Source organism: Pseudomonas sp. GV085 (assembly GCF_003050925.1).
In the GTDB taxonomy this organism is placed as follows: Bacteria; Pseudomonadota; Gammaproteobacteria; order Pseudomonadales; family Pseudomonadaceae; genus Aquipseudomonas.
In genome coordinates this window covers 227,584-342,926 of record NZ_QAOV01000006.1, presented here as the reverse complement: position 1 = coordinate 342,926, position 115,343 = coordinate 227,584, and the positions used below count along the sequence as shown (strand labels likewise).

The 115,343-nt window shown below is 60.4% G+C and carries 105 protein-coding genes (2 of these 105 only partly in view); 65 read left to right on the top strand and 40 right to left on the bottom strand.

All coding sequences use genetic code 11. The annotated features are described in order from the left end of the window. The 9 genes from C8K63_RS15745 to C8K63_RS15705 form a co-directional block, all read left to right on the top strand. Window positions 1–367, top strand: the 3' portion of a protein-coding gene (locus tag C8K63_RS15745) for a transporter substrate-binding domain-containing protein (protein ID WP_108217545.1). Its footprint begins 452 nt before the window's first position; the window shows 367 of its 819 coding nt (coding positions 453–819); the start codon falls outside the window, past its left edge; the stop codon is at window positions 365–367. Between the two features lie 10 nt (window positions 368–377). Beyond that, window positions 378–2,156 (top strand): aconitase X, encoded by a 1,779-nt coding sequence (locus C8K63_RS15740; RefSeq protein ID WP_108217588.1) that lies wholly within the window; start codon window positions 378–380, stop codon window positions 2,154–2,156. After that, window positions 2,149–2,814, top strand: coding sequence for an amino acid ABC transporter permease (locus tag C8K63_RS15735; RefSeq protein ID WP_108217544.1), 666 nt, complete (start codon window positions 2,149–2,151; stop codon window positions 2,812–2,814). Before C8K63_RS15740 ends, C8K63_RS15735 begins: the two co-directional genes overlap by 8 nt. 10 nt (window positions 2,815–2,824) lie before the next feature. Beyond that, the gene (locus C8K63_RS15730; protein WP_095966737.1) at window positions 2,825–3,475 is read left to right on the top strand and encodes an amino acid ABC transporter permease; all 651 of its coding nucleotides are present in this window, start codon (window positions 2,825–2,827) and stop codon (window positions 3,473–3,475) included. Beyond that, entirely contained in the window at window positions 3,468–4,190 is a 723-nt protein-coding gene (locus tag C8K63_RS15725) for an amino acid ABC transporter ATP-binding protein (protein WP_108217543.1), read from the top strand. The genes C8K63_RS15730 and C8K63_RS15725 overlap by 8 nt, the downstream gene beginning before the upstream one ends. A gap of 115 nt (window positions 4,191–4,305) precedes the next feature. Next, complete coding sequence (locus C8K63_RS15720; RefSeq protein ID WP_108217542.1) at window positions 4,306–5,334, top strand: proline racemase family protein; 1,029 nt, start codon at window positions 4,306–4,308, stop codon at window positions 5,332–5,334. Window positions 5,335–5,460: 126 nt separating this feature from the next. Further along, on the top strand, window positions 5,461–6,378 hold the full coding sequence (locus C8K63_RS15715) for a dihydrodipicolinate synthase family protein (protein ID WP_007997732.1): 918 nt from the start codon (window positions 5,461–5,463) through the stop codon (window positions 6,376–6,378). Window positions 6,379–6,452: 74 nt separating this feature from the next. After that, entirely contained in the window at window positions 6,453–7,847 is a 1,395-nt protein-coding gene (gene abaF / locus C8K63_RS15710; protein ID WP_108217541.1) for a fosfomycin efflux MFS transporter AbaF, read from the top strand. Between the two features lie 153 nt (window positions 7,848–8,000). Next, the gene (locus C8K63_RS15705) at window positions 8,001–9,581 is read left to right on the top strand and encodes an aldehyde dehydrogenase (NADP(+)) (RefSeq protein WP_108217540.1); all 1,581 of its coding nucleotides are present in this window, start codon (window positions 8,001–8,003) and stop codon (window positions 9,579–9,581) included. Window positions 9,582–9,706: 125 nt separating this feature from the next. On the opposite strand, the gene C8K63_RS15700 is transcribed toward C8K63_RS15705, so the two are convergent. Next, window positions 9,707–10,714: an Ldh family oxidoreductase gene (locus C8K63_RS15700; RefSeq protein ID WP_108217539.1), complete on the bottom strand. Its 1,008-nt coding sequence runs from the start codon at window positions 10,712–10,714 to the stop codon at window positions 9,707–9,709. Between the two features lie 376 nt (window positions 10,715–11,090). Between C8K63_RS15700 and mexE the strand changes: the two genes are divergently transcribed. From mexE to C8K63_RS15685, 3 genes are read left to right on the top strand one after another with little or no spacing between them, the layout of a single operon-like run. Further along, window positions 11,091–12,344 carry a multidrug efflux RND transporter periplasmic adaptor subunit MexE gene (gene mexE / locus C8K63_RS15695; protein ID WP_108217538.1) on the top strand — a complete coding sequence of 418 codons (1,254 nt, stop codon included), beginning with the start codon at window positions 11,091–11,093 and terminating at the stop codon, window positions 12,342–12,344. A 12-nt stretch (window positions 12,345–12,356) separates the two neighbouring features. Then, window positions 12,357–15,536, top strand: a complete 3,180-nt coding sequence (locus C8K63_RS15690) for an efflux RND transporter permease subunit (RefSeq protein ID WP_108217537.1) — start codon at window positions 12,357–12,359, stop codon at window positions 15,534–15,536. Then, the gene (locus C8K63_RS15685) at window positions 15,536–16,957 is read left to right on the top strand and encodes an efflux transporter outer membrane subunit (protein ID WP_108217536.1); all 1,422 of its coding nucleotides are present in this window, start codon (window positions 15,536–15,538) and stop codon (window positions 16,955–16,957) included. The genes C8K63_RS15690 and C8K63_RS15685 overlap by 1 nt, the downstream gene beginning before the upstream one ends. Before the next feature lie 210 nt (window positions 16,958–17,167). On the opposite strand, the gene C8K63_RS15680 is transcribed toward C8K63_RS15685, so the two are convergent. From C8K63_RS15680 to C8K63_RS15670, 3 genes are read right to left on the bottom strand one after another with little or no spacing between them, the layout of a single operon-like run. Continuing rightward, window positions 17,168–18,115, bottom strand: a complete 948-nt coding sequence (locus tag C8K63_RS15680; protein ID WP_108217535.1) for an HlyD family secretion protein — start codon at window positions 18,113–18,115, stop codon at window positions 17,168–17,170. Between the two features lie 4 nt (window positions 18,116–18,119). Beyond that, window positions 18,120–18,320 carry a DUF1656 domain-containing protein gene (locus C8K63_RS15675; RefSeq protein WP_108217534.1) on the bottom strand — a complete coding sequence of 67 codons (201 nt, stop codon included), beginning with the start codon at window positions 18,318–18,320 and terminating at the stop codon, window positions 18,120–18,122. Then, complete coding sequence (locus C8K63_RS15670) at window positions 18,310–20,445, bottom strand: FUSC family protein (RefSeq protein WP_108217533.1); 2,136 nt, start codon at window positions 20,443–20,445, stop codon at window positions 18,310–18,312. Before C8K63_RS15670 ends, C8K63_RS15675 begins: the two co-directional genes overlap by 11 nt. A gap of 185 nt (window positions 20,446–20,630) precedes the next feature. Here C8K63_RS15670 and C8K63_RS15665 point away from each other — a divergent pair, with 185 nt between their 5' ends. After that, on the top strand, window positions 20,631–21,686 hold the full coding sequence (locus tag C8K63_RS15665; protein WP_108217532.1) for a lipopolysaccharide assembly protein LapB: 1,056 nt from the start codon (window positions 20,631–20,633) through the stop codon (window positions 21,684–21,686). 174 nt (window positions 21,687–21,860) lie between these two features. Here the strand turns inward: C8K63_RS15665 and C8K63_RS15660 are convergent, their stop codons facing one another. The 4 genes from C8K63_RS15660 to C8K63_RS15645 form a co-directional block, all read right to left on the bottom strand. Next, entirely contained in the window at window positions 21,861–22,238 is a 378-nt protein-coding gene (locus C8K63_RS15660; RefSeq protein WP_108217531.1) for a response regulator, read from the bottom strand. A gap of 17 nt (window positions 22,239–22,255) precedes the next feature. Next, window positions 22,256–23,497, bottom strand: coding sequence for a hybrid sensor histidine kinase/response regulator (locus C8K63_RS15655; RefSeq protein ID WP_108217530.1), 1,242 nt, complete (start codon window positions 23,495–23,497; stop codon window positions 22,256–22,258). A 94-nt stretch (window positions 23,498–23,591) separates the two neighbouring features. Continuing rightward, on the bottom strand, window positions 23,592–24,425 hold the full coding sequence (locus tag C8K63_RS15650; RefSeq protein ID WP_108217529.1) for a protein-glutamate O-methyltransferase CheR: 834 nt from the start codon (window positions 24,423–24,425) through the stop codon (window positions 23,592–23,594). Beyond that, window positions 24,425–27,916, bottom strand: a complete 3,492-nt coding sequence (locus tag C8K63_RS15645; protein ID WP_108217528.1) for a response regulator — start codon at window positions 27,914–27,916, stop codon at window positions 24,425–24,427. The genes C8K63_RS15650 and C8K63_RS15645 overlap by 1 nt, the downstream gene beginning before the upstream one ends. Window positions 27,917–28,173: 257 nt before the next feature. Between C8K63_RS15645 and C8K63_RS15640 the strand changes: the two genes are divergently transcribed. From C8K63_RS15640 to C8K63_RS15590, 11 genes are all read left to right on the top strand, one after another. Beyond that, window positions 28,174–28,560: a response regulator gene (locus tag C8K63_RS15640; protein WP_108217527.1), complete on the top strand. Its 387-nt coding sequence runs from the start codon at window positions 28,174–28,176 to the stop codon at window positions 28,558–28,560. 52 nt (window positions 28,561–28,612) lie between these two features. Then, complete coding sequence (locus C8K63_RS15635) at window positions 28,613–29,911, top strand: glycosyltransferase (RefSeq protein ID WP_108217526.1); 1,299 nt, start codon at window positions 28,613–28,615, stop codon at window positions 29,909–29,911. Window positions 29,912–30,009: 98 nt separating this feature from the next. Beyond that, window positions 30,010–30,915, top strand: a complete 906-nt coding sequence (locus C8K63_RS15630; protein ID WP_108217525.1) for an AraC family transcriptional regulator — start codon at window positions 30,010–30,012, stop codon at window positions 30,913–30,915. A gap of 319 nt (window positions 30,916–31,234) precedes the next feature. After that, window positions 31,235–32,545: a sugar ABC transporter substrate-binding protein gene (locus C8K63_RS15625; RefSeq protein ID WP_108217524.1), complete on the top strand. Its 1,311-nt coding sequence runs from the start codon at window positions 31,235–31,237 to the stop codon at window positions 32,543–32,545. Between the two features lie 133 nt (window positions 32,546–32,678). Then, entirely contained in the window at window positions 32,679–33,605 is a 927-nt protein-coding gene (locus C8K63_RS15620) for a carbohydrate ABC transporter permease (RefSeq protein WP_108217523.1), read from the top strand. An 8-nt stretch (window positions 33,606–33,613) separates the two neighbouring features. After that, entirely contained in the window at window positions 33,614–34,444 is an 831-nt protein-coding gene (locus tag C8K63_RS15615) for a carbohydrate ABC transporter permease (protein WP_108217522.1), read from the top strand. Window positions 34,445–34,593: 149 nt separating this feature from the next. Beyond that, window positions 34,594–35,697 (top strand): ABC transporter ATP-binding protein, encoded by a 1,104-nt coding sequence (locus tag C8K63_RS15610; protein WP_108217521.1) that lies wholly within the window; start codon window positions 34,594–34,596, stop codon window positions 35,695–35,697. Between the two features lie 16 nt (window positions 35,698–35,713). Then, window positions 35,714–37,186, top strand: a complete 1,473-nt coding sequence (locus C8K63_RS15605) for a mannitol dehydrogenase family protein (RefSeq protein ID WP_108217520.1) — start codon at window positions 35,714–35,716, stop codon at window positions 37,184–37,186. A 146-nt stretch (window positions 37,187–37,332) separates the two neighbouring features. Beyond that, the gene (gene xylB, locus C8K63_RS15600) at window positions 37,333–38,829 is read left to right on the top strand and encodes a xylulokinase (protein ID WP_108217519.1); all 1,497 of its coding nucleotides are present in this window, start codon (window positions 37,333–37,335) and stop codon (window positions 38,827–38,829) included. A gap of 13 nt (window positions 38,830–38,842) precedes the next feature. After that, window positions 38,843–39,787, top strand: a complete 945-nt coding sequence (locus C8K63_RS15595) for a carbohydrate kinase (RefSeq protein WP_108217518.1) — start codon at window positions 38,843–38,845, stop codon at window positions 39,785–39,787. A 229-nt stretch (window positions 39,788–40,016) separates the two neighbouring features. Continuing rightward, window positions 40,017–40,283 carry a DUF2790 domain-containing protein gene (locus C8K63_RS15590; RefSeq protein WP_108217517.1) on the top strand — a complete coding sequence of 89 codons (267 nt, stop codon included), beginning with the start codon at window positions 40,017–40,019 and terminating at the stop codon, window positions 40,281–40,283. 97 nt (window positions 40,284–40,380) lie between these two features. Here the strand turns inward: C8K63_RS15590 and C8K63_RS15585 are convergent, their stop codons facing one another. Beyond that, on the bottom strand, window positions 40,381–40,647 hold the full coding sequence (locus C8K63_RS15585) for a DUF1652 domain-containing protein (RefSeq protein ID WP_108217516.1): 267 nt from the start codon (window positions 40,645–40,647) through the stop codon (window positions 40,381–40,383). 283 nt (window positions 40,648–40,930) lie between these two features. On the opposite strand from C8K63_RS15585, the gene eco reads away from it, so the two are divergent. Next, window positions 40,931–41,413 (top strand): serine protease inhibitor ecotin, encoded by a 483-nt coding sequence (eco, locus tag C8K63_RS15580; RefSeq protein ID WP_108217515.1) that lies wholly within the window; start codon window positions 40,931–40,933, stop codon window positions 41,411–41,413. 64 nt (window positions 41,414–41,477) lie between these two features. On the opposite strand, the gene ilvA is transcribed toward eco, so the two are convergent. The 4 genes from ilvA to lpxO form a co-directional block, all read right to left on the bottom strand. Continuing rightward, window positions 41,478–42,491 carry a threonine ammonia-lyase, biosynthetic gene (gene ilvA, locus C8K63_RS15575; protein WP_108217514.1) on the bottom strand — a complete coding sequence of 338 codons (1,014 nt, stop codon included), beginning with the start codon at window positions 42,489–42,491 and terminating at the stop codon, window positions 41,478–41,480. A 207-nt stretch (window positions 42,492–42,698) separates the two neighbouring features. Continuing rightward, window positions 42,699–43,862 (bottom strand): PQQ-dependent sugar dehydrogenase, encoded by a 1,164-nt coding sequence (locus C8K63_RS15570; RefSeq protein WP_108217513.1) that lies wholly within the window; start codon window positions 43,860–43,862, stop codon window positions 42,699–42,701. Between the two features lie 67 nt (window positions 43,863–43,929). Next, entirely contained in the window at window positions 43,930–44,271 is a 342-nt protein-coding gene (locus tag C8K63_RS15565) for a hypothetical protein (RefSeq protein WP_108217512.1), read from the bottom strand. Window positions 44,272–44,413: 142 nt separating this feature from the next. Next, window positions 44,414–45,313 (bottom strand): lipid A hydroxylase LpxO, encoded by a 900-nt coding sequence (lpxO, locus tag C8K63_RS15560; protein ID WP_108217587.1) that lies wholly within the window; start codon window positions 45,311–45,313, stop codon window positions 44,414–44,416. 375 nt (window positions 45,314–45,688) lie between these two features. On the opposite strand from lpxO, the gene C8K63_RS15555 reads away from it, so the two are divergent. After that, on the top strand, window positions 45,689–47,275 hold the full coding sequence (locus C8K63_RS15555; RefSeq protein WP_108217586.1) for an ABC-F family ATPase: 1,587 nt from the start codon (window positions 45,689–45,691) through the stop codon (window positions 47,273–47,275). A 213-nt stretch (window positions 47,276–47,488) separates the two neighbouring features. Beyond that, the gene (locus C8K63_RS15550; RefSeq protein ID WP_108217511.1) at window positions 47,489–48,676 is read left to right on the top strand and encodes an MFS transporter; all 1,188 of its coding nucleotides are present in this window, start codon (window positions 47,489–47,491) and stop codon (window positions 48,674–48,676) included. Between the two features lie 113 nt (window positions 48,677–48,789). On the opposite strand, the gene C8K63_RS15545 is transcribed toward C8K63_RS15550, so the two are convergent. Further along, window positions 48,790–49,827: a dienelactone hydrolase gene (locus C8K63_RS15545; protein ID WP_108217510.1), complete on the bottom strand. Its 1,038-nt coding sequence runs from the start codon at window positions 49,825–49,827 to the stop codon at window positions 48,790–48,792. Between the two features lie 167 nt (window positions 49,828–49,994). Further along, window positions 49,995–50,606, bottom strand: coding sequence for an FMN-dependent NADH-azoreductase (locus C8K63_RS15540; protein WP_108217509.1), 612 nt, complete (start codon window positions 50,604–50,606; stop codon window positions 49,995–49,997). Between the two features lie 131 nt (window positions 50,607–50,737). Between C8K63_RS15540 and C8K63_RS15535 the strand changes: the two genes are divergently transcribed. After that, window positions 50,738–51,646 (top strand): LysR substrate-binding domain-containing protein, encoded by a 909-nt coding sequence (locus tag C8K63_RS15535; RefSeq protein WP_108217508.1) that lies wholly within the window; start codon window positions 50,738–50,740, stop codon window positions 51,644–51,646. Continuing rightward, on the top strand, window positions 51,643–52,002 hold the full coding sequence (locus tag C8K63_RS15530; RefSeq protein ID WP_108217507.1) for an MmcQ/YjbR family DNA-binding protein: 360 nt from the start codon (window positions 51,643–51,645) through the stop codon (window positions 52,000–52,002). The genes C8K63_RS15535 and C8K63_RS15530 overlap by 4 nt, the downstream gene beginning before the upstream one ends. Before the next feature lie 11 nt (window positions 52,003–52,013). Here C8K63_RS15530 and C8K63_RS15525 read toward each other — a convergent pair whose 3' ends face one another. Together C8K63_RS15525 and C8K63_RS15520 are read right to left on the bottom strand one after the other, a co-directional pair. Beyond that, on the bottom strand, window positions 52,014–52,442 hold the full coding sequence (locus tag C8K63_RS15525) for a DUF1294 domain-containing protein (RefSeq protein ID WP_108217506.1): 429 nt from the start codon (window positions 52,440–52,442) through the stop codon (window positions 52,014–52,016). Further along, a complete protein-coding gene (locus C8K63_RS15520; RefSeq protein ID WP_108217505.1) occupies window positions 52,439–53,269 on the bottom strand; it encodes an undecaprenyl-diphosphate phosphatase in 831 nt (276 codons plus the stop codon). The genes C8K63_RS15525 and C8K63_RS15520 overlap by 4 nt, the downstream gene beginning before the upstream one ends. Before the next feature lie 496 nt (window positions 53,270–53,765). Between C8K63_RS15520 and pnuC the strand changes: the two genes are divergently transcribed. From pnuC to C8K63_RS15475, 8 genes are all read left to right on the top strand, one after another. Beyond that, complete coding sequence (gene pnuC / locus C8K63_RS15515; protein ID WP_108217504.1) at window positions 53,766–54,329, top strand: nicotinamide riboside transporter PnuC; 564 nt, start codon at window positions 53,766–53,768, stop codon at window positions 54,327–54,329. Further along, window positions 54,326–54,850: an AAA family ATPase gene (locus C8K63_RS15510; RefSeq protein ID WP_108217503.1), complete on the top strand. Its 525-nt coding sequence runs from the start codon at window positions 54,326–54,328 to the stop codon at window positions 54,848–54,850. Before pnuC ends, C8K63_RS15510 begins: the two co-directional genes overlap by 4 nt. A 355-nt stretch (window positions 54,851–55,205) precedes the next feature. Continuing rightward, window positions 55,206–55,643 carry a hypothetical protein gene (locus tag C8K63_RS15505; protein WP_108217502.1) on the top strand — a complete coding sequence of 146 codons (438 nt, stop codon included), beginning with the start codon at window positions 55,206–55,208 and terminating at the stop codon, window positions 55,641–55,643. Between the two features lies 1 nt (window position 55,644). Beyond that, window positions 55,645–56,223: an adhesin gene (locus C8K63_RS15500; protein ID WP_108217501.1), complete on the top strand. Its 579-nt coding sequence runs from the start codon at window positions 55,645–55,647 to the stop codon at window positions 56,221–56,223. A 64-nt stretch (window positions 56,224–56,287) separates the two neighbouring features. After that, on the top strand, window positions 56,288–57,133 hold the full coding sequence (locus tag C8K63_RS15495) for a heme utilization protein (protein ID WP_108217500.1): 846 nt from the start codon (window positions 56,288–56,290) through the stop codon (window positions 57,131–57,133). Window positions 57,134–57,343: 210 nt separating this feature from the next. Further along, window positions 57,344–58,024, top strand: coding sequence for a C39 family peptidase (locus C8K63_RS15485; RefSeq protein WP_108217498.1), 681 nt, complete (start codon window positions 57,344–57,346; stop codon window positions 58,022–58,024). 26 nt (window positions 58,025–58,050) lie between these two features. Further along, window positions 58,051–58,824, top strand: coding sequence for a hypothetical protein (locus C8K63_RS15480; RefSeq protein ID WP_108217497.1), 774 nt, complete (start codon window positions 58,051–58,053; stop codon window positions 58,822–58,824). 46 nt (window positions 58,825–58,870) lie between these two features. Further along, on the top strand, window positions 58,871–60,178 hold the full coding sequence (locus C8K63_RS15475; protein ID WP_108217496.1) for a transporter: 1,308 nt from the start codon (window positions 58,871–58,873) through the stop codon (window positions 60,176–60,178). Between the two features lie 57 nt (window positions 60,179–60,235). Here the strand turns inward: C8K63_RS15475 and C8K63_RS15470 are convergent, their stop codons facing one another. Further along, window positions 60,236–61,561: a sigma-54 dependent transcriptional regulator gene (locus C8K63_RS15470; protein WP_108217495.1), complete on the bottom strand. Its 1,326-nt coding sequence runs from the start codon at window positions 61,559–61,561 to the stop codon at window positions 60,236–60,238. A 342-nt stretch (window positions 61,562–61,903) separates the two neighbouring features. Between C8K63_RS15470 and C8K63_RS15465 the strand changes: the two genes are divergently transcribed. The 3 genes from C8K63_RS15465 to nhaB all read left to right on the top strand — a co-directional run bounded on the left by C8K63_RS15465 (window position 61,904) and on the right by nhaB (window position 65,328). Continuing rightward, window positions 61,904–62,170: a hypothetical protein gene (locus tag C8K63_RS15465; RefSeq protein WP_108217494.1), complete on the top strand. Its 267-nt coding sequence runs from the start codon at window positions 61,904–61,906 to the stop codon at window positions 62,168–62,170. Window positions 62,171–62,457: 287 nt separating this feature from the next. Continuing rightward, entirely contained in the window at window positions 62,458–63,747 is a 1,290-nt protein-coding gene (locus tag C8K63_RS15460; RefSeq protein ID WP_108217493.1) for a hypothetical protein, read from the top strand. Window positions 63,748–63,825: 78 nt separating this feature from the next. Continuing rightward, window positions 63,826–65,328, top strand: coding sequence for a sodium/proton antiporter NhaB (gene nhaB / locus C8K63_RS15455; protein WP_108217492.1), 1,503 nt, complete (start codon window positions 63,826–63,828; stop codon window positions 65,326–65,328). Between the two features lie 49 nt (window positions 65,329–65,377). Here the strand turns inward: nhaB and zwf are convergent, their stop codons facing one another. Both zwf and gnd read right to left on the bottom strand, forming a co-directional pair. Then, window positions 65,378–66,892, bottom strand: a complete 1,515-nt coding sequence (gene zwf / locus C8K63_RS15450) for a glucose-6-phosphate dehydrogenase (protein ID WP_108217491.1) — start codon at window positions 66,890–66,892, stop codon at window positions 65,378–65,380. Continuing rightward, entirely contained in the window at window positions 66,889–67,869 is a 981-nt protein-coding gene (gene gnd / locus C8K63_RS15445; protein WP_108217490.1) for a phosphogluconate dehydrogenase (NAD(+)-dependent, decarboxylating), read from the bottom strand. The genes zwf and gnd overlap by 4 nt, the downstream gene beginning before the upstream one ends. Window positions 67,870–68,141: 272 nt before the next feature. On the opposite strand from gnd, the gene C8K63_RS15440 reads away from it, so the two are divergent. Both C8K63_RS15440 and C8K63_RS15435 read left to right on the top strand, forming a co-directional pair. Next, the gene (locus tag C8K63_RS15440; protein ID WP_108217489.1) at window positions 68,142–68,324 is read left to right on the top strand and encodes a DUF6026 family protein; all 183 of its coding nucleotides are present in this window, start codon (window positions 68,142–68,144) and stop codon (window positions 68,322–68,324) included. Window positions 68,325–68,510: 186 nt separating this feature from the next. Then, window positions 68,511–68,720: a hypothetical protein gene (locus C8K63_RS15435; RefSeq protein WP_108217488.1), complete on the top strand. Its 210-nt coding sequence runs from the start codon at window positions 68,511–68,513 to the stop codon at window positions 68,718–68,720. A gap of 81 nt (window positions 68,721–68,801) precedes the next feature. On the opposite strand, the gene C8K63_RS15430 is transcribed toward C8K63_RS15435, so the two are convergent. The 3 genes from C8K63_RS15430 to zapE form a co-directional block, all read right to left on the bottom strand. After that, a complete protein-coding gene (locus tag C8K63_RS15430; RefSeq protein ID WP_108217585.1) occupies window positions 68,802–69,293 on the bottom strand; it encodes a GNAT family N-acetyltransferase in 492 nt (163 codons plus the stop codon). Window positions 69,294–69,410: 117 nt separating this feature from the next. Further along, window positions 69,411–69,992, bottom strand: coding sequence for a DinB family protein (locus C8K63_RS15425; RefSeq protein ID WP_108217487.1), 582 nt, complete (start codon window positions 69,990–69,992; stop codon window positions 69,411–69,413). A 15-nt stretch (window positions 69,993–70,007) separates the two neighbouring features. Continuing rightward, complete coding sequence (gene zapE, locus C8K63_RS15420) at window positions 70,008–71,126, bottom strand: cell division protein ZapE (RefSeq protein ID WP_108217486.1); 1,119 nt, start codon at window positions 71,124–71,126, stop codon at window positions 70,008–70,010. A 159-nt stretch (window positions 71,127–71,285) separates the two neighbouring features. Here zapE and C8K63_RS15415 point away from each other — a divergent pair, with 159 nt between their 5' ends. After that, window positions 71,286–72,338: an aldo/keto reductase gene (locus C8K63_RS15415; protein WP_108217485.1), complete on the top strand. Its 1,053-nt coding sequence runs from the start codon at window positions 71,286–71,288 to the stop codon at window positions 72,336–72,338. Window positions 72,339–72,454: 116 nt separating this feature from the next. Here C8K63_RS15415 and speB read toward each other — a convergent pair whose 3' ends face one another. Both speB and C8K63_RS15405 read right to left on the bottom strand, forming a co-directional pair. Then, a complete protein-coding gene (gene speB, locus C8K63_RS15410; RefSeq protein ID WP_108217484.1) occupies window positions 72,455–73,414 on the bottom strand; it encodes an agmatinase in 960 nt (319 codons plus the stop codon). 21 nt (window positions 73,415–73,435) lie between these two features. Beyond that, window positions 73,436–74,527, bottom strand: coding sequence for a polyamine ABC transporter substrate-binding protein (locus C8K63_RS15405; protein ID WP_108217483.1), 1,092 nt, complete (start codon window positions 74,525–74,527; stop codon window positions 73,436–73,438). Window positions 74,528–74,628: 101 nt separating this feature from the next. Here C8K63_RS15405 and C8K63_RS15400 point away from each other — a divergent pair, with 101 nt between their 5' ends. The 3 genes from C8K63_RS15400 (at window position 74,629) to C8K63_RS15390 (ending at window position 77,947) form a co-directional block, all read left to right on the top strand. Beyond that, complete coding sequence (locus C8K63_RS15400; RefSeq protein ID WP_108217482.1) at window positions 74,629–75,522, top strand: LysR family transcriptional regulator; 894 nt, start codon at window positions 74,629–74,631, stop codon at window positions 75,520–75,522. A gap of 163 nt (window positions 75,523–75,685) precedes the next feature. Further along, window positions 75,686–76,792 carry an enoyl-CoA hydratase/isomerase family protein gene (locus tag C8K63_RS15395; RefSeq protein ID WP_108217481.1) on the top strand — a complete coding sequence of 369 codons (1,107 nt, stop codon included), beginning with the start codon at window positions 75,686–75,688 and terminating at the stop codon, window positions 76,790–76,792. Between the two features lie 3 nt (window positions 76,793–76,795). Continuing rightward, on the top strand, window positions 76,796–77,947 hold the full coding sequence (locus C8K63_RS15390; RefSeq protein WP_108217480.1) for an acyl-CoA dehydrogenase family protein: 1,152 nt from the start codon (window positions 76,796–76,798) through the stop codon (window positions 77,945–77,947). A 192-nt stretch (window positions 77,948–78,139) separates the two neighbouring features. Here the strand turns inward: C8K63_RS15390 and C8K63_RS15385 are convergent, their stop codons facing one another. From C8K63_RS15385 to C8K63_RS15360, 6 genes are all read right to left on the bottom strand, one after another. Then, window positions 78,140–78,913, bottom strand: coding sequence for an enoyl-CoA hydratase (locus C8K63_RS15385; protein WP_057714717.1), 774 nt, complete (start codon window positions 78,911–78,913; stop codon window positions 78,140–78,142). Between the two features lie 125 nt (window positions 78,914–79,038). Next, window positions 79,039–80,166, bottom strand: coding sequence for an acyl-CoA dehydrogenase (locus C8K63_RS15380; RefSeq protein ID WP_108217479.1), 1,128 nt, complete (start codon window positions 80,164–80,166; stop codon window positions 79,039–79,041). A gap of 143 nt (window positions 80,167–80,309) precedes the next feature. Continuing rightward, a complete protein-coding gene (locus C8K63_RS15375) occupies window positions 80,310–81,503 on the bottom strand; it encodes an acetyl-CoA C-acyltransferase (RefSeq protein WP_108217478.1) in 1,194 nt (397 codons plus the stop codon). A gap of 12 nt (window positions 81,504–81,515) precedes the next feature. Next, window positions 81,516–82,277 carry an SDR family NAD(P)-dependent oxidoreductase gene (locus tag C8K63_RS15370; RefSeq protein ID WP_108217477.1) on the bottom strand — a complete coding sequence of 254 codons (762 nt, stop codon included), beginning with the start codon at window positions 82,275–82,277 and terminating at the stop codon, window positions 81,516–81,518. Window positions 82,278–82,293: 16 nt separating this feature from the next. Further along, window positions 82,294–83,958, bottom strand: coding sequence for an AMP-binding protein (locus C8K63_RS15365; protein WP_108217476.1), 1,665 nt, complete (start codon window positions 83,956–83,958; stop codon window positions 82,294–82,296). A gap of 136 nt (window positions 83,959–84,094) precedes the next feature. Next, the gene (locus C8K63_RS15360; protein WP_108217475.1) at window positions 84,095–85,018 is read right to left on the bottom strand and encodes a carbon-nitrogen hydrolase family protein; all 924 of its coding nucleotides are present in this window, start codon (window positions 85,016–85,018) and stop codon (window positions 84,095–84,097) included. A gap of 84 nt (window positions 85,019–85,102) precedes the next feature. On the opposite strand from C8K63_RS15360, the gene C8K63_RS15355 reads away from it, so the two are divergent. Continuing rightward, window positions 85,103–86,038 carry a LysR family transcriptional regulator gene (locus tag C8K63_RS15355; protein WP_108217474.1) on the top strand — a complete coding sequence of 312 codons (936 nt, stop codon included), beginning with the start codon at window positions 85,103–85,105 and terminating at the stop codon, window positions 86,036–86,038. A 72-nt stretch (window positions 86,039–86,110) separates the two neighbouring features. Here the strand turns inward: C8K63_RS15355 and C8K63_RS15350 are convergent, their stop codons facing one another. Continuing rightward, entirely contained in the window at window positions 86,111–86,362 is a 252-nt protein-coding gene (locus C8K63_RS15350) for a hypothetical protein (protein WP_007983592.1), read from the bottom strand. 234 nt (window positions 86,363–86,596) lie between these two features. Continuing rightward, the gene (locus C8K63_RS15345; RefSeq protein WP_108217473.1) at window positions 86,597–87,637 is read right to left on the bottom strand and encodes an Ldh family oxidoreductase; all 1,041 of its coding nucleotides are present in this window, start codon (window positions 87,635–87,637) and stop codon (window positions 86,597–86,599) included. A 234-nt stretch (window positions 87,638–87,871) separates the two neighbouring features. Here C8K63_RS15345 and C8K63_RS15340 point away from each other — a divergent pair, with 234 nt between their 5' ends. Together C8K63_RS15340 and C8K63_RS15335 are read left to right on the top strand one after the other, a co-directional pair. Beyond that, window positions 87,872–92,704 carry a dermonecrotic toxin domain-containing protein gene (locus C8K63_RS15340; RefSeq protein WP_108217472.1) on the top strand — a complete coding sequence of 1,611 codons (4,833 nt, stop codon included), beginning with the start codon at window positions 87,872–87,874 and terminating at the stop codon, window positions 92,702–92,704. Window positions 92,705–92,921: 217 nt separating this feature from the next. Then, the gene (locus C8K63_RS15335) at window positions 92,922–93,923 is read left to right on the top strand and encodes a FecR family protein (RefSeq protein ID WP_108217471.1); all 1,002 of its coding nucleotides are present in this window, start codon (window positions 92,922–92,924) and stop codon (window positions 93,921–93,923) included. Window positions 93,924–93,979: 56 nt separating this feature from the next. Here the strand turns inward: C8K63_RS15335 and C8K63_RS15330 are convergent, their stop codons facing one another. Then, window positions 93,980–96,319, bottom strand: a complete 2,340-nt coding sequence (locus C8K63_RS15330; RefSeq protein ID WP_108217470.1) for an acylase — start codon at window positions 96,317–96,319, stop codon at window positions 93,980–93,982. 498 nt (window positions 96,320–96,817) lie between these two features. Here C8K63_RS15330 and C8K63_RS15325 point away from each other — a divergent pair, with 498 nt between their 5' ends. Beyond that, window positions 96,818–97,189: a fe2+ zn2+ uptake regulation protein gene (locus C8K63_RS15325; protein ID WP_108217469.1), complete on the top strand. Its 372-nt coding sequence runs from the start codon at window positions 96,818–96,820 to the stop codon at window positions 97,187–97,189. 8 nt (window positions 97,190–97,197) lie between these two features. Here C8K63_RS15325 and C8K63_RS15320 read toward each other — a convergent pair whose 3' ends face one another. Beyond that, entirely contained in the window at window positions 97,198–97,386 is a 189-nt protein-coding gene (locus C8K63_RS15320; protein ID WP_007983579.1) for a hypothetical protein, read from the bottom strand. Window positions 97,387–97,543: 157 nt separating this feature from the next. On the opposite strand from C8K63_RS15320, the gene C8K63_RS30480 reads away from it, so the two are divergent. Further along, the gene (locus C8K63_RS30480) at window positions 97,544–97,681 is read left to right on the top strand and encodes a hypothetical protein (RefSeq protein WP_178086788.1); all 138 of its coding nucleotides are present in this window, start codon (window positions 97,544–97,546) and stop codon (window positions 97,679–97,681) included. A 7-nt stretch (window positions 97,682–97,688) separates the two neighbouring features. On the opposite strand, the gene C8K63_RS15315 is transcribed toward C8K63_RS30480, so the two are convergent. After that, a complete protein-coding gene (locus C8K63_RS15315; RefSeq protein ID WP_108217468.1) occupies window positions 97,689–98,612 on the bottom strand; it encodes a LysR family transcriptional regulator in 924 nt (307 codons plus the stop codon). A 117-nt stretch (window positions 98,613–98,729) separates the two neighbouring features. On the opposite strand from C8K63_RS15315, the gene C8K63_RS15310 reads away from it, so the two are divergent. Then, window positions 98,730–99,725 (top strand): aldo/keto reductase, encoded by a 996-nt coding sequence (locus C8K63_RS15310; protein ID WP_108217467.1) that lies wholly within the window; start codon window positions 98,730–98,732, stop codon window positions 99,723–99,725. A gap of 224 nt (window positions 99,726–99,949) precedes the next feature. Here the strand turns inward: C8K63_RS15310 and C8K63_RS15305 are convergent, their stop codons facing one another. Continuing rightward, a complete protein-coding gene (locus C8K63_RS15305; RefSeq protein WP_108217466.1) occupies window positions 99,950–100,480 on the bottom strand; it encodes a hypothetical protein in 531 nt (176 codons plus the stop codon). Window positions 100,481–100,866: 386 nt separating this feature from the next. On the opposite strand from C8K63_RS15305, the gene C8K63_RS15300 reads away from it, so the two are divergent. The 7 genes from C8K63_RS15300 to C8K63_RS15270 all read left to right on the top strand — a co-directional run bounded on the left by C8K63_RS15300 (window position 100,867) and on the right by C8K63_RS15270 (window position 105,789). Then, on the top strand, window positions 100,867–101,313 hold the full coding sequence (locus C8K63_RS15300) for a DUF411 domain-containing protein (protein ID WP_108217465.1): 447 nt from the start codon (window positions 100,867–100,869) through the stop codon (window positions 101,311–101,313). Beyond that, on the top strand, window positions 101,313–101,747 hold the full coding sequence (locus C8K63_RS15295) for a YqaA family protein (protein ID WP_108217464.1): 435 nt from the start codon (window positions 101,313–101,315) through the stop codon (window positions 101,745–101,747). The genes C8K63_RS15300 and C8K63_RS15295 overlap by 1 nt, the downstream gene beginning before the upstream one ends. Window positions 101,748–101,832: 85 nt before the next feature. Then, complete coding sequence (locus tag C8K63_RS15290) at window positions 101,833–102,858, top strand: alpha/beta fold hydrolase (protein WP_108217463.1); 1,026 nt, start codon at window positions 101,833–101,835, stop codon at window positions 102,856–102,858. 13 nt (window positions 102,859–102,871) lie between these two features. Beyond that, window positions 102,872–103,840, top strand: a complete 969-nt coding sequence (locus C8K63_RS15285) for a D-2-hydroxyacid dehydrogenase family protein (RefSeq protein ID WP_108217462.1) — start codon at window positions 102,872–102,874, stop codon at window positions 103,838–103,840. A gap of 96 nt (window positions 103,841–103,936) precedes the next feature. Next, window positions 103,937–104,479, top strand: coding sequence for a tetratricopeptide repeat protein (locus C8K63_RS15280; protein ID WP_108217461.1), 543 nt, complete (start codon window positions 103,937–103,939; stop codon window positions 104,477–104,479). Between the two features lie 66 nt (window positions 104,480–104,545). Continuing rightward, window positions 104,546–105,028: a sigma-70 family RNA polymerase sigma factor gene (locus C8K63_RS15275; protein ID WP_108217460.1), complete on the top strand. Its 483-nt coding sequence runs from the start codon at window positions 104,546–104,548 to the stop codon at window positions 105,026–105,028. Beyond that, window positions 105,028–105,789 (top strand): anti-sigma factor, encoded by a 762-nt coding sequence (locus tag C8K63_RS15270; protein ID WP_108217459.1) that lies wholly within the window; start codon window positions 105,028–105,030, stop codon window positions 105,787–105,789. The genes C8K63_RS15275 and C8K63_RS15270 overlap by 1 nt, the downstream gene beginning before the upstream one ends. Before the next feature lie 45 nt (window positions 105,790–105,834). Here C8K63_RS15270 and C8K63_RS15265 read toward each other — a convergent pair whose 3' ends face one another. The 3 genes from C8K63_RS15265 to C8K63_RS15255 form a co-directional block, all read right to left on the bottom strand. Further along, window positions 105,835–106,110, bottom strand: a complete 276-nt coding sequence (locus C8K63_RS15265) for a hypothetical protein (protein ID WP_108217458.1) — start codon at window positions 106,108–106,110, stop codon at window positions 105,835–105,837. Window positions 106,111–106,220: 110 nt separating this feature from the next. Then, a complete protein-coding gene (locus tag C8K63_RS15260; RefSeq protein ID WP_108217457.1) occupies window positions 106,221–107,522 on the bottom strand; it encodes an ATP-binding protein in 1,302 nt (433 codons plus the stop codon). Window positions 107,523–107,526: 4 nt separating this feature from the next. Then, window positions 107,527–108,228 carry a response regulator transcription factor gene (locus tag C8K63_RS15255; RefSeq protein WP_007970971.1) on the bottom strand — a complete coding sequence of 234 codons (702 nt, stop codon included), beginning with the start codon at window positions 108,226–108,228 and terminating at the stop codon, window positions 107,527–107,529. 266 nt (window positions 108,229–108,494) lie between these two features. Between C8K63_RS15255 and C8K63_RS15250 the strand changes: the two genes are divergently transcribed. The 6 genes from C8K63_RS15250 to C8K63_RS15225 all read left to right on the top strand — a co-directional run. Then, window positions 108,495–109,652 carry an efflux RND transporter periplasmic adaptor subunit gene (locus C8K63_RS15250; protein WP_108217456.1) on the top strand — a complete coding sequence of 386 codons (1,158 nt, stop codon included), beginning with the start codon at window positions 108,495–108,497 and terminating at the stop codon, window positions 109,650–109,652. Window positions 109,653–109,667: 15 nt separating this feature from the next. Beyond that, the gene (locus C8K63_RS15245; protein ID WP_108217455.1) at window positions 109,668–112,754 is read left to right on the top strand and encodes an efflux RND transporter permease subunit; all 3,087 of its coding nucleotides are present in this window, start codon (window positions 109,668–109,670) and stop codon (window positions 112,752–112,754) included. 189 nt (window positions 112,755–112,943) lie between these two features. After that, window positions 112,944–113,585 (top strand): DUF1345 domain-containing protein, encoded by a 642-nt coding sequence (locus C8K63_RS15240; RefSeq protein ID WP_108217454.1) that lies wholly within the window; start codon window positions 112,944–112,946, stop codon window positions 113,583–113,585. Between the two features lie 76 nt (window positions 113,586–113,661). After that, window positions 113,662–114,501 carry an AraC family transcriptional regulator gene (locus C8K63_RS15235; RefSeq protein WP_108217453.1) on the top strand — a complete coding sequence of 280 codons (840 nt, stop codon included), beginning with the start codon at window positions 113,662–113,664 and terminating at the stop codon, window positions 114,499–114,501. 52 nt (window positions 114,502–114,553) lie between these two features. Beyond that, complete coding sequence (locus tag C8K63_RS15230; RefSeq protein ID WP_108217452.1) at window positions 114,554–115,162, top strand: LysE family translocator; 609 nt, start codon at window positions 114,554–114,556, stop codon at window positions 115,160–115,162. 140 nt (window positions 115,163–115,302) lie between these two features. Next, window positions 115,303–115,343, top strand: the 5' portion of a protein-coding gene (locus tag C8K63_RS15225) for a LacI family DNA-binding transcriptional regulator (RefSeq protein WP_108217451.1). The gene runs 985 nt beyond the window's last position; 41 of the gene's 1,026 nt are visible here — the first part of the coding sequence; the start codon lies at window positions 115,303–115,305; its stop codon lies beyond the right edge, outside the window.

Below are 115,343 nucleotides of genomic sequence, written 5' to 3'. Positions count from 1 at the left end.
GGCCATCGCCCTGGAGAAAGACGTGAAGAACTGGGGCGCGGGCAGTTTCCGGGCCTACCAGTCGCAGAGCGATACCCTGCTAGCCGTCGCCCAAGGCCACATCGATGCCACCGTGGTCACCAACACCGTGGCCGCCGCCACCCTCAAGTCGGGCAAATACAAAAACCTGAAAGTCGCCGGTAACGCCCCGTACGTCATCGACTACGTGTCCCTGGGTGCCAAGCGCAGCGAGTTCGGACTGCTCAACTACCTCAACCTGTTCGTCAACCAACAGGTACGCACCGGTCGCTACAAGGAGCTGTTCGTTAAATGGGTCGGCACCGAGATCCCGCCGACCAACCTGACCGTGCCTCAGGTCTACTACTGATATGTCCGGCATGCCTGGGCCAATTTCTCTGACCGGGCGCAGCCTGGTGGCGGGTGCCGCGCAAGGCGCCCTGCTGTTCGCCGATGTCGGCTTGAGTTTCTGGGGCGGAGTCGATCCCTGCACGGGTGAAGTCATCGACCGCCATCACCCGCTCAGCGGCCAACACCTGGCCGGCCGCGTGCTGGCGATTCCCAGTGGTCGCGGCTCGTGCACCGGCAGCAGTGTGTTGATGGAACTGATCAGCAACGGCCATGCACCGGCGGCATTGGTGCTGGCCGAAGCCGACGAGATCCTGACCTTGGGCGTGCTGGTGGCGCAGACCATTTTTGCCCGTTCCCTGCCGGTGCTGTGCATCGGTCCGGAGGCCTTCGCCGCCTTGCGCGGCCAGGCCTTCGCCCGGGTCGAAAATACAACGCTGAGCCTGTTCGATCACCTGCCGGGCGACGCCTGGCAGGCGCTCGACAGCCCATTACCAGACACTGACAGCACCGCCTCGATCAGGCTCACCGAGCACGATCGGGCGCTGCTCGATGGCCGGCATGGCAAGGCCGCGCAAATGGCTATGCAGATCGTCCTGCGTATGGCCGAACTGCAGGGTGCCGACCACTTGGTGGATGTCACTCAAGCACACATCGACGGCTGCATTTACACGGGACCTGCGAGCCTGCGCTTTGCTCGGCAACTGGTGCAATGGGGAGCAAAAGTGCGAGTGCCCACCACCCTCAATTCAATTTCCGTCGACCAGCGCCGATGGCGCGAACTGGGTATCGACCCGGCACTGGGTGAACCGGCCAGTGCCTTGGGCGATGCCTATATGGCGATGGGCGCACAGCTCAGCTTCACCTGCGCGCCGTACCTGCTCGACACTGCACCGAAGGCTGGCGAGCAAATCGTCTGGGCGGAATCCAACGCAGTGGTCTACGCCAACAGCGTGCTCGGTGCACGCACCCTGAAATACCCGGATTACCTGGACATCTGCATCGCCCTCACCGGTCGCGCCCCGCTGATCGGCTGCCACCTGGACGCGCAACGCAAGGCCCGGCTGCAGATCGAATTGCCTGCCCTCGGTGAACTGGACGATGCCTTCTACCCGCTGCTGGGTTACCACATTGGTGCCCTGGCCGGCAGTCGCGTGCCGCTGGTGCTGGGACTGGAAAAACGCAAGCCGAGCCTGGACGACCTCAAAGCCTTTGGCGCGGCCTTCGCCACCACCTCTGCGGCGCCACTGTTCCACATCGCCGGGGTCACCCCGGAGGCCATTGACCCGGCGCAGGTGCTGGATGCGGACACTTGCATTGCCGTGGAAAAAATCCGCCTGGAGGACCTGCTGTCGAGTTGGCGCGAACTCAACAGTGCTCGCGATAACCGGGTGGATGTGGTGTCGCTGGGTAACCCGCACTTTTCCCTCAGCGAGTTCGCTCACCTGGCGCGACTGTGCCGGGGACGACAAAGACACCCGGATGTGGTGCTTGCCATCACCTGCGGCCGTGCCGTGTTGGAGCAGGCCCGCGAGGCCGGGCACATCGCCGTGATCCAAGCGTTTGGCGCGACCCTGGTCACCGACACCTGTTGGTGCATGCTCGGCGAACCGGTAATCCCCCTGACGGCTGAAACCCTGATGACCAACTCGGGCAAATACGCCCACTACGCACCGGGCCTGGTCGGCCGCAAGGTGCACTTCGCCAGCCTTGCCGAATGCGTCGACGCGGCCTGCACCGCAACGGCCAGCGGACGTTTGCCGGCCTGGTTACAACCTGTTGCCCTACCGGAGAGCCCTGCACATGTTTGACTACAGCTTCCAATGGCGCTCCGCCCTGCGCGCCCTGCCGGACATGCTTGCCGGTGCCATCGTCACCTTCGAAACCGCCGCGCTGTCGATGATCTTCGGCGTGCTGATCGCCCTGGCCCTGACGGTGATGCGCGAGGCCAAACACCCATTACTGCGCGGGTTCAGCAACGGTTGGGTATCGATTGCCCGCAACACCCCGTCGCTGTTCCAGATCTACATCCTCTACTTCGGCCTCGGCTCGCTGAACCTGCACGTCAGTTCCTGGTTCGCCCTGCTGGCCGGGATCACCTTCAACAATGCCGGGTATCTGGCGGAGAACTTTCGCGGCGGCCTCAAGGCCGTGCCTGACACGCAGGTGCGTGCGGCGCGTTCCCTCGGCATGAGTGCCTTCCAGGCCTACCGCATGATCATCGTCCCGCAACTGCTGCGGATCGTGTTCTACCCGCTGACCAATCAGATGGTCTGGGCGGTGTTGATGACGTCGCTGGGGGTGATAGTCGGGCTAAACAATGACCTGACCGGTGTGACCCAGGAATACAACGTCAAAACCTTCCGCACCTTCGAGTATTTCGCCATCGCAGCGGTGCTGTATTACTTGATTGCCAAGGCGATCGTCGCGGCAGCCCGGCTGATGGCCTGGCGGTTGTTCCGTTACTGAGGAGCTGTCCATGTTTTCCACCGATTTTTCCTCCAATGACCTGATGTTCCTGCTCAACGGTGCGTGGGTCACGATGCAACTGACGTTCTGGTCGATCATTCTCGGCTCCCTGGCCGGGTTGTTGTTCGGCCTGCTGCGGGCGTTGTTGCCACGGGCCAGCCTGCCGTTGGCCTGGGTGCTGGACGTGTTTCGCAGCGTGCCGTTGCTGATCCAGTTCGTGCTGTTCAACTCGCTCAAAAGCATTATCGGTTTGAACATCAGCGCCTTTAGCGTCGGCTGCATTGTGTTGGGGGTTTACGCGGCGGCGTACTTCACCGAGATCGTGCGTGCCGGCGTGCTGGCGGTGCCGTTTACCGTGCGCCGGGCCAGCCGTTCGTTGGGGCTGAGCTTCTTGCAGGACTTGCGCTGGATCGTCCTGCCCATGGCCACCCGAGTCGCGTTCCCCGGCTGGCTGAACCTGGTGCTCGGTGTAATGAAAGACACCGCGCTGGTGATGTGGATCGGCATCGTCGAACTGCTGCGCGCCTCGCAAACCATCGTCACCCGCATCCAGGAACCCTTGCTGGTGCTGTGCATCGCGGGCCTTATCTACTACGTCATGAGCCTGGTGGTCGCACGCCTGGGCGCTCGTCTGGAAAGAAGGTGGCAAGAAAATGATTGAGATCGACAACGTACATAAATCCTTCGGCAACCTCGAAGTGGTCAAGGGCGTCAACCTGACGGTGAACAAGGGCGAAGTGGTGTCGATCATCGGCGGCTCCGGCTCCGGCAAATCGACCTTGCTGATGTGCATCAACGGCCTGGAACCGATCCAGAAAGGCAACATCCGCGTTGACGGCGTCGAGGTCCATCACAGCGCCACCGACCTCAATCGCCTGCGGCAGAAAATCGGCATTGTGTTCCAGCAATGGAATGCCTTCCCGCACCTGACGGTGCTGGAAAACGTCATGCTCGCGCCGCGCAAAGTGCTGGGCAAAAGCAAGGCGGAAGCGCAAGAGCTAGCGGTGAAGCAACTGACCCACGTCGGTCTGGGCGACAAGCTCAAGACTTTCCCTGGCAAGCTGTCCGGTGGACAGCAACAACGCATGGCCATCGCCCGCGCCCTGGCCATGTCACCGGACTACATGCTGTTTGACGAAGCCACCTCGGCCCTCGACCCGCAGTTGGTCGGTGAAGTGCTGGACACCATGCGCATGCTCGCCGAAGACGGCATGACCATGGTCTTGGTGACCCACGAAATCCGCTTTGCCCGGGACGTGTCCGACCGTGTGGCGTTCTTCCGCAATGGCCTGGTGCATGAGATTGGTTCGCCGGATCAGGTGATTGGCAATCCGATGCGTGCGGAAACAGCGGCGTTTCTCAAATCGGTGAAATAACTAACGGCCCAATCGCGAGCAGGCTCACTCCTACAGGGTTAGCGGTGCATATCGAAGAGTGTAGGAGCGAGCCTGCTCGCGATGAGGCCCGCACAGACAAAACAAGGATCAAACCATGCGTTCATCAAAAGTCATTCATGTAGTCAGCTGCCACGCCGAAGGCGAAGTCGGCGACGTGATCGTCGGCGGTGTCGCCCCGCCGCCCGGCGCCACCGTGTGGGAACAGTCGCGCTGGATCGCCCGGGACGAAACCCTGCGCAACTTCGTCCTCAACGAACCCCGCGGCGGCGTGTTCCGCCACGTCAACCTGTTGGTCCCGGCCAAGGACCCACGGGCGCAGATGGCCTGGATCATCATGGAACCGGCGGACACCCCGCCGATGTCCGGCTCCAACTCGTTGTGCGTCGCCACCGTATTGCTCGACAGCGGCATCCTGCCCATGACCGAGCCGCAAACCCGCCTGGTGCTGGAAGCGCCCGGCGGCCTGATCGAAGCCGTGGCCGACTGCCGGGATGGCAAGGTGCAACGGGTGGAAGTGAAAAACGTGCCGTCCTTCGCTGATCGACTGGATGCGTGGATTGAAGTCGAAGGCATCGGCTCGCTGAAGGTCGACACCGCTTATGGTGGCGACAGTTTTGTGATTGCCGATGCCAAAGGCCTGGGTTTCTCCATCCGCCCGGATGAAGCGGCCGATCTGGTGGCGGTCGGGCTGAAAATCACTCGAGCGGCCAACGAACAACTGGGCTTCGTGCATCCGCTGAATCCCGAGTGGTCGCACATTTCCTTCTGCCAGATCGCCGCGCCCATCGTCCATGAGAACGGCATCGCCACCGGCGCCAATGCGGTGGTGATTCAACCGGGCAAGATCGACCGCTCCCCCACCGGCACGGGTTGCTCGGCGCGCATGGCGGTGTTGCAGGCCAAAGGCTTGATGCGGGTTGGCGAGCGCTTTGTCGGCCGTTCGATTATCGGTTCCGAGTTCCACTGCCGCATTGATTCGCTGACCGAAGTCGCCGGCCGCGCCGCGATTTACCCGTGCATTTCCGGCCGGGCGTGGATCACCGGCACCCACCAATTGCTGCTCGACCCAAGCGATCCGTGGCCACAAGGCTATCGCCTGTCCGACACTTGGCCCGGCGCCTGATCACGCAATCCCTGAACCCCCAGACCAACGGCCAGTAAAAACCCCTGAAAACCAAAAAAAGCACTAGCCGAGCATTGTCATTTTTAATATCGTATACGAAATACAATTAACGAATCGGAGGCAACAATGAGCAAGCGCATTAACTGGAGTGGCGTATTCCCAGCGGTGACCACTCAATTCAACGATGACTTTTCCATCAACCTGGAAAAAACCCATCAGGTGATTTCCAACGTGATCCGCGACGGCGTGTCTGGCCTGGTGGTCTGCGGCTCGGTGGGTGAAAACACCTCGCTGACTGCCGAAGAGAAAATCGCCGTGACTGAGGTCGCTGTCGATGCCGCCCGTGGTCGCGTACCGGTGATTTGTGGCGTGGCCGAGTTCACCAGCATACAAGCGGCCAAGGTTGCCAATGCCGTACGTCGGGTCGGCGTCGATGGCGTGATGCTGATGCCGGCGCTGGTCTACGGTTCCAAACCGTTCGAGACCGCCGAGCATTACCGCTACGTGGCGAAAAACGCCGACGTGCCGCTGATGGTCTACAACAACCCGCCTATCTATAAGAACGACGTCACCCCGGACATCCTGATTTCCCTGGCCGACTGCGACAACGTGGTGTGCTTCAAGGATTCTTCCGGCGACACCCGCCGCTTCATCGACGTGCGCAACGAAGTCGGTGACCGTTTCGTGCTGTTCGCCGGCCTCGACGACGTGGTGCTGGAAAGCATCGCCGTGGGTGCCGAAGGTTGGGTCTCGGGCATGTCCAACGTGTTCCCGAAAGAAGGCGAAACCATCTTCCGCCTGGCCAAGGCCGGTCGTTTCGCCGAAGCCATGCCGATCTACGAATGGCTGATGCCGATCCTGCACCTCGATGCCCGTGCCGACCTGGTGCAGTGCATCAAGCTGTGTGAAGCCATCGCCGGTCGCGGCAGCGCCTTGACCCGTCCGCCACGCCTGGCCCTGCCGGAAGCCGACCGCGTATTCGTCGAGCAGATCATGGCCAAGGCGTTGGCCAACCGCCCGGAACTGCCGGACGTCGGTCTCTGAGTGATTGCCGGGCGGGCCTTTACCGGCCCGACCCGGCTGCCCGTTTTTTTTGCGCCTTAACAAGGTACGTCAGCATGTCGAATCCTCAATACACGCAAAGCGCAACCACACCCTCGGGACTCAAACGCGTAGTGGCCGCCGCCATGGCTGGCACCGTCGCCGAATGGTATGAATTCTTTCTCTACGGTACCGCCTCGGCGCTGGTCTTCGGTCAGCTGTTCTTCCGCCAGACCGACAGCCCCGTCGACGGCATCATCGCCGCCTTCGCCTTGTACGCGGTGGGCTTTCTCGCCCGGCCGTTGGGCGGTTTGGTATTCGGTCACTACGGTGACAAATTCGGCCGCAAACGCCTGCTGCAACTGAGCCTGGTAGTGGTCGGCATCACCACCTTCCTGATGGGTTGCCTGCCTGGCTTCGACCAGATCGGTTACGCCGCGCCGGTGCTACTGGTGCTGTTGCGGTTGATCCAGGGCTTCGCTTTCGGCGGCGAATGGGGCGGCGCGATTCTGCTGGTGTCCGAACACTGCCCGGACAATCGTCGGGGCTTCTGGGCCAGTTGGCCGCAAGCCGGGGTGCCGGCCGGCAACCTGGTGGCCACGGTCGCCCTGCTGCTGTTGTCGTCGAACCTGTCAGAGCAACAGTTCCTTGCCTGGGGCTGGCGCGTGGCGTTCTGGTTCTCGGCGGTAGTCGTGTTGATCGGTTACTGGATTCGCACCAGCGTCGATGACGCGCCGATCTTCAAGGAAGCCCAGGCCCGCCAGGCACAGACCAAACAGCAACAACTCGGTGTGGTGGAGGTGCTGCGTCATCACTGGCGTTCGGTGCTGGTGGGAATCGGTGCACGCTTTGCCGAGAACATCCTCTACTACACCGTGGTGACGTTCTCGATTACCTATCTGAAACTGGTGGTGCACAAGGACACTTCGCAAATTCTGCTGCTGATGTTCGGCGCACACCTGGTGCACTTTTTCCTGATCCCGCTGATGGGCTATCTGTCGGACATCGTCGGGCGCAAGCCGGTGTACCTGACCGGCGCGGTGCTCACAGCGTTCTGGGGTTTCATCGGTTTCCCGATGATGGACACCGGCAACAACTGGCTGATCATGGCCGCGATCACCCTGGGCCTGGCCATCGAGTCGATGACTTATGCACCTTACTCGGCGCTGATGGCTGAACTGTTCCCGACCCACGTACGCTACACCGCTCTGTCCCTGTGCTACCAGGTGGCGCCGATCTTCGCCGGCTCCCTGGCGCCGCTGATCGCCATCACCTTGCTCAACAAGTACCACAGCTCGACTCCGATCGCCTGGTATCTGGTGGGCGCCGCGCTGATTTCCGTGGTGGCTGTCGGCCTGACCCGCGAGACCCGTGGCAAGTCATTGCGCCAGGTGGATGCCGAGTCGGCGGCGCGGGTTGCTGCGCTGGACCCAGCCCCGACTAGCCCACGTCGGGCCGATTCTCTGGCCTGAGTAAATTCCTGTGGGAGCGAGCTTGCTCGCGATGGACGTCAACGATAACGCGTGTTGTCTGAATGGAAGCGTTGTCCTTGCGTTTTTCGCGAGCAAGCTCGCTCCCACAGAGGTTTTGTGTTGCTGCCCCATTTTTCGAAAGGAGCTTTTTTGATGTTTGAAATCCTTGGCCACAACTACATCGGCGGAGCGCGCAGCGCCGTCGGCGGCATCATCCTGAACAGCCATGACGCCAGCACCGGCGAAGCACTGCCCTACTCCTTCCTGCAAGCCACCGCGCAAGAAGTCGACGCGGCCGCCCAGGCCGCTGCGGCCGCCTATCCAGCCTTCCGTAATTTGCCGGCGACGCGCCGGGCGCAATTCCTTGAAGCCATCGCCGCGCAACTGGATGCCCTGGATGACCAGTTCATTGCCCTGGTGACCCGTGAGACCGCCCTGCCCAGCGCCAGGATTCAGGGCGAGCGCGGCCGCACCAGCGGCCAGATGCGTCTATTCGCTCAGGTCCTGCGTCGGGGCGACTTCTACGGCGCGCGCATCGACCGTGCCCTGCCGGAGCGTCTGCCGCTGCCACGGGTTGACCTGCGCCAGTACCGGATCGGCGTCGGCCCGGTGGCAGTGTTCGGCGCCAGCAATTTTCCGTTGGCCTTTTCGACTGCTGGCGGCGATACCGCAGCGGCCCTGGCCGCCGGTTGCCCGGTGGTGTTCAAGGCCCACAGCGGGCACATGGCAACCGCCGAATGCGTGGCCAATGCGATCCTGCGCGCCGCCGAGCAGACCGACATGCCCAAGGGTGTGTTCAACATGATCTACGGCGCTGGTGTCGGTGAAGCGCTGGTCAAGCACCCGGCGATTCAGGCCGTCGGTTTCACCGGCTCGCTCAAAGGTGGCCGTGCCCTTTGCGACATGGCCGCCGCACGGCAACAACCCATCCCGGTGTTCGCCGAGATGAGCAGCATCAATCCAGTGTTGGTATTGCCCGAAGCCTTGCGTGTGCGCGGCGAGAAAATCGCCGGTGAACTGATGGCATCGGTGGTCCAGGGTTGCGGGCAGTTCTGCACCAACCCGGGGTTGGTCATTGGTATTCGCGCCCCTGAATGGACGGCGTTCACTGCGCGACTAAGCAACCTGATGGCCGAACAACCGGTGCAAACCATGCTCAATGTTGGCACCCTCGGCAGCTATGAAAAAGGGGTGCGGGCCTTGCTCGAGCATCCGGGCGTGACACACCTGGCGGGCCACGACCAGCAGGGCAATCAGGCGCGGCCGCAACTGTTCAAGGCCGACGTCAGCCTGCTGCTCAATGGCGATCCGCTGCTTCAGGAAGAAGTGTTCGGGCCGACCACCATTGTCGTTGAAGTAGCGGACAAGGTTGAGCTGCGCCAGGCCTTGAACAGCTTGCACGGGCAACTGACTGCGACATTGATTGGCGAAGCATCGGATCTTCAGACCCATGCGGACCTGCTGATACTGCTGGAACAAAAAGTCGGCCGGGTACTGTTCAACGGTTACCCCACCGGGGTCGAAGTCTGCGATGCCATGGTCCATGGCGGGCCTTACCCTGCAACCTCCGACGCCCGTGGCACGTCGGTTGGCAGCCTGGCCATCGAGCGATTCCTGCGGCCGGTGTGCTACCAGAACTGCCCGGACGCCTTGCTACCCGACGCCTTGAAAAACGCCAATCCACTGGGCATTGCACGGCTGGTGGATGGCAGCAGCCAACGCGAGCCGGTTTAACAACACGACCTCCTGTGGGAGCGAGCCTGCTCGCGATAGCGGTGTGTCAGTCGACGAAAATGTTGAATCTGATGCCCTCATCGCGAGCAGGCTCGCTCCCACAGGAGTGGGCGCACCCACTCCATTCAAGCCAGCAGTGCTTTCAGGTCGTTGTATAGCGCCTCGGGAATTTGCACGCCTTCCACCAGGCTGCGTACCCGCGCCGCGTAACGTCGTTGCGACGGTAAGCGTGCGCCCTGCCCTTCAATGCCCTGGAACAACGTTTCAGCCCGGGCCAGATGTTCTTCAGTGGCGTCCCCCAGAAAGCGCCGAGGGTCCAGGGCGATGATCAACTCGCCATGGTACGGCGACGACTTGCTGCCTGCGTCGTAAGCCAACGACTCGGCACTGGTCAGGTCACCAATCAGCGGCCCGGCAATCAACTCCACCATCGCCGCCAGCGCCGAACCCTTGTGCCCGCCGAACGTCAGCATCGCGCCGCTGTCGAGCACCACGTTGGCGTTGGTGCTCGGCTGGCCTTGGGCGTCGACGCCCCAACCTTCGGGAATCGCCTTGCCGGCACGCCGGTGCAGTTCGATATCACCACGGGCAATCGCGCTGGTGGCGAAGTCGAACACAAACGGATCTTGCCCCGCACGCGGCCAACCGAAGGCAATGGGATTAGTGCCGAACACCGGCAGTCGTCCTCCAGCCGGCGCCACCCAGGCGTGGCTCGGATTACACGCCAGTGCCACCAGACCGGCGGCAGTCAATTGCTCGATCTCCACCCACAGCGCCGAGAAATGTACACAGCGGTTGATTGCCAACGCGGCAATGCCGTTGGCCTGGGCTTTCTGCGCCAGCAACGGCAACCCCGCCTGAAACGCCAACTGTGAAAACCCACCGCCAGCATCCACCCGCACGATCGACGGCGCCTGGTCGATCACCTGTGGCTCGGCATCGGCTGACACCTTGCCGGCCCGCAGGGAATTCACACACCCCAGAATCCGGTACAAACCGTGGGAGGCACAGCCATCACGTTCGCCAACAACCACCGTCGCCGCCACCGCTTGTGCATGGGCCAGATTAAAACCGTTGTGCAACAAGATCGATTCGGCCAACTCACGGGCTTCGATCAGGGTCAGTCGGATCATGGTCATCTCCTTGGACAGACCGGTCAGAGTGGTCTATCCGAGGCGTTATGACTTGATGGGTTTGGGCATTGGCGGTGACGAAATTGGCACAGCGCAGGCAGTTGGACCCCGTTAAACCAATGGCTAATGAGATCCAGTGTGGGAGCGAGCCTGCTCGCGAAGGCCACACCTCTGTTTCAAGACTGATTGATGCTTTTTCGGCAACAAAGAATTGCCATCGACCTGATTGATAGACCTCTGCGTAAGGTGCAGGCTAGAGAGCTAACTTGGGGTCTCATATCATTCCGAATGATAGTTACCTTCGCCCCATTCGATTCGTGAGATACAAACCCGCCGCGCATCATTCGCCAATCTCAACACATTGGCGGATGCATCCATGGAACAGTCATTCAAACATTTGCGCTTCCCGTTGGCTTTGTTGGCCGTAGTGGTGATCAGCGCTTGCGGCAAGGCCCCGGAGACCGCCGCCAGCATGCCAGCGGCCAAGGTCAGCGTGGCCAAGGTGCTGGAACAACCGGTCAACGAGTGGGACGAATTCACCGGGCGCCTCGAAGCACCGGAAACCGTCGAGATTCGTCCACGGGTCTCAGGCCAGATCGATGAAGTGGCCTTCACTGAAGGTGCCCTGGTCAAGAAAGGCGACCTGCTGTTCCAGATTGACCCGCGTCCGTTCCAGGCTGAGGTCCGCCGCCTCGAAGCCCTGGTTGCACAATCGCGCGCCAATGCGACCCGCAGCGAAAACGAAGCCCAGCGCGGTGAGCGTCTGCGCACCAGCAACGCCATTTCCGCCGAGCTGGCCGATTCGCGTACCAGCGCCGCCCAGGAAGCACGTGCCGCCGTCGGTGCCCTGCAAGCGCAACTGGACCTGGCCAAGCTGAACCTGAGCTTCACCCGCGTCACCGCACCGATCAGCGGCCGCGTCAGCCGTGCCGAAATCACCGCCGGCAACCTGGTGACGGCCGACACCACCCCGCTGACCAGCGTGGTTTCCACCGACAAGGTGTACGCCTACTTCGACGCAGATGAGCGTGTGTTCCTCAAGTACACCGAGCTCGCTCGCCAGGGCAAGCGCGGCGCTACCACCCCGGTTTACATGGGCCTGTCCAACGAGGACGGCAACCCGCACCAGGGCGTAATGAACTTCGTCGACAACCAGGTCAACCCGAAAACCGGCACCATCCGTGGTCGCGCCGTGTTCGACAACAGCGATGGCAGCTACACCCCGGGCCTGTATGCACGCCTGAAACTGGTGGGCAGCGGCACCTACAGCGCCATGCTGATCAACGACGAAGCGGTCGGCACCGACCTGGGCAAGAAGTTCGTGATCGTGCTGGATGGCGATAACAAAACCGCCTACCGCGCGGTGGAACTGGGTCCGAAGATCGAAGGTCTGCGCATCGTGCGCAACGGCCTGAACAAGGACGACACCATCATCGTCAAGGGCCTGCAGCGGGTACGCCCTGGTTCACCGGTCACCCCTGAAGTGATTCCGATGGCCAGCGAACAAACCCTCGCGGCACTCGCACAACAACGTCAAGCGCTGGAAGCCAGCAACCTGCCCCAAGTTGCGCCTGCCAGGGTTGCGCCGGGCACGGCTGTGAAACTGGCTGCCACGACCCCACGCGGTTAAGGGATTTTTACGATGAATTTTTCCCAATTCTTCATTTCGCGGCCGATCTTCGCAGCGGTGTTGTCGCTGCTGATCCTGATCGCCGGTGCGATCTCGCTGTTCCAGTTGCCGATCAGCGAATACCCGGAAGTCGTACCGCCGACCGTGGTGGTTCGCGCCAACTTCCCGGGCGCCAACCCGAAAGTCATCGGCGAAACCGTGGCCGCTCCGCTGGAGCAAGCCATCACCGGTGTCGAGAACATGCTGTACATGTCCTCGCAGTCGACCGCCGACGGCAAGATCACCCTGACCATCACCTTTGCCCTGGGTACCGACCTGGACAACGCGCAGGTGCAGGTGCAGAACCGCGTGACCCGGACCGAGCCGAAACTTCCCGAGGAAGTGACGCGCATCGGTATCACCGTGGACAAGGCGTCGCCCGACCTGACCATGGTTGTGCACTTGACCTCGCCGGACAAACGCTACGACATGCTCTATCTGTCCAACTACGCGATCCTGAACATCAAGGATGAACTGGCGCGGCTGGGCGGTGTCGGTGACGTGCAACTGTTCGGCATGGGCGATTACTCGCTGCGTGTGTGGCTCGACCCGAACAAGACCGCTTCGCGCAACCTGACCGCGACCGACGTTGTGACGGCCATCCGCGAACAGAACCGCCAGGTGGCTGCCGGTGCCTTGGGGGCGCCCCCTGCCCCGAATGCGCAAAGCTTCCAGTTGTCGGTCAACACTCAGGGCCGTCTGGTCTCCGAGGAAGAGTTCGAGAACATCATCATTCGCTCTGGCGACAACGGTGAAATCACTCGCCTCAAAGACATCGCCCGCGTCGAACTGGGTTCCAGCCAGTACGCCCTGCGTTCGCTGCTGAACAACCAGCCGGCGGTGGCGATCCCGATCTTCCAGCGCCCTGGCTCCAACGCCATCGAAATCTCCAACGAAGTGCGGGCCAAGATGGCCGAGCTGAAGAAGGGCTTCCCCGAAGGCATGGACTTCAGCATCGTCTATGACCCGACGATCTTCGTGCGCGGCTCCATCGAGGCGGTGGTTCACACCCTCTTCGAAGCGCTGATCCTCGTGGTGCTGGTGGTGATCCTGTTCCTGCAAACCTGGCGCGCCTCGATCATTCCGTTGGTGGCTGTGCCGGTTTCGCTGATCGGTACCTTTGCCGTGATGCATCTGTTTGGTTTCTCGCTCAACGCCCTGTCGTTGTTCGGCCTGGTGCTGGCGATCGGTATCGTGGTGGACGATGCGATCGTGGTGGTGGAAAACGTCGAACGGAACATCGAACTCGGATTGACCCCGGTCGAGGCCACCAAACGCGCCATGCGTGAAGTGACCGGCCCGATCATTGCCACGGCGCTGGTGCTGTGTGCGGTGTTCGTTCCGGCGGCGTTCATCTCCGGTCTGACGGGCCAGTTCTACAAGCAGTTCGCCCTGACCATTGCAATTTCCACGGTGATCTCGGCCTTCAACTCGCTGACCCTGTCGCCAGCGCTGGCCGCGGTATTGCTCAAGGGCCATGACGCACCGAAAGACCGCTTCTCCAAGGTGCTGGACAAGATTTTCGGTGGCTGGTTGTTCCGTCCGTTCAACCGTTTCTTCGAAAAAGCCAGCCATGGTTATGTCGGCACCGTTGCCCGTGTGATCCGCTCAAGCGGCATCGCCTTGCTGCTGTATGCCGGCCTGATGGTCCTGACCTTCTTCGGTTTCTCCAGCACCCCGACCGGTTTCGTCCCCGGCCAGGACAAGCAATACCTGGTGGCCTTCGCGCAACTGCCGGATGCCTCGAGCCTGGACCGTACCGAAGACGTGATCAAGCGCATGTCCGACCTCGCCCTGAAACAGCCGGGCGTGGAAAGCGCGGTGGCCTTCCCGGGCCTGTCGATCAACGGCTTCACCAACAGCCCGAACGCCGGCATCGTGTTCGTGACCCTCAAACCGTTCGACGAGCGTAAAGACCCGAGCATGTCCGCAGGGGCAATCGCCGGTGCCTTGAACGGCCAGTACGCGAACATCCAGGAAGCCTACATGGCGATCTTCCCGCCGCCGCCGGTACAGGGCCTGGGCACCATCGGTGGTTTCCGCCTGCAAATCGAAGACCGGGGCAACCTGGGCTACGAAGAGCTGTACAAGGAAACCATGAACATCATTGCCAAGAGCCACAGCGTTCCGGAACTGGCGGGCCTGTTCACCAGCTACACGGTGAACGTGCCCCAGGTCGATGCCGCCATCGACCGGGAAAAAGCCAAGACCCACGGCGTGGCCGTCAGCGACATCTTCGACACCCTGCAGATTTACCTGGGTTCGCTGTATGCCAACGACTTCAACCGCTTCGGGCGCACCTATCAGGTCAACGTTCAGGCCGAACAACAGTTCCGCCTCGAATCCGACCAGATCGGCCAGTTGAAGGTGCGTAACAACAAGGGCGAGATGATCCCGCTGGCGACCTTCATCAAGGTCAGCGACACCTCGGGCCCGGACCGCGTGATGCACTACAACGGCTTCATCACCGCTGAAATCAACGGTGCGGCAGCCCCCGGCTACAGCTCCGGCCAGGCCGAAAAAGCCATCGAGAAACTGCTCAAGGAAGAACTGCCCAACGGCATGACCTACGAATGGACCGACCTGACCTACCAGCAGATTCTGTCCGGCAACACCGCGCTGTTCGTGTTCCCGCTCTGCGTGCTGCTGGCGTTCCTGGTACTGGCAGCTCAATACGAAAGCTGGAGCCTGCCACTGGCGGTGATCCTGATCGTACCGATGACCCTGCTGTCGGCCATCACCGGGGTGATTGCGTCCGGTGGCGACAACAACATCTTTACCCAGATCGGTTTGATCGTATTGGTGGGGCTTGCCTGTAAGAACGCGATCCTGATCGTCGAGTTCGCCAAGGACAAGCAACTGGAAGGCCTCAACCCGCTGGCGGCGGTCCTGGAAGCTTGCCGTCTGCGTCTGCGGCCGATCCTGATGACCTCCTTCGCGTTCATCATGGGTGTTGTGCCGCTGGTGTTCTCCAGCGGTGCCGGTGCCGAAATGCGTCACGCCATGGGTGTGGCGGTGTTCTCCGGGATGCTCGGGGTGACTTTCTTCGGTCTGTTGCTGACGCCAGTGTTCTACGTACTGATTCGTAACTTTGTCGAGCGCGGCCAAACGCGCAAAGCCGCCAAGGCCGCCCTGAAGCTGGAGTCGCACTGATGAGTTTGAAAGCCTTCCTGCCGAGCCTGCTGGTACTGGCCCTGAGTGCCTGTGCCGTCGGCCCGGACTACAAGACGCCAACCACCGAGGCGGCCCACATCACGGCCGCCACCGATGGCGCCGCCGGCCAGAAAAACTTTGACCGCTCGCGTTTCGAAGGCATCTGGTGGCAACAGTTCGAAGACCCGACCCTCAACCAGTTGGTGACGCAATCGCTGCAAGGCAACCGCGATTTGCGCGTCGCCTTCGCCCGCTGGAAAGCGGCGCGGGCGATCCGCGATGACGTCAGCAACGACGCCATGCCAACCATCACCAGCCGCGTCAGCAGTGATTTGGGCAAAGGCCAGATTCCCGGCCAGACCACCGACCGGGTCAACAGCGAACGCTACGACCTGGGCCTGGACATGGCGTGGGAGATCGATCTGTTCGGCCGCATCCAGCGCAACCTGGAGTCGGCGAACGCCGAGCAACAGGCGTTCGAGGCCGATCTGTACCAACTGCAAGTCACCATGATTGCCGAACTGGTGGATTCCTATGGCCAACTGCGCGGCGCGCAACTGCGGGAGAAGATTGCCCTGGCCAACCTGGAGAACCAGCAGGAGTCGCGCAAGATCACCATCAGCCTGCGGGATGCCGGCGTCGGCGATCAGCTCGATGTGGAGCGTGCCGATGCGCGACTGGCATCGGTCGAAGCCAGCGTGCCGCAATTGCAGGCCGAGCAGATTCGGCAGAAAAACCGTATCGCCACCCTGCTGGGTGAACGTCCGGACAAGCTGACCGTGGACCTGAGCCCGAAAGACCTGCCGGCGATTGCCAAGGCATTGCCGATCGGTGATCCGGGTGAACTGTTGCAACGCCGTCCGGACATTCGCAGTGCCGAACGCCAACTGGCCTCGGCCACGGCGCGTATCGGCGTGGCCAAGGCCGATCTGTTCCCGCGGGTCAGCCTCAGCGGCTTTCTTGGCTTTACGGCCGGGCGCGGTTCGCAGATCGGCTCCTCGGCGGCCAACGCCTGGGCGCTCGGCCCGAGCATCACCTGGGCGGCGTTTGACCTGGGCAGTGTGAAGGCCCGTTTGCGCGGCGCCGACGCCGATGCCGAAGGCGCCCTGGCGACCTACGAGCAGCAAGTGTTGCTGGCCCTGGAAGAATCGGAAAACGCCTTCAGCGACTACGGCAAACGCCAACAGCGTCTGATTTCGCTGATTCGCCAGAGCGAGTCCAGCCGTTCCGCAGCCGATCTCGCCGAGATCCGTTACCGCGAAGGCACAGCCGATTTCCTTGTGCTGCTCGACGCTCAACGGGAACGCCTGGCGGCCGAAGACACCCAGGCCCAGGCTGAAGTCGACCTGTATCGCGGCATCGTCGCGATCTACAAGGCCCTTGGCGGTGGCTGGCAGCCGGAGACGGTCGCCAGCAACTGACCCGATGTTTTGAGATGCTCCTTTGGTTGGCCGCAACCAACCAATTTCCTTGCCCTGCGTCCGGTCGCGGGGCTTTTTTTGCCTTTTCCAGGCAACGTAAATCCCTTGTAGGAGCGAGCTTGCTCGCGAAGAACCAGAGAACACCGCGTTAATTCAGGCTGCCCGCGTCATCGTTGACCACCATCGCGAGCGGGCTCGCTCCTACAGGGATCAGGGGTGTTCCTGGACGGTCACCGTCGCGGTGGTCCCGGCGCGCAATTTGTCTTTACCGGCATAGCCGGCATCGATCTCGATCCGCACCGGCACCCGCTGCGCCAGTTTGATCCAGGTGTAACTGGGGTTGATATTCGCCAGCAAGCGGCCGCCCGGCAGGTTCTCCCGGTCGGCAATGGCAAAGGCAATGCTCTGCACTTTGCCGCCGAACGTCTCGCCACTCATCAACTCGATCCTGACCCGGTCGCCCTCCCCGATCCGCGGCAACTTGGTTTCTTCAAAGTAACCGCTGACATAGAACGAATCGCTGTCCACCAACGCCAGCAATGGACCGCCGGCCGAGGCGTAGTCGCCCTCCCTGGTCAGCAGATTGGTGACATATCCGGTCACCGGGGAGATGACGTGGGTACGCTGCAAATCGAGCTCGGACTGGGTCAAGGCCGCGATGGCCAGTTGCACGTTAGCCTGGGCCAACACCAGGTTGGCCTGATTACGCAGCAAGTCAGCCTGGGCCACCGACACATCGGTGCTGGCTTTTTCCCACTCTTCGCCGGAAATTGCCGAGCGATCCTTGAGCGTGCGCCGCCGATGCTCTTCGCTCTGACGTTGTTTGAGCAACGCTTCGCTGGCGGTAATGGTCGCCTGGGCCTGCCCGAGCGAGGCTTTCGCCACCTCAACGGCACGTTTGGCATGCTCCACCGCCAGGAGGTAACGCGCCGGATCGATCTCCAGCAGCGCCTGGCCTTTGTTCACATGCTGGTTGTCCTGCACGGTCAGGCTGACGATTCGCCCCGAAACGTCGGCGGATAAGGTCACCACATCGGCGCGCACCCGGGCATCCCGGGTCCAGGGGGCGCGGGTGTAATGCTCCCACGCGAACCAACCCAGGATAACGGCCAGCAGTACCACCGCCAGCGTCGTGAGTCGGGAAAGGATGTTCTTCAAGGCATCAGGCTCCCATCACCAGGATCAACGTGGCGCAGACGCAGACGTATAGCGCGCCTTCGAACAGCGCTTCGTGCCAGACAAACTGCAGCACACCCAGGCGCCGCAACGTCCAGTCCAGCAGCAGAAAAATCGGCACGCCCAGCAGCAGCGCCTGAGCAATCGGGGGCAGGTAGGCACCACCCACTTCCAGATCAATGGGCAAGGACAGGGTCTCCTTCAAGGCCTGCGGGTTGAAAGTAGCCACGATAGCGCTCGACGAACGACACCACGATCAACAGCGCCACGCGCATACGGAACACCGACCACAAGTGCTCATGAACATCGGTATGCAGGGCATCCAGCTCGTCGCCCAGGGTGTGGAGGCTATCGAGCACCTGCGCCACTTCGACGCCGGGCCGACCGGCGACCAGCCTCCCCGTTTCCCGCACTGTCGAAAACAGGCGACTTTGCAGATCCGGACTTAGCAGAGCGTTGTTCTGCCCCTGCTGCCTGAGCTGATTCAAGGCGATACCCAGTGCCATGCAGGCCAGACTGACCTGGAACCGCTCACGCGATTGTGGCTCCCGGGTCGCCGGCAGCAACCCCAGCATCATGGTCAGGCGATCGACCATCCGGCTCTCGAAGGCAAACTGCTGTTCATCGGTCGCCGAGGTTTTCAGCAAGGCGTACACCTGCTCGCAGTTCTCTTTGTGGAGCCGGCGCATGCGCAAATCCGGCATGAACGGAAAGATCAGCACATACACACTCAACGCCAGCACGGTCGCGCAGGTATAAGCCCCGGCAAACTCGAACCACTGGATCGCGGTGTTCTGGCCAATCCCCACGTTCAACGGGCCGAGCAACAGAAAAGTCGTGAGCCCCAGGCCAATGCCGGTACCTGTAGTGGCGGGACTGGCCAGGCCCACCGCAACGGCGTAGAGCAAGGGCGCCAGCAACAAGGCAAGCATCTCGAAATTGCTGATCATCGGCACAAACATGAACTGAAGCAGTGCCGAGGCCACCAGCGCCAGCCCGAACCCCCGCGCATAGCTTTGCACGGCCAGCAGCGGCCGGGGAAACGTCGACATCAGCGAACACAGGATGCCCACCAGCACCATTGCGCCTCGCGCACCGTCCCAGCCGGTTTCGATCCAGATCAGGCCGGCGATCAACAGCGCGGAAAAAGCCCGGACGGCATTCATGGTCGCCAGGGTGAAGTCCAGGTGCAGCGGGTTTTCCCGCCCACGAAACACGCTGCTCGCGGGTCGACCGCTCTGGATGGCATCACTCAACTCCAGAATCTGCTCAAGCTGCTGCAGCAGGCGAGCTTGCTCCCAGCGCAACGACCAGGCCAGCGAGCGCAAGGTGGCCGGCAGCGGTTCGGTCAACTGTTCGGCCCTGTAGGCCAGCTCATCGAAGCGTTGTTGCAGCGACGTGAAATGATGGCGCTTTTCACTGGACAGCGAACGCCCCTCCCGCGCCAGTTCATCGAGAAAGGCCAGTTCTTCTGCACGCAGCCGTTGAATTTCTTCAGGCAACTCGCCCTCCCAGCGCTCGGTCAACAACAACCGCTGGTGGCGCAAGGCGGTCAACCGCGCGGTCAACAACACCAATTGATTGCCCAACAGTTGCACCAGTCCGTTGGCACTGCGCAAGCGCGGTGCATCGTAATACATGTGCCGGCGCACGCCTTCCAGGCCGCTGATTTGCCCCAACAGCTGCATTTGCCGCTGCTGGAAATCCGCTTCGCTCTCTTCGGTGCGGATGACGGCGCTGGCATGGGTGGCCAGCAACCGGGTGATTTGATCGATCTTCGCGAAATAGTCCCGTGCCACGGCTTCGGGCCTGGCGGTAAGCAGGCTGACCACGCACACGCAGGCGACCGCCAGCAAGGTTTCAGTGAGGCGGGTCACCGCCAGCAAAAAGGTGCCGTCCTGATCGGGAATCGCCAGCAATGCGATGACCACGGCGGTGTAGCCACTTAGCACGAATGCTCCGGAGCTGGTGTAGCGCAACAGCGTGCCACCGGCGGTGCACAGCGCCAGCCACAGGGCCAGGGTGGTGATGAACGGCAACGGTGCCTGCGCAAATATCGCCATGATTGCCACGGCCACGACCGCCCCCATGGTGGTACCGATGACCTGGCCAAAACTGCGTGCCAGCACCATGCCGCCCAGTGGCTGGCTGATGATGACCACGGCCATGATCGACCACTTGGGTTGATCCAGATCGAACAAAAACGCCAGATACAGTGTCAACAAACCGGCCGCGATGGTTCGCAGGGCAAACAGCAACACCCCGGGCCCGGGGTTGAGCATGGCCTTGAAGTACTGCAGCAACGCTTGCATGGGAACACTCGTCGAGACACCTCCAGCAAGCGTAGTCACTGCTACGGGGCCTCGACAGGTTTTGCTGTCGACACCGTTTGCAGGCCCATTGAATCGTCAGTGAGCGTCGTCAAGGTTTGACTCAAAGCCTGGCCTGACCGAAGCTGGCGACCTTTGCAAAAGCTCGCCAGCTTCCGGATTCCTGCATGCCCAAGTCCCGCCGCTATCTGTTTATCAGCCTCTTCGCCCTGCTCGTCATCGGTCTTGCGTGGGTTCCCCTGCGCGATACCGCCCCGGTGGTTCCCGAAGCCATACAACATGGCTACAGCGAAGCACTGGCAGCAGCCCGGGGTGGTCAACCCGGTGCCGCACGGCTGCTCTATCAGCAATTGGGCCGTCCGGACCTGTCCCCCAAGCGTCGTGTCTGGTTGCATGCCGAGCTGCCCAACTATCCAAGCTCGGTGGCCCTGAAACTGGCGAATGCCGACCTGCAGAACGAATCGCCCGAGGTCCGTATCGCTGCGATCAGGAGTATCAGCGGCCTGGTACCGAGCGGCCAGCGCAGTCTGCTGCTGGGGCCATTGCTCGATGACAGCGAACAAAGCGTGCGGCTGGCCGCCATCAACGCACTGCTGGGTTTGTCCCCGGATGAACTCGGCTTGTATTTCGGGCCGCTGGAGCAAGCCATCGATGCCTGGGAGCAAGTGCTCAAGAGCGAGCCGCAAAGCGGCGAAAACCAATACCAACTGGCCCGGCTGCACCTGCACAACGCCGAGCTCAAGCAAGCGCAACAGGCGCTGGACAATACCCTGCGCCTGGCACCGGACAACCTGCCGGCGCTGGTGCTGCAAATCGAAGTACTGGATAAACAGGGCCAAAACGACGCCGCCCGGCAGTTGTTGGCCAGGCAACTCCAGGCACAACCCGATTCGGCCTACCTGCAACATGCCCTGGGGCTCTGGCTGCTGCATCACGACCAAAGTGAATTCGCCCTGCTCGGCCTGTCCAAAGCCGTTGAACTCGAGCCCAATAACCGCGATTACCGCTACGACCTGGCCACCACATTACACGGTGAGCAGGAACTGGAAGCGGCGCAGAAACAATTACAGGAAATCGTCCAGCGCCACCCGAACGACCGCAAGGCCCGGGTGCTATTGATCAATTACTGGAAGGAAAGCGGCCAACTGCAAAACGTACAGGTCCTGTTGGCCCAACTCGAACAGATGAACCCCGATGATCCGGCGTTGCAGCAGGGGCTTTGACCCCGACTGACATTTCGTTTAACCGTCGTCCCGGCCGAGGGTCAAGTGCAACAGGCAGACCGTCGCGGCAGTGCGCGGCGGGTTTCTCGATCCGGGCATGCAGATGATCTGCCAAGCCGTTTACCTTCGATCTGTTGACGGCGAAGGTCTGGGAGATGATCAGCGCCTGAATGCTTACGAAAGCATGTCCTGCATCAATTCCTGCAATTTATCCAGATCGAAGGGTTTTTCCAGGATCGGTGCCTTGCGCGTAATCGGGCTGTCGGTCTCACGGATTTCCTGGGCATAGCCGCTGATGAAAATCACCTTGAGTTCCGGTCGCAGCTTCACGGCGGGTTCGGCGATCTGCACGCCGGAGATGCCGCCGGGCAGGCGGAAGTCGGTGATCATCATGTCCAGGTGCGGTTTGCTCGCGAGAATTTCAAAAGCCTGCTCGCCGTTTTCCGCCTGCAACACGCGGTAACCCTCGCCCGACAGATAAGCGGACAGCACCATCAGAATCGAGGGATCGTCCTCGATGACGAGTACTACATCTTGTGCATCTTCGCTCATGGGAAGCCTTTGCTCGGTCAATTGCTGCTGATACGACCGTGGGGTCGATCAGAGGTTGCGTTTATCTGGCTGTTTTCCTGCAGCGGCAGACAAACGCGAAACAGGGCGCCTTCGCCAATCCTGCTCTGGACCGTAATAGTACCGCCATGGGCAGCGACAATCTGTTCTGAAATAAACAATCCCAGGCCCAGTCCGGCACCGATATGTTTGGCCGATACCCGTTCGAACTGCTGGAAAATCCGCTCCTGGTCTTCTTCGCTGATACCGATCCCCTGGTCCTGCACGTCCACCAGCGCCCGACCCTCTTCACTGTAGACTTTCACCGAGACCAGGCCCTTGGCCCCGTAGCGCAAGGCGTTGGTCAACAGGTTGGAAATCACCTGTTCAATACGAAATTCATCCCAATTTCCGATCACCGGTTGCTCGGCATCCAGCGTGACCGATGCCTCGGCGGCGTCGATCTGCCGGGAAAAATTCTGCAACAACTCGCTCACCAGTGCCGAAAGATCGAAGCACGTTGGCCGAATCGACAACTTTCCGGTGCGAATGCGCGAGACATCGAGCATGTCTTCGATCAAGCGTATGAGGCTTTTGATCTGCCGCTCGTCGCGGTCGACCATGGCGTGCATCTTGTCCAGGGTGAAGGCGGCGGCGTTGTCCCGGGCCAGGTGCTTCTTGCGCAGCTGGGTTTCAAGGATCAGGCCGTTGAGCGGCGTGCGCACTTCATGGGCGACGATGGACATGAAGTCATCGCGCATGCGCACCGCCTGCTCCAGTTCCAGCTGGGTGTTTTGCAGTTGCTTGAGCAGGGTCTCCTGTTCGTGGCGACTTTGCTCAAGGGCCAGCACTTGTTCCTTCATCGCCTTGCTCTGGCGATACAGGTCGACGAACACATTGACTTTGCTCTTGACCGCAAGGATGTCCAGCGGCTTGTACAGGAAGTCCACGGCACCGCTTTCATAGCCCTTGAACGCGTAGTTCAGTTCACGTCCGGCAGCGCTGACGAAAACGATCGGAATATTCCTGGTTTTTTCCGTGCCACGCATCAACTCGGCCAGCTCGAAGCCGTTCATGCCGGGCATCTTCACATCGAGGATGGCCATGGCGAATTCGTGCTGCAACAGCAGGGACAAGGCTTCGTCGGCACACAGTGCCTTGTACACGATGCAGTCCTCACGCTTGATCAACGCTTCGAGCGCCAGCAGATTTTCCGGCAGATCGTCGACGATCAGCAGATTGGCCTGCATATTACTCAGCATGCGATTGGTTCCAGCTCGACAGGCAGACGGCCGATGCCACCGGCCCAGGAACCGATCACGATCGCTACGATCGCCGGCGAGTTCGTTGCACTTTTCATGATTTTCGGTAAATCCGTTCCAGTTTGACCAGCGGCTCGAACTGATGGCCGAAGGCTGAGAATTCCGGGGTTTCCTTGCTGCCCAACACCAGGAAACCGCGATGGCAAAGAGACTCATGAAACAATCCGAATGCCCGATCCTGAAGTTTTTTATTAAAGTAAATCAGTACGTTACGACATGAAATTAATTGGGTTTCTGAAAAAACGCTGTCCGTCGCGAGACTGTGATCGGCGAAGGTTACGTTCTCGCGCAGGGTCTTGTCGAAAATTGCGTACCCATAGGCCGCCGTATAGTAGTCGGCAAAGGAACACTGGCCACCGGCCTGCTGGTAATTAGCAGTGTAGGCGCGGACATTCTCCATCGAGAAAATCCCTTGCCTGGCCTTTTCCAGCGAGCGCGGATTGATGTCAGTGGCGTAGATGACCGTGCGGTCGAGCAAGCCTTCTTCGCGCAGCACAATGGCCATCGAATACACTTCTTCACCGGTGCTGCATCCGGCGATCCAGATCTTGAGCGAAGGGTAGGTTCGCAGCAGCGGCACCACTTCTTTGCGGATGGCCAGGAAGTGCGAAGGATCGCGGAACATCTCGCTGACCGGAATGGTCAGCAATTGCAGCAATTGCATGAACGCGGCGGGGTCGCGCAGGACTTTTTCCTGTAGCGCCGAGATGGTATTGCACTCGAACTGACTCAACGCATGGTTGACCCGGCGCTTGATCGAAGCGCCGGAGTAATCGCGAAAATCGTAGCTGTACTTGAGGTAGATCGCCTCGATCAACAAGCGCAATTCGATCTCGCTGTTTCGCTCCACTGAAAAATTGCGCTCCACTAGATACGTTCCACCTTCGGTAACCACACACGAATCAGCGAAAACAGGCGATCCAGGTCGATGGGCTTGGCCAGGTAATCGTTGGCGCCGGCCTGCCGGCAGCGCTCCTGGTCGTCCTTCATGGCCTTGGCCGTCACCGCGATGATCGGCAGCTTGCGCCAGCGCGGGTCCTTGCGGATTTCAACAATGGCTTCGAAACCATCCATCTGCGGCATCATTACGTCCATCAACACCAGATCGATGTCTTGCACCTCATTCAATCGTTCAATCGCTTCGCGGCCGTTGCGACCAATGACTACTACTGCGCCTTTTTGCTCCAGCGCACTGGTGAGGGCAAAAATGTTGCGCACATCGTCATCCACCAGCAGCACATTGCGGCCCTCGAAGACCTTTTCACGGCTGCGAGAGACCTTGAGCATCTTCTGCCGCTCATGGGACAACCGCGATTCGACTTTGTGCAGAAATAGCGTCACCTCATCCAGCAGCCGCTCTGGCGAGCGTGCGCCCTTGATGATGATCGAACGCGAATACTTGCGCAGTTCAGCCTCTTCATCCCGGGTCAGGTTGCGCCCGGTATAGACGATGACCGGTGGAAAGGAGCAGAGGTCTTCGGTGGACATGCGCTTGAGCAGGTCATTGCCGAGCATGTCCGGCAGTTTGAGGTCGATGATCATGCAATCGAAAACCGAGGTCCGCAGCTGGTCCAGTGCCGCCTGAGCCAGGCCAACGGCAGTGATCTCGAGGTCATCGTCGCCGATCAGGCGGGCAATGCTGTCGCGCTGCAAGTCGTCGTCCTCGACCAGCAGCACGCGCTTGACCTTCTGGGTCAGCTTGGCCTCGATTCGCGCAAAAACGTCCTTGAGTTCCTCGCGGGAGGTCGGTTTGACCGCATAGCCAATGGCGCCCATGTGCATCGCGGCTTCAACCCGGTCCTCGACCGAAATCACGTGCACCGGGATATGCCGGGTTTCGGCGTGTTCCTTCAGGCGTTGCAGCACGGTCAGGCCGGAGTGATCCGGCAGGCGCATGTCCAGCAGGATCGCGTCGGGGATGAACGTCTTGGCCAGGTCGTAGCCTTCGTCGGCGCCATGGGCCACCAGGCACTGATAACCCAGTTCATGAGCAAGGTCGTAGAGGATGTGCGCAAAATTCGGCTCATCTTCCACCACCAGAATGCAGCGGCTGGTGAACGGACCGTTGTTGCGATCGTCGTCGAACCGCGCAATGTTGACCTCGGCCAGCAGTGGCGACAGCGCGGGTGGCATTACGTTCGGCACCGCCGCCATCGTCTCGGCGCGCATCGGTGCGACAGGTACTTCACCCGGTTCCCTGTACTGCTGCGGCAGTACCAGGGTAAACGCACTGCCCTGCCCCGGTGTGCTGCTCACACTGATGGAGCCGCCGAGCAAGGCCGCCAGATCACGGGAGATCGACAAGCCCAGCCCGGTGCCGCCATAACGCCGACTGGTGGTGCCATCGGCCTGACGGAACGCCTCGAAAATGCTGTCGTGCTGCTGCGCGGCAATGCCGATTCCCGAATCACGGACAATGAACGCGATGCCGTCGTTCGGCACCGTGGCGACGGACAGGTAGACGCTGCCGCTGTCAGTGAATTTCACGGCATTGGACAGCAGGTTCTTGAGCACCTGCTCCAGGCGCTGGCGGTCGGTGAACAGCATCAGCGGCGCGCCGTCCTGCACATCCACCTGGAAATCCAGCTGTTTGTCCGACGCCAACGGCTGAAACAGATCGCGCAGGCCTTCGACCAGACGCGCCACGCTGGTGTGCTCCGGATGAATCTCCAACTTGCCGGCCTCGACCTTGGAGATGTCCAGAATGTCGTTGATCAGGTTGAGCAAGTCATTGCCGGCGGAGTAGATCGATTCAGCGAATTTGACCTGCTCGGCGCTGAGGTTTTCCTCCGGGTTTTGCGCCAGAAGCCTGGCCAGGATCAATGAGCTGTTCAGCGGCGTGCGCAACTCGTGGGACATATTGGCGAGGAATTCGGACTTGTACTGACTCGAGCGCTGCAACTCTACGGCACGTTCTTCGAGCTGGATCCGGACCTGATTGAGCTCGGTATTCTTCAGCTCCATGGTGTCGCGTTGCTCGGCCAGTGCTTGTGCCTGTTCGGCGAGTTGTTCGTTGGTCTGCTCCAGCTCCACCTGCTGGATTTCCAGGTGTGCCTGGGACTCCTTGAGAATCCGTGACTGTTCTTCGAGCTCTTCGTTGGCGGCCTTGAGCTCTTCCTGCTGAACCTGCAATTCTTCGTTGAGTTGCTGGGTTTCGGCCAACACCTCCTGCAAACGCTGACGATAGCGTGCAGCCTCGATCGAGGTGCCGATGTTGCCGGCAATCAGCTCAAGCAATTCAACATCACGGTCTGTCAGTGAGCGCAGAAAGCCCAGTTCGATCACGCCATTGACCCGCTCGTCATCACTGGTTGGCACCACCAGCACACTGCGTGGCAAACCTTCGCCGAGGCCGGAGCTGACTTTGAAGTAATCGACCGGTACCTCGTCCAGGCGAATCAACCGCGCCTGTTGCGCCACCTGGCCGACAATGCCTTCTTCGCTGTAAATCTGCTGCTCGCGCTCTTCTTGCTCACGGGAAAACCCGTAGGTGGCGATGCGTTTGAGGCCGCCGTGGTCTTCGCGCACATAAATAGCTGCCACGGCGGCGCCAAGGTACTGCGCACAAAATTGCAGAATATTTCGTCCCAGCAGGCTCAGGCTCAACTGTCCCAGCACCTGCCCGGCGAGTTGAGTCTGACCGTTGCGCAGCCAGGCTTGCTGTTCCAGGCGATGGGCGCTGGCCTGTTGGGCAGCGAGGTTGACGCCGTAGCTTTGCGAAAGTTTGAACAAATCGCGGCGCCCGACATACGCCAGCAAGCCACTGACGCCGGCAATGAACAACAGATAGAGGCTGATACTCCAGACTGTGGTGCGCCGCACGTCTTCACTGCGAGCGGTGCGCAGTTGTTGCTCGGAGTCGATCACGTCCTCGAATTGCTTGCGAACTTCATCGGTCAGGCGTTTGCCGCGCCCCGACTTGACCACGGCGCGATAGTCACCGCTGCTGCGCTGCAAATCGATCATCGATTGCGCGTAGCTGGCCCATTCCAGCTGCAAGGCCTGCAACCGCAGCACGCGGTCAGTCTGCAGCGGGTTGTCGGCGGTCAGCTCGAGCAAGGTGTTGAGGGCCACGGCAATTCGCGGTTTGGCGGTTTCGTAGGGATCGAGGAAATGTTCGTCGCCACTGAGCAGGAAACCGCGCATCCCGGTTTCCAGGTCCACGGTCAGCTTGAGCGCTTCATTGGCGTTATTGATCACCCGGTCGGTGTGTTGCACCCACTGGATCGTCAACAGTAAATAGCTGATCAGCGAAACGAAGAACACCGCGCTGATAAGACCCAGACCCAATGGCAGGCCGATGTTGCGGCTCAGGAGTTTACGAAATCGTTGCTCATCAACCGAGGACGCGGAGGGCATGGGTCAGGCCTTGTCGAACTGTCAAAGTGCAAGGAGTTTGCCCCAGAACTGGCGCCTTGATCCAATTTTCTGACATGGTTTCGCACAAGGTCCTACATTCCGCTGCGCTCACGCAAAGTGGTGGGTTATCCTTGCCTGACCTGCGCCCGGTTCTTTTTTGCATCGCGTTGGGAACTTGTCGGGATCCGCCACTCACTCATGTAAGAGGACGGTGATTTCCAGAGACCGGCAATGCCAATTTTATCGGGAATCTCACTATGTCATCTGCCAACGGCTCTACCATCCTTGTCGTCGAAGACGATGCCATCGTGCGCATGTTGATCGTCGACGTACTGGAGGAGTTGGAGTTCAAAGTGCTTGAGGCCGATGGCAGCGAACCGGCGCTGGAGAAGCTCAAGGACTTGACCCAACAGATCGATCTGATGATGACCGACGTGGGCCTGCCAGAGATGGATGGACGCGAACTGGCCAATGAAGCACGTGTTTTACGTCCAGCCTTGCCGATCCTGTTTGCCAGCGGTTATGCCGAAACCATCGAAGTGCCTCAAGACATGCACGTGATCGGCAAACCGTTCTCCATCGATCAGTTGCGCGACAAAGTTAACAGCATCCTCGGCCTGACCCCGCGTCCTGCTGTGGTTTAATGCGCCGCGTTTTACATCCCTGCCCTGCATCCGCTTCAAGGAATTCCCGCCAATGATTCAGCCCCGCGCAACCAAAGTCCTGGTCATTGGTTACGTCTGGCCCGAGCCCCGCTCTTCCGCGGCCAGCGGGCATGTCATGCAAATCCTCGAGGTTTTCCTGCAACAAGGCTGGGACATCACGTTCAGCAGCCCGGCGGGCTTCGGCGAACAACGCGCAGACCTGACGGCGTTGGGCATTCGCGAAGTGCCGATCGAGCTGAACAACAGCAGTTTCGATGAGTTCATCAGCGAACTGGCGCCGGACATCGTGTTGTTCGATCAATTCATGATGGAGGAACAGTTCGGCTGGCGGGTCGAGAAGCATTGTCCCGATGCCCTGCGCGTGCTCGAAAGTTGCGACCTGCAAAGCCTCAGGCATGGCCGGCATCAACGCCTCAAGGAGCGCTTGAAAACCAGTGATGACAATAACGACTTCAGCGACCTGTTCGCCCCAGCGTCGCGTGAAGAGTTTGAACACATGGCCAATACCGACCTGGCCAAGCGCGAGATCGCCTCATTTTATCGTTGTGATTTGACGCTGATGGTTTCCGAAGTGGAAATCGAATTGCTGGTCGAGCAGTTCAGGTTTCCCCGCAACCTGTTGCACTGGTGCCCATTGATGGTCGATGTTCCGACCTATGCACCGGTACCGTTTGAAGACCGGGCACACTTTCTGCACATCGGCAACTTTCGCCATGCCCCCAACTGGGATGCGGTGCTGTGGTTGAAAACCGCTATCTGGCCGCTGATTCGCGAGCAATTACCCGGCGCTCAATTGCATATCTATGGTGCCTACACACCACCCAAGGCCACTGCGCTACATAACGTGGCGCAGGGGTTCCACGTAATGAACTGGGCAGAGGACGCCTTGCAGGTGATGTCCGCGACACGGGTGTGCCTGGCGCCCTTGCGTTTTGGCGCAGGGATCAAGGGCAAGATTGTCGATGCAATGCTCTGTGGCACACCGAATGTGACGACGCCGGTCGGTGCGGAGGCGATGCATGGCGAAGAGACTTGGCCCGGTGCAGTGACCCGTTCGGCACGCGAGTTCGCCGATCATGCCGTGCAACTGCACAACGACAAGACGCGTTGGCTCCACGCCCAGGCGCACGGGCAAACCCTGTTGGCGAACCGCTACCAGACATCCGTTCATGGCCCGGCCTTGATCCAGCGGCTGGTCGATTGCCAACGGAATCTGGCAAACATCAGACGCGATAACTTTACCGGCAGCATGCTGCGTCATCACCAGCACAAGAGCACTCAATACATGGCGCAGTGGATAGAGGCGAAGAACCGGCTGAATCAGGAGTAGCGCGCGTGCCTTGCAGGAGCAGGCGCACAGGCGGTAGTAGCGCTATCCATCCGGCAAGAGGCATGATCGGGGCGGGATAACAACAAAAGCGCCCTGACATGACCCGCACCGCCAGAGTCACCGATCCGTCCTATGAATTGATGGACGACCACAACGGGTTGTCCATCATCTACCGCCAGCATGGCTTTCCCTGCCCGCTGGTGCGCTGGCATTTCCACAAGGAATACGAGTTGCACCTGATCGTCGCCAGTTCCGGCAAGGTGTTCATTGGCGATTACATCGGCAACTTCTATCCGCAAACCCTGTTCCTGACCGGCCCCAACCTGCCCCACAACTGGATCAGTCAGGTGGCCGAGGACGAAGTGGTGCCCAAGCGCGACATGCTGGTCAACTTCACCGACGAGTTGTTCGACAGCGGCTATCAGGTGTTTGCCGAACTCAAGACCCTGGCGCCGCTGCTGGAGCGCGCGCAATACGGCATCGAGTTTCGCTGCAAGCACACCATCGCCCAGGCCATGGACTTGATGCAGCGCATCGCCGATACCAGCGGCGTCACCCGGCTCGGGCACTTTTTCATTTTGCTCGAATTGCTCGCGGCCACCGACGACTACCAATTGCTCTCTGGCGCCACGACGCCACAACTGGCCGACGAGAACAACATCGATCGCACCAACCGCGCGGTGGATTACATATTCGCCCATTACGCCCGGGAATTGCCGCTCGAAGAGGTCGCCGAGCATTTGGGCATGAAGCCCACGTACTTCAGCCGCGTATTCAAGCAGGCCACCGGGCGCAATTTCATCGAATTCGTCAATCGACTGCGCATCAGCAAGTCTTGCGAGTTGCTGGCCGATGGCGACAAACCGGTGACCGACGTGTGCTTCGAGTCGGGCTTCAACAATATTTCCAACTTCAACCGGCGCTTCCAGCAGCTCAAGGGCATGACGCCGTCGCATTATCGGCGGTTGGTGGTGCAGCGGCTGACCGAGCAAAACTTGGGTTGAAAATCAAAAGATCGCAGCCTTCGGCAGCTCCTACCGCTGGAATGCGCTCTCCTGTAGGAGCTGCCGAAGGCTGCGATCTTTTCTCTGCTGAAAGCTATAAAACCTGTACGGTTTCAATACCCCTCCTTTGCTGAAAAGCCCTTCCCTGCATCAATCCCCCAAAACTCCAGTGCAAAAAAGTATCGATTAAAGTGCGATGGATGATTTGTCTCGCCCTCCATTGAAGGATGTAATCAGCGCACATTCTTCCCTGCGCAGGAAGACACAAAAACAATAACTGTCCTTCTGTAACCCATTGGGTGCAGAAAAGGAGTGCACGATGCAACCTTCTGTAAAAGCTCTGCTTGCCCTCACCTGCATGACCCTCAGCAGCGTCAGCCTTGGCGCCCAGACCCTGACCATCGCCACCGTCAACAACAGCGACATGATCCGCATGCAAAAGCTCTCGAAGACCTTCGAGGCCGCGCATCCGGACATCAAGCTCAATTGGGTGGTGCTCGAAGAAAACGTCCTGCGCCAGCGCCTGACCACCGACATCGCCACCCAGGGCGGGCAGTTCGACGTGCTGACCATCGGCATGTACGAAGCCGCACTCTGGGGCGCCAAGGGCTGGCTGGAACCGATGAAGGATTTGCCGGCCAGCTACGCCCTCGACGATGTGTTCCCGTCGGTGCGCGAAGGCCTGTCCGTCAAAGGCTCGCTGTATGCGCTGCCGTTCTACGCCGAAAGCTCGATCACCTACTACCGCACCGACCTGTTCAAGGACGCCGGCCTGAGCATGCCCGAGCGCCCGACCTGGGAGCAGATCGGTGAATTCGCCGCCAAACTGAACAAACCCGAGCAGGAACAGTACGGCATCTGCCTGCGGGGCAAGGCCGGCTGGGGCGAGAACATGGCGCTGATCAGCACCGTCGCCAACGCCTACGGCGCTCGCTGGTTCGATGAACAGTGGCAGCCGGAATTCAACGGCCCCGAGTGGAAAAACGCGCTGAACTTCTACGTCGACACCATGAAGAAATCCGGCCCGCCGGGCGCCTCGAGCAATGGTTTCAATGAAAACCTGGCGTTGTTCAACAGCGGCAAATGCGCAATCTGGGTCGATGCCAGCGTCGCCGGCTCGTTCGTCACCGACAAGGCCCAGAGCAAGGTCACCGATCACGTCGGTTTCACCTATGCGCCGAATCAGGTCACTGACAAGGGCTCGGCCTGGCTCTACTCCTGGGCGCTGGCCATTCCCACCAGTTCCAAGGCCAAGGACGCGGCGAAAACCTTCAGTGCCTGGGCCACCTCCAAAGAATACAGCGCACTGGTCGCGGAAAAAGACGGCATCGCCAACGTGCCGCCGGGCACCCGGGCCTCGACCTACAGCGAGGCGTACATGAGCGCTGCGCCGTTCGCCAAGGTCACGCTGGATTCACTCAAGGCCGCGGACCCGAGCAAGCCGGGCGCCAGACCTGTGCCGTACATCGGCATCCAGTTGGTGACCATTCCCGAGTTCCAGGGCATTGGTACCCAGGTCGGCAAGTCCTTCTCTGCGGCGTTGATCGGCCAGACCACGGTCGACCAGGCCCTGGCGGCGGCCCAGCAAACCACTGCACGCGAAATGAAGCGCGCGGGTTATCCCAAGTAATTTCGCACGCCCTCTGTAGGAGCGAGCTTGCTCGCGATGGTGTGTCAGTTGACGCCGTCGTGCCTGACACTCCATCGCGAGCAAGCTCGCTCCTACAGGGATCTTCATTGTTCGTTCCAATCGGTTTAACACCATGAATACATCAACTGCCAAAGCTCACATGGACATTGCCCAACCGCAGCGCAAACGCCGCGTGACCAATCCCGGCTGGTTTCTGGTCAGCCCTTCGGTGGCATTGCTGCTGTTGTGGATGATCGTGCCCCTGGGCATGACCCTCTACTTCTCGACCATCCGCTACAACCTGCTCAATCCGGGTGAAAACGAATTTGTCGGGCTAGAGAACTTCTCTTATTTCCTGACGGACTCGGGCTTCCTGCCCGGCGCCAGCAACACGCTGTTGCTGGTGGGCAGCGTGCTGCTGATCAGCGTGGTGTTCGGCGTGCTGATCAGTGCTTTGCTGGAGGCCAGTGAGTTTTTCGGTCGCGGCATCGTGCGGGTGCTGCTGATCTCGCCGTTTTTCATCATGCCCACGGTGGGCGCGCTGATCTGGAAGAACCTGATTTTCCATCCGGTGTCGGGGATTCTCGCCTACGTCTGGAAGCTGTTCGGCGCGCAACCGGTGGACTGGTTGGCGCACTACCCGCTGCTGTCGATCATCATCATTGTCTCGTGGCAATGGCTGCCCTTCGCGATCCTGATCCTGATGACCGCCATGCAGTCCCTCGACCAGGAACAGAAAGAAGCCGCGCGCCTGGACGGTGCCGGGCCTATCGCGATTTTCTGGCACCTGACATTGCCACACCTGGCACGGCCGATTGCGGTGGTGGTGATGATCGAAACCATCTTCCTGCTCTCGGTGTTCGCCGAAATCTTCACCACCACCAACGGCGGCCCCGGCTACGCCTCGACCAACCTCGCGTACCTGATCTACAACCAGGCGTTGGTGCAGTTCGACGTTGGCATGGCCTCGGCGGGCGGCTTGATCGCCGTGGTCATCGCCAACATCGCCGCGATCATTCTGGTGCGAATGATCGGCAAAAACCTGACCGACAAAGCCTGAGGCCTGCCATGACTCTTCAACAATCCCGTCGCTTGCAAAGCCTGCTGCTCGGTACGTTGGCCTGGGCCATCGCGATCCTGATCTTCTTCCCGATCTTCTGGATGGTGCTGACCAGTTTCAAAACCGAAATCGATGCCTTCGCCACGCCACCGCAGTTCATCTTCATGCCGACGCTGGAAAACTACCTGCACATCAACGAACGCAGCGACTATTTCAGTTTCGCCTGGAACTCGGTGGTGATTTCCTTCAGCGCCACAGCCCTGTGCCTGCTGATCGCGGTGCCGGCGGCCTACTCCATGGCGTTCTACGAAACCCAACGCACCAGAGGCACGTTGCTGTGGATGCTCTCGACCAAGATGCTGCCGCCGGTGGGCGTGCTGATGCCGATCTATCTGCTGGCCAAGAGTTTCGGCCTGCTCGATACGCGCGTTGCACTGATCGTGATCTACACGCTGATCAACCTGCCGATCGTGGTCTGGATGATTTACACCTACTTCAAGGACATCCCCAAGGACATCCTCGAAGCCGCGCGCCTGGACGGCGCAACGCTGGCGCAGGAAATGCTCCGGGTGTTGCTGCCCATCGCCAAGGGCGGTCTGGCGTCCACGGTGCTGCTGTCGCTGATCCTGTGCTGGAACGAGGCCTTCTGGTCGCTGAACCTGACCTCGTCGAAAGCCGCGCCGCTCACTGCATTGATCGCTTCCTACTCCAGCCCCGAAGGGCTGTTCTGGGCCAAGTTGTCGGCCGTCTCGACCCTGGCCTGTGCGCCGATCCTGATCTTCGGCTGGATCAGCCAGAAACAACTGGTACGCGGCCTGTCGTTCGGCGCCGTGAAATGAAGATCGCCGACCTGATGCGATCCCTGTGGGAGCGAGCCTGCTCGCGATGGACGTGAACGATAACGCGTGCCGACAGGAAGAACGCGCCGCCTACAAATTTATCGCGAGCAAGCTCGCTCCTACAGAAAAATAAAAGGAGGCCCATTCCCATGGCCAACCTGAAAATCAAAAATCTGCAAAAAGGCTTCGAAGGCTTTTCCATCATCAAGGGCATTGACCTGGAAGTGAACGACAAGGAATTCGTGGTCTTCGTCGGCCCGTCGGGCTGCGGCAAATCCACGTTGCTGCGGCTGATCGCAGGGCTGGAAGAAGTCAGCGGCGGCACCATCGAACTCGATGGCCGCGACATCACCGAAGTGAGCCCCGCCAAGCGCGACCTGGCGATGGTGTTCCAGACCTACGCCCTGTACCCGCACATGAGCGTGCGCAAGAACATGTCGTTCGCCCTCGACCTGTCCGGCGTGGCGAAGGCCGAGGTGGAGAAAAAGGTCAGCGAAGCGGCGCGCATCCTCGAACTGGGGCCGATGCTGGAGCGCAAGCCCAAGCAACTGTCCGGCGGTCAGCGCCAACGCGTGGCGATTGGCCGCGCCATCGTGCGCAACCCGAAAATCTTCCTGTTCGACGAACCGTTGTCCAACCTCGATGCCGCCCTGCGCGTGCAGATGCGCCTGGAACTGTTGCGCCTGCACAAAGAACTGCAAGCCACGATGATCTACGTGACTCACGATCAGGTCGAAGCGATGACCATGGCCGACAAAGTGGTCGTACTCAATGGCGGCAAGATCGAGCAAGTCGGCTCGCCGCTGGATCTCTATCACCAACCGGTCAACCTGTTCGTCGCCGGTTTCCTCGGCACGCCGAAAATGGGCTTTCTCAAAGGCAAGGTCACACGCACCGACAGCCAGGGCTGCGAAGTGCAACTGGACGCCGGTACCCGCATCAGCCTGCCCTTGAGCAGCAGACATCTGAGCGTCGGGAGCGCAGTGACGCTGGGCATCCGCCCCGAGCATCTGGAACTGGCCAAACCCGGCGGCTGCACCTTGCAGGTCACCGCCGATGTCAGCGAACGCCTGGGCAGCGACACCTTCTGCCACGTCCTGACCTCGTCCGGCGAAGCCCTGACCCTGCGCGTTCGCGGCGATCTGGCCAGCCGTTATGGCGAAACCCTGAGCCTGCACCTGGATGCACAACACTGCCATTTATTCGATGCCGACGGCGTGGCACTGACCCGCCCGCTACGCGTTGCTGCCTGATTTCAGAGAGCCTGAGATGAAACTGAACAAACAGAACCTCAACCGCCTCGCGCCTGAAGTGGTCCTGCCCGCCTACGCGTTGGGCGATACCCGCCAAGGCATCGCGCACATCGGCGTCGGCGGTTTCCATCGCGCCCATCAGGCGTTTTACACCGATGCACTGATGAACACCGGAGAGGCGCTGGACTGGGCAATCTGTGGTGTCGGCCTGCGTGCCGAGGACCGCCGCGCCCGTGACGATCTCAAGGAGCAGGACTACCTGTTTACCTTGTTCGAGCTTGGTGATAACGACGACACCGAAGTGCGAGTGATTGGCGCCCTTCGCGACATGTTGCTGGCAGAGGACGATGCCCAGGCGTTGATCGACAAACTGGCCAGCCCCGAGATCCGCATCGTCTCGCTGACCATCACCGAAGGCGGTTACTGCATCGACGACAGCACCGGCGAGTTCATGGCGCACTTGCCGCAGATCCAGCATGACCTGGCGCACCCGGAGGCGCCGAAAACCGTGTTCGGTTTCCTCTGTGCCGCACTGGCCAGGCGCCGCGCCGCAGGCACGCCGGCCTTCACCCTGATGTCCTGCGATAACCTGCCGCACAACGGTGCCATCACCCGTAAGGCCCTGTTGACCTTCGCCGCCTTGCACGACAACCAATTGCGCGACTGGATCGACGCCAACGTCAGTTTCCCCAACGCCATGGTCGATCGCATCACGCCGATGACCAGCATCCAACACCGTTTGCAACTGGCCGACCAGCATGGGCTGGACGATGCCTGGCCGGTGGTCTGCGAACCCTTTTTGCAATGGGTGCTGGAAGACAAGTTCGTCAACGGTCGCCCGGCCTGGGAAAAGGTTGGCGTGCAGTTCACCGACGACGTCACGCCCTACGAAGAAATGAAGATCAAGCTGCTCAACGGCAGTCATCTGGCGCTGACGTACCTGGGATTCCTGAAGGGTTACCGCTTCGTCCATGAGACCATGAACGACCCGCTGTTCGTGCGCTACATGCGCGCCTGCATGGACCTGGATGTGACGCCGCAGCTGCCGGCGGTGCCGGGAATTGACCTGGCCGAGTACAAGAACACCCTGGTGACGCGCTTCTCCAATCAGGCAATTGCCGATCAACTTGAACGGGTGTGTTCGGACGGCTCGTCGAAGTTTCCGAAATTCACCGTGCCGACCATCAATCGCTTGATCGCCGATGGCCGCGAGACCAAACGCGCGGCGTTGGTGGTGGCGGCGTGGGCGTTATACCTCAAGGGCGTGGATGAACATGGCGAGACCTATTCGATACCGGACCCGCGCGCAGCGTTCTGCCAGACGCTGGTGGCCGATGATGCGTTGATTACCCAGCGTTTGTTGGCGGTCGAGGAGATTTTTGGTACGGCGATTCCCCGCTCGGCGGAGTTTGTCGCGGCGTTCGAGTGGTGTTGCAACAGTTTGCGCGAGGTGGGGGTGTCGCGGACGCTGGAACGGGTGCTGGCTTGAGGTCGGTGGTGTAGCAACTGCCGTCATCGCGAGCAGGCTCGCTCCCACATTGACTGTGTTTCAACCGCAAAACGGATGATCACCTCAGCCCCCTGTGGGAGCGAGCCTGCTCGCGATGAGGGTTTACTGATATCGAAGGATTCTGCATGACAACCCGACAACTCTTCCTCGGCATCGACTGCGGCACTCAGGGCACCAAAGCCATCATCCTAGACACGGCCAGTGGCGAAGTGCTCGGTCAGGGAGCGGCCGCCCACACGATGATCAGCGGCGCCAATGGCCGCCGTGAACAGGACACCCAGCAGTGGCTGGAAGCCTTCACCACCGCCACCCGCCGCGCCTTGCTTGCGGCTAAAGTCGATGGCCAGTCGATCCTCGGCATTGGCGTCTCCGGCCAGCAACATGGCCTGGTGCTGCTCGACGATCAGGGCAAGGTATTGCGTGCGGCCAAGCTCTGGTGCGACACCGAAACCACCCCGGAAAATGACCGCCTGCTGGCCCATCTGGGTGGCGAAAAGGCTTCGCTGGAACGCCTCGGCGTGGTCATCGCGCCGGGCTACACCCTGTCCAAACTGCTATGGACCAAAGAGCAGCATCCCGAGGTGTTTTCCCGCATCGCCCGCATCCTTCTGCCCCACGACTACCTCAACCATTGGCTCACCGGCCGCAGTTGCAGCGAGTACGGTGATGCCTCGGGCACCGGGTATTTCAATGTGCGTACGCGCCAGTGGGATTTGCAATTGTTGCGGGACATCGACCCGAGCGGACGCCTGCAAGCTGCCCTGCCGGAGTTGATCGATGCCCACCAGGCGGTCGGCACGATTCTGCCGGGCATTGCCGAACACCTGGGCATCAACCCGCGGGCACTGGTGTCCAGTGGCGGCGGCGACAACATGATGGGCGCCATTGGCACCGGCAACATCCAGCCCGGGGTGATCACCATGAGCCTCGGTTCGTCGGGCACGGTTTACGCCTACGCTGATCAGCCGAACGTCGCCGCAGATGCCGCGGTAGCCACCTTCTGTTCTTCCAGTGGCGGCTGGTTGCCATTGATCTGCACCATGAACCTGACCAACGCCACCGGCCTGATTCGTGACCTGCTGGACCTCGACATCGATCAGTTCAACGAGCTCGTTGCCCGGGCGCCGATCGGTGCCGAAGGCGTTTGCATGCTGCCGTTTTTCAACGGGGAGCGGGTGCCCGCCCTGCCCCACGCCAGCGGCAGCCTGTCGGGCCTGACCACGACCAACCTGACCCGGGCCAACCTGTGCCGCGCGGTGGTCGAAGGCACGACGTTCGGTTTGCGTTACGGACTGGACCTGCTGCGCCGCAATGGCTTACAAAGCCGCAGCATTCGGCTGATCGGCGGCGGTTCGAAAAGCGCGGTGTGGCGGCAGATCGTCGCCGACACCATGAATACCCCGGTGATCTGCACCGAACAAAGCGAGGCCGCGGCTCTCGGTGCGGCGATCCAGGCGGCATGGTGCGTATCCCGGGCGAACGGGCACGAACACAGCCTGGCGGACTTGTGCGAGCGCTGCGTCAAACTCGATCCGGCCAGTGAAACCCTGCCGGTCGCCGACAATGTACACGCCTGTCAGCAGGCGTATGAACGCTATCAACAGCATGTCGCAACCCTTTGAAGAGTGAATAACTATGTACCTGGTGTGTGGCGAAGCGCTGTTCGATTTTTTCAGTGAAAACGACGCCAGCGGTGTGGCTTCCAAAGTGAACTTCAAAGCCATTGCCGGTGGTTCGCCGTTCAATGTGGCGGTGGGCTTGCGCCGATTGGGCGTGGACGCGGCGCTGTTGGCCGGGTTGTCCACCGACTACCTGGGCCGTCGCCTGCTGCAAGTGTTACAAGATGAAGGCGTGTGCCAGGACTACCTGCTGGATTTTGCTGCGCCGACCACCCTGGCGATGGTCGCCGTGGGGGCCAATGGCTCGCCGCAGTACAGCTTCCGTGGCGAGGGCTGCGCGGATCGACAATTGCAACCGCAGCACCTGCCGGCACTCGGGCCTGAGGTGCGCGGCCTGCATATCGGCTCGTTTTCCCTGGTGGTGCAGCCGATTGCCGACACCCTATTGGCGCTGGTGCGCCGGGAAAGCGGCAGGCGCCTGATCAGCCTCGATCCGAACGTGCGCCTGAATCCGCAGCCGGACATTGACCTGTGGCGTAACCGGATCGCGACGCTGGTGGAGCTGGCTGACCTGATCAAGGTCAGCGACGAGGACCTGCATCTGCTGTATCCCGACCAGGATCCGGCGCGGGTGATCGAAGGCTGGTTACAGCACCGTTGTCAGCTGGTGTTCCTGACCCGGGGTGGCGAAGGCGCCAGCGTGTTTAGCCGGACCCACGGCTCGTGGTCGGCTCCTGCCTGTGAGGTAAAAATCGCCGACACTGTGGGCGCGGGCGATACCTTTCAGGCGGCGCTGATTACCTGGCTGACCGAACAGCAGCTGGATTCGGTGGAGGGTGTGAAGCAACTTGGCCGCGAGCAGATCGACCGCATGCTGAAGTTCGCGGTCCAGGCGGCGGCGCTGACGTGCAGCAAGACCGGGCCGGATTTGCCTTATCGCAAGCAACTGGATTTGCGCTGAATTCGAGGGCCTGCTCGCGATGACTTTCCATCAGGCGCCCGATGGTCTTAACTGATACACAGGATCGCGCATCCGCGACAGGCGGCGTTTAAGCCGGGTTAACCCTCGTTTAACCGTGCGGTCCAACACTTCACTGGACCGCACGCCCTCAGACTGTTCTGACGCCCAGTGCGGCAGGTTCGACAAGCCACACATCGAACTGACTTTCCGTCCGCACCGGAGATCGCAGATGAACACTCGCACCCTGCTGGTTACCGCCGCCCTCGCCTGCACCGCGTTTGCCGGCCTGGCTCAGGCCAATGACACCACTGACTCTCAAGCCGTGCCCTATCACTACGGCATGCCATTGCATGTCAGCAAAGTGATTTCACTGACCGAGCCGGACACCCTTGAGTGCAAAGTGGTAAATGCCGAGATGAAGTACATCGATGACAGGGGAAAACCCGCAGAAATTACCTACCGTAAACTTTCCGACGCCTGCGAGAATCAGGGCTGACCGAAAAGTCTGATTTGCTGGCGGTTGCCGTTGAACTGGCGCTGGGCCTGGCGTTCTTCCAGACCCGGCGCGTGTCGGTGCAACTCGAAACCGCAGGTTAAAGCGCTTTGCCCAGCATCGAGTGCGGCTCGACCTCTACGTGATGCTGTCTGGAACGCAGTTGGGTAATCAACTCGTTGATTTCCCGGCAACCATTGAGCCCGGAAGCATCAATGCCGGTGACCAATAGATCCAAGTGATCGGTTTGCCCGTCTGCATAGACCTTGACGGTCATCGACAGATCCGGTGACAGCGTGCACTGGCAGCGTTTGGGCAGAAAACTGCTTTCGATGATGTTGCGAAGTTCCAAGGCAGAAAGAAACATGGCGGCTCCCTCCTATGTGAGACTGCCAATAACGGTCAATGCTCGCTCATATGAAATCCCGGCAAGCTTCAAGGACAGCTACAGCATAAGGCATGCCCTGAATTTCGCCGTGCAGCTCATCGGTAATTCAAGGGTTTAGGCAAGTCACCCGTTGAACCTGTCATGCAGTTTGCAAAAAAGCACCCCTTGTGATCGTGCAATTTGCATGCTGGGCGCTGCAGGTTTGCTTTCACTGCACATGGCAGTGAGAATGCCGCCCTTCAATTCAAGCAAGGAGGCAACCATGAGTTCTTTGACTGCACACGCGACACTCGGGTTATTCGCTCTCGGACTGACGGGTCTGGCACACGCCGCCAAACTCGAAGACACCGCGCCCTATCCAAAGGCCGAAAGCGGGTTTACCCGCCAGGTGATCCACCTCGCGCCACAGCTCCGGGAAAACGACTTCCAGGTCGAGATCCTGGCCGGCAAGATGATGACCATCGACTGCAATAACCCGCGTCTGGGTGGCATCCTCGAAGAGAAGAATCTCGAGGGCTGGGGCTACCCGTTCTATCGCCTGGAAAACGTCATTGGCCCGATGAGCACGCTGATGGCCTGCCCGGACGGCACGCGCAAACAGGATTTTGTACCGGTGGTCGGTGACGGCTTTCTGCTGCGTTACAACAGCAAGCTGCCACTCGTGCTGTACGTACCCAAGAACATCGAAGTGCGCTACCGAATCTGGTCGGCGTCGAACAAGGTCGAGAAAGCCACTCAGGAATAACCCGGCCATCCGGCGGACCCCCGTGGCGCCCGCTTGCGGCGCCCGCTGTCGGCCTGCCCGAGACTCATGCCGCAGCGCCACTCAACGCAGCTCGCTCGGCCACATGCCCCAGGCTGTCGAAATTGATGTTGGCACCCGAGTCGATGGCGACCAGGGTCTGACCACGAGCGCCGCTCTGTGCCACGTACTTTTTGATCCCGGCCACCGCCAGCGCGCCGGAAGGTTCGGTGATCGAGCGGGTATCGTCATAGATATTCTTGATCGCGGCGCAAAGCTCATCGTTGCTGACCGTCACCACCTCATCGACGCAAAACCGGCAGACCTCAAACCCGTAAGCGCCGATCTGTGCCACCGCCACCCCGTCGGCGAAGGTGCCGACGCTGGGCAGGATCACTCGCTCACCGGTGAGCAACGCGGCTTGCAGGCACGCGGAATGCTCCGACTCGACGCCGATGATGCGCACCTCGGGCCGCAAGTATTTGACGTAAGCGGCGATGCCTGCGATCAGCCCCCCGCCACCCACCGGCACGAAGATCGCATCCAGCGGCCCTTGATGCTGGCGCAGGATTTCCATGGCCACCGTGCCTTGCCCCGCGATCACTTGCGGATCGTCGAAGGGCGAAACAAAGGTGCGACCGGTTTCCCGGGCCAGATCCAGCGCATAGGCCAGTGCAAACGGAAAACTTTCGCCGTGCAACACCGCATCGGCGCCGCGACTGCGCACCCCGATGACCTTCAATTGCGGCGTCGTGCAGGGCATGACGATAGTCGCGTTGATCCCCAATTCCCGTGCCGCCAGCGCCACGCCCTGCGCATGATTGCCGGCAGAAGCCGTGACCACACCACGAGTCTTTTGCGCCTCGCTCAGTTGCACCAGCTTGTTGTAGGCGCCGCGGATCTTGAAGGAAAAGGTCGGTTGCAAGTCTTCGCGCTTGAGCAGGATCTGATTACCCAAGGCTACAGACAAGGCCGGCGCCGCTTGCAACGGCGTGCGCACAGCCAGTTCATACACCGGCGCGACAAGGATTTTTTTCACGTAGCGCTCAAGCAGGGCTTGTTGATCGGCTGTAAAACTCATGGTCGTCTCCTGACATTGATCGGGGCCCGGGAGACAGAAAGTAAAAACCCGCCTCAAGGGCGGGTTGGGTGCTGCAGTCGTGAGCTAGCCCGCCAAATGAGGAATGGCGGTAATAATGCTTGGCTGGCAGCGCAATACGGTGGAAGTCATGGCTCGAAATTAGCCGGGCGGTGGTAGCAAGTCAATGGCAAGTTTTTGTAGATGCCTTTAGTCAGCCGGCAACTTCAACCCGACTTTGTAAACGCCACCGTTCTCCTCATCGGTCAGCACATACAAATAGCCATCCGGCCCCTGTCGCACATCGCGAATGCGTTTTTTCAACTCACCGAGCAAACGCTCCTCGTGCACGACCTTGTCGCCATCGAACTCCAGGCGGATCAGTTCCTGGCTGACCAACGCGCCGATAAACACGTTGCGTTGCCAGGCCTTGAAACGGTCGGCATCGTAGAACGCCATGCCACTCAGGCCCGGGGATTTTTCCCAGACATGGTTCGGGGCAACGGTGCCCTCGACGGTATCACCCTTCGCTTCGGGAATCGGTAGACCGGAGTAGTTGATGCCATGGGTCGCCAGCGGCCAGCCGTAGTTCTTGCCACGCTCGATGATGTTGATTTCATCGCCGCCCCGGGGGCCATGTTCGTTTTCCCAGAGTGTGCCGTTCCACGGGTTGAGCGCCGCGCCTTGCGGATTGCGCTGGCCGTAGGACCAGATCTCCGGGCGCACGTTGGCTTGGCCGACAAAGGGGTTGTCCTTGGGCACCGTGCCGTCCGGGTAGATCCGCACCACTTTGCCCTGCAGTTTGTCGAGGTCCTGGGCGGTCGGGCGGTCGTTGTTTTCCCCCAGGGTCACGAACAGGTAGCCGTCGCGATCGAACACCAGCCGCGAGCCGAAATGGTTGCCCACCGAGAGTTTGGGTTCCTGACGCAGGATCACGTGGAAGTCCTTGAGCGCCGTCATATCGTCGCAGAGCCGGCCGCGCCCCACCGCAGTACCGGCCTTGTTGTCCTCACCACCCCCTTCGGCATAGGACAGATAGACCGTCCGGTCCTGCTTGAAATCCGGTGACAACGCCACGTCCAGCAAGCCGCCCTGCCCCTTGGCCCAGACCGTTGGCACGCCATTGAGCGGCGCTGACAGCTTGCCGTCGGCGGTCACCCATCGCAGGTTGCCGGGTCGTTCGGTTACCAGCATGCCTTTACGATCCGGCAGGAATGCCAGGGCCCACGGGTGCTCCAGCCCCGTCACGACGGGGGTGACCTCGAGGGTGCCTGCTTCGCTTTTCATCGTCCAGGCGGGTGCGGCAAGCACAGGAACAGTGGTGCTGATCAATACGCTGGCACAGAGGGTTGCCAAGAGGTTTTTGCGCAACATTCAGGATTCCTTTTCCGATAGACATGAGGTTTGGTGAAAAATAGCGGGCAGAGGTGATGCCTGCTACTCAACGGTTGTTGCTGCCGGTGTCTCGCGGGGCAGGATTGGGAATGAATTTCGGAGGGCTGGCGGGAGCGGTCCGGTCGGGATAGCGATTACCGATGCCACCGTTGTCCAGTGTCGGCGAGCGCTGGACCGGCACGGTATTGGGTCCGCGTATGGCCGGGGCGCTGGGTTGAGTGCCTTGCATGCTGTTGGGGTTGGCCCGGTGGATCGGACTGTTGTAAGGATTGTTGTTGGTGCGGCCCGGCAGGTTCTGGGCCAATTGCAACGCAGCAGAGGCATCGGCCAGAGAGCCCAATATGGCACTCAAGGCCAGCACAATGGCGCCAAACACGTATCGGTTCATGGGGTGCCTCTCTACGTCGCGTGGATAAGGACTTCGATACCACGCTACGCCCGGGGTTCGGTTTTGTTAACAAAAACCTCCCCGGCAAGATGTAACAGGCTGGATGTTCCGACGATGACATCAGCAGCCCGAACATCCCCCCTCAAATCAGAATAAAGACCGCCAGCAGCCCGGCAAAGATCGACCACTTTGCAAGGTAGTAAAGCGTGCGATTGCGCTTTTTCAGTTGTTTGCCGTGCAGGCGAACCTTGTAGATCCTGCTGAACAGCCGATTGAGCCCGCCGGTCCTGTCGCCCGCCTCGTTCGGCGCGCCTGCCGCCGACATGACTGTGCGGCTGAACCAGCGATTGAATGCCACAACCCAGCGATATTTCATCGGCCGCTCGACGTCGCAGAACAAGATGATGCGATTGTGCGGCGTGGTGTTCTCTGCGTAATGAATGTAGGTCTCATCGAACATCACCGCTTCGCCATCGCGCCAATGGTAGTTCTGGCCATCGACATTGATGTAGCAGCCGGCAGCGTTGGGGGTTTCCAGGCCCAGGTGATAACGGTACGAACCGGCGTACGGATCGCGATGGCGCACCAGTCTGGAGCCCGGGGGCAGCTCGGCGAACATCGCCGCCTTGATCGAGCCAATGCCCTGTACCAGCTCAGTGGTACGCGGGCAGAGTTTCATCGCCGACGGGTGGCTGTCGCCGTACCACTTGAGATAGAAGCGCTTCCAGCCGGTCTTGAAAAACGAGTTGAAACCGACGTCATCGTATTGATTCGAGCGCTTGATCTCGCCGGTGTGAAGCAAGTTCTGGCCTTCGGCACGAATTTCTTCCCAATGCGCCTGCAGCGGGCTCAGGTCGGGAAAGTCGGCCGGGTCGAGATAAGGCTTGTTGGGGATTTTCGAAAACAGATAAAGAAAGCAATTGATCGGCGCCAGAAACGTCGAGTGATCACTCAACTGGCGGCCCAGCTTGTGGCGCACCTGACCGCGCAGGTGGACATACGCAATGCAGACAACGTAGATAACGGCAATGATGAGTTTCACGGAAATCGTCACAGATCGGAAGTAAACAAGCTGCGCCCTCCCGGGTCTTGTGCAGCGACTGGTTACGAAACAGCGGCCCCTTAGTGCCATCAAGCCTAGCCGATGGTCGGTTTTCGGCTGATGGATGGCATTTTAGCCACAGTTTGTAACCAATGGTTAACCTGCAACTGCGAAAATGTGTCCGCAAAATCCGCCAAAGCGTTGCAGTGGTCTCAACGCCCTATCGTTTAAAGAGCCAGACCAGTACAATTGCCGCCAAACTTTACGTGCCTCTTCGCTGATGACGGGAAAACCCGCTTTCAGCGCACTTTGATTCGGGTCAAGCGCGGTACTGCCGCAACCCTGGCTACTCTGAATGCTTCGCAGGAAAAACCTTTGATTTCTACAGCTAACATCACGATGCAGTTCGGCGCCAAGCCGCTCTTCGAAAACGTTTCGGTCAAGTTCAACGGTGGCAACCGTTACGGTCTGATCGGCGCCAACGGTTGCGGCAAGTCGACCTTCATGAAGATTCTCGGCGATGACCTCGAGCCGTCCGGCGGCCAGGTCATGCTGGAACCGAACGTGCGCCTGGGTAAATTGCGCCAGGACCAGTTCGCCTACGAAGAATTCAACGTGATCGACACCGTGATCATGGGTCACGAAGAGCTGTGGAAGGTCAAGGCCGAGCGCGACCGCATCTACTCGCTGCCGGAAATGAGCGAAGAAGACGGCATGGCCGTGGCCGAGCTGGAAACCGAATTCGCCGAAATGGATGGCTACACCGCCGAATCCCGTGCCGGTGAACTGCTGCTGGGCCTGGGTATCCCCCTGGAACAGCATTTCGGTCCGATGTCCGAAGTGGCTCCGGGCTGGAAACTGCGGGTGTTGCTCGCTCAGGCACTGTTCTCCGATCCGGAAGTGCTGTTGCTCGACGAACCGACCAACCACCTGGACATCAACACCATCCGCTGGCTGGAAACGATCCTCAAGGCGCGTAACAGCACCATGATCATCATTTCCCACGACCGTCACTTCCTTAACAGCGTCTGCACTCACATGGCCGACCTGGACTACGGTGAGTTGCGCCTGTTCCCGGGCAACTACGACGAGTACATGACCGCGGCGACCCAGTCCCGCGAGCAACTGCTGTCGGACAACGCCAAGAAGAAAGCGCAGATCTCCGAACTGCAGACCTTCGTCAGCCGCTTCTCGGCCAACGCCTCGAAAGCCAAGCAGGCCACGTCCCGTGCCAAGCAGATCGACAAGATCCAGCTGGCCGAAGTCAAGCCATCGAGCCGCGTGAGCCCATTCATCCGCTTCGAACAGACCAAGAAACTGCACCGCCAGGCCGTGACCATCGAGCAGATGTCCAAGGGCTTCGATGGCAAGACCCTGTTCAAGAACTTCAGCTTCACCGTCGAAGCTGGCGAGCGCGTAGCGATCATCGGCCCGAACGGTATCGGCAAGACCACCCTGCTGCGCACCCTGATGGGTGAGCTGACACCGGACGCCGGTTCCGTGAAATGGACCGAAAGCGCGGAGCTGGGCTACTACGCCCAGGACCATGCCCACGACTTCGAAGACGACGTCAGCCTGTTCGACTGGATGGGCCAGTGGACCCAGGGCGAGCAGATCATTCGCGGCACACTGGGCCGGATGCTGTTCTCCAACGACGAGATCCTCAAGTCGGTCAAGGTGATTTCCGGTGGTGAACAAGGTCGCATGCTGTTCGGCAAGCTGATCCTGCAAAAGCCGAACGTACTGGTGATGGACGAACCGACCAACCACTTGGACATGGAATCCATCGAGTCGCTGAACCTGGCGCTGGAGAACTATCCGGGCACGCTGATCTTCGTCAGCCACGACCGTGAGTTCGTATCGTCCCTGGCCACCCGCATCATCGAGTTGAGCCCTAACGGCGTAACCGACTTCAGCGGCACCTACGACGACTACCTGCGTAGTCAGGGTGTGGTGTTCTAAAGCGACCTCGCTGCACTTGTAGGAGCGAGCTCGCTCGCGAAAAACGTCTGGATAACGCGTTCATTCAGGTTGAGCGCGTTATCGTTGTCGTCCATCGCGAGCGAGCTCGCTCCTACAGTGAGGTAGCCCATGAGATATAGTTAGCCTGCTTTCTTTTATCCCACCGCCACGCCATGATGCAGTTCTCCCACCGCCGCCCGCGAACGAGCCCTCATGTCTGTGCAGCAAATTGCCCCGCAAAGCTCCATGGCGATCACCCTGCAGATCGTCTCCATCGTCTTCTATACCTTCATCGCCTTCCTCTGCATCGGTTTGCCGATTGCGGTACTGCCGGGTTATGTCCACGAGCAGCTCGGGTTCAGCGCCATCGTGGCCGGGTTGACCATCGGCTCGCAATACCTCGCCACCCTGCTCAGCCGGCCCATGGCCGGGCGGATGTCCGACAATGTTGGCACCAAGCGCGCAATCATCTACGGCTTGTCGGGGATTGTGCTCAGCGGCGTGCTGACCTTGCTGTCGACCCTGTTGCAAGGCTTTCCCTTGCTCAGCCTGCTGATCCTGATCGCCGGGCGCCTGTTGCTGGGGATCGCCCAAGGATTGATCGGCGTCGGCACCATCAGTTGGTGCATGGGCCAGGTCGGTGCCGAGCATACCGCGCGGTCGATTTCCTGGAACGGCATCGCGTCCTATGGGGCGATTGCCATCGGTGCGCCGCTCGGTGTGGTGATGGTGCAACAGCTCGGTTTCGCCAGCCTGGGCATTGCCCTGTCGCTGCTGGCCCTGGCCGCACTGTTGCTGATTCGCAACAAGCCTTCGGTGCCGGTGGTACGCGGTGAGCGCCTGCCGTTCTGGGCGGTGTTTGGACGTATTGCGCCGTTTGGCGCGAGCCTGAGCCTGGCGTCCATTGGCTACGGCACCCTGACGACCTTTATCACCCTGTACTATCTCAATCGCGGCTGGACCGGCGCGGCCTACTGCCTGACTGTGTTTGGCGTGTGTTTCATTCTGTCGCGACTGCTGTTCATTTCCGCCATCAGCCGATTCGGCGGGTTCACGTCGGCCATTGCCTGCATGGGCATCGAGACGGTTGGCCTGGTGCTGCTATGGCTGGCACCTTCGACCGCGTATGCGCTCATTGGCGCCGGTCTGACCGGGTTCGGCCTGTCCCTGGTGTACCCGGCGCTGGGTGTCGAGGCCATCAAACAGGTGCCCAACTCCAGCCGTGGCGCGGGCTTGAGTGCTTATGCGGTGTTTTTTGACCTGGCGCTGGCCATCGCCGGCCCGTTGATGGGCGCAGTGGCGTTGAACCTGGGTTATGTGTGGATTTTCTTCAGTGCGGCGTTGTTGTCGGTGACGGGGTTGGGGTTGACCCTGCTACTCAAGCGTCGCAGTGACCTGTAGGAGCGAGCTTGCTCGCGAAGAGGGAGTGTCAGACAACATCATTCCTGGCTGATCCACCGTCTTCGTCGGAACGCCGCCCGGAGCAAGCTCGCTCCTAAAGGGCCGCGCGCACATTATTGATCGGCGGTTTGCATCCCCGCCCGGGTCGCTCTGCCCAGGGTGCGCGAGAAGAACCTTCCGGCTTCAGAGATCAAATTGCGGTGTATATCTTGCCGATCGACGCCATCGGCATCGGTGCACAGCGCGGGCATGATCACGATCTGCTCGTCATTGCACGGCGCCATGAACACGAAATGCCCTGCCCCGGCCAGCAGCTTGAAGTCAGGCGCTGTCGGCAGTTTGCGCGCCAGTGCCGCAGCGTTCTTGTCGACAGCCACCAGCTTGTCGCCATCGCCGCTGTAAAGCAGCACCGGCACATGTACATCGGCCAGGGTGTGGCGGCCGAACTTCAGGCTCAAAGGCGCCATCAGCATCAAGGCGTGGACGCGAGGATCGGCCACCGGTTGCAGGTCGTCGCGGTCGACAATCAGTTCACCCTGGGTGTTGCAGGCATCGCGGTCATCCGGGCGCTCCTGGCAATAACGGCGCAGGCGATCCAGGTCCGGGGTCGCACCGGACAGAATCAATGCGGTCTCGCCACCGGCCGAGTAACCGATGACCCCTACCTGCTCGGCATTGACGAACGGCGACAGCATACGATCGCCCAAGGTAGCGGTAATGGCTTCGGAAATCTGGATCGGCCGGCCGTACAGGTTACTCAAGGTACCGAGTCGGCTGTGGTCCCTGGAGTTGTCACCGGGGTGAATCACCGCCACTACGACAAAACCCTTTCGCGCCAGCGACGTGGCAAGGTCGTGCAGGGCCAAGGGGGTGCCGGTGTTACCGTGGGACAGCATCAGCATCGGGAACCGGCCAAGGGCGACTTTGGTGTCCTCCCCGGCTTCGACGGTGTAACCCTCGAGCTTGCTGGTGTGCTCCCTATCACTGGACGGATAAAAGGCGATGGCGCGCATCGGCTGCAGGTCCAGTGGGTCGAGAAAAGTCATCTCATGGAAGCCGACGCTCCAGTGAGGATGCGGCGCAGGCGCGGCGTGCACTGTATTCAGGCTGCTGAGCAGGCAAATCAGCAAAGTTGCACAAAGACGCACCATGGGATGCCCCACCTGTTACCGGACTTGAGACGTAAGCCCTTGACTGCATAAGTCGGGCCATAATCTGAAACGACCAGAAACAAAAAACTCCGTAGCTGGTACTTGCGTAACCAGAATACAGAGTTTTTTGGGGCTGTACCGGAACGGTTGAGTTCTTTACGCAAGCCTTACGCAGCGGCGAACAATTGCTCGCTGATTTGCGCATGAGCAGCGCTCATGGCTTTGTTGCGCACCTCGTCACCGTAAGCCAGGCCTTCGGCGCGGACGATTTCGATGTCGGTGATGCCGATGAAACCGAACAGCAGCTTCAAATATTCTTCGTGGGCAACACCGCTTGCCTGACCGGCGTGCATGCCACCGGAAGTCGAGACGATCACCACTTTCTTGCCGCCGCACAGGCCTTCAGGGCCGGCTTCGGTGTAACGGAAGGTCTGACCGGCGACGGCGATGCGGTCGATCCAGGCCTTCAGTTGAGTCGGGATGGTGAAGTTGTACATTGGTGCTGCAATCACCACGGCATCGGCAGCCAGGAATTCGGCCAGGGTCGAGGCGCTCAGTTCGGCTTCATGCTGTTGTGCGGCATTGCGCAGTTCAGCGGTGGTGCCGGCGGCGACCAGGGTAGTGGCGGAAAAGTGGCTGATGGCGTCGGCGGCCAGGTCGCGATAGGTCACCACGGCAGTAGGCTCGGCGGCTTGCCAGGCTTTGACGACTTCGCCGCTCAGCTGACGGGAAGCCGAGTTGTCGCCCAGGATGCTCGAATCGATATGCAGCAGTTTCATGTGGGATCTCCAAGTGAGGATCGCCCACAAGGGCGATCTGATGGGACTAATCCTACAGACGAAACCAATAGCTGATTAGACGGCAATAATGCGATAGTTCGTCTCACAGATAGAACAATCAGGTTCACATCATGCAAGACCTCAACGACCTGTATTACTTCGCCAAAGTGGTGGAAGCCGGTGGTTTCGCGGCAGCCGGGCGTTTGCTGGGCATCCCCAAGTCCCGATTGTCACGGCGCATCGCCGAACTGGAAGAACGCCTTGGCGCTCGCTTGCTGCAACGCACCACCCGACAGCTGAAATTGACCGCTGTGGGTGAGCGCTACCTCAGGCACTGCCAGGCGATGCTGCTGGAGGCGGAAATGGCCGACGAGGCCGTCGCCAGCATGTCCAGCGAGCCCCGCGGGCGTTTGCGGGTGTCCTGCCCGGTCGGGCTGGCCCACGAAATATTGCCGGGGGTGATCAGCGACTTTCTGGAACGGTTTCCACAAGTCCAGCTGGAGGTGATGCTGCTCAACCGGCGGGTCGACCTGGTGAACGAAGGCATTGACGTGGCCCTGCGTGTGCGCGAACTGGGCGACGAAGACCCGCTGCTGGTCACCCGCCGGCTACGTCAGGCGCAGATGCTGATGGTCGCCAGCCCCGGTTTCCTCGTTGGCCGTGAGATCAACCACCCCGAGGATCTGAAAAGCCTGCCGGTGCTCGGCGCCCTGGAGCCCGACCGCCTGGTGCACATCCGCCTGCTGGATCAAAAAGGCAAAAGTTGTGAACTCGCGCTCGAGGCCCGGCTGGGTATCGATGACTTTATCGTGCGCAAGGCCAGCACCCTCTCCGGTCTGGGTTTTACGATGCTGCCCATGATGTATTGCGAGCAGGAGCTGGAAAACGGCTCGCTGGTGCAGTTGCTACCCGAGTGGTCATTGCCCGGTGGCTGGCTGCAAGCGGTCTATCCTCATCGACGCGGGGTGATGCCGGCGGTACGCGCCTGGATTGACCATTTGGTCGAATCCTTCAATGCCTGTGGGGAACGATTGTTATGAAAGCCGGACGGATGAGCGAAGAGGATGTCGCGAAGTTTTGCCTCGCCCTGCCGGGAGCGCGGGAAGATTATAAATGGGGAGGCGTACGGGTGTTTTCGATTGCCGGGAACAAGATGTTCGCGTTGCAGGGCCTGCGGGGTGATTCCCTGGCCTTCAAGGTCGACAAGGATCTGTTTCTCGGCCATTGCGACCGACCGGGGATTCATCCGGCGCCTTATCTGGCGCGCGCCCAGTGGATCATCATGGAGACGCCCTACCCGCTCGGTAGCGAAGAGCTACAGGGATTGCTGCAGCGTTCCCACCAGTTGGTGGTGAGCAGACTGCCAAAGCGCACTCAAGTCGGACTGTTGCTTTAGGGCCTTGTTGATCAGAACAAGGCGAACAGGTGTGCGCCGAGGAACAGGTGATCGATCCAGAACACCTGGTGCAGTAGCACGATGATCCAGAACACCAACTGGTACGAGACTTTGCGGGTTTTGTGCCGAAATGCTTGCTGGGCCAGCAAGGCACCGGGCCAGCCTCCGGCGAACTCCAGCGCATGCAGGACATTCTCTGGCGTGCGCCATTGCTCGGCGCGAGCCTTGCGCTTGTCGCTCCAGTACAGCAAAAACGTCACGACGCTGACGATGCCGTAGGCCGCCAGGGGAATCAGCGACTCCCCGTGCAGCCATGACGACACCGAACCCGACAGCGGCAACGCGCACAGGATTGCAAACACCAGCCACTTCAACCGTGAATGGCGGATCTGTCCCCCGGGCTGGCGCCCGGGGTTATTGCGCGCGCTTGAGTCACTCACGGCTTGACCGCGCTCCAGTCGACCCAACCGAATTGCCAGGTCGCCAGGATGATCAGGCCGAACACAATGCGATACCAGGCAAACGCCGCATAGCTGTGGTTGGCGATGAACTTGAGCAACCCGCGGACCGCGATCATCGCGAAGACGAACGCGGTGACGAAACCGATCGCGAACACCGGGAAATCCGCCGGGACAAACAGGTGGCGGTATTTATAGCCAGAGTACACCGCTGCGCCGACCATGGTTGGCATCGCCAGGAAGAACGAGAACTCGGTAGCGGTCTTGCGCGACAGGCCGAACAGCAACCCGCCAATGATCGTCGAGCCCGAACGCGAAGTGCCCGGAATCATGGCCAGGCATTGGGCGAAGCCGACTTTCAGGGCATCTTTCCAGGTGATGTCATCCACCGTTTCGGCGTGTACTTCATGCTGACGGCGCTCGGCCCACAACATGATGATCCCGCCCACGACCAGCGCCGTTGCCACGGTGATCGGGTTGAACAGGTATTCGTGGATCAAATCGGCGAAGATCACGCCCAACACCACGGCCGGCAAGAACGCGATCAACAGGTTCGCGGTAAACCGCCGGGCGCCCGGCTGGGTCGGCAGACCGATGACCACGTCGAATATCTTGCGTCGAAACTCCCACACCACTGCCAGGATGGCACCCAGCTGAATAATGATGTTGAACGCCATCGCCCGCTCACCCCCGAAACCGAGCAAGTCGGCCACGATGATCTGGTGGCCGGTACTGGAAATGGGCAGGAATTCGGTCAGCCCTTCTACAACCCCAAGAATCAATGCCTGAAAGGCGGTCCAAAGATCCATCAATCCCCCAAAAGGCTATGCGCATTGGCATGCCCCGTTAGTATTTTTCAAAAGCTTTAATTGCGATCAGCGTAGCTGAAGCCCCACGCATCAAGGATCACCACAGAACCGTAAAAATCCTGTGAAAAAACAATCCTGATTCGGGTTTATCCGCGCGGGGCCGAAATCCTACCAGACAAGTCCGATTGGCGCTGCCGCGTTATCGGCCGCCGCTCGCTCAGGCGCGTGCGGCAACGCGTGGCTGGATGCTGGCAATGGTTTATGACAGGAACAAGAATCCGCAGTGACCGCGTTATGAACACCTCCTGTAGGAGCGAGCTCGCTCGCGAAAAAACGCCAACGATAATGCGCAGAACCTGACAAACCGCGGCGTCCTGGCGTCCATCGTCGGATCGCCGCCCGGAGCAAGCTCCCACAGGTCCACATCTCCCTACAGGAATCTCCGTGCCGATCCGGTTACAATCCGTGCCCTTTTCGATTTTCCCAAGGAGCCTCCATGTCCGGGCTTGAACTGTTTGCCGCCGCCCTCGGTGTCATTGCCGTCTGGTTGACAGTCAAACAGAACCCTTGGTGCTGGCCCATCGGCCTGGTCATGGTGTTGCTCTACAGCTGGATCTTTTTTGAGGTGAAGCTGTATTCGGACATGCTGCTGCAAGTCGTCTATGCCGCCTTACAGCTTTACGGTTGGTGGCAGTGGACGCGGATGGGTGAAACGACCCATGGCCGCGAAGTCAGTCGGCTCGACACTCGGTCCGTGGCGTTGAGCCTTGCCATTGGCGCACTCGGCAGCCTGTTGCTGGGGGCGGCCATGGTCCGCTGGACCGACGCTGCCCAACCCTGGCTCGATGCGGCGCTGACCGGATTCAGCCTGGTGGCGCAAGTCTGGATGGCGCAAAAACGTGTCCAGTGCTGGCCGCTGTGGATCGCCCTGGATGTGATTTTCGTCGGGTTGTTCATCTATAAAGGCCTGTACCTGACCGCCACCCTGTACGGGTTGTTCACCGTGATCGCCGTGCAGGGCTGGCGCGAATGGCGCGCCGATCCGGCATTGCACGCATGAAAGTCCTGGTGCTCACAGGCCCCGAATCCAGCGGTAAAAGCTGGCTGGCGGCCGAGTTGCAACTGCGTTTCGGCGGGATTCTGGTCGACGAGTATGTGCGCTGGTTCATCGAGCAGAATCCGCGGGACACCACCTTGGCCGACATTGCGGACATCGCCCGCGGTCAATTGGCATGGGAAGACCAGGCGCGGGCGCAACAACCGTCTTTGCTGATCCTCGACACGCACCTGCTGAGCAATATCCTCTGGAGCCAAACCCTGTTTGGCGACTGCCCCGCCTGGATCGAACAAGCGCTACTGGCCCGGCATTACGACTTGCACTTGCTGCTGTCGCCGGAACAGGTCGACTGGAAGGATGATGGCCAGCGTTGCCAGCCCCGGTTGAGTGAGCGCCAGGCATTTTTCGAGCAGACCCTGGCCTGGCTCGAGCGCCACGCACAACCGGTTCAAGTACTGCAGGGAGATTGGGCCGAACGCCGTTTCCAGGCACTGGACGCGGTGACCCGATTGCTCGATGCCTGACCGGCGTTCGGGGCAATTTCCCCACCATCCCCCCAACCCCCGGGGAAAAGTGTCCGGCCCTGAAACACCCTCCCTACCGCAAACCGCCCATTTCAGCGCCCGTCACCGTTTGATCATCGGGTTTGTTAAGACATTGATACAACATCACTGAAACCCTTGTTCCAGAGCGGTCTATCCGCATTTACGGGCTGCCTGCGCGGGGTTTTGTCTCAGCTTTGAAACATCCTCGACAAAGGGTATCCGGACGACATCCATAAGCCATTGAATCAACACGAGATTCAAATACCGGCACAGCTTTCGCTCACTCCTTCACACAGCCGACCAGAGCCAGCCTACATGAGAAGGAAAGAGCGTCGTGGGGATACTCAATAAGAAAGCCTTGACGTGCCTGCTGCTGATCGCGAGCGCCGCAGGCACGCTTTTCAGTTTCGACGCTCAAGCCGAAGGCAACGGCGTCATCGTGCTTGATCGCACCATTCACCCAAGCCCTATCGGCCGCAGCGGCGGCAGAGATCCCAACCCCAACACTCTCAATGCCAACCCATCGGCCCGCGTCACCGGCGAACTCAGCGACGCCGACATTGCCGGGGTCACCACCGGAACGGCCCTTCGCCACAGCAACGGGCAAAGCCTGGGTGGCATGCAAGGCCTCAACGCCGTCACCAACCCCAACGGCATGCCCGGTATGTCCGTCGGCCACGGTGGTGGCAGTGGCAGCGCGATTTCCACAACCATCAATCGCGCCATGAGCAGCGGCCTCGGCTCACTGGGCAGAATGGCCGGAGGCCAATGAGATGAGTCGATCCCTGCTGTTATTTGCCCTGTTCGGCTGCACCAGCGTGATGGCCGATTCCGGCGTCAGTTCGGTGAACAACGCCACCCTCCAGGATTCCGGTACTCAATACCGCGGCAACTTCAACGTCAACCAGGCGACAGGCGATCAACAGCAGCAGGCCAACGTCCGCGCGATCGCCATGGGTACCCAAGCCGGTGCGACCACCAGTGTCAGGCAGAAAATCACCACGCCCGCCAATCCGTCGATGGATGCGACGGCCACTATCGGTGGCACCTCTTTCAGTAATGGCAATGGCGTACTGGGCGTCAATCAGGGTGCCGGGGCGAACAACCAGATGGCCAACGCCATGCGCATCAGCATCAGCGCTGCAACGCAAGCCATTGACGATAGCGCCCTTTCTCAACAGAACGTGGCGTTGTTACCGAACTCGGGAGCAACTGGCACCCAAAACGGCAGTCGCCAGGTCGTGACAAGCGACCAGGCCTTCACCGGCAGCCGGGGAGTGATCCAGGTGAACCAGAGTGCCGGGGTGGGGAACCGAATGGCTAATACCCTGAGCATCCGGGTCGCTGACTGACCCCGATGCAGTGCGATCAGGGAAGTACCAACACTTGACCAACTAAAAAGCACGGAGAAATACCATGAACCCGACAACGGCCCTCAGGCCACTGGCTTTCGCTCTGGCAGCAGTGATGGCATTCGCAGCCCAAGCGGGCGGTCCTGATGATCACGATCAGGGCAACGGACATGGCAACAACCATCAGCCTAAAGTCCCGACCCTGGAACAAGCTCTGCAAATTACAGCAGGCGCCGGGGCAGCCGTGATGGACTCGCAGGACAGCACTGACAACAGCGTATTGAACCAGGGCACCAGGAACGACGCTAAAGTCGATGACTCCCTGAACAACTCCAACGGCAACATGGGCGCCAACGTTGCAGCCGGCGACGGCAACCAACAAGACAACGCCGCCGCCATTGCCACGGCTGACGAAAGCTTCATCTTCGGCACCGCAGTCGCCGCCTCCAGCGCGACTCAGAAGAGCACCGGCAACACCGTCAAGAACTACTCCAACACCAACAACGCTACGCTCAATAACGCTGGCAATAGCGGTTCCGGCAACATCGGCATCAACGTGACCGCCGGCAACTTCAACCAACAGAAAAACAACCTGGCGATTGCCGTTTCTGGCGGGCGTGTAGCACTAGCGGCGGCAGCGGCCAACCAAAGCACGTCCGGGATGAACGTCTCCAACAACGGCAACACCACGACTGATTTCGTGACTGTGGGTGTATTCGGTCTGGCTGGCGTAACCACTCAACAAGTGATGACGCCAGATGGCTGGAAACCCCCTGTAACCAACAATACTTCGATAACAGGCTCGATGAACAACTTCTCCGGCAACGGCGGAGCCAACGTATCGTCCGGCGCAGGCAACCAGCAAAGCAACTCGCTGTCCATCGCCGCAGGCTGCAAGGCTTGCCAGTAATCGCGATCGCAATGAAAGCCCCGGCGACCGCAATGCTGTAGGAGCGAGCTTGCTCGCGATGGTCGATAACGATAACGCGTATTTACTGGGTAACCGCGGCGCTCTTGAGTCCATCGCGAGCAAGCTCGCTCCTACAAAGGGCCACATTCGCTTAACTGAACAGCATTGCCCGGCGACCGGGCTTTTCCACAGCCACAAGGCGTACCGATCATGCGTAAGACTGCCCTTTTCGCCCTGCTCTGTCTGTCTGGCCTGACCCAGGCTGCACAGATGCCGGTTGCCGCCCTGCCGGGTGGCGTGCTGGTGTACAAGCACGTGCAGAGTTTGCGTGAGCGCAAGTTCAGCGACATCGTCGAACAGAAAACCGATTTCAGCTGCGGCGCCGCCGCGCTGGCAACGATACTGCGCCAGGCCTATTGGCTCGACGTCGATGAGGAGCACATCATCAAGGGCATGCTGGTCACCGCAGACCAGGACATAGTGCGTACCCAGGGTTTTTCCATGCTGGACATGAAGCGCTACATCGAGCGCATCGGCATGCGCGCCCGGGGCTACAAGATCCCGCCGGAAAGACTCGATGCAGTGACGATTCCGGTGGTGGTATTGATGGAAATTCGCGGCTACAAGCACTTCGTGGTGTTGCAGCGGGCGGACAAGCACTGGGTCTATATCGGCGACCCCGTACTTGGACACAAACGCTACGCCCATGATGACTTTGTCAAAGGCTGGAATGGCATTATTTTCGCGATCGTCGGTCCCGGATACGACAAGACCAACGCGTTACGCAGTCCACCGGAACCGCTGACAGCCAAGAACAAGATGGATAACTTCAACCCAGTCAAAGATGCCGAATTGATGGATTTTGGTTTCATACAGAGCGACTTCTTCTAATCGCCAACAAGATGACAGGGGGCAGGATGCTCCGGGAGCAGCAAATGAAAACCTCGTATTGGGTGGTCGCAGCCTGTCTGGCAGCGAACACTTCAGGTTTTGCTGATGAGTTCAGACCCATCGAAATCAAGGACCAGGAGCTGGCCGAGCTGCGTGGCCGGTATGTGATGCCGGGGCGGGTCATCAGCTTCGGTGTTGTCATGAGCAGTACCTGGCGCAATGCCAGTGGTGATCTGATCGGAGCCTCCACCTCGATGCAGCTTCAGGCCGCAACGGTCAAACCCGAGTTCTATGTTTCAACCATCAAGCAATCTGGTCATGGCGGCTCGCCCAGGTCGGGCAGCGGTAACGTGACGGGTGGCGCTGCCCTGAGCACTTCCCGGGGCATAACCCAGGTCACACGGGCTGCAGGCGATGGCAACAGCGCAAACAACAACATCGCCATCAACGTCAAAGAAGCCAGCACGGCCCCGGCACTGGTGCCGAGCCAGGGCCAGGGCCAGGGCCAGGCGCTGATCGCCGGTCAAACCATTACCGGCAGCAATGCCGCAGGCAGTGTCGCCGTATCCGCGACGAGCGGCGGTGTTCAGATGGCCATTACCGCCAACAACAACCAGGGCTCAAGCCTGCAACAGGTCGCCCAAGGCGGGTTGCTGCAAAACACCCGGTTGTTGGGCAGCAGCAATGTGGTCGACAACATGACTCAACTCAACGTAGTGCTCAACAATAATGGACCGAGTGCGAGTGTACTGGACTGCAACCTCAATCAACTCGCCGCATTACGGACCATGGGCTATTGAACTACGCTGAGTCTGGACCATTGGGCACAAATGGACGGCTTATTTCATGTACCGATCAGTATCACTGCGTGCAGTTGTCTGCTTGAGTGCCCTACTCCCCGTGGCGATGTTGCAGGCAGCACCTGACCCGGAAATGGAGGCGCTCAAACGAGAGCTTCTGGAGTTGAAACAACGCTACGAAGTCCAGCAAAAAGCCCTGGCGGTACTGGAACAACGAATCCGCCAGGTTGAAGACCAGCCGGCTTCTCCTCCCCCTAAACGCCTGGCCAAGTCTCCAGCGGACCTGAAGGGCAATCCAAACGTCGCCACCGGCACCGGTGCGGCGGCCGCTTCAGGGAGTGCTGCCGGGGGCAGCGGCAGCTCGTATGGACAATCGCTGGCCAATGACTCACAACCGGCGCAAAGCGTTTCAAATCTGTATGACGAGGCCAGCGGATTCTTCGGCGGTGGCAAATTCAGCTTCGAAACCGGGATAACCTACTCCCGATACGATACCCGCCAACTGATCCTCAACGGCTTTCTCGCCCTGGACTCGATCTTTCTGGGCGCCATCAACCTGGACCGGATCAAGGCCGACACCTGGACGCTTGACCTCACCGGCCGCTACAACTTCAACAATCGCTGGCAGTTCGACCTGAACGTGCCGGTGGTCTACCGTCAATCCACCTACCAGTCCGGTGGCGGCAATAACGGCACCGCCAACGTCACGACTGAAGATACCGTCAAAGAAGACCCGACCATAGGTGACGTCAACTTCGGTATCGCCTACAAATTCCTCGACGAGTCGGTCAACACCCCGGATGCCGTGGTGACCTTGCGCGTCAAGGCGCCGACCGGCAAAGATCCGTTCGGCATCAAGCTGGTTCGGGTGGCCGATAACTCCAACCTGGCCGTGCCTGAATCCTTGCCGACCGGTAATGGCGTCTGGTCGATTACGCCGGGGATCTCTCTGGTCAAGACGTTCGATCCGGCGGTGCTGTTCGGCAGCCTGTCCTACACGCACAATCTGGAGGAGTCTTTCGACGACATCAGCTCCAACCCGGCGGTCAAGACACCGGGCAAAGTACGCATTGGCGACAGCTTCCAGATTGGCGCCGGTATTGCGTTCGCCTTGAACGAAAAGATGAGTATGTCGTTTTCAGTCTCTGACCTGGTGCAACGCAAAAGCAGGCTCAAGGAAGATGGCGGGGATTGGCAATCGGTGGTCTCCAGCGATGCCAACGCCGGTTACTTCAACATCGGCATGACCATTGCGGCCACCGACAACCTGACTATCGTACCCAACCTGTCCATCGGCATGACGGACGATGCCCCGGACTTTCAGTTCAGCCTGAAACTGCCTTACTACTTCTGACCCGGACAAAACCCGCAGCCATTTCAATCGCAGCGTTTTTTTGTTCAAGGCTGCGGTTCAGCGAATATGGTGCTTGTGCAACAACCGGTAGAAGGTCGGTCGCGACACACCCAATACTTTGGCGGCGACACTCAGGTTATCGCTGTGGCGGCTCAATACATCGCACAATGCCTGGCGCTCGGCCCGGCTCTTGTATTCTTCGAGGGTGCCCATCGGCGCGGCGATTGTATGCGGACTGATCAAGCCCAGATCACGGGCCTCGATCTGCCGGCCTTCGGCCAACACCAGCCCGCGACGAACGCGGTTGGCCAGTTCGCGAACATTGCCTGGCCAGTCGTGCTTGCCCATGGCAATCAATGCGTCTTCGCTGAAACTGCGTGGGCGGCGCCCGGTTTCATGGCTATAGAAATGGGAAAAGTGGTTGGCCAGCATCGCCAGGTCGCCATGGCGCTCGCGCAGTGGAACGGTCGCCACTTGCAGTACGTTCAAGCGGTAATACAAGTCTTCGCGAAAGCGTCTCTTCTCGATGGCGGCTTCAAGGTCGACATTCGTTGCCGCCAGAACCCGCACATCCACCGCAATCGGCTGACTGCCGCCCACCCGCTCGATGTGTTTTTCCTGGAGGAACCGCAACAGGTTGGCCTGCAACTCCAGCGGCAGGTCACCGATCTCGTCGAGAAACAGAGTGCCACCGTTGGCGGCTTCTATCCGTCCGATCTTGCGTTGGTGGGCGCCGGTAAATGCGCCTTTCTCATGGCCAAACAGCTCGGACTGGATCAAGTGTTCGGGAATCGCACCACAATTGATCGCAATAAAGGGTTTGCTGTGACGCTGGGACAGACGATGCAGGGTGCGTGCGACCAGTTCCTTGCCAGTGCCGCTTTCACCCCGAATCAACACCGGAGATTCGGTCGGGGCCAGTTTGTTCAACAATTTTCGCAGTTCACGGACAGGTTTGCTGTCACCCATCAATTCGTGCTCGGGCTGGTCAACATGGACCGTGCCCTGCCCACGCAATCGCGCCATGCCAAACGCCCGGCCCAGCGTTACCTGAACCCGGGACACATCGAATGGCAGGGTATGAAAGTCAAAAAACCATTCACAGACAAAGTCGCCGACATTTTGCAGGCGCAGCACTTCCTGATTGAGTACGGCTATCCACTCGGTGCCACTGCGGCTGATCAACTCCTTGACGGCTTCCGGGTGCTCAAGGTGAGAGGGCTGCAAGCGCAGCAAGCCCACGTCACAGGTTCGATCAGTGGCGTTCGCCAGCGTGCAGCTATCGACGTCCCAACCGATAGCGCGCAATCCTGGGATCAGACGATAGCAATCGTCACAGGGGTCCACCACTAATAAACGTCGTAAAGCAGGCGCATCGCTCATGACTGTTCCTTGGCGCCAAATTTAAGAAATTTTATTAAAAACAGTCATTTGGCAGACCTGACTGTAACATTAGCAAGAATTTGACAGCGTCTTGTACTGTTTGACTATAGGGACGCTGTAAAACCAGTTATAAGTTGCGATTATGTTAGTGACCTAACGACTCTTTCCTTTCATTGCGCTTTCAATGCCAGCCTCATTCTTGAGCCTATGAAATAAAGTGGAAATTTCTTTTAATTGTGTGTGACCCAAACCCCGGTTGCGGACATCAGTACAAGTAACCAGCCGAACGGTAAGCCCAACCGACGGCACATCACTTGATTGGGCATACAGAGAGAAGACCCTATGAACGCCCCGCTCCGTATCAACGAAGCACTGCTGATTGCCGACCGCGCATTCAAACCATTCAAATGCGTGGCCTGGGCCCCACAAGACGGTAATGGCGAACTCAGCCTGACCGTTATCGACCGCACCAGCACCAGCATTGGCCGCAAGCAGATCCCAAGCAGTGCCTACTCCGACCCTGAACAACTTGAACGTCTGCTGGAACAGGCCCGCGCCGAATTGAGCGAGGAAGGTTACACACTGCAGTCGTGGTCGATGCCGCACTAATCGTTTTGCGGATTACTCCGGGGTAATCCGCACCCTTCCCCCTGTCATTAGTCGGGTTGATCGTTTTCACCGATCCGCACTCATTTCCCGCACACATTCGAACTTTTGCGCACCCGGTACTTTGCAGGCTTGCCATTGGTTCGAAAAGACACTGTTGTGGCACACAACGACTCTCCGTCTGTGAGTTCTCACCATTGCGCATCTCATCATTCAGGGGTTGAATATTCTCCCTACATAGTCGCCACCCAAACTTCTGGATCAGGACGACTCGCAAGGAGATGCGGCGCATGTCAATCCGGTCCGCTTTTGCCTTCTCCGCCACCCGGAACACTCCCGGGACCCTCGATGCGACGTTTGCCGCCAACGGCAAAACCCAGGTGTTTTTCGCCGACAGCCTTTCCAGCCTCGCCAATGATATTGCGATCGATGCGCAGGGCCGCTTGCTGGTAGCCGCAAAAGTCGCCATGGCCGATGGCAGCCGCTTTGGTCTGGCCCGCTTGCTGGAGGATGGTTCCGCCGACCTCGCGTTCGGCAAGCAAGGTAGTGTCATCGGCCAATTCAAACCGGGGTTCGAAGCCATGGGCGCCAAGGTTCTGGTCATGCCCGACGGCAATATCCTGTTGGCCGGGCTGCACTACGAAAACACGCACCGCACGCTCCCGGCACTCGCCTTGCTGGATCAGCAGGGTCGCCTGGTTCAGAGCTTTGGCGATAATGGCCGCTGCGTCGTGCGATTGCCTGGCGGCCTGTCCCTGGGCATTCGTGATGCCTGGCTGCCGCCCGGTGTGCCGGGCGCGGAAGCCTGCGATGTGGACGTACAGCAAGACGGCCGGATCCTGATCCTGGCCAACCATCACTACGAACTGGCCGATCACGTGGGCCTGTTGATACGACTGGATGTCGAAGGCTCGCTGGACTGCTCGTTCAACGGTAGCGGCTTCGTGGTGGTCAGGCACCTGCTGATGAATACCTGGCTCAGCAGCCTGACGGTACAACGTGATGGCCGAATTCTGGTCGGTGGATCGATCAACTTTCCTGAAGAAGGCTTGCTGGCACGCTATCACGCTGACGGCCGTCTCGACGACCGTTTTGCCGTGGATGGATTCATGACCTTCAAAACACAAGGGCATGGCGCCCGGGTCAGTCAGGTGGTCCAGCAAAACGAAGGTGGCATCCTGTGTTTTGGCAGCAGTTGCGAGCCGATGCACTGCCTGACATTTAAAATGCACAGCGATGGCCGACCCAACAATCATTGCAACGGCGGACAACCACAGCGGCTGCAAATCGGTCACAGAGGCTGCCAGTGGATCGCCGCGCAGTTACAGCCCGATGGCTGTGTGCTGGCGGCGGGTGCAACCATCGGCGGCGTTGAAGCAGACTTCATTGTCGGGCGATACCTGCCCAACGGCCATCCCGATCGCCGCTTTGGCAAAGGCTGCGGCTGTACGCGTACTCGCCTGGGCTCCGGCCCGGATACCGCCACCTGTGTCACGGTGCAAGCCGATGGAAACATCGTGGCTGGCGGCTATTCGCTGCAGGGCAGTTACAAGGCAGTCGTCGCACGCTTTCTGGGCTAACCCGATGCGTTTTTCCTGTGCTTGATCTTCTCGCCCGCTTACGGCAACTTGCGCGCTTCTTAAAACAAGGAGCAGCCGATGTCCGGTTCAATGGCCCAGGCGTTCGCGCACAACTTTCTCGGGAACTCGCCACGTTGGTATAAGGCCTGCATCATCGGCTTTCTGATTCTCAATGCCCTGGTGCTGTGGACCGCAGGGCCGGTGGCGGCCGGCTGGCTGCTGGTGCTGGAGTTCATCTTTACCCTGGCCATGGCGCTCAAGTGTTATCCGCTGATGCCCGGCGGCCTGTTATTGATTGAAGCCCTGCTGCTGAAGATGACCACGCCACAGGCGCTGTACGACGAGTTGCTGCACAATTTCCCGGTGATCCTGCTGCTGATGTTCATGGTGGCCGGTATCTATTTCATGAAGGACTTGTTGCTGTACCTGTTCTCGCGCCTGCTGTTGGGGGTTCGTTCCAAGGCCCTGCTGGCCCTGATGTTCTGCTTTCTGTCGGCGTTTCTGTCGGCGTTCCTCGATGCCTTGACCGTGACTGCCGTGATCATCAGTGCCGCCGTCGGGTTTTACTCGGTGTATCACCGCGTCGCCTCGGGTAACGATCCGCGTCAGGACAGCGAATTCAGCGACGACAAACATCTGCCCACCCTCCATCAGGGGGATCTCGAACAGTTCCGCGCCTTTCTGCGCAGCCTGCTGATGCACGGTGCCGTGGGCACCGCATTGGGCGGAGTCTGCACGCTGGTCGGTGAACCGCAGAACCTGCTGATCGGCCATGAAATGGGCTGGCACTTCTCCGACTTCTTTACCCGGGTTGCGCCGGTATCCCTACCGGTGCTGGTTGCCGGACTGGTGACATGCGTGCTGTTGGAAAAGCTGCGCTGGTTCGGATACGGCACGCTGCTGCCGGATAACGTCCGTGCGGTGCTGGCCAACTATGCCGCCGAAGACAATGCCGAGCGCACCACACGCCAACGTGCAGCACTGCTGGTGCAAGGCGTTGCCGCATTGATTCTGATTGCCGGGCTGGCGTTTCACATCGCCGAAGTGGGTTTGATCGGTTTGATGGTGATCGTGTTGATCACCGCCTTCACCGGTATCACCGACGAACACCGCCTGGGCACAGCGTTCAAGGACGCCATGCCATTTACCGCATTGCTGGTGGTGTTTTTCGCCGTGGTTGCGGTGATTCACGATCAGCAACTGTTCGCCCCGCTGATCCACTGGGTGCTGACGCTGCCGGCGGACCAACAACCGGGCATGCTGTTCATTGCCAACGGCCTGCTGTCCGCCATCAGCGACAACGTGTTCGTGGCAACCATTTACATCACCGAAGTGAAGCGCGCCTTCATGGCGGGTGAGATGACCCGTGAGCATTTCGAGACGTTGGCCATTGCGATCAACACCGGCACCAACCTGCCGAGCGTGGCGACGCCCAACGGTCAGGCGGCGTTTCTGTTCTTGCTGACTTCGGCGATTGCGCCGCTGGTGCGCCTGTCTTACGGGCGGATGGTCTGGATGGCGTTGCCGTACACCGTGGTGATGGGCTTGCTCGGGTGGTATGCGGTGAGCTACTGGCTGTAACCCCCGGAACAAAATGTGGGAGCAAGCTCGCTCCCACAGAAGATACGTGTTATCCGAGGCGGTGCCAGACGCGGCCGTCACGGGAGAGCAACTCTTCGCCGGCCTTGGGGCCGTTTTCCCCGGCGGCATAGCCCCGCACGCTGGAATCCTGCTGCCAGGCATCCAGGAACGGTTGCACCGCGCGCCAGCCGTTCTCGATGTTGTCGGCGCGCTGGAACAGAGTCTGATCGCCCGTCAGGCAATCGTAGATCAGGGTTTCGTAGCCAGTGGACGGCTGCATCTCGAAGAAGTCCTTGTAGGCAAACCCCAGCTCGATGTTGTCCATCTTCAGGGCCTGACCGGGACGCTTGGCCAACAGGTCGAACCACATGCCTTCGTTGGGCTGGATCTGAATGCGCAAATAGGTCGGCTGCAACTCGTCGACCTCGGTATCGCGGAACTGCGCATAGGGTGCCGGCTTGAAACAGATGACGATCTCGGTGTCACGCACGCTCATGCGTTTACCGGTACGCAGGTAGAACGGCACGCCGACCCAGCGCCAGTTGTCGATCATGACCTTGAGGGCCACATAGGTTTCGGTATTGCTGTCGGGTGCGACCTTGTCTTCCTGGCGATAGCCCGGCAGTGCCTTGCCGTCGATCTGACCTGCAGTGTATTGACCGCGCACCGAGTTGGCGCGGGCCTCCTCCACCGTCCAGGGCCTGATCGCGCCGACGACCTTGGCTTTCTCGCCGCGCACCGCATCGGCACCAAACGCGGCGGGAGGCTCCATCGCCACCATCGCCAGCAACTGGAACAGGTGATTGGGCACCATGTCCCGCAGGGCGCCGGTGTGCTCGTAAAAACTGCCACGGGTTTCCACGCCGACGGTTTCGGCGGCGGTGATCTGCACGTGATCGATGTAGTGATTGTTCCAGAACGCTTCGAACAGGCTGTTGGAAAAACGGCTGACCAGAATGTTCTGCACGGTTTCCTTGCCCAGGTAATGATCGATCCGGTAGATCTGCTTTTCCGTCATCACCTTGAGCAGGCAGGCGTTCAAGGCCTCGGCCGTTTGCAGATCAGAGCCAAAGGGCTTTTCGATCACGACCCTTCTGAACGCCTCGGGGGTCTCCTCCAGCAAGCCGGCGGTACCGAGGCGGCGTGCCACTTCACTGAAGAATCGCGGTGCGGTGGCCAGGTAGAACACCGCATTGCCGGTTCCGCTGTCGGCGATTTTCGCCGCCAGCGCTTGATAAGTGCTGTCGTCCAGGAAGTCGCCCTGGACGTAGCTGATGCCTTTGGCGAGCCTGGACCAGACCGCTGGATCAAGGGTGTGGTCACCCTTGCCAGCCATCTCGTTTCGAATGAAGTCTTCAAGCTTTTGCGCAAAGCCTTCATCGCTGATGGCGTTGTGGTCAACGCCGATGATCCGCAGTCCATCCCCGAGTAGCCCGTTGCGCTTGAGGTTATACAGCGCCGGCACCAACAGACGCTTGACCAGGTCACCATGGGCGCCAAACAGGAACAGCGTCGTCGGTGGTGCGGGTTCAGCCTTGGATTTCCTGCGGATCGCATGGGTCATTTTTTCGAGGTCTCCACATGGCCGCCGAAACCGAAGCGCTGGGCCGAGAGAACCTTGTCGCCAAAGGTCCCTTGCCCACGCGAGCGATAGCGGGAGAATAGCGAATTCGACAGCACCGGCACCGGTACCGCTTGCTCCATGGCGGCTTCGATAGTCCATTGCCCTTCACCGCTGTCGGCCACGGACCCGGAGTAACCGTCGAGCTTTGGATCGCTGGCCAGGGCGTCGGCAGTCAGGTCGAGCAACCACGAGGACACCACGCTGCCACGACGCCAGACTTCGGCGATGTCGGCGACGTTCAGGTCGAAACGCTGGTCTGGCGCCAGGTTCTCGCTGTTTTTGGTTTGCAGGATGTCGAAGCCTTCGGCGAAGGCCTGCATCATTCCGTACTCGATACCGTTGTGGATCATCTTCACGAAATGCCCGGCGCCAGCGGGACCGGCGTGAATGTAGCCACGCTCGGCACGATCGTCGTCGGACTTGCGGTCCCTGGTGCGCGGGATGTCGCCCAGGCCCGGGGCCAGGGTTGCGAACAGCGGGTCGAGGCGCTTAACGGTCTCGGCATCGCCGCCAATCATCATGCAGTAACCGCGCTCCAGGCCCCAGACGCCACCGGAGGTACCTACGTCGATGTAGTGCAGGCCTTTTTCCGACAGGGTTTTCGCCCGGCGGATATCGTCCTTATAGAAGGTGTTGCCGCCGTCGATGATGGTGTCGCCGGCTTCGAGCAAGGTGCTCAGGGTGTCGATGGTTTCTTCGGTCGGTGCGCCTGCCGGCAGCATGACCCAGACCGCACGCGGCCTGTCCAGGCCGGCGACCAGCGCTGGCAGATCGGTGACGCCCGTGGAGCCGTCTGTGGCCAGGGCTTCGACAAAGGCGGTATTGCGGTCAAAAACAACGGTGGTGTGCCCGTTGAGCATCAGGCGCCGCGCAATATTGCCGCCCATGCGGCCCAGTCCAATAATCCCGAGTTGCATGTGCTGATGCTCCCTACTACAAATAAAAGTGTGTCAAAGGTTATAGCCCAACGCGACTCATGAGGTTAGTCCAGAGCGTTGGCATGAAGTTTCCGGGCATTGTGCCCGATCCTGATGGATAACGTCGGGAATCAAGCCGAAGACACAACGACCATGAAAAATAAAAAAGTTCCCTTCAGGGGCAAAAGAAATCAAAATTGGCGCCGATAGTAGATCAGCCGTTGTTTTCGAGGCGGTTCTACAGTTGAGACACGCCATTTGCGAGGTGAGCAATGGGCACAGTACACACCGCACTGCCAGCACAAACCCTTTACGTCACTATCCGTCGTGATGAATTGCGCCAGTTGAAGGACGAACGCGATCAATTGAAACAGGAGCTGGCGCAGTTGCGACTGCTGCTGCAAGCCAATCAGGTGCAGCCCCTGGCTGTGACGCAACGCGCCCCACTCGCCTGACCCCTCCTTTCAAGCGGGAGCAGTCTGCACTGCTTCCGCACCGGCTCACGCCCTGCCACCCTCGGCAAAGAAGACTGTTGGTGAAGCTGATTTCTATTTAATCGAATCAGCGGATAATGCCATTTCGACACTGCTTCATTGATTCATGGACGAAAGGCATCCGACAACTTCAGTGGGAGGCACACCATGAAACACACCACATTGATCCTCGCCGGCCTGATGGCTTTGGGCTCCGCCAGCGCTTTTGCCGAAGGTGGAGCCGAACGCATGCGCTATTACTACGAAAGCCTGCGACTGGCCCAGCAACAAGCCTTGGGCCACCCCATCCAAGGCACTGAGCTGCGGGTGCCCGATGATCAAACCGCACAAATGACTGAAACCTACAGACCGAAATGATCCGTGGACTTCTGACCGCGGCTCTGCGATCGGAGAAAACCCTCGGGCGTCCTGATGGACGCCCTTTCTTTGCCTGTCGAGTCAGAGGTTCTTGGTCCAGAACAGCATCCGTCCGTGGGCCGGGTCGAACACGCCAGCAGCGAAACCGGCTTTTTCATACGACCCCTGCGCCACGGCATTGCCTTCCAGCACTTCCAGGGTGAGCTTGCAGCAACCACGCTGACGGGCAATGTCCTCGACCTTTTGCAGCATCTTCTGGCTCAAGCCCAAGCCGCGAAATTTTTTCACCACCGACACATCGTGCACATTGACCAGCGGCCGGCAGGCAAAGGTGGAAAACCCCTCGAAGCAATTGACCAGCCCGGCCGGCTCGCCCCCGACAAAGGCCAGCACACTGAAAGCGTGGGGACGCCGGGCAAGCTCTGCCGGGAGTTGCGCCAGTACATGGGCTGGCAACGGCTGGCCGCCCCCCATCGGGTCCTCGGCGTAGTGGTTCAACACCAGACAAATAGCCTCGGCGTGCACCGGATTGGTGTAACTGGCCTGAAGCACAAGAATTTCTGCGGAGTCCATTTCCATCCTCGATCACACATGAAGTAGCCTCCAGCATGTATTTCACGCTGAAGTGCGCGCTGACCATAGCGCGAGCACCGTGGTATCGACAATCGCAACCGCAGAAATCTCTGGTGCTCAAGCGCCCCAGATCAAGGCTTCGGTCCATCCCAGTTCGGCAAAGTCTTCGGCCCGCAAGTGCGACTCACCGGCGCAGAAAAACTCGTCGAGTTGCGGTGGCTTGACCGAAGTGCCACTGAGCATGGCGTGAACCTGGCCGCGGTGATGGATCTGGTGTTCGAACAAATGGGACAGCAGGCGCAAACGGCTGTCGTGCTGTGGGGTGTCGCGGGCGATGGTCACGATTTTGCCGAGGTCGGCGTCGCGCATCTGCTCACAGTAGGCGATCAGCCGGCGGTCGACGTGGGCCTGTTCGCGAACGAGGTCCGGCGCCACGAGACAGGGCTCGTCTTCCTTGAAAAACACCTGGCAATCGGGATGCGGATCGTCGCCGCGCAGTTCGCGCTCCAGGGCGTCCACATAAAACCAGTCACAGGTGAGGATATGGTTGAGGGTGGCGCGGATAGTCGGGAAGAAACTGACCCGGGGTGCGCTCAGTTCCTGCGGGCTCAACTGACGCCAGGCCTTGGCCAGTCGGTGATTGGCCCAGGCGTTCTGATAGGCCATGGTCAGCAAATGGTGCGACAGGGGCTGATTCATGTTCGCTGCTCCCGATCAAACTTCGGCAAACCGTTGCAGTTGCATTTCCTGTAATCGACTGAGGGTGCGGCGGAACGGAAACTCCAGATATCCCTCGGTGTAAAGCGACGCCATTGGCACCCGCGCTTCAAGGTACAGCGGAACCTTGCGGTCGTAGCATTCGTCCACCAAGGCGATGAAGCGTCGCACACCGTCGTCATGCACCGACAGCTGCGGCAACTCGCGGTCCCCCGCTTCCACCCGCTCGACACCGTCCTCGGTGCCACGGGCAATGCGCCCGGCGCGTTTCTGCGCGCTGAGGTTGGGCACGTCACTCAACAGAATAGCGCTGTAGGTATCGCACAGGGCGATGAAGTCCATGGCCGCGAAGGGTTGCTCGCACAGCGCGGCGTAACGGGTCCAGAGCACGGCCGGGCTGGCCTTGATCACCTCAAGGGAACGGAAACCGACCCTGACCGACTCACTCGATACTGACTGGCCAACGCTCAATGTCTGGAACACTTCACCCAAAGCGCCGGGTTTATCGGGGTCGGCCACCCAATAACGTTGCGATCCGGCACCCGGATGCAGGCGATGGTCTTCCCCGCCATCCACTGCAATCACTTGCATATGCTGCTTGATCGCCGCAATGGCAGGCAGGAAGCGGTCACGGTTGAATCCGTCGGCGTACAACTGGTCCGGCGGCTGGTTGGAGGTGCAGACCACCACCACGCCCTGCTCGAACATCACCTGAAACAGGCGCCCGAGAATGATCGCGTCGCCGATGTCGTTGACGAACAGCTCGTCGAAACACAGCACGCGCACTTCTTCGGCCAATTCACGAGCCAGCGCCTTGAGCGGATCGGCGGTGCCGGTCAGTTGAAACGAGCGTTGGTGCACCCAGCCCATGAAGTGGTGAAAGTGTTGGCGCCGCGCCGGTACCCGCAGGCTTTGGTAGAACTGGTCCATCAACCAGGTTTTACCCCGCCCCACGGGCCCCCACAGGTATACGCCGGAAATGGGCGAACGGCCTTCATGCAGCGCTTCGTGGCATTTTTGCAGCGCCCACACGGCATATTCCTGGGCCTCGTCCTGGACGAAGCCCTTTTGTTCGATGGCGTGCTGCCAGGCGCTTAAGGGGGAATCGATAGTCATGGGCGGCAGTATGCCATTGCGCATGGAAAACGCGACCGGTGATCGGCGGTTTTGTGCAGGAAGGAAAAGCATCTTGACGCATTAGATTACTACCATCATATTTTATAGATGTCGCAAACAATCTATTAAATCCTGTCGCCAGCCCCCTGGAGTCATCCCATGCATTACAAAGTCTTCGGTCGTAAAACCGGCTTGCGTGTTTCCGAACTGGCCCTGGGCGCCGGTAATTTCGGTACCGGTTGGGGCCATGGCGCCGAGCGTGACGAAGCAAAACGCATTTTTGAGGGTTATCGGGAGGCCGGCGGCAACTTCATCGATACCGCCAACGGTTATCAGGGCGGGCAGTCCGAGGCCATGCTCAGCGAGTTCATCGCCGCAGAACGGGATAGCCTGGTCATCGCCACCAAATACACCCTCGGGACTACACCCGCGGCCGGCATTTCCCACACTGGCAACAGTCGCAAGAACATGGTGCGCGCCGTCGAAGAAAGCCTTAAACGCCTGAAGACCGAGCATATCGACCTGTTCTGGGCCCACATGAGCGATGGCGTCACGCCCATGGAGGAGATCCTGCGCGGCTTCGACGACCTGGTCAGTGCCGGCAAGATTCATTACGCCGGGCTGTCGAACTTCCCCGCGTGGCGCATCGCTCGCGCCGACCTTTTGGCCGAGGTGCGCGGTTTTGCGCCGATTGCCGCGATCCAGGTCGAGTACAGCCTCGCTGAACGTACTGCTGAGCGTGAGCAACTGCCGATGGCCGAGGCCCTGGGTCTGGCCGCGACCTTGTGGTCGCCGCTGGGTGGCGGCTTCCTCACCGGTAAGTATCGCAACAGTGAAGGCGACAACCGCGCGAACAAACTCGGCGTGCTGATTCATGCCGAAAAAAGCGCCCGGGAAACCGCCCTGCTCGACGCCTTGATCAGTGTTGCCGCAGAACTGGACGCCAGCCCGACCCACGTGGCCATTGCCTGGCTGCGGGAACAGGCCAAACGCTCGACCACGGCGCTGATTCCGATCCTCGGCTCCCGGACCCGGGAGCAACTGGATGCCACGTTGGGCGCGCTGAATGTGCAGTTGAGCACCGACCAACTGGCACGACTCGATGGCGTCAGTGACGTGGCCAAAGGCGTACCGCATGAATCCATCAGCGGTTCATCCGCGCGCTTCAGCGGTGGCCAGATCCTCGACCTGCCAATCATTCCGGTGGCCTGACACCCATCAAAACTGTAGGAGCGAGCCTGCTCGCGATGAGGGCGGAACATTCAACATCCATGTTGGCTGAACGATCGCTATCGCGAGCAGGCTCGCTCCTACATTTCGACCGCGTACTACTTATCGACCTTATGCCTGGCCGCATACAGACACAGCATCTCCATCGCCAGCGTCGCCGCTGCCAGTGACGTGATCTGCGCGCTGTCATAGACCGGAGCCACTTCCACCACGTCCATGCCCACCAGGTTGATCCCGCGCAGTCCGCCGAGAATCTCCAGCGCCTGCACCGTGCTCAAGCCGCCGCACACGGGGGTTCCGGTACCCGGAGCGAACGCCGGATCGAGGCAGTCGATGTCGAAGGTCAAGTACACCGGGTTGTCGCCGACCCGCGCCCGAATCGCCTCGACAATCGCTTCGCAGCCACGGCGATGCACCTGCCGCGCGTCGAGCACTTGAAAGCCTTGATGATCATCGTTGGTGGTGCGCAAGCCGATTTGTACCGAGCGTGACGGATCGACCAGCCCTTCCCTGGCCGCGTGCCAGAACATGGTGCCGTGGTCGATGCGCTTGCCCTCTTCGTCCGGCCAGGTGTCGCTGTGGGCGTCGAAGTGGATCAGCGAAAGCGCCCCGTGCTTGCGGGCATGGGCCTTGAGCAACGGATAGGTGATGAAATGGTCGCCGCCGAAAGTCAGCATCGCGCTGCCGGCATTGAGGATGTGCTCGGCGTGAGCCTCGATGCATTCCGGTGTCGATTGCGGCGAGCCGAAATCGAAGTCGCAATCGCCGTAGTCGATGACTGCCAGGTGATCGAACGGGTCAAACGTCCACGGCCAGTGCCGTTCCCAGGCAATCCCGGTCGAGGCCGCACGAATGCCCCGTGGTCCGAAGCGTGCGCCGGGGCGGTTGCTGGTGGCCGTATCGAACGGCACACCACTGACCGCCACATCGACCCCGCGCAAGTCGCGGCTGTAGCGCCGGCGCATGAAACTGGTGATACCACCGTATGTACTTTCGGCGGCCGTGCCGTAAAGGCTGTCACGGGTGATGGCTTGATCGTTTTGCACAGGGGCGTCCATTGAAGGCTCCTTCATTTCTGGTTATTGGCGGCTACGGAAAGTGGTCCACAAGCGGGTGCGCTGGCGCATGTCCTTGAGGCTCATGCTGCGGTCGGCGTAAAGCCGGTCACGCACATCGGCGGGTGGGTAAATGTCCGGATCTGTGCGCACTGCCTCATCCACCAGCGGCGTGGCGGCCTGGTTGGCGGTGGCAAAAAATAGCGTGTTGGTCAGCGCCGCGACGGACTCGGGGCGCAACATGAATTCGATGAACTGGTGGGCAGCCTCGGGGTGTGGCGCGTCCTTGGGGATCGCCAGGTTGTCCTGCCACACGATGGTGCCTTCCCTGGGAATCCGGTAGGCGATTTCATAGGGCTTGTTGGCCTTGCGTGCCTGGTCGGCGGCCATGCTCGCGTCACCGTTGTAGGTCAGCGCAAGGCAGAGGCTGCCATTGGCCAGATCGTTGATCTGCCGCCCGCTGGCGACGTAAAGCACCGAGGGTTGCAACTGATGCAATAACGTTTGGGCCGCGTCGAGATCACTCTTGTCGGTGCTGTACGGATCCTTGCCCAGATAATGCAAGGCCAGGCCGATCACTTCCTGTGGTGAATCAATGACCGCGATGCCACAGTCCTTCAGCTTGCTGGCGTATTCCGGTTTGAACAGCAGGTCCAGGCTGTTGAGCGGTACATTCGGCAGGCGTTTGTTCACCTCCTCGACATTCATCCCGAGCCCCAGGGTGCCCCAGGTATAGGGCACGCCATAGCGATTACCGGGATCGACCGCGGCCATCTTTTCCAACAGGTCGGGATCAAGATTGGCGTAGCCCTTCAGGCCCTCATGGGGGATGGCCTTGAGCGCACCTGCCGCCAGGCCGCGCGCCAGTACACTGGACGACGGGACGACCACGTCATACCCGCTGCCACCGGTGAGCAGCTTGGTTTCCAGTACCTCCGGCGCATCGAAGGTGTCGTAGCGCACATGAATCCCCGTCTCCTGCTCGAACCGTTGCAGGGTTTCGGGGGCGACGTAATCGGCCCAACTGTACAGATTGACCACCTTGTCCTCGGCCTGGGCCGAAGCGGCAACGACGAGCAACAGCGCGGGTAAACACAGCTTGAACATGGGAGCCATGACGAACACCTGACCAGAAGAAGTGGTTGCAGGATGCGTCGTCGGATACATTGGTGAAATATCAAGTTAATTAACCTGACTTTATGACGGAGTAATGTTTGATGCTCGGCCAACTGCATGATCTGGATCTGCAATTATTGCGGTTGTTCGTCAGCGTGGTGGAGTGCGGCGGCTTCAGCGCAGCCCAGGGCGAGTTGGGGTTGAGCCAGTCGAGCATCAGCCAGCAAATGGCCAAACTGGAAACCCGCCTTGGCTATCGCTTGTGCAGTCGCGGCAAGGGCGGATTCAAGATCACTCCCAAGGGCGAGCAATTGCTCAGCGCCACCCGTGGACTGTTCGAGTCCATCGAAGCCTTCCGTCATCAATCCAACGGCGTGGCCGGACGCTTGATCGGCGAAGTGCGTCTGGGCCTGTCCGAAGCCCTGGATCAATCGGTGCTGCTACGGGTGGCCGAAGCAATCCGGCGCTTCCGTGAGCGGGACGAGTCGGTGCGTATCGAGCTGATCAGCGCCATGCCCGGCGAGATGGAACGCCTGCTGCTGCAACAGCGGCTGGACCTGGCCATCGGATACTTCTCGCAAGTACAAAGTGCGTTTGACTACCGCGAACTGTTCATTGAAACCCAGCACCTGTATTGCGCCCCCGGCCATCCACTGTTCACTAACCCGACCCCCGAAGATCAGGATCTGCAAGCCTGCGACCGGGTCGATCACCCCTACCGGTTCTTGCGCAGTGACGAACCCTTTCAGGGCAAGTTGTGTTCGGCGCGCTCCGAACAAGTCGAAGGCACCCTCGCCTTCGTCCTTTCCGGCAAGCATGTCGGTTATTTGCCCAGCCACTTTGCCCGTGGCTGGGAAGACAAAGGTTTGCTCAGGGCCGTGCGCCAAGGCGACATGAGTTTCGATGTCGCGTTTCATCTGGCCCGGCATCGGGCTCAGGTGGCCGGCGATGCGCAGAAGGCGTTCGAAGAGGATCTGCTCGCGGCGTTTGCCTGAATACGCGTTGGTCTACGCTGAAACAGTGCCGGTCATCACCATGCAAAAATGCACAGATAACCTGCACTTATCCGGGTTGTACAAGGCAAATTTGCACTGATACGATCCGTCATCGCTCGCGCGCGAGCATCTCGATAAAGACAATAAAAGCAGGGAGTTAGTGATGACTGCTCAGATTTCATCGAAGGGGGCGCAGTTCCTGGATGCCATGCAAAACGAAGTGCTGGCCGAAGTGCGCAACCACATTGGTCATCTGACCCTCAACCGCCCCACCGGCCTCAATGCCCTCACCCTGGACATGGTGCGCAACCTGCACCGCCAGCTCGACGCCTGGGCCCAGGATTCGCAAGTGCATGCCGTGGTCTTGCGCGGTGCCGGGGAAAAAGCCTTCTGCGCCGGCGGCGACATACGCTCGCTGTATGACAGTTTCAAAAGCGGCGACACCCTGCACGAAGATTTCTTCGTCGAGGAATACGCCCTCGACCTCGCGATCCACCACTACCGCAAACCGGTGCTGGCCCTGATGGACGGCTTTGTCCTCGGCGGCGGCATGGGCCTGGTGCAAGGCGCGGACCTGCGCGTGGTCACCGAGAAAAGCCGTCTGGCGATGCCGGAAGTCGGCATCGGCTACTTCCCCGACGTCGGCGGCAGCTACTTCCTGCCGCGCATTCCCGGTGAACTGGGGATTTACCTCGGCGTCAGTGGCGTACAAATCCGCGCTGCCGATGCGCTGTATTGCGGGCTGGCGGACTGGTACCTGGAAAGCGACAAACTGGGCGCCCTGGACGAGAAACTTGACCAGCTCGAATGGCGCGACACGCCGCTCAAGGACCTGCAGGGCCTGTTGGCGAAATTCGCCGTGCAGCAGCTGCCTGATGCGCCACTGGCGACTTTGCGCCCGGCCATCGACCACTTCTTCGCCCAACCCGATGTGCCGAGTATTGTGGAGAAACTGCGCCAGGTAACGGTCGCCGACAGCCATGAATGGGCCGTTACCACCGCCAACCTGCTGGAAACCCGCTCGCCGCTGGCCATGGCCGTGACCCTGGAAATGCTCCGTCGTGGACGCGAGCTGGCGCTTGAGCAATGTTTCGCCCTTGAACTGCATCTGGACCGCCAGTGGTTCGAACGCGGCGACCTGATCGAAGGCGTACGCGCCTTGCTGATCGACAAAGACAAGACACCCCGCTGGAACCCGCCCACCCTCGAGGCGCTGGACGCCGAACACGTGGCGAGCTTCTTCAGCGGGTTTGACCAGAGCGAGAGCTGAGCCATGCACGATATCGAATTGAGCGAAGAGCAAGTCATGATCCGCGACATGGCCCGGGATTTTGCCCGTGGCGAAATCGCGCCCCATGCCCAGGCCTGGGAAAAGGCCGGCTGGATCGATGACGGCCTGGTGGCCAAGATGGGCGAACTGGGATTGCTGGGCATGGTGGTCCCCGAGGAATGGGGCGGCACCTATGTCGACTACGTCGCCTACGCCCTGGCCGTGGAAGAAATCTCCGCCGGCGATGGTGCGACTGGCGCTTTCATGAGCATCCACAACTCTGTGGGCTGCGGGCCGGTGCTCAACTATGGCAGCGAAGAACAGAAACAGACCTGGCTGGCGGACCTGGCCAGTGGCAAGGTCATCGGCTGCTTCTGCCTGACCGAACCCCAGGCCGGTTCCGAGGCACACAACCTGCGCACCCGCGCCGAACTGCGCGACGGCCAGTGGGTGATCAACGGCGCCAAGCAATTCGTCAGCAACGGCAAGCGTGCCAAGCTGGCGATTGTGTTTGCCGTGACCGATCCGGATTTGGGCAAGCGTGGCATCTCGGCGTTCCTGGTACCGACCGATACCGCCGGCTTTATCGTCGATCGCACCGAACACAAGATGGGCATCCGCGCCTCCGACACCTGCGCGGTCACTCTGAACGACTGCACCATCCCCGAGGCCAATCTACTGGGAGAACGCGGCAAGGGCCTGGCCATCGCCTTGTCCAACCTCGAAGGCGGCCGCATCGGCATCGCAGCTCAAGCACTCGGCATCGCTCGCGCGGCGTTTGAAGCGGCACTGGCCTACTCCCGTGATCGGGTGCAGTTTGGCAAGACGATCAATGAACACCAGAGCATCGCCAATTTGCTGGCCGACATGCACATGCAACTCAACGCGGCGCGACTGATGATCCTGCACGCCGCGCGCCTGCGCACGGCCGGCAAACCCTGCCTGTCGGAGGCCTCACAAGCCAAGCTGTTTGCGTCGGAAATGGCGGAAAAGGTCTGCTCGTCCGCCATTCAGATTCATGGCGGTTACGGGTACCTGGAAGATTATCCGGTGGAGAAGTACTACCGGGATGCGCGGATCACGCAGATTTATGAAGGGTCGAGCGAGATTCAGCGGATGGTGATTGCACGGGAACTGAAGAACTACCTGGTGTGAAGCCTTGTAGGAGCGAGCTCGCTCGCGATGGAGGTCAACGATGACGCGGGGTACCTGAATCGCCCCGGTGCCCTCAGGTTTTTCGCGAGCAGGCTCGCTCCTACAAGGGATCTCATAAACACTGAGGTCCAATGTGGGAGCGACGGTGCGGCGGTCCGACCTGCTCGCGATGAGGCTCGCAAGAACACTACATCACTTACCCTGGAACTCAGCCTCGCGCTTGGCAATAAACGCCGCCATCCCTTCCTTCTGATCCTGCGTCGCAAATGCCGCATGGAACACTCGACGCTCAAAACGCACGCCTTCGGCCAGGCTCACTTCAAAGGCACGGTTGACGCTTTCCTTGACCATCATCGCAATCGGCAACGATTTTTTGGCGATCAATGCCGCGACTTTCAGCGCCTCGTCCAGCAGCTCATCGCTCGGCACGATACGCGCCACGATGCCGCAACGCTCCGCTTCCACGGCATCGATCAGACGACCGCTCAGGCACATTTCCATGGCCTTGGCCTTGCCCACGGCGCGGGTCAGGCGCTGGGTGCCGCCCATGCCCGGTAGCACGCCGAGGTTGATTTCCGGCTGGCCAAATCGGGCGTTGTCGCCAGCCAGGATGAAGTCGCACATCAGTGCCAGTTCACAGCCGCCACCCAGGGCGAAACCGTTGACCGCCGCGATGATCGGCTTGCGGCGGTTGGCCACGCGATCGCTGTCGCTGAACAGGTCGTCGATGTAGATCTGCGGATAGGTCAGCTCGGCCATTTCCTTGATGTCGGCACCGGCAGCAAAGGCTTTTTTCGAACCGGTCAGGACGATGCAGCCGATGTTCGAGTCAGCCTCGAAGCCATCGAGGGCCTGGTTCAGTTCGCTGACGATCTGCGCGTTCAACGCGTTCAGCGCTTGCGGACGGTTGAGGGTGATCAGGCCAACGCGACCGTGGGTTTCCAGCAAAATCGTTTCGTAGCTCATAAACAACTCCTGTTTTACATAAGGCCAGATCCCTTGTAGGAGCTGGCGCAGGCTGCGATCTTTTGACTTTGATTTTCAAGATCAAAAGATCGCAGCCTGCGGCAGCTCCTACAGAGGTCTCCTTTTCAAAGGTTGCGCGAAATGACCATGCGCTGAATATCGCTGGTGCCTTCGTAGATCTGGCAGACCCGCACGTCGCGGTAGATCCGTTCCAGCGGGAAGTCGTTGAGGTAACCATAACCGCCGAGGGTTTGCAGCGCCGATGAGCATACCTTTTCGGCCATTTCCGAGGCGAACAGTTTGGCCATAGACGCTTCGACCAGGGCCGGCTGGCCGCTGTCACGCAGGGCGGCGGCGTAGTGCACCATTTGCCGCGCCACGGCGATCTGGGTCGCCATGTCCGCCAGACGGAAGGCCACGGCCTGGTGCTCGATGATCGGCTTGCCGAAACTCTCACGCTCACGGGCGTAGTCGCGAGCCGCTTCGAACGCAGCGCGGGCCATGCCCACCGATTGCGAAGCGATACCGACGCGACCGCCTTCAAGGTTGGCCAGGGCAATCCTGTAGCCTTCGCCCTCCTCGCCCAAACGGTTGGCCACCGGCACCTTCACGTCTTCGAAGAGGATCTGGCAGGTGTCGGACGCATGCTGGCCGAGCTTGTCCTCGACCCGCGCGACGGTGTAGCCCGGTGAATCGGTCGGCACGATAAAGGCGCTGATGCCGCGTTTGCCGGCGCTCGGATCGGTCACCGCAAACACGATCACCACCCCGGCATTCTGCCCGGACGTGATGAACTGCTTGCAGCCGTTGAGCACGTAATGATCGCCTTCCAGGCGCGCACGGGTTTTCAGGCCGCTGGCGTCGGAACCGGCCTGGGGTTCGGTCAGGGCAAAGGCGCCGAGCATCGCACCGCTGGCCAGTGGTTTGAGGAAGCGCTCCTTCTGATCGTCGTTGCCGTACTTGAGGATCGGCACACAACCCACGGAGTTGTGCACGCTCATGATGGTCGAGCAGGCACCATCACCGGCGGCGATTTCTTCCAGGGCCATGGCGTAGGCCAGGTAACCGGTGTCGCATCCGCCCCACTGCTCCGGCACCAGCATGCCGAAGAAGCCCAGCCCAGCCATCTCGCCGATGGCTTCCTTGGGAAAGCGGTGCTCGCGATCCCATTCGGCGGCGAACGGTTTCAGCCGTTCCTGGGCAAAGTCCCGGGCCATGTCGCGGATTTGTGTTTGGTCGTCATTGGGGATCATGGTGAATCCTTGAAGTTTAATTGCCCCCTGTAGGAGCGAGCTTGCTCGCGAAGAACGTCAGGGCACCGCGTTCATCCAGGCGCCCCGCGTCATCGTTAACGTCCATCGCGAGCAAGCTCGCTCCTACAGGGACTGCAAAAGCCTTAGTAGAGGCATTCCACGGCCATGGCCGTCGCTTCACCGCCGCCGATGCAAATCGCCGCGACGCCACGCTTCAAGCCTTTCTGGCGCAGGGCCGAAAGCAAGGTCACGATAATCCGCGCACCGGACGCCCCGATCGGGTGACCGAGGGCGCAAGCACCGCCGTGCACGTTGAGTTTCTCGTGGGGGATTTCCAGATGAGTCATCGCGGCCATGCCGACCACGGCGAAGGCTTCGTTGACTTCCACCAGATCGACCTCATTGAGCGACCAGCCGGTTTTCTTCATCAACTTCTTGATTGCACCAATCGGTGCCACCGGGAACAGGCCCGGCGTATCGGCAAACGCCGCGTGACCGTGAATCACCGCCAACGGTTTCAGCCCTTGTTTCTGTGCCTGGGACTGGCGCATCAGCACCAGCGCGGCGGCACCGTCGGAGATCGAACTGGAGTTGGCCGCGGTCACCGTACCGCCCTCGCGGAACGCCGGTTTCAACGAAGCGATCTTGTCCAGCCTGGCTTTTGGCGGCTGCTCGTCATCGCTGATCACCACCTGTTCTTTGCCGACCGTCACGGTCAGCGGGACGATTTCGGCCTTGAAGCTGCCGTCCTTGATCGCCTGCTGCGCACGAGTGGTCGAGGCAATGGCAAAGGCGTCCTGGGCTTCACGGCTGAAGCTGTTGGTTTCGGCGCATTCTTCGGCGAAGGTGCCCATCAGGCGGCCCTTGTCGTAGGCGTCTTCGAGGCCGTCGAGGAACATCGAGTCCTGGACCCGGCCATGGCCCATGCGGTAACCGGCACGGGCGCGGTCCAGCAGGTAGGGCGCGTTGGACATGCTTTCCATGCCACCGGCGACCACCACGTCGGCACTGCCCGCCAGCAGCATGTCGTGGGCCAGAATAGCCGCTTCCATGCCCGAGCCGCACATCTTGTTCAGGGTGGTGCAACGGGTCGATTTATCCAGCCCCGCACCCAGCGCTGCCTGACGTGCAGGCGCCTGACCAAGGCCGGCCGGCAGTACGCAGCCGAACAACACTTCGTCGACGCTTTCACTGGCAACACCGGCACGTTCGACGGCGGCCTTGATGGCGGCCGCACCGAGTTGCGGCGCGGTCAGGCTTTTCAGTTCGCCCTGGAAACCGCCCATCGGAGTGCGGACGGCGCTGACGATAACAATTGGATCGTTGGACAGAGTCATGACAAATCCTCCTTACTTGGCGGCCATGCGCAAGGCACCGTCGAGACGGATCACCTCGCCATTGAGCATGCTGTTTTCAATGATATGCCTGACCAGCCCGGCGTACTCGGCCGGTTTGCCCAGGCGTGGCGGGAACGGCACGCCGGCGGCCAGGGAATCGCGGACTTCCTGGGTCATGCCAGCCATCATCGGCGTTTCGAAGATGCCGGGGGCGATCGTCATCACACGGATGCCGAAACGCGCCAGTTCCCGGGCCGCCGGCAAGGTCAGGCTGACAATCGCCCCCTTGGACGCCGAGTAAGCCGCCTGGCCAATCTGGCCGTCGTAAGCCGCCGCAGAAGCGGTGTTGATGATCACGCCGCGCTCGCCGTCGGCGTCCGCTTCGGTTTCGGCAATCGCCGCCGCTGCCAAACGCAGCATGTTGAAACTGCCGATCAGGTTGACGTTGATCACCTGGCTGAAACCGGCCAGCGCATGCGGACCGTTCTTGCCGAGGATCTTCTCGCCACGCACGATGCCGGCGCAGTTGACCAGACCATTGAGGCCGCCAAAGGCCTTGACCGTCGCCTGCACCGCGGCTTCGGCCGCCGCTTCGTTGCTGATGTCCGCCACCACGCTGTGCGCGCCAAGGCGCTGGGCCTGGGCGGCAACGGCTTCGGCGTTCATGTCCACCAGCATCACTTTCGCGCCAGCGGCAACCAGCACCTCGGCGGTGGCGGCACCGAGGCCGGAAGCGCCACCGGTGACGATAAAAATCTTGTTCTCGATCTGCATCATTGTTTCCCTGGATTCAAGCTGGAAGGTTCTTCGCCGCGGCCTCTTGAGCCTTGGCAATTTCCTGGTTGCGCAAGATAAAGCGCTGCAATTTGCCGCTTGGGGTTTTCGGCAATTCGCTGACAAATTCGATTTCGCGGGGGTACGAGTGCGCCGCCAGACGTTTGCGCACGTGCTGGCGCAGCTCTTCGGCCAACTCGGGGGCGGCGCGGTATTGCGGGCTGAGCACAACGAAGGCCTTGACCAGTTCGGTGCGCTCCGGATCGGGTTTGCCGACCACGGCGGCCTCGACCACCGCCGGGTGTTCGATCAGCGCACTTTCCACGTCGAACGGACCGACCCGGTAGCCAGAGGTGGTGATCACGTCATCGCTGCGACCGACGAAGCTGATGCTGCCGTCCGGGTTCCACTCGACGGTGTCGCCACTGAGGTAATAGTTGCCGACAAAGGCCTTGGTCGGCCCGCCTTCGTAGCCGGCGAACCAGCACATCGGCGATTGGCTGCGGTCGATGGCCAGGATGCCCGGCTGGCCAACGCCCAATTCCTGGTATTGCTCATCCAGCACCACGATACGGTGGCCCGGCGAGGCAAAACCGGCGGCGCCCATGTGGATCGGATGTTCCAGGCCGTGGTGGTTGCACAGCACCATGCCCAGTTCGGTCTGGCCGTAATGGTCGTGGATGACCACGCCGAGGTTGTCGGCGAACCAGCGGATCACTTCCGGGTTCAGCGGCTCGCCGGCGCTGCTGACGATACGCAGCTTGCCCTTGATCGATCTGGCAAATTCATCGCCGCCGGCAATCAGCAAACGGTAGGCCGTCGGCGAACCGGTGAGGTTGGAAATCCCGTACTTGTTGATCACCCGGCAGGTGCTTTCGAGGGTGAACGGGCCATCGTAAAAGGTGATCGGATGCCCCATGGACATGGGGCCCGTGACACCGAAATAAATGCCGTAGGCCCAACCCGGATCGGCGACGTTCCAGAACGCGTCTTCCGGGCGCAGATCCACCGCATCGCGGGTGTAGCTCTGGAACGCAACGATGGCCTTGAGCGGCACCGACAGTGCTTTCGACGGGCCGGTGGTGCCCGAGGTGAACATCAGCAGGAACGGATCTTCCCCGGTCAGCAGCACCGGCTCGCAGTCGGCGCAATAGTTGGCCAGTTCGGCCCAGAAACTGAAATCGCCGCGGACCAGGCCCTGCCCTTTGGGGCCGGTGACGGTCACCGTGGTCGGGCAATCGGCGACTTCGGCGAGTTTCGGCCGGTTCACTGCATCGGTGACCACCACTTTGGCGCCAGAGCTGCTCAGGCGGTGCTCGATGGCTTTGGGACCGAACGCGGTAAACAGCGGTTGATACACCGCGCCGATGCGCCAGGTGGCGAACACGGTGATCAACAGTTCGATATTGCGTGGCAACAGGCCGGCCACCTTGTCGCCTTTCTTCACGCCTTGGGCCAGCAGGAAATTGGCCAAACGCGCGGCCTTGTCCTGCAGTTCGGTGAAGGTGAAAGCCGCGCTACTGCCGTCGCGGCCTTCCCAGAACAGCGCGATGCGCCCCGGCAAGGCATGCCGGTCACAGCACTCGATACAGGCGTTGAGGGCCGTCAGATCGCCTGCAAGTGCGGCATCGACGGTGTGCTGATAATTGAACTGAGAAGTAGCAGACAAGTAATCGCGCATTGCCAGAATCCCTCTGTGTTTCTTATTAGGTTGGGGGAACCGTAATCAACAGCGAAATACTCGCTCTGCGCGGGGTGGCGGGCAATGGTCAAAGTTATCAAGTTGTCTGACTGTTTTGGCCAAAGCCCGCAGGGCATCAAGCGATGAAGCGCACCCCGGGTTTGACGCGCTCGTCCACGGTCAGCTCGAACACATCCGGGCGGGCATAGTGGCCAACCACGTCAAAGTCATAACGGGCGCGTACCAGGTCGTCTGTGTCGATTTGTGCAGTGAGCAGCCCGGCGCTGTCACGCAACGGTCCGGCGAGGATGTCACCCATGGGACCGACGATCACGCTGCCGCCGGCGATCAACGGCCGATCCGCCGGCCAGTTGGCGATTTCCACACCCAGGGCCTGTGGCGATGCCTGAACCTGACAGGCACTGATCACGAAACAGCGCCCCTCATGGGCGATGTGGCGCATGCTGACCTGCCACATCTCCCGTTCGTCCACGGTCGGCGCGCACCACACCTCCACGCCTTTGGCGTACATCGCCGTGCGCAGCAGCGGCATCATGTTTTCCCAGCACACCAACGCGCCGACGCGCCCGACCTGGCTGTCGATCACCGGCAAGGTCGAGCCGTCGCCCTTGCCCCAGATCAGCCGCTCGGTGCCGGTGGGCATCAGCTTGCGGTGTTTGGCCACCAGCCCGATCTGCGGATCAAAGTACAGCGCGGTGCAGTACAAGGTGCTGCCGGCGCGCTCGATCACGCCGATCACCAGATTGGCCCCAGTGCGCGCGGATAGCGCTGCCAGCGCTTCGGTTTCCGCGCCGGGTACGTCGATGGCATTGGCAAAATAGCGGGCAAAGGCTTCGCGACCTTCCGGCAGGCGATAGCCCAATTGGGTGCCAAAGTCCTCGCCTTTGGGATAACCACCCAGCAGCGCTTCCGGCATCACCACCAACCCGGCGCCGGATTCGATGATCGCGTTTTCATAGGACAGGATCTGTTCCAGTGTTTCAGCCTTGCCACCGGGCAAGGCGCCGATTTGCAGGGCCGCAACGATTGATTTGGGCATCTCGAAAACTCCATTCGCATCAGGTGTTGCTCATTCTCCGGTGCCACGTGATCATCAATAAAGACCGACTCACTGCTGAATGATATGAGCCAAATGAATATCACCGACATCGACCTCAACCTGCTCAAAGTCTTCGAAGCGCTGCACGAAGAGTCCAGCGCCAGCCGTGCCGCCCTGCGCCTGGGCGTGACGCAATCGGCCGTCAGCGCGGCCTTGCGTCGGTTGCGCGCGGTGTATGGCGATCAGCTGTTCGTGCGCACCGGACGAGGCCTGGCCCCCTCGCTCAAGGCCAATCAGCTCAAACCGGTGGTCAGTGATGCCTTGAACAAGTGCCGGCAGAGCCTGGCGATGGTCGATCCGGCCGCGCAACAGTACGAAGGCCGCTCGGTCACCGTAGGAATGTCAGATGATTTCGAAATTGCCTACGGCCGGCGGCTGATCGAGGAAATAGGCCGTAGCGCGCCGAAACTGCGGTTGATTTTTCGCCAGACCCACAGCCAGATCGTCGCCCAGGCATTGCTGGAGCGCAGCATTGACCTGGCGATTACCGCGGGCGGGTTTGCCGAGCGGCTGCTCAGCCGTCAGGTGCTGGGGGAAGGTGGCTATATGTGCCTGGCGGACCCGTCGAGCCTGGTCCAGGGCCAGCAGAGCATCAGTCTTGAGGAGTTTGTGGCCCGCGAACACATTCTGGTGTCGTCCGGCGGTTTTATCGGGATTACCGATGAAGGATTGGCGGCGCTGGGGCTGAGTCGAAGGGTGTGCGCCTCGACCACGCATTTTGCCGCGTTGCCGCATTTGCTCAAAGGTAGCCGGGCCGTGGCGACCATTCCGGCCCATGCCGCCCAAAGCATCGCAACGCTCAGCGGACTGGCGCTGCTGCCCTGCCCCCTGGCCTTGCCGCGCTACCCGATCGAGCTGGGCTGGCGCACCAGTACCCAGCTCGACCCGGTGGTGTTGAAAGTGCGCGAGGCGATTGTCGCCGGTTTCTCGCAGGAGCTGCCGCAGGCTGCGATCTTTTGATGTTTTCTTTTCGGCGACTGCTGCGCAACAAGATCAAGCTCAAGATCAACAGATCGCAGCCTTCGGCAGCTCCTACTTGGCCGCCATCAGGCGATTGACTTCACTGCGCACCATGTTGGCGAACTCCGGTGGCGACATGCCGTCCAGCTCGGCGCGCACCCATTCGGCCCATTTGCCTTTGCGTTTGGCCCGCTCGCCGAACAACCGTGCGGCCTCGCCCTTGGCTTTGCCCAGGTTGTTTTGCCAGAGTTCGAACAGACGGGATTTCTCGTCTTCAAGCGCAGCGCGCTCGGCGAGGGGTTTGTCGGCCAGATTGAAGCTCATGGGAATTTCCTGCTGCGTAAAATAGGCGACATCTTACACTGTAGGACGAAATGTCCTGCGCCGGTTTTTCAGCAAGATGGCCTGCCCGGGCAAAATAGCTGCCACCAGCGTACGCGACCGGACCTTTGTAGGAACGAGCTTGCTCGCGATGACATCAGCCTATTCAACAGAGATGTTGACTGGACTGCAGCCTTCGCGAGCAAGTCGGATCGCCGCACCGTCGCTCCTACAGGATCACTCCTCCGCCAGCTCCCGCAAGTTCGCCAGTGTCTGCGCATCCAGCTCGATGCCATTGACCTGTGATTTGGCGCGTTGATGGTGACGCCGGTCACCGGGCAAACGCTTCAAGCCGACACCGTGCATTTGCCGCACCAGTTCCTGGCTGCGCTCGGCAAAGCTTTGCCCCACCGCTTTGCTCGGGTCGATCACGATAAGCAATTGGCCAGTCCAGGGCGTCTTGGCGCCGGGATGGTTGTTCCAGTCGAATTCGAAGGAAAAGTTGCCGCCGGTCAGTGCCGCCGCGAGCAACTCGACCATCATCGACAATGCCGAACCCTTGTGCCCGCCAAAAGGCAGCAACGCACCGCCCTCAAGAATCGCTTTCGGGTCTGTGGTCGGCTGGCCGAGGCTGTCCACGCCCATCCCTGCCGGCAAGCGTTTGCCCTCGCGTGCGGCAATCTGCACATCGCCATGGGCAATGGCACTGGTGGCCAGATCGAAGACAATCGGCGCGCCATCGGCCCGCGGCGCAGCGAAGGCAATCGGGTTGGTACCGAACAGCGGCCGGTCGGCGCCGTGGGGCACCACGCAGGTCATGCTATTGACCACGCTCAAGGCCACGAGGCCTTCTTCGGCGAAGGGCTCGACATCCGGCCACAAGGCAGCGAAATGGTGCGAGTTACGGATTGCCAGCACCGCGATGCCGGCACTCCGGGCTTTCTGTACCAGCAACTCGCGTGCCGCCGCCAGGGCCGGTTGCGCAAAACCGTTAGCGGCATCGACCCGCACAAACCCTGAAGCCACATCTTCGACCACCGGAACGGCCTGGCCATTGACCCAGCCGCTTTGCAGCGTCGAAACATAACCCGGAATCCGGAATACCCCGTGACTGTGCGCGCCGTCGCGCTCGGCACCGGCGCAGTTTTGCGCAAGCACCCGGGCAACGTCGGCCGACGTGCCGTGACGCAGAAAAATCTTCTCGAGCATAGCGCTCAGCGCTTCGAATGACAGGTGTGACGAGATCGCAGTAGATGCGTGATCGTGTGGCGCAGACATCTGAAGCTCCAGACTGATTATTGGAGGGAACAACAGCGTACAAAGACCCGCCGATTAACAACGCGCGGCGAGCGACCTGTCAACCTTTCGCTCAGGGTCGGTGAGGTATATCCGTGTCACGAATGCTCACGGCCCGTGCGTTATCTATTTACCGCCTGCATCATCGCGCCGGCTTTTAGTCTCGAAACTCAATCCACAGGCGCCCTTGAATGGCGCCTTGAACGAGACTCGACGATGCCTACACCTGTAACTCCGCTGTTTTTCCCCGAGGCACTGTCGTTGCCCGGCCTCTGGAGAGAACTGGGCAAAACCCACGGGCTGACGCAAAAGGATTTCGAATGGTTCAGCCATATCGAACTGGCCAGCCAGGCACTGCGCGATAAGCAAACGCCGCCCATGCTGGCGAAAAGAATCCTGCTGAAAATACCGGGACCGGAACATTTGGCGCTGGCCGGCAGTTTTTTGCTGACCGCGACACCCGATGACAACGGCGTGATTCTCTACACCCCGTACGCCGGGATACAGAAGTTCACTGACCGTTCGGCCCTGACCGAACAGCTGGTGAAACAACTCAAAGCGGCCGACGAAGACGATAACCTGCTGGCCTTCATGGCGCTGTCTCAACGCAGGGCGGTGGTGGAAGCCGTGACCATCGAGCTGGACTTTCAAACCATCGAAGGCGACGTGTTCGAGGACCAACGCAACACCCTCTCCAGCCATCAGCAACTCAATGACCAGGCCCTGCTCGATGAGCTCAAAGCACTGCCGTCCCTGACATCGCTGCTCGAGGCATTGCTCAGTGAACAGCTGGCTAGAGCTTTTCCCGGCCTGGACCAGAGCCAGACCCAAGTGAATTTCTACCTGGCAACAACGCAAGAAAGCGCTGGAGAAAGCCATCCGACGCGACGCTGGGTCAACTCCCTGTCCCTGAGTGAAGCGGTACTCCTGCACTATCGCCATCAGCGTTGGCCGTCCGGACAGTCCCATGAATTTTCCCATCCGAAAAAAACCTCGGCAAAAGCCGACCAGCCACTCTGGGAAGCCGCCGTCACCACGATCTCGCGCAAACTCGTCAGCCTGCTGGTCAGGCAGCTCGAAGGTTTCTGGGCTGCGGCGAGTGTCGATGGCGCATCGCGTCGCGCATTCTTCGGCCGGGCCATCGCCGATCAGGCGCAAGTGCAACTGCTGCTCAAGCGCGAAGCCGGGGTCATCACCCCGGAGCAAAGCCAGGATTTGCATGCGCTGGTCTCGACGGCTAGCCGGGCGAACCAATCAATGACGGTCGAAACCGTACGCCTGTGGGAGCACCGGGCCAACTATGTCGAGTTGGCCGGCTCACTGATGGTCAACGCCGGCAGTGCGTTCCTGTATACGCCCACCCAAGGTCTGCAGGTGCTCAAGGACTATCAGGATTTGCGCGACACCCTGCTCAGCAAATTCAGCGCAGCCGGTCACGAGGATGAGCTCTATGGCCTGCTGAGCCTGGACGAACGCCAGCGTTTCATCGGTTTTGACCGGCCGAATGTGACCGGGGAAGTGATTTCCGGCGCGATCTTCCACAAGCTCTTCGACGCGATCGTCACCAAGCAACTGCAGAACATGGAATATGCCCTGCAGGTGTTCCGTCACAGTGACGGCAGCGTGAACATCCACGCCCTGTTCGACAAGGCATTGGATATCCGCTCGATGATCAGCGAACGGCTGCTGACACTGGAGACCGACGGACGCTGGAGCACACGGCCCGTGTTAACCGGCGATCAGCATCCTTGCGCGGTGCTGGCGGATACCGCGGCAGCTTTCGCCAAGACTTTCAGTGACATCGAAACACTGATCAACGCAGATTTTGCGGCGCAACCGCTCGCTTCGCTGGCCTTGCAACGGGTTTATCTGGAAAACATGAAACCCCGCCTGGCCCATGCGCTTTCCGTCGGCATCCGGGGCGAGGCCAGTCTGCGCAGGCTCAGCGCGACACTACGGGATGCAGACCGGGCCATTGTCGAAACGGTATTCAACGCGGATCAGGCAGACCGGCAGAGCCGTCTGTCACTCAAGGGCTTCCGGCCCGATGCCTATTCATTGACGCTGGAGTGCTCCGCTCAGAGCGACGTCCTGCCCCTGGCCCATTGCTTGCTCTTGACCGAGCGTGGCGGGCTCGACGCCTCGCATTCCGGCCGGACGGTCCTGTGGACACCCGCCGAGGGCCTGGAAGTCTTTGACACCATCAGTCGTGCACGGCTGGAGCTGAACCGCCGCCTGCTTGACCCACGACAACGCCTGGCGCTGCTGGACAACCTCACCCCGGCCCAGCGCGTCTTTCACCAACGCTACTCACTGGGACCGCTGCGGCTGATTGAAGGATCTGTATTGGAGCGGGTCGCGCAATCGTCCATCGAACACTTTCTGGCTCGCTGCGAACACGTACGCAGCTTCGGTCTGAGCGAAACGAAGCAGAAAAAAGCCCTGAAAACCCTGACCACAACCGCCTTCAACGCCAACCTGCCAAGAGCCACCACGATAGCCCGTGCGATCAGTTGGCAGCAGTCCCTGCCCGCCTGGCTTGGAATGGCTCCGCTGGAAGACCAGCGTCAGCACCTTGAATGGCTGGAGCAATACCGCAACAGCATTGATGAGGACAAAGACTATTTACACGGGATCAAACCCCTCAAGTCGTATGTGCATGAGACGTTGACGTCATTGCTCGGCAGCCGCTTCCCTGCGCAAACGCTGGACCCCGACAACATCGAGATCACCCCCGACCTGGCCTTGGTCGGCCCCGCAAGGAGCCTTACCGAGTTCGCCCTGAACCATGTCAACATCGCACAGGGCACCGGGTTCAAAGTCAGCTCGGCAACCCTTCAAGCCCTGCCCGTCGGGCTGGATCAGGCGGCTGTCCGTCAATTGTTGCTGTCATTGAACATCGCGCAAAACTACGCCAGACAGGTCACCGACAACTTGTCGAATCAAGCAGCTGACGTCGAAAACCGAATGCTGCGTTTCGTCAAGCAACTGCCCTGGCAACTGCTGCAACACGCCCATGAACTCAAGCTGCGGCAACGGCTGTCCGGTAGTGCTTTCGATTTGCTTCGCCAGGTACTGGACATGCCGGACGCCATCGCCCGGACTACCGTTGAGGGGGCACATGCGATTGTCCGGCCACTGGAACTGATCAAGACAACCGGCGCCGCCGCCGTCAAGGCGCTAGGCCTTTACCTGATCGGCCCTGGCGGTGGCAACGCAGGCCCACAAATTCTCTATGCCCCCTACCATCCCGCAGGCTCACCGTTTGTAGAGTTTGAAAATGAGGCCAGCATGGTCTCGGCGTTCAATACGCCGGGACTCTTGCAGGAAATGTTGATACGTCGCCTGCCAGAAAGTGAGCAGACAGTGTTTCGCAACCTGTTCGAATCCACTATTGGCCAGTTGAGCGAAATGACTCTTGCGTCCAACCCCATCGGCGGCAACGTACTCAGCCGTTTTTTCCATGACAACACCCAACTGCTGACACGATTGCTCGGCAGCCAGTCGCATGTTTCAGGCCAGTCGGACTGGGAGGCTGTCAAACACTTGTTCAGCTCCGCAATTAATCTCTTCTCGGGGCTGTTACCGGGCAAACTCGCGTATCTCCAGTTTCTCTGGAATGCCTACAAGGACGCGCGAAACTCGGCCGAAGCGCTGCAGGACCATCACTGGAAAACTGCATTGCTGGAGTTTATTGCCGGTGCGGTGCAGATCGTGACGTTGGGCCGTTTATCGCTTGAAGGATGGGCCGACAGCGCCCAGACAACCGGTGAAGCCATCGCTCAACCAGTTGCCACTCCCGTGATTGCGCAAGCCTGGTCGCAGGTCCGTTCGACATCACCGTTGCGTACACGACTGCAACCGTTCGAAACCACCGTCGAACTGAAGAACCTGACGAAAAACCGCACTGACGGCACCTATCTCGAAGCGGCCAGCAAGAGAACATTCGCCGCCATTGCCGGCAAGGTGTATGGCGTGAACAAGACCGGGGCGGTTTGGCGAATGGTCAAAGGCGAGGAAGAAGGCCCCGTGTTACTGACGACGCCTGACAAGCAACTGGTGATCGACCCGGACACCCACACCGTCCACTTCGGCAAAACCCTCTCGAAAATGCACAATCAGTTTGCCAGCGCCTATGTTGCCAGGCAGGTGCTGAACATCGAGGCCCGGGGGATGGAGGAAATCCACGCGAAACATCCCGAAAAAGCCCGCATGATCGTACAGGCCATCGACATGGCTCGCTATTACGCGTTCAACAGCCTGCACAACCTGGTGCAACTGCGCAAACTCGTCCCGGGCACACGGCTTGATACCTTCCTCAAGCAGTTCTTTGATGTCGGGCAGGTCGACAACGCGCTGATCGACAAAATCAAACAGGCTATCGTTCCCATCTGTAACGCGCTGGTCGACCCTGATGAAGACTGGATGAACTCGCGACGTTTTATCGTGGGTTCAAACCGGGACCCGAAGGACAGCCTCGTCGCGTTTGTCCTGGACAAGGATCAACAGCGCCATGTGCATTTCACGGAAAGATTCTTCGATCAACAACTGGACTGGTACAAATCCAGTCTGACACAACCCTTCGACGTCGACGGCCACAGCCAGGCCGCGACGCTGATACATGAGTTCGCTCATTTGTTTTCCGGGGCTGTGGACATTGCATACCTTGAGGCCAGGCGACCGTTCAGCGATCTGGTGGCATCGATCACCGCCTATGGCGCAGAAATGAAACAGTCCCAGCTGGACTTCCAGCGAGTAGCCTTGTCGATGGAAACACCCAAGGAAGAATTGTTCGCACGCTGGAACAGTGGGCTGCGAGCGTGGATCAGCCTGGATTCGATTCCGGATTCTTATCACGTCGGCAAGGCCATTCTGCGGCTGACGGGCAGCAAGACCATGGAGAAGGCACGGGAAGCTTTTTTGAACGGGCAGGATTCGAAGTTCCGAACCGACGTCATTTTGCACAATGCCGACTCCATCGCCTTTTTGATCTGCGAAATGGGCCGGCAATTGGACCCGGTGCCGCTCGCCACGACCACTGAAACCTGATCCCGACGTAATAACGCGCAGATCTGCAGATCTGCGCTGCACAGTGGTGTTTGTCTTGATCTTTTTTTCACGCGCCCTGTGGAGACTGCTACCCCGACAGCAGGTGCTCCAGAGGTGAGGCGTTGAAAAAAAAATACACATTGATGGTTAAATGCCATGACTGATGTTCTCGCAAACTTCCCCCCAAGGTTAGAATGCACGAAATCAGGATGAGCCAATGACCGACCACATGCTCTCGCAAGCCGAATACGACGCCATCACCGATGCCGCTGCGCATTGGTGTATGCGTCTGCACGCCAATGACTGCACCGAGCAAGAGCGCCAGGCGTTCGAGCAATGGCGTGATGCGCATCCGCTCCATGCCTTCGAGTACGAAGCGATGCTGCAGATCTGGGATGTCGCTGGCGACCTGCCCCGTCCCGAGCCCGTCGCGCCGCTGATTCGCACTCACCCCGAAAACCCGTGGCGGCGCCTGGCTATTGCCGCGGCGATATGCGCACTGGCACTGCCTTTGGTCGGTTATGGCGGCTGGCACCTGGGCTGGGTACCGAACGCGTACCAGCACTTCGAAGCGACCGACAATGTTCGCACGGTCACCCTGAAGGACGGCAGCCAGGTGGAACTGAACCTGGGCAGCGAGCTGACCTACAGCAACTACAAGGATCAACGGCAAGTCACGCTGAAAAAAGGCGAAGCCTTCTTCAGTGTCAGCCATGACACCCGTCACCCGTTTGTGGTCAAGGCCGCCGAAGGCCGGATTCGCGTGACCGGTACCCAATTCAACGTCTGGATCTATGAAGACCAGGTCAAGGTCAATCTGATCGAAGGCTCGATACTGGTCAGCAGCAACGCCGACCAGCCCGGTGACGGCTTGCGCCTCGAGCCGGCAATGCAGGCCAGTTATCGCCACGGCGACTTCATTCCCCGCATCAGCCAGACCTATGACAATGACAGTTCGCTGGCCTGGCGCCAGGGCAAACTGGTACTCGACGATCTGGCACTGAGCGATGCACTGCCCTTGATCAATCGCTACCTGGACAAACCGTTGATGGTCGCTGACAACAGCACCGGCTCGATCCATATCGGCGGGATCTACAACATCAAGGAGATCCACGGCCTGGTGAAATCCTTGCCGCGGGTCCTGCCGGTCTACCTGACCCGTAACCAGAACGGCAATCTGGTGGTCAACGCGATTCCGCAAAAAACCCCGAAAAGCTGAAAAGGCCGCCACCCTTGCGGGTACGGCCTTCAGCGTTCATGCAATGCTCCACGACCTTACTGCGCAGTCACCCTTGCATCCTGCTGACGAATCGTCTGCACCTGATAGTTCGGATCGGACAGGATCTGTTGCTCGGTAAAGGGCAGCACGCTCCATTGCTTCCTGGAAAAGGCCTGCGTCTGGTCCCGTGAAAACTTCGAGGCCGGGTCACTGGACAGCGAGAACGCGAGGAGCCCTTTGGCCTGTGGTCCGGTTTCGTCAAAGGTCACCACTTGCAGGTAACTGGTGCCGCTGACCACTTCGCGCTTGCCATCGCTGCGCGGCACGCTCTGGATGGCGTTATAGACGCCCAGCGTCCCCGGTCCGCCGTGGATTGGCGTCTGGTGCCCGCCGCTGCTGACCACCTGGATATCGCCCCAACGGCTGTCCGGCTTGAGACCTGACGCCTTGACCTGTTCAGCCGAAGCCAGCATCGCTGCCCGTAGCGCCTTCGCTACGTCCGGGTGATCGACCGCGAGTCCACGCGGAGTCTGTTGCGGGTCCTGAAGATCGAACGCCACGCGCCATACGTCCGGCACTTGTTCCAAAGACGCCATGACATTCTGGAAATGCACAAAACCCAGACCACTGTCGAGGTTGGCCTTGCGGTCCCATGCCTTGAGGCTGACGCACAGTGGCGTCAGCGTTTTTGCATCGGCACCCAGATCCGCCGCACAGAACTGCAGCAGGTCCGGCATCACTTGATTCGCCTGATAAACCTGATCGTCCATGACCATGTGTTGTAAATCCGCCGCCCCGACCTGGGGCAACGTACTCAATCGCTCCAGGGCAAAACGTGATCGCAGCCCCAATGGCTGGCCATCCTGGCTGATCAGCGGCGAATAGCCGGTCAGCGGTTGCGCCGGGTTGGCCATCCAGGCTGAATCGTTGGCGTGTTGGACAAAATCCTTGCGCAGCAATTGCGGCAACTTGTCCGCCGCATAGATACCCTGTTGTGGCGCCTGCGGGTCGATGTCCCAGGCACAGGCGCTGTTGGAACCGTCAAGGATGATCATTTGCAGGCCGATCCGCGGATCGCTGCACTGCGCCAGCTTGTCGACACCGACGTTGGGCACCACGGAGAGGTTCATGTACAGCGTCTGCCCCTGATCGTCCGCCGCCAGCGTGTTGACCCACGGGATGCCCTGGATCTTGTGCACCGCGGCCTGGAAGTCCTTGAGGTTTTCGGCGCGGTTCATCGCGTACCACTGCTGCAGGACCCGGTCGTTATCCAGATTGGCGTCACGCAGGCTGAAGGCGTACTGATGATCCCAATCCAGTTTTCCCGGCCATTGCACCACCGGACCGAACTTCGAACTGTAGACTTCATGGGCAATCGCCCGGACCTGCCCGTCCGCCTGCCTGACGTTGACGGTCAGGGTCTGCCTGTCCATCGGCAAGGACTGGCCGTCGAGCAGGTACCGGGTCGAATCCTTGGGATCCAGTTGCAGGCGGTACAGCGTGAAGTGTCTGGACGAATCCACGGTGTGGGTCCAGGCCAGATGTTGATTGAAACCGATGTTGATCACCGGCAGGCCGGGCAATGCAGCGCCCATCACGTCCAGCTTGCCGGGAATGGTCAGGTGCATCTGATAAAAACGCATGCCGCCCACCCACGGAAAGTGCGGATTGGCCAGCAACATGCCGCGACCGTTGAAAGAACGCTCGCTGCCGACCGCGACGGCGTTGCTGCCCCGGTCCAGGGCAAAGCGCTGCATGCGCGTCGCGGCCACCTGGAACGCCGGCTGCGCGTTTGCCGCCTGGGCCACGGCTTTGGGTGGCGTGGCACCGGCCAGGGCTTCGGCAAACTGGCCGACGCCACCTTCGACCAACAGGCGCCGGGTCAGCTTGACCAGATCCATTGCCGTGATGTCGCGCACCCAATCGCCCTGGCACTGCGGCGGCAAACCCTGGGCGCGACGTTCGCTCAACGAGCGGTTGTACCCCGCCACATAACCTTCGACCAACTCACGCACTTGCGGGGTCTGGGCCTGCCAGAAACCGGCGACGGCCTGCGGGGTATTCAGCCAGGTGAAGAACACATCGCTGACCAGGTTCTCACGCTCCTCAACGGTGAACTGATCCGGTCCGAAATACCGCGAACGTTCGCCGTTCACCGTGGTGATCTCGTTCGCCAGCAGGCACAGGTTGTCCTGGGCGTAGGCATAGCCGATGCCATAGCCGAGCCCGCGCTCGTTGTCGGCGCGGATGTGCGGCACGCCGAAACTGGTGCGGCGGATGTCCGCGCTCGCTTGCGCAGGCGTACCGCTCGCGCTCACCGCAAGGCTCAGCCCCAGGCTCAACCCCAGAGTCACACCCGCCAGGCTCAACCTGGCTAACTGGCTGGAAATAATCACGCTCGCTCCTGATCGAAAAAACGATGGCTACAGCTACGCATACCCACGCGCACCGTGCCTCCCTGTAGGGACGAAGCTCACATCAAAAATTTAGGTTCTTCACGCAATCCCGGGGGAACACATATAACGAAATATCGGTAGGAGCTGCCGAAGGCTCGGGCCGCGTTCGGACGATCTTTTGATCTTGCTTTTGCGATCTGGAGATTGCTGAAGATCAAGATCAAAAGATCGCAGCCTTCGGCAGCTCCTACAGGGGAGCGCGTGCACCACCAAACAACGAGGTCGAGCGCAGCTCCTACAGGTATCGGTGTTCCCCGGGATTGCGTGAAGAACCAAAATTTAGGGTTTTACCGCCCATCGGCGCGTGGACTGACAGGTTGATCACACGGTGGCGACAAATTTTCTACATTCGAGCCTTCATGATTTGCACTGCTCATGCGTCTAGTCTTGCAAGAGCGCCCACTTTTTCCTGATCAGGCTCTGAAAAGGAGTTTTGCAATGTACAACTCGCAACTGCCAACGGACGGTAGCAATGCGCCAAAGGGTACTTCCATGGGAGTCGGCGTATTCGAGCCGCGTACCGATCGCCACCGCAACGAGCGGATCAGGATCCTGCTCAAAAGCTTTGGCCTGCGCACCAGCCTGATCCGCCTGAAAGTCATCGATGCCCTGCTGACGGCCGCCGAAAGCGACCGCAGCCTTGGCGTGCGCGGCGTGCACAGCCAATTGCTGGAGCTGGACATTCCCTTGTCGTTTCTAAGCGTGCGTGAAGTGCTCAAGCGCTTGTGCAGCGAGGGCGTGATTGTCCTCAACCCCGACAAAAGCTACAGCCTGCATCCCCAGGCTGCTGCCATTCTGCGCAACCAATGATCGAATGATCAGGGCTTGACCTTGCGGCGCATCACGCCATTGACGACCACCACGATCACCGCCACGCCTATGGCGATGTACTGGAACATTTTTTCACTGATGACGCCGGTGTTCTGCAACCAGGAAAGGCCAAACATGATCCCCAGCACCACCAGGGAGATCAGAATCGAGTATTTCAAACGTTGCGACTGAGTCATTGCAGGTTCCTGAATCTGAAAATGTATCCGGTTTGTATCGATACGCATGCCAAGTGCCTACCCTGTTTCGGGGATAAACAACTACGAGCGGGGGTCTCATGTTACAGCCGATGAAGAGTTTTGGCTTCATAACGGCGATAACCATGAGGACTTTCACATGTTGCGACGAATCACATTGCTGATGCCTCTGCTGGCCATCCTGACCTTGAGCGGTTGCATTGTTTACCCCTACGGGGGCTGGCACCACCATCACCACTACGACCATCGCGGACCGGGTTACTACCAACATCGTTAACAGCTATTCAATGTCCTGAATCCTTTCGATAGAAGTCATTGCCGGGCTGGGCACACAACTCAACCAGCCAATCGACAAACACACGCACACGCCGGGATAACTGGCGGTGCGGCGGATAAAGCGCCGTCATCGGCATGCCCGGTGGCGGCACTTCCCCAAGCACTTCACGCAATCGCCCCTCCTGCAGTTGCCGCGCCACGTGATAGTACGGCGTCTGCACCAGGCCATACCCCGCCTCGCACGCTGCCAGATAACCATCGGCACTGTTGACCGCCACCTGCTTGGGCAGATCGACCGACTGCACCTGGCCATCCACGACAAACTCCAGCCCATAGCGTTTTGCGTTGCTGGAGATGTACTCGACCATCCGGTGCCCGTCCAGGTCGTCCAAGGTATGGGGCGTTCCGTGCCGCTGCAGATAGTCAGGACTGGCACAGGTCACCTGATCCATCATCACCAGCGGCCGTGCGACCAACGAATCGTCCAGCGGCGAGCCTCCGCGCAACACACAATCGACACCTTCGCGAATCAGGTCCACCGGCCGGTCATTCAAACCTATTTCCAGCTCGATCAAGGGATAACGGGCCGTGAATTGCGGCAGCGCCGGAATCACCACCAGACGCCCCACTCCCGCCGGCATGTCCACCCGCAACAAGCCCTTGGGATTGTGACGCGCCGCGCTGAACACCGCTTCGGTCTCTTCAAGATCCGCCAGCAAGCGCACGCAACGCGGGTAATAGGCCGCACCGTCGAGCGTCAGGCTGATCTGCCGCGTGGTGCGTTGCAGCAGTTGCACCCCCAGATGTGCCTCCAGTTGCTTGATCAGGATAGTCACCGAGGCCCGGGGCAATTGCAGGCTGTCGGCGGCCCTGGCAAAGCCACCGAGTTCGACGATTCGGGTAAAGACGCGCATGGCGTTGAAACGGTCCATTGCTGGCTCCACCGGCAGATTGTTTAGATTTAACGAATAGTGATAGCCGTTTTAGCCGGTTTATCTTGTTTCTGTCGAGGCGAACAATAGCGACTCACTTCACAGGGAGCTGATTTCATGCACACACGTCAATTGGGAAAAAACGGTCCGCAGGTGTCGGCCATCGGCCTGGGCTGCATGGGCATGACCGACTTCTACACCACCGGCACGGACACCCGCGAAGCCACGGCCACCCTGCATCGCGCGCTGGAACTGGGCGTCAACCTGCTCGATACCGCCGATATGTACGGCCCGCACACCAATGAAGAACTGATTGGCAAGGCCATTGCCGGCAAGCGCGATCAAGTGTTCCTGGCCAGCAAGTTCGGGATCGTCCGCGACCCGGCCAACCCCACCGCCCGGGGCGTCAACGGTCGGCCGGAATACATTCGCCAGTCCATCGATGGCAGCTTGAAACGCCTCGGCGTGGACACTCTGGACCTGTATTACCAGCACCGAATCGACCCACAGGTGGCTATCGAGGAAACCGTCGGCGCCATGGCCGAACTGGTCAGTGCCGGCAAGGTGCGTTACCTGGGATTGAGCGAGGCATCGGTGGCGACCCTGGAACGGGCACACAAGGTTCATCCGATCAGTGCGTTGCAAAGTGAATATTCATTGTGGAGCCGTGACCAGGAGGAAAACGGTTGCCTGGCGGCCTGCCAGCGCCTTGGCGTCGCCTTTGTGCCTTATAGCCCGTTGGGCCGAGGCTTTCTGACCGGCGCGTTGAAAAGTCCGGATGATTTCGCGGCGGATGACTACCGCCGCTTCAGCCCGCGATTCCAGGGCGAAAACTTCGCGAAAAACCTGCTACTGGTGCAACAGGTACAAGCGCTGGCGGCAGAGAAAGGCGTGACGGCGGGGCAACTGGCGCTGGCGTGGGTGCTGGCCCAGGGTGATTACCTGATTCCGATTCCGGGCACCAAGCAACGTAAATATCTGGAAGAAAACGTGGCTGCTCTGGAGGTGACGCTGAACGCCGAAGAACTGCACGCGCTGGAAGCGATCTTTCCGGCGAATGCCACCGCAGGCCTGCGTTATCCGGAAGAGGTCATGAAACTGCTCGACCGGTAAGGGTCGCCGGCCCGCTCAATGAACCGGGCGGGCCGTAATGCCGATCAGTTAAGCCGAGACACTGAACCCGTGGCGAGGGAGCTTGCTCCCGCTGGACTGCGCAGCAGGCCCATTTGTTGGGGCCGCTGCGCTGCCCGGCGGGAGCAAGCTCCCTCGCCACAGGTTAATCAGCGCTGGTCGATCCCTTAACTGACTGGCATTAGGGCGGGCCGGGCAACACGGCGTCAGGCCTCTTCCGAGAGAACACTGCCGGGCCTCACCATGGGGCCGTTGTTCTTGCCGTAAGTTTCCAGGTTTTGCAGCACGTAGATCGCTTTTTTGAACTCGGGAATCAGGTAGTTGGCGTACTTGTTACCCTTCAGATTGTTGTTCTGGATGTTCTCCAGTTGCGTGGCGAAATATTCCAGCGCATTGAACTTAGCGTCAGGGTCCTTGATACCAAACCGGTCGAACTTGTCACCGGCATTGCTCAGCGTGACCGCCGTCACATCGCTGATCAGGCCACGCTCTTTCAGAAAGACACTGAGACTGCCCATGGATTTGACCGAAATATCAGTAGGATCAAAACCCTTCATCTGCTTGCGCAATTTCATCTTGTCCATCTTGACTGTATCCAGTTCGACTGGATTGTTGCCCACCAGGTCAAGCATCTGCCTGACCTTGACGCTCTGGGGAACAGACTTTGATCTGCTGGCGGTATCTCGAACCAACAAGCCCGCTTTCGCAGTCCAGGCGCCGGTATAACCGATAGTCATTGAAAACTCCTTGCTTGACCAAGTTAGGAGGTCGGGAGTATCGGCCGGAGCACTTGAAGCCACCAAACCTTAATTCGGAGTTTTAACAATTCTCGTACAATTCAGATACATGCTGTAAAACTTATTGTTTATTAGATATTCGCACTTTGAAGAATGGTCCTTCAGACTTTTCTTACATAGCGACTAGTTGGTTTTCATCAACACCGATACTTACCCTCGGCATTTCAACCTGACGTTTTTGTAATGTGCCCCTCATCTGCCTGACAGCGATGATCTACCATCATCTAACAGCGGTTTTTTGTAGCAATTAGAAACACTCCTTGAATGCCCGACCAGTAAAAAGGGTCAAAATGCGTTTTTTTCGCCCGTTAGCCGAGACGAATCCCATGCGAAACCCTCTGCGTCTGATCGCCCTGAGCGCCCTGCTCATGTCCTCCCTGGCCCAGGCCGCCGACCTCATCCCGATCGAGGTGCATCGCGACGCCAACTGTGGCTGCTGCAAAAAATGGATCACTCATCTGCAGGCCAATGGTTTCAAGGTCGAAGACCACGTCGAAGCCAACATGAGTGAGTTCAAGCAACAGCACGGTGTGCCGCCGCGCCTGGCGTCGTGCCACACCGCGTTGATCAACGGCAAATTCGTCGAAGGTCATGTCCCGGCCGACCAGGTCCTGGCCCTGAGCAAGCGCGACGATCTGTTGGGCGTCGCCGCCCCCGGCATGCCCATGGGTTCGCCCGGCATGGAAATGGACGGCATGAGCGATGCCTATCAGGTCATTGGCCTGAAAAAGGATGGCACTGACGTGGTAGTTGCGGATTACCCCGCCCATTGATGTCCGGCGCGTACCTCGGGCTGTTTTTCGCGGCATTCGGTGCCGCCACGCTGCTGCCGCTGCAATCCGAAGCCGTGCTGGTGGGCCTGTTGCTCAGCGATCGGTATTGGCACTGGGCACTGCTGGCAGTGGCAACATTCGGCAACGTTCTTGGGTCACTGCTTAACTGGTGGCTGGGGCGCGGGATCGAGCGGTTCCGCGACCGGCGCTGGTTTCCGGTCGGCCCCCGACACCTGGAAAAAGCCCGGCGGCATTACCAACGCTTTGGCCACTGGTCATTGCTGCTCAGCTGGCTGCCGGTGATCGGCGATCCGCTGACGCTGGTCGCCGGGGTCATGCGCGAACCGCTGGGGCGCTTCCTGCTGATCGTCACCCTGGCCAAAGGCGCCCGCTACGGCGTGCTGGCCATGGCGACTCTGGGCTGGATGGGGTGAACCATCGAGGGTGGCGATTGCCTGTGTTTAATATCGCCCTAATCGAGCCGGTCCAGCATCGGCGGCTATCATATGGAGCTCTCCCATGTCGCGTCCCCTCACCCGCTGGTTACCCGGCCTGCTGCTGACCGCCGCCCTGCCCGCCATAGCCCACGCCGAAGGACCGGCATACGGCCCCCAATTGCAAGGTTTCGACTACCCCTACACCCTCAAGCACTTCGCCCTCGAATCCCAGGGCCAGTCCCTGCAAATGGGTTACATGGACGTCGCCGCCCACGGCAAGGCCAATGGTCGCAGCGTGGTGTTGATGCACGGCAAGAATTTCTGCGGTGCCACCTGGGAGACCTCGATCAAAGCCCTCAGCGACGCCGGCTATCGGGTCATCGCCCCGGACCAGATCGGCTTCTGCACCTCCAGCAAACCGGCGCACTATCAGTACAGCTTCCAGCAACTGGCGACGAACACCCAACAATTGCTCAAGGCCCTGGGCATCCAGAAAGCCACCCTGCTGGGGCACTCCACCGGCGGCATGCTCGCCACCCGCTATGCCTTGCTATACCCCGAACAGGTCGAGCAACTGGCGCTGGTCAACCCCATTGGCCTGGAAGACTGGAAAGCCCTCGGTGTGCCCTATCGCACCGTTGACCAATGGTACGAACGCGAACTCAAACTCAGCGCCGACGGGATCCGCACCTACGAGCGCAACACCTATTACGGTGGCCGCTGGAAGCCGGAATTCGATCGCTGGGTCGACATGCTCGCCGGCCTGAACAAAGGTCCGGGGCATACGCAAGTCGCGTGGAACTCGGCGCTGATCTACGACATGATCTTCACCCAACCGGTGTACTACGAATTCAAGGACCTGAAAGTGCCGACCCTGCTGTTGATCGGAACGTCCGACACCACCGCCATCGGCAGTGACATCGCCCCCCCCGAAGTCAAGGCGAAGCTCGGGCACTACGAGGTCCTCGGCAAACAGGTGGCCAAGCTGATTCCCCAGTCCACGCTGGTCGAATTCCCTGGCATGGGCCACGCGCCACAGATGGAAGAACCGGCAGAATTCCACCAGGCCATGCTCGCCTGGCTGAACAAGACCAACCCCGTGCGTTGAAGAGGAAAGGCTGATGCCCGTGCAGATTGCAGTGCTTGATGATTGGCAGGATGTGGCGCGGGATGTGGTGGACTGGTCGGCGCTGGACTGCGTCGGCCAGGTGAGTTTTCTCCATGACTACCCCACCGATAACCCATCCCTGGCCGAGCGCCTGGCCGGGTTCGAGGTGATCTGCGTGATGCGCGAACGCACCCGTTTCAATGAAGACCTGCTGCGCCGCCTGCCGAAACTCAAACTGCTGGTGACCGGCGGCATGCGCAACGCCGCCCTGGACCTGAAAACCGCCGCTGCGCTGGGCATTCAGGTCTGCGGCACCGACAGCTACAAACACGCCGCACCGGAGCTGACCTGGGCGCTGATCATGGCCGCAACCCGCAACCTGGTGGTCGAAGCCAATGCCCTGCGTGCCGGTCAGTGGCAACAAGGCCTGGGCGGTGACCTGCACGGCAAGACGCTGGCCATCCTCGGCCTGGGCAGCATCGGCCAGCGTGTCGCGCAGTTCGGTCAGGTGTTCGGCATGCGCGTGATCGCCTGGAGTGAAAACCTCACGGCCGAACGTGCGGCGCAAGTCGGTGTGACCCATGTCAGCAAGCAGGAACTGTTCGAACAGGCCGACGTGCTGTCGGTGCACCTGGTGCTCAGCGACCGCAGTCGGGGCCTGGTGGATGCACAGGCGCTTGGCTGGATGAAACCCACGGCGCTGCTGGTGAACACCGCTCGCGGACCGATTGTCGATGAAGCGGCACTGATCAAGGCACTGCAGAAACAACGGCTGGCCGGTGCCGCACTGGACGTCTTCGAGCAGGAGCCGCTCCCTGCGCACCATCCGTTCCGGACCCTGGATAACGTGCTGGCAACCCCCCATATCGGGTACGTGAGCCAACAGAACTACCAGCTGTTTTTCTCGCAAATGATCGAGAATATCCAGGCCTGGGCGGCGGGGGCTCCTATTCGTTTGCTGGCTCGCTCCCACAACGAATAATTTTTCATGCTGCGGTGTTCACATCACATCGACCTTGCATTGCGCCTGACGGGGCGCGACCTGATCTGAAACGCATGAACCTCTGGAGCAAAGCCCATGAATATTCGTGTTGCCGTTCTGATGACCCCGCTGTTGCTGACCGTTGCGTTGTCCGGCTCCCTCGCCCTGGCCAACGGTGGTGGTGGCGGTGACGATATGCCCAGCCGGCCCAACTGCCCGAAAGGTCAGGTGCTGGATACCCGATCGCATCGGTGCGTCAGGCAGACCAGCAACCTGGTGCCGGACGAAGACCGCACCAACTACGCCTGGCAACTGGCCAAGGACGGACGTTACGAAGAAGCCCTGGCCCTGCTCGACACGCTGAAACAGCCAAATACGGCAAAAGCATTGAACTATCGCGGCTACGCCACGCGTAAACTGGGGCGTACCGACGAAGGCATCGGCTATTACCTGCAATCGGTGAAACTCGACCCGCAGTACGCACAAGTCCGCGAATACCTCGGCGAGGCCTATGTGATCAAAGGCCGGCTGGATCTCGCGCAGGAGCAACTGCAGCAGATCAGATCCATCTGCGGCAGCACTCAATGCGAGGAGTACCAGGACCTCGCCGAAGCCATCAACGACTCATCGAAAACCTGAAAACCTGAGCGGACGGAGGTCGCCATCGCCAGCGATCAGACAATACGAACGGAACTGAACCAGCATCTGGCGCGTTTATGGCGCTACGGCCTGCTGTTGTCCCGGCAACGGCATGTCGCCGATGACCTGGTGCAGGCCACCTGTGTGCGGGCGCTGGAGCGGGCCGCGCAATTCGTGGCGGGAACGCGCATGGACCGCTGGCTGCTGAGCATTCTGCATTCGATCTGGCTCAACGAAGTCCGCTCCCAGCGGGTGCGTCAGGGTCAGGGCCAGGTGGATGCCGATGAGGCCTTGTCGTTCGATGGTGAATCCGTGGCCCAGACCCATGTATTGGCGGCACAGGTCATCCGTCGCGTCGATGCGTTGCCCGAGACCCAGCGCGAAACAGTGTTTCTCGCCTACGTCGAAGGCTTGTCCTACCGCGAAGTCGCCGACGTGCTGCAAGTGCCCATCGGCACGGTGATGAGTCGCCTGGCCGCCGCTCGGGCGAAACTGGCCGAATATCCACCATTGCACGCGGTGCCGCACCCTTACCGAGGAGAACATTGATGAGTACGAGAACCTCGGACGAACAACTGGTGGCTTACCTCGACGACCAACTCGATGCCGAGCAGCGCTCGCGCATCGACGCGGCCATCATTGCTGATCCGATGCTCAGCCTGCGCCTGCAATGGCTCGATCGCAGCAGCCTGCCGTTCAAGGACGCCTACGATGAACTGGCCCGACAGGCGCCGGTGGATCGCCTGCAAGCCATGCTCGCGACGCTGCCCTCGCCCGTCCGCCCCGGGCTCAACCGGCGCTGGTTCCTTGCCGCCGCGGCCGCACTGTTGGCCGGCGGCGTGCTGGCGGACCGGCTGTTTCTCGGCTGGCAAGCGAGTCGGCTGACACACAACTGGCGCGGTGAGGTGGCCGATTACATGGCGCTCTACGTGCCGCAAACGCTGGATCATTTACCCGCTGATGAAGCCGCGCAACGGGCACAACTGCGGACCATCGATGAGCGTCTGGGCCTGGACCTCGCGCCGGCAAAACTGAGCCTGCCCCGTGCCGAGTTCAAGCGCGCGCAAATCCTCGAGTACGACGGTGTGCCCATCGCCCAGATCACCTACCTCGATCCGGAGCACGGCCCCATGGCGCTGTGCGTCACCCGCTCCAACAGCGGCAGCCGCCATTTCGCCCGGGAACAGCGGCGCGAGATGAACATCGTGTATTGGGCCGACATGGAACACGCCTGGATGCTCATCGGGCATCAGCCGATGGCGGATCTGGAGGAGATGGCGAAGCTGTTGCGCAGTCGTTTGAGCGCTTGAAGCACAGACAATGGCTTGCGAGATCGAAAAAGACCCCGCAAGCCATCACGTTGTCCAGACATCGACGCCCACCCGCTCAAGGTCGTGTGCGCTCAGCAGCTCTCCGTCTGCCCCCTTCGTCATCGTATATTTCACTGCATCGCCAACCAGAAAACAGGCGCGACCCTCTGCGGTGATGTTGGGTCCGATCCTGATCGCCAATCTGCTATAGCCGCCATCGGGCAGGACCATCGCGAATTTTGTCGACACACTCTCGACTTTGACATCCCGGATTGCACTGATCGTGCCTCGCCCGCTGACTCTTATTGTTGGCGCGCTCATTCTTTTCCTCCAGCCTGCCGCCTTCTCTTGAGGTCGCAGACCAATGAAACGCGCAAGCGCAGCGTCTTGCTACTGTCAAAGTTGACAGAAGAAGCTGCCGCTTGTCGTAATCAGGCCGAAGCCGGCAACCACAAGCGAAACCGCGCCCCGCCCAGCGGCGAGGCTTGCACCGTCAGCGTGCCGCCCTGGGCCTCCAGCGCGCGGCGGCTGATCGCCAGCCCCAGTCCGAAACCACCCGTGGCGCGGTCGCGGCTGCGGTCGAGGCGGTAGAACGGTTCGAAAATCCGCTCACGCTCGTCATCCGGAATGCCAATGCCGTCATCGTCGACCCAGATCTCACAACCGCCGACATACACCTGAACACCGATCTGGATACGCTTCTCGCAGTAGCGCATGGCGTTGCGCAGCAGGTTTTGCAGGGCGCGAGCGGTCAGGCGCGGGTCCAGGCTGAAGCGTTCGAGCTGGCCGTGGAGCAGCACGTCGATGACGATTTCCGGGGATTCCAGCTCTTCGTCGACGCTACCAAGGATGCTGTCGATGAACTCATCCAGCGACACCTCGACCTGCTCCGGCAACTGCCCCGGGTTTTGCAGGCGACTGTAGGACAGCAACTCCAGCACCAGTTCATCGAGTTCCCGAATGTGCGCCACCAGGCTTTGCAGGCGCTCGCGGCTGGCCGCCGGCAAGTCGTCGGACAGCGCCAGCGCCAGGCCGAAGTCCAGGCGCGTCAGCGGGGTGCGCAACTCGTGGGACACCGCATTGAGCAAATCCCGTTGCTGGTTGAGCAGGTTCTCGATGTCGCCGGCCATGGTGTCGAAAACGCTGGCCAGGCTGCCGATGTTGGAACTCGGGGAAATTTGCGTGCGCTCGCTCAAGTGGCCCTTGCCAAAGCGTTCGGCCGCGCCCTTGAGACGTTCCAGATCACGCCAGTGCGGGCGCAGCCACAGCAACAGACACGCGAGCATGGTCGCGCCGATCAGCACGTTGATGCTCCAGTACAACAGGTTGACGTCCAGCGGATCGGGTGGCACGACCATTTGCACCACGGTGCGCTCATTCAGCGGTGCGACCGCCAGCGTGCGCCAGCCCCAGTCGCCGACGCGCACGACGTTCTCGCCGCGGCGCAAGCGCTGCTGTTCATCAGGCGTCAGGCTGCTGTCGTCATTGCCACTGAGCACGATGTGCAGTGGATTGAAGTCCTTGTCCATTTCAGCCGCCAGGGCCGGCCACTGCCCGGCCGGGGCTGCGTGAAACTGTTTGACGATCAGCGTTTGCAATCCGCGGGAGTAATCGAGGTTGTAGGTGACAAAGCGCTCGTGGAACACCTTGACCACCAGATCCGGCACCAGATAGATCGCCGCGCTGAACGAGACGATGGTCACCAGGTACAAACGAAAGAGGATTCTGAACATCGGCTCAGCATTCCCACTCGGAACGACTGAACAGGTAACCCTTGCCCCACACGGTCTTGATCTTGCGCGCCTCGCCCGCGTGGTCGTCGAATTTGCGCCGCAGCTTGGAAATCGCCACGTCCACCGAACGGTCGGTGCCGTTGAACTCGATGCCGCGCAGGCGTTGCAGGATCTGGTCGCGGCTCAACACCTCACCGGCATGCCGGGCCAGCACCACCAGCAGGTTGTACTCACCGCTGGACAGGTCCACCAATTGCTCGCGCCAGGTCACGGTGCGTTCGGACAAATCGATGCACAGGTTGCCCATCAGAATGCGGTCGTTGGCGGTCTGCGGCTCGCTGAGGCTGCTGCGGCGCAACAAGGTCCGCACCCGGGCCAGCAGCACCCGCGGCTCGCAGGGTTTGGTCACGTAGTCGTCGGCACCCATTTCCAGGCCCAGGACCTGGTCGTGGCTGTCGTCGCGGGCGGTGAGCATCAGGATCGGCAGGGTCGCCGAATCGGCGCGCAGCAGGCGACAGACTTGCAAGCCGTCGAGGCCGGGCAGCATCAGGTCGAGGATCACCAGGTCCGGCGGATTGAGCCGCGCACGTTCGCGCACATGGTCACCACGACCGATCACGCTGACGGAATAACCGTTGCGTTCCAGGTAGCTGGCAATCAGTTCGGCGAGGGCGGTGTCGTCTTCGACCAGGAGGATGTTGGGCATGGGGTGTTTCCAGAAAGAGCTGTGGCGCCGGATAAACCCTTTTCGCGAGCAGGCTCGCTCCTACAGGTGACCGCATTTCAACTGTAGGAGCGAGCCTGCTCGCGATAGCTATCTATCAGGCGCAATAGAAATCAAGGACTGAAGGATATACGCCCTCACTCGTCCCTGAGTAAAACCCTTACACAATTTCACACAGCACCAACAAAGCTTCACCGCTACCCTCGCCTTCGCCCAGTAGGATGCTGGGGTCTTTATTGGGGTATTACATGTCGAAGAATCTGCTTGCCAGGCTCAGTCTGATTGCTCTGGCGTTGACACTGGGTGCGTGTGACAAGTCCACGAATGCCGAGGAACAGGCGCCGCTGGCCACGGTGCGCATCGAGACCATCGTAGCGCGGCCACTGACCATCAGCAGTGAACTGAGCGGACGGATTGCTGCGCCGCGCATGGCCGAAGTGCGTGCCCGCGTGGCCGGCGTGGTCTTGCAGCGGACCTTCCGTGAAGGCAGTGACGTGAAACAGGGCGATGTGTTGTTCCGCATCGACCCGGCGCCGTTCAAGGCTGATCTGGACAGCGCTGAAGCGGCATTGCGCAAGGCCGAGGCCAATGCGTTCCAGGCCAGATTGCAGGAACAGCGCTACGCCCAGTTGATCGACGAAAAGGCCATCAGCGGCCAGGACTACGACAACGCCCGGGCCAACGCCCGGCAGACCGCCGCCGACGTCGCCGCCAACAAGGCGGCGGTGGAGCGCGCCCGGTTGAACCTCGGTTATGCCACAGTCACGGCGCCGATTTCCGGGCGTATCGGTCGCGCGCTGGTCACCGAAGGCGCGCTGGTCGGGCAGAACGAAACCACGCCGCTGGCGCTGATTCAGCAACTGAACCCGATTCACGCCGACCTCACCCAGTCCACCCGAGAACTCAACGAGCTGCGCCGCGCCTTCCGTTCCGGCCAGTTGCAGCAGGTCGGCCAGGACCAGGCCAAGGCCACGCTGATTCAGGATGACGGCAGCCTCTACCCGCTGCCGGGCAAAATGCTGTTCAGCGACATCACCGTCGACCCGGGCACCGGCCAGATCATTCTGCGCAGTGAGTTCCCCAACCCCGACCTTGACTTGCTGCCCGGCAGTTTCGTGCGCGTACGACTGGAACAAGCGGTCAACCAGCAGGGCATCAGCGTGCCGCAACGGGCGATCCAGCGCGACAGCGCCGGCATCGCCCAGGTGCTGTTGCTCGACGGCGAACAGCGGGTCGGCCAGCAACCGGTCGAACTGGGCGCCGTGCAGAACGATCGCTGGATCGTCACCAGCGGCCTGAAAGCAGGCGACCGCATCGTCATCGAGGGTCTGCAGCACGCTCGCGTCGGCGAGAAAGTGCAGATCGACGACACCCCTCTTCCACTTGCCCAGGTGACTGGTCAGTAAGCAGGACGCTTTTTTATGCCGCAGTTCTTTATCGACCGCCCGGTGTTCGCCTGGGTGGTTGCCCTGTTCATCCTGCTGGCCGGTGCGCTGGCCATTCCACAACTGCCAGTGGCGCAATACCCGAATGTTGCGCCGCCACAAGTCGAAATTTACGCCGTGTACCCGGGCGCTTCGGCGCAAACCGTGGACGAGAGCGTGGTCAGCCTGATCGAGGAAGAGCTCAACGGCGCCGATCACCTGTTGTATTTCGAATCCCAGAGCAGCCTCGGCAGCGCGACCATCAAGGCCACCTTCCAGCCGGGCACCAACCCGGAATTGGCTCAGGTCGATGTGCAGAACCGCCTGAAAGCCGTGGAGTCACGCCTGCCCCAAGCGGTGATCCAGCAAGGTTTGCAGGTGGAGAAAGTCTCCTCCGGTTTCCTGCTGTTGATCAGCCTCACCTCCAGCGACGGCAAACTCGACGACGTAGCGCTCAGCGATTACCTGGCGCGCAATGTGATGAACGAAATCAAGCGCCTGGACGGCGTCGGCAAGGCACAGTTGTACGGCGCCGAGCGGGCGATGCGGATCTGGATCGACCCGCAGAAGCTGCTCGCCTTCAACCTGACACCGGCGGACGTCAATGCTGCCATCGTCGCGCAAAATGCCCAGGTGTCGGCCGGCAGCATCGGCGATCTGCCGACCCGCACCACTCAGGAAATCACCGCAACCATTCTGGTCAAGGGTCAGCTGTCGGCCCCCGAAGAGTTTGCCGATATCGTCCTCAAGGCCAATCCGGACGGTTCTACCGTGCGCATCAGCGACGTGGCGCGGGTCGAGATCGGTAGCCAGGAATATCAGTTTTCCACGCGCCTGAACGGCAAGCCATCCACCGCCGTCGCCGTGCAGTTGTCGCCCGGTGCCAACGCCCTGAACACCGCGACCCTGGTGCGGGCGAAGATGGATGAGCTGTCGCGCTTCTTCCCGGCGAACGTCGAATACAAGATCCCGTACGACACCTCGCCCTTCGTCAAAGTCTCGATCACCAAGGTCGTCTACACCCTCGGCGAGGCGATGTTGCTGGTGTTCGCGGTGATGTTCCTGTTCCTGCAAAACATCCGCTACACACTGATTCCGACGTTGGTAGTGCCGGTGGCGCTGATGGGCACCTTTGCAACGATGCTGGCGCTGGGGTTTTCGATCAACGTGCTGACCATGTTCGGCATGGTGCTGGCCATCGGCATTCTGGTGGACGACGCCATCGTGGTGGTGGAGAACGTCGAGCGGATCATGGCCACCGAGGGCTTGTCGCCCAAGGAAGCCACGCGCAAGGCCATGCGGCAGATCACCGGGGCCATCATCGGCATCACCCTGGTGCTGGTCGCGGTGTTCATTCCGATGGCGTTCATGCAGGGCTCGGTCGGGGTGATCTACCAGCAGTTCTCGCTGTCGATGGCCACGTCCATCCTGTTCTCGGCGTTCCTCGCCCTGACCTTGACCCCGGCCCTGTGCGCGACGTTGCTCAAGCCGATTGCCAAGGGCGAACACCACGAAAAGACTGGCTTCTTTGGCTGGTTCAACCGTCGCTTCGAGCAACTGACCGAACGCTATCAAGGCTGGGTTGCCTATGCACTGAAACGCAGCGGGCGTTTCCTGCTGATCTACGGTGTGTTGCTGGTGGGTCTGGCCGTGTGCTTCAGTCGCCTGCCCTCCTCGTTCCTGCCGGTGGAAGACCAGGGTTACACCATTACCGACATTCAATTGCCACCGGGTGCGAGCAAGAACCGCACAGTGCAGGTGGCCGAGCAGGTTGAAGCGCACAACGCCGGGGAGCCGGGCGTTCGTGACAGCGTGGTGATTCTCGGATTCAGCTTCTCCGGCAGCGGGCAGAATGCGGCGCTGGCGTTCAGCACGCTCAAAGACTGGTCCGAGCGTGGCAGCGACGATTCGGCCAGCTCGATTGCCGACCGGGCCAACGTTGCCCTCAGCCAGATCAAGGACGCGGTGACATTTGCCGTACTGCCACCGCCCGTGGATGGCCTGGGTACCTCCAGCGGATTCGAATTTCGCCTGCAGGATCGCGGCGGCCTCGGCCATGAGAAGTTGATGGAGGCTCGCACCGACCTGCTCGCGGCGGCCGAAAAAAGCCCGATCCTGATGAACGTGCGCGAAAGCGCCCTGGCCGAGGCACCGCAGGTGCAACTGATCGTCGACCGCAAGCAGGCCAACGCGCTGGGTGTGTCCTTTGCCGACGTCGGCAACGTGCTGTCCACGGCCGTGGGCTCGGCCTACATCAACGACTTTCCCAATCAGGGGCGGATGCAGCGCGTCGTGGTGCAGGCCGAGGGCGACCAGCGCAGTCAGGTGGCTGACCTGCTGAAGATTCACGTGCGTAACACCCACGACAAAATGGTGCCGTTGTCGGCCTTCGTGCAGGCCAGGTGGACTCAGGGCCCGGCGCAGTTGACCCGCTACAACGGCTACCCGGCAATCAGCATTTCCGGTGAACCGACGCCGGGCCACAGCACCGGCGAGGCCATGGCCGAGATCGAGCGGCTGGTGGCGCAAGGTCCGGCAGGCCTGGGCCAGGAATGGACCGGGTTGTCGTTGCAGGAACGATTGTCCGGCAGCCAGGCACCGATCCTGCTGGGGTTGTCGCTGTTGATCGTGTTCCTGTGCCTGGCGGCGTTGTACGAGAGCTGGTCGATCCCCACCTCGGTGCTGCTGGTGGTGCCGCTGGGTGTGCTCGGCGCGGTGCTGGCGGTGACCTTGCGCGGGATGCCCAACGATGTGTTCTTCAAGGTCGGGCTGATCACCATCATCGGCCTGTCGGCAAAGAACGCGATCCTGATCATCGAGTTCGCCAAGAGCCTGTACGACGAAGGCCACGACCTGATCGATGCGACCTTGCAAGCGGCACGCCTGCGGTTGCGGCCGATTGTCATGACCTCGCTGGCGTTCATTCTTGGCGTGGTGCCGCTGGCGATTGCCACTGGCGCCAGTTCCGCGAGCCAGCAGGCCATCGGCACCGGGGTGATCGGCGGGATGATCACCGCGACCTTGGCCGTGGTGTTCGTGCCGGTGTTTTTTGTGGTGGTGATGAAGCTGGTGCGCAAGCGCTAACCCACACACCACCCTGTAGGAGCGAGCTTGCTCGCGATGGTCGTTAACGATAACGCGTGTCTGCTGGATAAACGCGGTGCCTGGGAGTCCATCGCGAGCAAGCTCGCTCCTACAGGGGGGCTTCATTGATTTCAAGAATGTGGTCACCTGGGCTAAGGTGTTTGCAATGCCCCGAACCAACGAGCCTCCATGATCTTCCTCGCACGCACCCACCCTCGCCTGTCCGCCGCCATCCTGTTGGGCATCGCGGTGGGCATTCTGGCTCCGGCCGATTCGCCGATCAGCAAGATCCTCATTGGCTGGAATGCCGGCGTCTGGATCTACCTGTTGCTGATGTTCTGGCTCACCGTGCGTTCGAAAGCGACTGACGTAAAACGCATCGCCGAAATCGAGGACGAAAACGCCGGGCTGGTGCTGGCGCTGGTGTGCATTGCGGCACTGGCCAGCCTGGCGACCATCACCTTCGAACTGGCCGGCAGCAAAGACCTGGAAACCACCCGCAAACTGATGCGTTACGGTTTCACCGCGCTGACCGTCATCGGCTCATGGCTGCTGATCGGCGTCATCTTCAGCCTGCATTACGCGCGGCTGTATTACATCTGGAATGGCAAGGAGCCGGCGCTGCGCTTTGCCGAAGGCCTGACGACGCCCGACTACTGGGACTTTTTGTACTTCTCGTTCACCATCGGCGTGGCCGTGCAGACTTCGGATGTCGGCGTGGCCACGCCAGGCATGCGCAAGATCGTGCTGGCGCAGTCGCTGATCGGCTTTTTGTTCAACACCGCCATTCTCGGGTTCTCGATCAACATCGCGGCCGGCCTGTTCGGTTGATGACTGCACAAACGTTCTAGGCATGGCCCTCGGTCAAGGCGTTAAATAGCCCGGCAAACCGATTCGCAGGTACCCCATGAGCGCTCACAACTGGATCGACCTGGCCCGGGATGCCGACACCGGCATCGAGACCCTGCGCGCGCATTTCGAAGGTCACGCCTATGACCCGCACTGGCACGACAGTTATCTGGTGGGCGTCACCGAGCAAGGAGTCCAGCAATTCAATTGCCGACGGGCCAGGCACCAGAGCACGCCGGGCAAGGTGTTTCTGCTGGAACCCGGTGACATCCATGACGGTGAAGCGCCGACCGCCGACGGTTTCACCTACCGCATGCTGTACCTCGACCCGCAGTGGTTGCAACGCGAACTCAGCGCCGTGTTCGATCATGCCCCCGACAACAGCCAGCTGAGCTTCGCCGCCACCCTGGCCTGCGATGCGCGTCTGGCCCAGGCCACCAGCCTGGCGTTTGAAACCCTGCATCGCGGTGAACTGAAGATCGTCCGCCAGACCGCCCTCGACGGTTTGCTCGAGCGCCTCACCAGCCACTTGCACTGGCGCGCCCGCGATGGCCAGGACCCGCGTCTGCCGCAGGTGGCACACAAAGCCCGGGAATACCTGCATGCCAACGCGCAATACGACATCGGCCTCGATCAACTGGCCGCCGTCACAGGTGTCGATCGCTTTCGCCTGACCCGCGCGTTCAAGGCTGCCTATGGCATGGCACCCCACGCGTATCTGGTACAACTGCGCCTGGCAACCGCCCGCCGCCTGCTGGTCCGTGGCGATCAACCGGCGGCGGTGGCAATGGCACTGGGCTTTGCCGATCAGAGCCATCTGGGGCGCTGGTTCATGCGCGCCTATGGCCTGACGCCGGCGCTGTACCGCAAGCGCTGCTCAAATCTTCCAGACAGATAAGCCCGGGATTGTGAAGATCGACTTCACTGATCTTCACCGGAGTTAGCCCGCGATGCTGCCCTCATTCCCGACTTTGTTGCCTTTCCTGCTGTTTGCCTTTGTAGCCTCGATCACCCCCGGCCCGACCAATATTCTGGTGCTGAGCAACAGCGCTCGATACGGGTGGGTCGCGGCTGTGCCGATCATCGTCGGCGCCTGTGCCAGTGCTGCGACCCTCGTATTGCTGGTGGGCACGGGCATCGGTTCATCATTGACCGCGTGGCCCGCCGTGCAAGGTGCCATGCAATGGGCCGGCGTGGCGTGGCTGAGCTATCTGGCCTGGCAGATTTTCAATGCCCCGGCGACAGACATTGCCGCGCGCGACAACGAAGCGCGCCTGGGATGGATGGGTGCCGCCAGCCTGCAACTGGTCAACCCGAAAACCTGGATGATGGCGCTGGCGGTGGTCAGCGTATTCGCCGGGGATGGCGAGCATCGCGCAGTGCAGGTGATGTATTTGTCGCTGGGGTTTTTTCTGGTTTCCCTGCCATGTCTCGCGGCCTGGGCGGCGCTCGGTGCCGGTTCAAGCCGCTGGTTGCGCTCACCCCGTGCCATGCAACGCTTGAACCGCTGCATGGGCCTGTTATTGCTGGGTTCTGCGTGGTTGAGCGTGTTGGCCTGAGCGCCGCTTGTCGGTCATTGTTCGACAATCAACCATTCGGGGCTTGACGGCGAATTGACTTTTGGTGTCTTCTGAAACCGGTTTCAGCGCTATCTCACGAAGCACTCGACCTTATAAATCCAATAAGAAGGTTTCAGACCGTGAACGATTTCTCCGCCGCCCAGCGCAGCCGCGTGACCAT

Coding starts and splice junctions, on each gene's coding strand:
- C8K63_RS15740 (WP_108217588.1), top strand. CDS start 378: ATGCCTGGGCCAATTTCTCTGACCGGGCGCAGCCTGGTGGCGGGTGCC.
- C8K63_RS15735 (WP_108217544.1), top strand. CDS start 2,149: ATGTTTGACTACAGCTTCCAATGGCGCTCCGCCCTGCGCGCCCTGCCG.
- C8K63_RS15730 (WP_095966737.1), top strand. CDS start 2,825: ATGTTTTCCACCGATTTTTCCTCCAATGACCTGATGTTCCTGCTCAAC.
- C8K63_RS15725 (WP_108217543.1), top strand. CDS start 3,468: ATGATTGAGATCGACAACGTACATAAATCCTTCGGCAACCTCGAAGTG.
- C8K63_RS15720 (WP_108217542.1), top strand. CDS start 4,306: ATGCGTTCATCAAAAGTCATTCATGTAGTCAGCTGCCACGCCGAAGGC.
- C8K63_RS15715 (WP_007997732.1), top strand. CDS start 5,461: ATGAGCAAGCGCATTAACTGGAGTGGCGTATTCCCAGCGGTGACCACT.
- abaF (WP_108217541.1), top strand. CDS start 6,453: ATGTCGAATCCTCAATACACGCAAAGCGCAACCACACCCTCGGGACTC.
- C8K63_RS15705 (WP_108217540.1), top strand. CDS start 8,001: ATGTTTGAAATCCTTGGCCACAACTACATCGGCGGAGCGCGCAGCGCC.
- C8K63_RS15700 (WP_108217539.1), bottom strand. CDS start 10,714: ATGATCCGACTGACCCTGATCGAAGCCCGTGAGTTGGCCGAATCGATC.
- mexE (WP_108217538.1), top strand. CDS start 11,091: ATGGAACAGTCATTCAAACATTTGCGCTTCCCGTTGGCTTTGTTGGCC.
- C8K63_RS15690 (WP_108217537.1), top strand. CDS start 12,357: ATGAATTTTTCCCAATTCTTCATTTCGCGGCCGATCTTCGCAGCGGTG.
- C8K63_RS15685 (WP_108217536.1), top strand. CDS start 15,536: ATGAGTTTGAAAGCCTTCCTGCCGAGCCTGCTGGTACTGGCCCTGAGT.
- C8K63_RS15670 (WP_108217533.1), bottom strand. CDS start 20,445: ATGCAAGCGTTGCTGCAGTACTTCAAGGCCATGCTCAACCCCGGGCCC.
- C8K63_RS15665 (WP_108217532.1), top strand. CDS start 20,631: ATGCCCAAGTCCCGCCGCTATCTGTTTATCAGCCTCTTCGCCCTGCTC.
- C8K63_RS15660 (WP_108217531.1), bottom strand. CDS start 22,238: ATGAGCGAAGATGCACAAGATGTAGTACTCGTCATCGAGGACGATCCC.
- C8K63_RS15655 (WP_108217530.1), bottom strand. CDS start 23,497: ATGCTGAGTAATATGCAGGCCAATCTGCTGATCGTCGACGATCTGCCG.
- C8K63_RS15645 (WP_108217528.1), bottom strand. CDS start 27,916: ATGCCCTCCGCGTCCTCGGTTGATGAGCAACGATTTCGTAAACTCCTG.
- C8K63_RS15640 (WP_108217527.1), top strand. CDS start 28,174: ATGTCATCTGCCAACGGCTCTACCATCCTTGTCGTCGAAGACGATGCC.
- C8K63_RS15635 (WP_108217526.1), top strand. CDS start 28,613: ATGATTCAGCCCCGCGCAACCAAAGTCCTGGTCATTGGTTACGTCTGG.
- C8K63_RS15630 (WP_108217525.1), top strand. CDS start 30,010: ATGACCCGCACCGCCAGAGTCACCGATCCGTCCTATGAATTGATGGAC.
- C8K63_RS15625 (WP_108217524.1), top strand. CDS start 31,235: ATGCAACCTTCTGTAAAAGCTCTGCTTGCCCTCACCTGCATGACCCTC.
- C8K63_RS15620 (WP_108217523.1), top strand. CDS start 32,679: ATGAATACATCAACTGCCAAAGCTCACATGGACATTGCCCAACCGCAG.
- C8K63_RS15615 (WP_108217522.1), top strand. CDS start 33,614: ATGACTCTTCAACAATCCCGTCGCTTGCAAAGCCTGCTGCTCGGTACG.
- C8K63_RS15610 (WP_108217521.1), top strand. CDS start 34,594: ATGGCCAACCTGAAAATCAAAAATCTGCAAAAAGGCTTCGAAGGCTTT.
- C8K63_RS15605 (WP_108217520.1), top strand. CDS start 35,714: ATGAAACTGAACAAACAGAACCTCAACCGCCTCGCGCCTGAAGTGGTC.
- xylB (WP_108217519.1), top strand. CDS start 37,333: ATGACAACCCGACAACTCTTCCTCGGCATCGACTGCGGCACTCAGGGC.
- C8K63_RS15595 (WP_108217518.1), top strand. CDS start 38,843: ATGTACCTGGTGTGTGGCGAAGCGCTGTTCGATTTTTTCAGTGAAAAC.
- C8K63_RS15590 (WP_108217517.1), top strand. CDS start 40,017: ATGAACACTCGCACCCTGCTGGTTACCGCCGCCCTCGCCTGCACCGCG.
- C8K63_RS15585 (WP_108217516.1), bottom strand. CDS start 40,647: ATGTTTCTTTCTGCCTTGGAACTTCGCAACATCATCGAAAGCAGTTTT.
- eco (WP_108217515.1), top strand. CDS start 40,931: ATGAGTTCTTTGACTGCACACGCGACACTCGGGTTATTCGCTCTCGGA.
- ilvA (WP_108217514.1), bottom strand. CDS start 42,491: ATGAGTTTTACAGCCGATCAACAAGCCCTGCTTGAGCGCTACGTGAAA.
- C8K63_RS15570 (WP_108217513.1), bottom strand. CDS start 43,862: ATGTTGCGCAAAAACCTCTTGGCAACCCTCTGTGCCAGCGTATTGATC.
- C8K63_RS15565 (WP_108217512.1), bottom strand. CDS start 44,271: ATGAACCGATACGTGTTTGGCGCCATTGTGCTGGCCTTGAGTGCCATA.
- C8K63_RS15550 (WP_108217511.1), top strand. CDS start 47,489: ATGTCTGTGCAGCAAATTGCCCCGCAAAGCTCCATGGCGATCACCCTG.
- C8K63_RS15545 (WP_108217510.1), bottom strand. CDS start 49,827: ATGGTGCGTCTTTGTGCAACTTTGCTGATTTGCCTGCTCAGCAGCCTG.
- C8K63_RS15540 (WP_108217509.1), bottom strand. CDS start 50,606: ATGAAACTGCTGCATATCGATTCGAGCATCCTGGGCGACAACTCGGCT.
- C8K63_RS15535 (WP_108217508.1), top strand. CDS start 50,738: ATGCAAGACCTCAACGACCTGTATTACTTCGCCAAAGTGGTGGAAGCC.
- C8K63_RS15530 (WP_108217507.1), top strand. CDS start 51,643: ATGAAAGCCGGACGGATGAGCGAAGAGGATGTCGCGAAGTTTTGCCTC.
- C8K63_RS15520 (WP_108217505.1), bottom strand. CDS start 53,269: ATGGATCTTTGGACCGCCTTTCAGGCATTGATTCTTGGGGTTGTAGAA.
- pnuC (WP_108217504.1), top strand. CDS start 53,766: ATGTCCGGGCTTGAACTGTTTGCCGCCGCCCTCGGTGTCATTGCCGTC.
- C8K63_RS15510 (WP_108217503.1), top strand. CDS start 54,326: ATGAAAGTCCTGGTGCTCACAGGCCCCGAATCCAGCGGTAAAAGCTGG.
- C8K63_RS15500 (WP_108217501.1), top strand. CDS start 55,645: ATGAGTCGATCCCTGCTGTTATTTGCCCTGTTCGGCTGCACCAGCGTG.
- C8K63_RS15495 (WP_108217500.1), top strand. CDS start 56,288: ATGAACCCGACAACGGCCCTCAGGCCACTGGCTTTCGCTCTGGCAGCA.
- C8K63_RS15485 (WP_108217498.1), top strand. CDS start 57,344: ATGCGTAAGACTGCCCTTTTCGCCCTGCTCTGTCTGTCTGGCCTGACC.
- C8K63_RS15480 (WP_108217497.1), top strand. CDS start 58,051: ATGCTCCGGGAGCAGCAAATGAAAACCTCGTATTGGGTGGTCGCAGCC.
- C8K63_RS15475 (WP_108217496.1), top strand. CDS start 58,871: ATGTACCGATCAGTATCACTGCGTGCAGTTGTCTGCTTGAGTGCCCTA.
- C8K63_RS15470 (WP_108217495.1), bottom strand. CDS start 61,561: ATGAGCGATGCGCCTGCTTTACGACGTTTATTAGTGGTGGACCCCTGT.
- C8K63_RS15465 (WP_108217494.1), top strand. CDS start 61,904: ATGAACGCCCCGCTCCGTATCAACGAAGCACTGCTGATTGCCGACCGC.
- C8K63_RS15460 (WP_108217493.1), top strand. CDS start 62,458: ATGTCAATCCGGTCCGCTTTTGCCTTCTCCGCCACCCGGAACACTCCC.
- nhaB (WP_108217492.1), top strand. CDS start 63,826: ATGTCCGGTTCAATGGCCCAGGCGTTCGCGCACAACTTTCTCGGGAAC.
- zwf (WP_108217491.1), bottom strand. CDS start 66,892: ATGACCCATGCGATCCGCAGGAAATCCAAGGCTGAACCCGCACCACCG.
- gnd (WP_108217490.1), bottom strand. CDS start 67,869: ATGCAACTCGGGATTATTGGACTGGGCCGCATGGGCGGCAATATTGCG.
- C8K63_RS15440 (WP_108217489.1), top strand. CDS start 68,142: ATGGGCACAGTACACACCGCACTGCCAGCACAAACCCTTTACGTCACT.
- C8K63_RS15435 (WP_108217488.1), top strand. CDS start 68,511: ATGAAACACACCACATTGATCCTCGCCGGCCTGATGGCTTTGGGCTCC.
- C8K63_RS15430 (WP_108217585.1), bottom strand. CDS start 69,293: ATGGACTCCGCAGAAATTCTTGTGCTTCAGGCCAGTTACACCAATCCG.
- C8K63_RS15425 (WP_108217487.1), bottom strand. CDS start 69,992: ATGAATCAGCCCCTGTCGCACCATTTGCTGACCATGGCCTATCAGAAC.
- zapE (WP_108217486.1), bottom strand. CDS start 71,126: ATGACTATCGATTCCCCCTTAAGCGCCTGGCAGCACGCCATCGAACAA.
- C8K63_RS15415 (WP_108217485.1), top strand. CDS start 71,286: ATGCATTACAAAGTCTTCGGTCGTAAAACCGGCTTGCGTGTTTCCGAA.
- speB (WP_108217484.1), bottom strand. CDS start 73,414: ATGGACGCCCCTGTGCAAAACGATCAAGCCATCACCCGTGACAGCCTT.
- C8K63_RS15405 (WP_108217483.1), bottom strand. CDS start 74,527: ATGGCTCCCATGTTCAAGCTGTGTTTACCCGCGCTGTTGCTCGTCGTT.
- C8K63_RS15400 (WP_108217482.1), top strand. CDS start 74,629: ATGCTCGGCCAACTGCATGATCTGGATCTGCAATTATTGCGGTTGTTC.
- C8K63_RS15395 (WP_108217481.1), top strand. CDS start 75,686: ATGACTGCTCAGATTTCATCGAAGGGGGCGCAGTTCCTGGATGCCATG.
- C8K63_RS15390 (WP_108217480.1), top strand. CDS start 76,796: ATGCACGATATCGAATTGAGCGAAGAGCAAGTCATGATCCGCGACATG.
- C8K63_RS15385 (WP_057714717.1), bottom strand. CDS start 78,913: ATGAGCTACGAAACGATTTTGCTGGAAACCCACGGTCGCGTTGGCCTG.
- C8K63_RS15380 (WP_108217479.1), bottom strand. CDS start 80,166: ATGATCCCCAATGACGACCAAACACAAATCCGCGACATGGCCCGGGAC.
- C8K63_RS15375 (WP_108217478.1), bottom strand. CDS start 81,503: ATGACTCTGTCCAACGATCCAATTGTTATCGTCAGCGCCGTCCGCACT.
- C8K63_RS15370 (WP_108217477.1), bottom strand. CDS start 82,277: ATGCAGATCGAGAACAAGATTTTTATCGTCACCGGTGGCGCTTCCGGC.
- C8K63_RS15365 (WP_108217476.1), bottom strand. CDS start 83,958: ATGCGCGATTACTTGTCTGCTACTTCTCAGTTCAATTATCAGCACACC.
- C8K63_RS15360 (WP_108217475.1), bottom strand. CDS start 85,018: ATGCCCAAATCAATCGTTGCGGCCCTGCAAATCGGCGCCTTGCCCGGT.
- C8K63_RS15355 (WP_108217474.1), top strand. CDS start 85,103: ATGAGCCAAATGAATATCACCGACATCGACCTCAACCTGCTCAAAGTC.
- C8K63_RS15350 (WP_007983592.1), bottom strand. CDS start 86,362: ATGAGCTTCAATCTGGCCGACAAACCCCTCGCCGAGCGCGCTGCGCTT.
- C8K63_RS15345 (WP_108217473.1), bottom strand. CDS start 87,637: ATGTCTGCGCCACACGATCACGCATCTACTGCGATCTCGTCACACCTG.
- C8K63_RS15340 (WP_108217472.1), top strand. CDS start 87,872: ATGCCTACACCTGTAACTCCGCTGTTTTTCCCCGAGGCACTGTCGTTG.
- C8K63_RS15335 (WP_108217471.1), top strand. CDS start 92,922: ATGACCGACCACATGCTCTCGCAAGCCGAATACGACGCCATCACCGAT.
- C8K63_RS15325 (WP_108217469.1), top strand. CDS start 96,818: ATGTACAACTCGCAACTGCCAACGGACGGTAGCAATGCGCCAAAGGGT.
- C8K63_RS15320 (WP_007983579.1), bottom strand. CDS start 97,386: ATGACTCAGTCGCAACGTTTGAAATACTCGATTCTGATCTCCCTGGTG.
- C8K63_RS30480 (WP_178086788.1), top strand. CDS start 97,544: ATGTTGCGACGAATCACATTGCTGATGCCTCTGCTGGCCATCCTGACC.
- C8K63_RS15315 (WP_108217468.1), bottom strand. CDS start 98,612: ATGGACCGTTTCAACGCCATGCGCGTCTTTACCCGAATCGTCGAACTC.
- C8K63_RS15310 (WP_108217467.1), top strand. CDS start 98,730: ATGCACACACGTCAATTGGGAAAAAACGGTCCGCAGGTGTCGGCCATC.
- C8K63_RS15305 (WP_108217466.1), bottom strand. CDS start 100,480: ATGACTATCGGTTATACCGGCGCCTGGACTGCGAAAGCGGGCTTGTTG.
- C8K63_RS15300 (WP_108217465.1), top strand. CDS start 100,867: ATGCGAAACCCTCTGCGTCTGATCGCCCTGAGCGCCCTGCTCATGTCC.
- C8K63_RS15295 (WP_108217464.1), top strand. CDS start 101,313: ATGTCCGGCGCGTACCTCGGGCTGTTTTTCGCGGCATTCGGTGCCGCC.
- C8K63_RS15290 (WP_108217463.1), top strand. CDS start 101,833: ATGTCGCGTCCCCTCACCCGCTGGTTACCCGGCCTGCTGCTGACCGCC.
- C8K63_RS15285 (WP_108217462.1), top strand. CDS start 102,872: ATGCCCGTGCAGATTGCAGTGCTTGATGATTGGCAGGATGTGGCGCGG.
- C8K63_RS15280 (WP_108217461.1), top strand. CDS start 103,937: ATGAATATTCGTGTTGCCGTTCTGATGACCCCGCTGTTGCTGACCGTT.
- C8K63_RS15270 (WP_108217459.1), top strand. CDS start 105,028: ATGAGTACGAGAACCTCGGACGAACAACTGGTGGCTTACCTCGACGAC.
- C8K63_RS15265 (WP_108217458.1), bottom strand. CDS start 106,110: ATGAGCGCGCCAACAATAAGAGTCAGCGGGCGAGGCACGATCAGTGCA.
- C8K63_RS15260 (WP_108217457.1), bottom strand. CDS start 107,522: ATGTTCAGAATCCTCTTTCGTTTGTACCTGGTGACCATCGTCTCGTTC.
- C8K63_RS15255 (WP_007970971.1), bottom strand. CDS start 108,228: ATGCCCAACATCCTCCTGGTCGAAGACGACACCGCCCTCGCCGAACTG.
- C8K63_RS15250 (WP_108217456.1), top strand. CDS start 108,495: ATGTCGAAGAATCTGCTTGCCAGGCTCAGTCTGATTGCTCTGGCGTTG.
- C8K63_RS15245 (WP_108217455.1), top strand. CDS start 109,668: ATGCCGCAGTTCTTTATCGACCGCCCGGTGTTCGCCTGGGTGGTTGCC.
- C8K63_RS15240 (WP_108217454.1), top strand. CDS start 112,944: ATGATCTTCCTCGCACGCACCCACCCTCGCCTGTCCGCCGCCATCCTG.
- C8K63_RS15235 (WP_108217453.1), top strand. CDS start 113,662: ATGAGCGCTCACAACTGGATCGACCTGGCCCGGGATGCCGACACCGGC.
- C8K63_RS15230 (WP_108217452.1), top strand. CDS start 114,554: ATGCTGCCCTCATTCCCGACTTTGTTGCCTTTCCTGCTGTTTGCCTTT.